The 115343-nt window shown below is 60.5% G+C and carries 89 protein-coding genes, 1 tRNA gene and 1 riboswitch (2 of these 91 cut by a window edge); of the genes, 47 read left to right on the plus strand and 43 right to left on the minus strand.

Going from position 1 to position 115343, the window contains the following annotated elements; all coding sequences use genetic code 11:
• Both GSQ93_RS15820 and GSQ93_RS15825 read left to right on the plus strand, forming a co-directional pair.
• Positions 1 to 2259 carry the 3' portion of a CheR family methyltransferase gene (locus GSQ93_RS15820; RefSeq protein ID WP_158936595.1) on the plus strand. It extends 1902 nt beyond the left edge of the window, so only the last 2259 of its 4161 coding nucleotides appear in the window; its start codon lies off the left edge, out of view; it ends in the stop codon at positions 2257 to 2259.
• Positions 2256 to 2660 carry a helix-turn-helix domain-containing protein gene (locus GSQ93_RS15825; protein ID WP_254073889.1) on the plus strand — a complete coding sequence of 135 codons (405 nt, stop codon included), beginning with the start codon at positions 2256 to 2258 and terminating at the stop codon, positions 2658 to 2660. The genes GSQ93_RS15820 and GSQ93_RS15825 overlap by 4 nt, the downstream gene beginning before the upstream one ends.
• Positions 2661 to 2680: 20 nt before the next feature.
• On the opposite strand, the gene rng is transcribed toward GSQ93_RS15825, so the two are convergent.
• The 9 genes from rng to upp all read right to left on the minus strand — a co-directional run bounded on the left by rng (position 2681) and on the right by upp (position 11488).
• Positions 2681 to 4150, minus strand: coding sequence for a ribonuclease G (gene rng / locus GSQ93_RS15830; protein WP_158936596.1), 1470 nt, complete (start codon positions 4148 to 4150; stop codon positions 2681 to 2683).
• A 7-nt stretch (positions 4151 to 4157) separates the two neighbouring features.
• A complete protein-coding gene (locus GSQ93_RS15835; RefSeq protein WP_158936597.1) occupies positions 4158 to 4778 on the minus strand; it encodes a nucleoside triphosphate pyrophosphatase in 621 nt (206 codons plus the stop codon).
• Between the two features lie 69 nt (positions 4779 to 4847).
• Entirely contained in the window at positions 4848 to 5318 is a 471-nt protein-coding gene (gene rlmH / locus GSQ93_RS15840) for a 23S rRNA (pseudouridine(1915)-N(3))-methyltransferase RlmH (RefSeq protein ID WP_158936598.1), read from the minus strand.
• A gap of 84 nt (positions 5319 to 5402) precedes the next feature.
• Positions 5403 to 5843: a ribosome silencing factor gene (rsfS, locus tag GSQ93_RS15845; protein ID WP_089160712.1), complete on the minus strand. Its 441-nt coding sequence runs from the start codon at positions 5841 to 5843 to the stop codon at positions 5403 to 5405.
• Between the two features lie 17 nt (positions 5844 to 5860).
• Complete coding sequence (locus GSQ93_RS15850; protein WP_174254625.1) at positions 5861 to 6583, minus strand: nicotinate-nucleotide adenylyltransferase; 723 nt, start codon at positions 6581 to 6583, stop codon at positions 5861 to 5863.
• A 71-nt stretch (positions 6584 to 6654) separates the two neighbouring features.
• The gene (hemF, locus tag GSQ93_RS15855; protein WP_158936599.1) at positions 6655 to 7578 is read right to left on the minus strand and encodes an oxygen-dependent coproporphyrinogen oxidase; all 924 of its coding nucleotides are present in this window, start codon (positions 7576 to 7578) and stop codon (positions 6655 to 6657) included.
• 221 nt (positions 7579 to 7799) lie between these two features.
• Positions 7800 to 9089, minus strand: a complete 1290-nt coding sequence (purD, locus tag GSQ93_RS15860; RefSeq protein ID WP_158936600.1) for a phosphoribosylamine--glycine ligase — start codon at positions 9087 to 9089, stop codon at positions 7800 to 7802.
• Between the two features lie 598 nt (positions 9090 to 9687).
• The gene (locus GSQ93_RS15865; protein ID WP_158936601.1) at positions 9688 to 10416 is read right to left on the minus strand and encodes a YebC/PmpR family DNA-binding transcriptional regulator; all 729 of its coding nucleotides are present in this window, start codon (positions 10414 to 10416) and stop codon (positions 9688 to 9690) included.
• A gap of 418 nt (positions 10417 to 10834) precedes the next feature.
• Positions 10835 to 11488, minus strand: coding sequence for a uracil phosphoribosyltransferase (gene upp, locus GSQ93_RS15870; protein ID WP_158936602.1), 654 nt, complete (start codon positions 11486 to 11488; stop codon positions 10835 to 10837).
• 319 nt (positions 11489 to 11807) lie between these two features.
• On the opposite strand from upp, the gene GSQ93_RS15875 reads away from it, so the two are divergent.
• The 5 genes from GSQ93_RS15875 (at position 11808) to kdpE (ending at position 18080) form a co-directional block, all read left to right on the plus strand.
• Positions 11808 to 12587, plus strand: coding sequence for an SDR family oxidoreductase (locus GSQ93_RS15875; protein ID WP_158936856.1), 780 nt, complete (start codon positions 11808 to 11810; stop codon positions 12585 to 12587).
• 49 nt (positions 12588 to 12636) lie between these two features.
• Complete coding sequence (locus GSQ93_RS15880) at positions 12637 to 13023, plus strand: methylglyoxal synthase (protein ID WP_031363820.1); 387 nt, start codon at positions 12637 to 12639, stop codon at positions 13021 to 13023.
• A gap of 60 nt (positions 13024 to 13083) precedes the next feature.
• The gene (locus GSQ93_RS15885) at positions 13084 to 14058 is read left to right on the plus strand and encodes a quinone oxidoreductase (protein WP_158936603.1); all 975 of its coding nucleotides are present in this window, start codon (positions 13084 to 13086) and stop codon (positions 14056 to 14058) included.
• Positions 14059 to 14529: 471 nt separating this feature from the next.
• Positions 14530 to 17385, plus strand: coding sequence for a sensor histidine kinase KdpD (locus GSQ93_RS15890; protein ID WP_158936604.1), 2856 nt, complete (start codon positions 14530 to 14532; stop codon positions 17383 to 17385).
• Positions 17382 to 18080 (plus strand): two-component system response regulator KdpE, encoded by a 699-nt coding sequence (gene kdpE, locus GSQ93_RS15895; protein WP_158936605.1) that lies wholly within the window; start codon positions 17382 to 17384, stop codon positions 18078 to 18080. Before GSQ93_RS15890 ends, kdpE begins: the two co-directional genes overlap by 4 nt.
• Here the strand turns inward: kdpE and GSQ93_RS15900 are convergent.
• The 6 genes from GSQ93_RS15900 to GSQ93_RS15925 form a co-directional block, all read right to left on the minus strand.
• Positions 18056 to 18712 carry an SDR family oxidoreductase gene (locus GSQ93_RS15900; RefSeq protein ID WP_158936606.1) on the minus strand — a complete coding sequence of 219 codons (657 nt, stop codon included), beginning with the start codon at positions 18710 to 18712 and terminating at the stop codon, positions 18056 to 18058. The genes kdpE and GSQ93_RS15900 overlap by 25 nt on opposite strands.
• A gap of 144 nt (positions 18713 to 18856) precedes the next feature.
• Positions 18857 to 22168: an efflux RND transporter permease subunit gene (locus tag GSQ93_RS15905; RefSeq protein WP_158936607.1), complete on the minus strand. Its 3312-nt coding sequence runs from the start codon at positions 22166 to 22168 to the stop codon at positions 18857 to 18859.
• 4 nt (positions 22169 to 22172) lie between these two features.
• A complete protein-coding gene (locus GSQ93_RS15910; protein WP_158936608.1) occupies positions 22173 to 25301 on the minus strand; it encodes an MdtB/MuxB family multidrug efflux RND transporter permease subunit in 3129 nt (1042 codons plus the stop codon).
• A 33-nt stretch (positions 25302 to 25334) separates the two neighbouring features.
• Positions 25335 to 26693 carry an MdtA/MuxA family multidrug efflux RND transporter periplasmic adaptor subunit gene (locus GSQ93_RS15915; RefSeq protein ID WP_158936609.1) on the minus strand — a complete coding sequence of 453 codons (1359 nt, stop codon included), beginning with the start codon at positions 26691 to 26693 and terminating at the stop codon, positions 25335 to 25337.
• A gap of 614 nt (positions 26694 to 27307) precedes the next feature.
• Complete coding sequence (locus tag GSQ93_RS15920) at positions 27308 to 28138, minus strand: IclR family transcriptional regulator (RefSeq protein ID WP_158936610.1); 831 nt, start codon at positions 28136 to 28138, stop codon at positions 27308 to 27310.
• Positions 28139 to 28868: 730 nt separating this feature from the next.
• Positions 28869 to 29177: a hypothetical protein gene (locus GSQ93_RS15925; protein ID WP_158936611.1), complete on the minus strand. Its 309-nt coding sequence runs from the start codon at positions 29175 to 29177 to the stop codon at positions 28869 to 28871.
• 304 nt (positions 29178 to 29481) lie between these two features.
• On the opposite strand from GSQ93_RS15925, the gene GSQ93_RS15930 reads away from it, so the two are divergent.
• Positions 29482 to 29976: a hypothetical protein gene (locus GSQ93_RS15930; protein ID WP_158936612.1), complete on the plus strand. Its 495-nt coding sequence runs from the start codon at positions 29482 to 29484 to the stop codon at positions 29974 to 29976.
• A 165-nt stretch (positions 29977 to 30141) separates the two neighbouring features.
• Positions 30142 to 32706 (plus strand): mechanosensitive ion channel family protein, encoded by a 2565-nt coding sequence (locus GSQ93_RS15935; RefSeq protein WP_158936613.1) that lies wholly within the window; start codon positions 30142 to 30144, stop codon positions 32704 to 32706.
• Between the two features lie 54 nt (positions 32707 to 32760).
• Here the strand turns inward: GSQ93_RS15935 and GSQ93_RS15940 are convergent, their stop codons facing one another.
• Positions 32761 to 33312, minus strand: coding sequence for a cysteine dioxygenase family protein (locus tag GSQ93_RS15940; RefSeq protein ID WP_158936614.1), 552 nt, complete (start codon positions 33310 to 33312; stop codon positions 32761 to 32763).
• Positions 33313 to 33462: 150 nt separating this feature from the next.
• Here GSQ93_RS15940 and GSQ93_RS15945 point away from each other — a divergent pair, with 150 nt between their 5' ends.
• Complete coding sequence (locus GSQ93_RS15945; RefSeq protein ID WP_165088299.1) at positions 33463 to 33939, plus strand: Lrp/AsnC family transcriptional regulator; 477 nt, start codon at positions 33463 to 33465, stop codon at positions 33937 to 33939.
• Positions 33940 to 34060: 121 nt separating this feature from the next.
• The gene (locus GSQ93_RS15950; RefSeq protein ID WP_158936615.1) at positions 34061 to 34267 is read left to right on the plus strand and encodes a hypothetical protein; all 207 of its coding nucleotides are present in this window, start codon (positions 34061 to 34063) and stop codon (positions 34265 to 34267) included.
• A gap of 51 nt (positions 34268 to 34318) precedes the next feature.
• Here the strand turns inward: GSQ93_RS15950 and GSQ93_RS15955 are convergent, their stop codons facing one another.
• Positions 34319 to 37060, minus strand: coding sequence for an FUSC family membrane protein (locus tag GSQ93_RS15955; protein ID WP_158936616.1), 2742 nt, complete (start codon positions 37058 to 37060; stop codon positions 34319 to 34321).
• Positions 37061 to 37315: 255 nt separating this feature from the next.
• On the opposite strand from GSQ93_RS15955, the gene recC reads away from it, so the two are divergent.
• Genes recC through arfB form a run of 4 tightly spaced genes read left to right on the plus strand, consistent with a single transcriptional unit; the run spans position 37316 to position 46846 of the window.
• The gene (gene recC, locus GSQ93_RS15960; protein ID WP_158936617.1) at positions 37316 to 40696 is read left to right on the plus strand and encodes an exodeoxyribonuclease V subunit gamma; all 3381 of its coding nucleotides are present in this window, start codon (positions 37316 to 37318) and stop codon (positions 40694 to 40696) included.
• Entirely contained in the window at positions 40693 to 44400 is a 3708-nt protein-coding gene (gene recB, locus GSQ93_RS15965; RefSeq protein WP_158936618.1) for an exodeoxyribonuclease V subunit beta, read from the plus strand. The genes recC and recB overlap by 4 nt, the downstream gene beginning before the upstream one ends.
• Positions 44397 to 46436, plus strand: a complete 2040-nt coding sequence (locus GSQ93_RS15970) for an AAA family ATPase (RefSeq protein ID WP_158936619.1) — start codon at positions 44397 to 44399, stop codon at positions 46434 to 46436. The genes recB and GSQ93_RS15970 overlap by 4 nt, the downstream gene beginning before the upstream one ends.
• Complete coding sequence (arfB, locus tag GSQ93_RS15975) at positions 46433 to 46846, plus strand: alternative ribosome rescue aminoacyl-tRNA hydrolase ArfB (RefSeq protein ID WP_254073890.1); 414 nt, start codon at positions 46433 to 46435, stop codon at positions 46844 to 46846. Before GSQ93_RS15970 ends, arfB begins: the two co-directional genes overlap by 4 nt.
• A gap of 72 nt (positions 46847 to 46918) precedes the next feature.
• Here the strand turns inward: arfB and GSQ93_RS15980 are convergent, their stop codons facing one another.
• The 5 genes from GSQ93_RS15980 to thiC all read right to left on the minus strand — a co-directional run bounded on the left by GSQ93_RS15980 (position 46919) and on the right by thiC (position 52260).
• Positions 46919 to 48517 carry an L-lactate permease gene (locus tag GSQ93_RS15980; protein ID WP_158936620.1) on the minus strand — a complete coding sequence of 533 codons (1599 nt, stop codon included), beginning with the start codon at positions 48515 to 48517 and terminating at the stop codon, positions 46919 to 46921.
• A 220-nt stretch (positions 48518 to 48737) separates the two neighbouring features.
• On the minus strand, positions 48738 to 48872 hold the full coding sequence (locus tag GSQ93_RS38525) for a hypothetical protein (protein ID WP_301952063.1): 135 nt from the start codon (positions 48870 to 48872) through the stop codon (positions 48738 to 48740).
• 252 nt (positions 48873 to 49124) lie between these two features.
• On the minus strand, positions 49125 to 49562 hold the full coding sequence (locus GSQ93_RS15985) for a hypothetical protein (RefSeq protein WP_158936621.1): 438 nt from the start codon (positions 49560 to 49562) through the stop codon (positions 49125 to 49127).
• A 242-nt stretch (positions 49563 to 49804) separates the two neighbouring features.
• The gene (locus GSQ93_RS15990; RefSeq protein WP_158936622.1) at positions 49805 to 50017 is read right to left on the minus strand and encodes a glycine zipper 2TM domain-containing protein; all 213 of its coding nucleotides are present in this window, start codon (positions 50015 to 50017) and stop codon (positions 49805 to 49807) included.
• 311 nt (positions 50018 to 50328) lie between these two features.
• Positions 50329 to 52260, minus strand: a complete 1932-nt coding sequence (thiC, locus tag GSQ93_RS15995) for a phosphomethylpyrimidine synthase ThiC (RefSeq protein WP_158936623.1) — start codon at positions 52258 to 52260, stop codon at positions 50329 to 50331.
• Between the two features lie 248 nt (positions 52261 to 52508).
• Positions 52509 to 52637, minus strand: a riboswitch (TPP riboswitch).
• A gap of 375 nt (positions 52638 to 53012) precedes the next feature.
• On the opposite strand from thiC, the gene GSQ93_RS16000 reads away from it, so the two are divergent.
• Both GSQ93_RS16000 and GSQ93_RS16005 read left to right on the plus strand, forming a co-directional pair.
• A complete protein-coding gene (locus GSQ93_RS16000; RefSeq protein WP_158936624.1) occupies positions 53013 to 54140 on the plus strand; it encodes an EamA family transporter in 1128 nt (375 codons plus the stop codon).
• 94 nt (positions 54141 to 54234) lie between these two features.
• On the plus strand, positions 54235 to 55848 hold the full coding sequence (locus tag GSQ93_RS16005; RefSeq protein WP_158936625.1) for a Fic family protein: 1614 nt from the start codon (positions 54235 to 54237) through the stop codon (positions 55846 to 55848).
• A 217-nt stretch (positions 55849 to 56065) separates the two neighbouring features.
• On the opposite strand, the gene GSQ93_RS16010 is transcribed toward GSQ93_RS16005, so the two are convergent.
• Positions 56066 to 56206: an entericidin A/B family lipoprotein gene (locus tag GSQ93_RS16010; protein WP_158936626.1), complete on the minus strand. Its 141-nt coding sequence runs from the start codon at positions 56204 to 56206 to the stop codon at positions 56066 to 56068.
• A gap of 365 nt (positions 56207 to 56571) precedes the next feature.
• Complete coding sequence (locus GSQ93_RS16015) at positions 56572 to 57978, minus strand: sensor histidine kinase (RefSeq protein ID WP_254073891.1); 1407 nt, start codon at positions 57976 to 57978, stop codon at positions 56572 to 56574.
• 228 nt (positions 57979 to 58206) lie between these two features.
• Between GSQ93_RS16015 and GSQ93_RS16020 the strand changes: the two genes are divergently transcribed.
• From GSQ93_RS16020 to GSQ93_RS16040, 5 genes are all read left to right on the plus strand, one after another.
• Entirely contained in the window at positions 58207 to 58383 is a 177-nt protein-coding gene (locus tag GSQ93_RS16020; RefSeq protein ID WP_158936628.1) for a DUF1328 domain-containing protein, read from the plus strand.
• A gap of 194 nt (positions 58384 to 58577) precedes the next feature.
• The gene (locus GSQ93_RS16025; RefSeq protein ID WP_074264073.1) at positions 58578 to 58739 is read left to right on the plus strand and encodes a DUF1328 domain-containing protein; all 162 of its coding nucleotides are present in this window, start codon (positions 58578 to 58580) and stop codon (positions 58737 to 58739) included.
• A 188-nt stretch (positions 58740 to 58927) separates the two neighbouring features.
• Positions 58928 to 59521 (plus strand): bacterioferritin, encoded by a 594-nt coding sequence (locus GSQ93_RS16030; protein ID WP_158936629.1) that lies wholly within the window; start codon positions 58928 to 58930, stop codon positions 59519 to 59521.
• Positions 59522 to 59647: 126 nt separating this feature from the next.
• On the plus strand, positions 59648 to 60280 hold the full coding sequence (locus tag GSQ93_RS16035) for a response regulator transcription factor (protein ID WP_158936630.1): 633 nt from the start codon (positions 59648 to 59650) through the stop codon (positions 60278 to 60280).
• A 13-nt stretch (positions 60281 to 60293) separates the two neighbouring features.
• A complete protein-coding gene (locus tag GSQ93_RS16040; RefSeq protein ID WP_254073892.1) occupies positions 60294 to 60719 on the plus strand; it encodes a response regulator in 426 nt (141 codons plus the stop codon).
• Between the two features lie 37 nt (positions 60720 to 60756).
• On the opposite strand, the gene GSQ93_RS16045 is transcribed toward GSQ93_RS16040, so the two are convergent.
• The 3 genes from GSQ93_RS16045 to GSQ93_RS16055 all read right to left on the minus strand — a co-directional run bounded on the left by GSQ93_RS16045 (position 60757) and on the right by GSQ93_RS16055 (position 62837).
• Positions 60757 to 61971, minus strand: a complete 1215-nt coding sequence (locus GSQ93_RS16045; RefSeq protein ID WP_158936632.1) for an MFS transporter — start codon at positions 61969 to 61971, stop codon at positions 60757 to 60759.
• Between the two features lie 142 nt (positions 61972 to 62113).
• A complete protein-coding gene (locus tag GSQ93_RS16050) occupies positions 62114 to 62488 on the minus strand; it encodes a hypothetical protein (protein ID WP_158936633.1) in 375 nt (124 codons plus the stop codon).
• A gap of 264 nt (positions 62489 to 62752) precedes the next feature.
• Positions 62753 to 62837, minus strand: a tRNA-Leu gene (locus GSQ93_RS16055).
• Positions 62838 to 63138: 301 nt separating this feature from the next.
• Here GSQ93_RS16055 and GSQ93_RS38530 point away from each other — a divergent pair.
• The 3 genes from GSQ93_RS38530 (at position 63139) to GSQ93_RS16065 (ending at position 64591) form a co-directional block, all read left to right on the plus strand.
• Positions 63139 to 63261, plus strand: coding sequence for a hypothetical protein (locus tag GSQ93_RS38530; protein ID WP_301952064.1), 123 nt, complete (start codon positions 63139 to 63141; stop codon positions 63259 to 63261).
• Positions 63262 to 63448: 187 nt separating this feature from the next.
• The gene (locus tag GSQ93_RS16060; protein WP_158936634.1) at positions 63449 to 64030 is read left to right on the plus strand and encodes a TMEM175 family protein; all 582 of its coding nucleotides are present in this window, start codon (positions 63449 to 63451) and stop codon (positions 64028 to 64030) included.
• A 96-nt stretch (positions 64031 to 64126) separates the two neighbouring features.
• Complete coding sequence (locus tag GSQ93_RS16065; RefSeq protein ID WP_158936635.1) at positions 64127 to 64591, plus strand: metallophosphoesterase family protein; 465 nt, start codon at positions 64127 to 64129, stop codon at positions 64589 to 64591.
• Between the two features lie 107 nt (positions 64592 to 64698).
• Here GSQ93_RS16065 and proP read toward each other — a convergent pair whose 3' ends face one another.
• From proP to argA, 3 genes are all read right to left on the minus strand, one after another.
• Positions 64699 to 66165 carry a glycine betaine/L-proline transporter ProP gene (gene proP, locus GSQ93_RS16070; RefSeq protein WP_158936636.1) on the minus strand — a complete coding sequence of 489 codons (1467 nt, stop codon included), beginning with the start codon at positions 66163 to 66165 and terminating at the stop codon, positions 64699 to 64701.
• 635 nt (positions 66166 to 66800) lie between these two features.
• On the minus strand, positions 66801 to 67076 hold the full coding sequence (locus GSQ93_RS16075) for an oxidative damage protection protein (protein ID WP_031363859.1): 276 nt from the start codon (positions 67074 to 67076) through the stop codon (positions 66801 to 66803).
• 91 nt (positions 67077 to 67167) lie between these two features.
• Positions 67168 to 68538, minus strand: a complete 1371-nt coding sequence (argA, locus tag GSQ93_RS16080; protein WP_158936637.1) for an amino-acid N-acetyltransferase — start codon at positions 68536 to 68538, stop codon at positions 67168 to 67170.
• 1546 nt (positions 68539 to 70084) lie between these two features.
• Here argA and hrpA point away from each other — a divergent pair.
• Positions 70085 to 74188: an ATP-dependent RNA helicase HrpA gene (gene hrpA, locus GSQ93_RS16085; RefSeq protein ID WP_254073893.1), complete on the plus strand. Its 4104-nt coding sequence runs from the start codon at positions 70085 to 70087 to the stop codon at positions 74186 to 74188.
• 64 nt (positions 74189 to 74252) lie between these two features.
• On the opposite strand, the gene GSQ93_RS16090 is transcribed toward hrpA, so the two are convergent.
• Together GSQ93_RS16090 and GSQ93_RS16095 are read right to left on the minus strand one after the other, a co-directional pair.
• Entirely contained in the window at positions 74253 to 74804 is a 552-nt protein-coding gene (locus GSQ93_RS16090) for an outer membrane protein assembly factor BamE (protein ID WP_158936638.1), read from the minus strand.
• 89 nt (positions 74805 to 74893) lie between these two features.
• Positions 74894 to 77716 carry a YadA-like family protein gene (locus GSQ93_RS16095; protein ID WP_158936639.1) on the minus strand — a complete coding sequence of 941 codons (2823 nt, stop codon included), beginning with the start codon at positions 77714 to 77716 and terminating at the stop codon, positions 74894 to 74896.
• 515 nt (positions 77717 to 78231) lie between these two features.
• On the opposite strand from GSQ93_RS16095, the gene GSQ93_RS16100 reads away from it, so the two are divergent.
• The 4 genes from GSQ93_RS16100 (at position 78232) to GSQ93_RS16115 (ending at position 82240) form a co-directional block, all read left to right on the plus strand.
• Positions 78232 to 79242 carry a beta-propeller fold lactonase family protein gene (locus GSQ93_RS16100; RefSeq protein WP_158936640.1) on the plus strand — a complete coding sequence of 337 codons (1011 nt, stop codon included), beginning with the start codon at positions 78232 to 78234 and terminating at the stop codon, positions 79240 to 79242.
• A gap of 85 nt (positions 79243 to 79327) precedes the next feature.
• Positions 79328 to 80353, plus strand: a complete 1026-nt coding sequence (locus tag GSQ93_RS16105) for a sterol desaturase family protein (RefSeq protein ID WP_158936641.1) — start codon at positions 79328 to 79330, stop codon at positions 80351 to 80353.
• Positions 80354 to 80547: 194 nt separating this feature from the next.
• Positions 80548 to 81405: an EI24 domain-containing protein gene (locus GSQ93_RS16110; protein WP_158936642.1), complete on the plus strand. Its 858-nt coding sequence runs from the start codon at positions 80548 to 80550 to the stop codon at positions 81403 to 81405.
• Between the two features lie 22 nt (positions 81406 to 81427).
• Positions 81428 to 82240 (plus strand): molybdopterin-binding protein, encoded by an 813-nt coding sequence (locus GSQ93_RS16115; protein ID WP_158936643.1) that lies wholly within the window; start codon positions 81428 to 81430, stop codon positions 82238 to 82240.
• Positions 82241 to 82273: 33 nt separating this feature from the next.
• On the opposite strand, the gene GSQ93_RS16120 is transcribed toward GSQ93_RS16115, so the two are convergent.
• On the minus strand, positions 82274 to 82738 hold the full coding sequence (locus GSQ93_RS16120; protein ID WP_158936644.1) for a rhodanese-like domain-containing protein: 465 nt from the start codon (positions 82736 to 82738) through the stop codon (positions 82274 to 82276).
• 367 nt (positions 82739 to 83105) lie between these two features.
• Between GSQ93_RS16120 and glnA the strand changes: the two genes are divergently transcribed.
• From glnA to ntrC, 3 genes are all read left to right on the plus strand, one after another.
• Complete coding sequence (glnA, locus tag GSQ93_RS16125; protein ID WP_089165603.1) at positions 83106 to 84521, plus strand: type I glutamate--ammonia ligase; 1416 nt, start codon at positions 83106 to 83108, stop codon at positions 84519 to 84521.
• A gap of 181 nt (positions 84522 to 84702) precedes the next feature.
• Positions 84703 to 85848: a nitrogen regulation protein NR(II) gene (gene glnL / locus GSQ93_RS16130; RefSeq protein WP_158936645.1), complete on the plus strand. Its 1146-nt coding sequence runs from the start codon at positions 84703 to 84705 to the stop codon at positions 85846 to 85848.
• Positions 85849 to 85996: 148 nt separating this feature from the next.
• Complete coding sequence (ntrC, locus tag GSQ93_RS16135) at positions 85997 to 87502, plus strand: nitrogen regulation protein NR(I) (RefSeq protein ID WP_158936646.1); 1506 nt, start codon at positions 85997 to 85999, stop codon at positions 87500 to 87502.
• 150 nt (positions 87503 to 87652) lie between these two features.
• Here the strand turns inward: ntrC and xth are convergent, their stop codons facing one another.
• The 3 genes from xth to GSQ93_RS16150 all read right to left on the minus strand — a co-directional run bounded on the left by xth (position 87653) and on the right by GSQ93_RS16150 (position 89205).
• Positions 87653 to 88444: an exodeoxyribonuclease III gene (gene xth, locus GSQ93_RS16140; protein WP_158936647.1), complete on the minus strand. Its 792-nt coding sequence runs from the start codon at positions 88442 to 88444 to the stop codon at positions 87653 to 87655.
• Positions 88445 to 88606: 162 nt separating this feature from the next.
• Complete coding sequence (locus tag GSQ93_RS16145) at positions 88607 to 88900, minus strand: addiction module antidote protein (protein WP_158936648.1); 294 nt, start codon at positions 88898 to 88900, stop codon at positions 88607 to 88609.
• A complete protein-coding gene (locus tag GSQ93_RS16150) occupies positions 88897 to 89205 on the minus strand; it encodes a type II toxin-antitoxin system RelE/ParE family toxin (RefSeq protein WP_158936649.1) in 309 nt (102 codons plus the stop codon). The genes GSQ93_RS16145 and GSQ93_RS16150 overlap by 4 nt, the downstream gene beginning before the upstream one ends.
• 288 nt (positions 89206 to 89493) lie before the next feature.
• Between GSQ93_RS16150 and GSQ93_RS16155 the strand changes: the two genes are divergently transcribed.
• Complete coding sequence (locus tag GSQ93_RS16155; protein WP_158936650.1) at positions 89494 to 90768, plus strand: amidohydrolase family protein; 1275 nt, start codon at positions 89494 to 89496, stop codon at positions 90766 to 90768.
• A gap of 97 nt (positions 90769 to 90865) precedes the next feature.
• Here GSQ93_RS16155 and GSQ93_RS16160 read toward each other — a convergent pair whose 3' ends face one another.
• The 4 genes from GSQ93_RS16160 to fixL all read right to left on the minus strand — a co-directional run bounded on the left by GSQ93_RS16160 (position 90866) and on the right by fixL (position 97516).
• Positions 90866 to 93007: a M3 family metallopeptidase gene (locus GSQ93_RS16160; RefSeq protein ID WP_158936651.1), complete on the minus strand. Its 2142-nt coding sequence runs from the start codon at positions 93005 to 93007 to the stop codon at positions 90866 to 90868.
• Between the two features lie 242 nt (positions 93008 to 93249).
• Entirely contained in the window at positions 93250 to 94113 is an 864-nt protein-coding gene (folD, locus tag GSQ93_RS16165) for a bifunctional methylenetetrahydrofolate dehydrogenase/methenyltetrahydrofolate cyclohydrolase FolD (RefSeq protein WP_158936652.1), read from the minus strand.
• A 230-nt stretch (positions 94114 to 94343) separates the two neighbouring features.
• Entirely contained in the window at positions 94344 to 94991 is a 648-nt protein-coding gene (fixJ, locus tag GSQ93_RS16170) for an oxygen response regulator transcription factor FixJ (protein WP_089165612.1), read from the minus strand.
• Complete coding sequence (gene fixL, locus GSQ93_RS16175) at positions 94988 to 97516, minus strand: oxygen sensor histidine kinase FixL (RefSeq protein WP_158936653.1); 2529 nt, start codon at positions 97514 to 97516, stop codon at positions 94988 to 94990. The genes fixJ and fixL overlap by 4 nt, the downstream gene beginning before the upstream one ends.
• Positions 97517 to 97823: 307 nt before the next feature.
• Here fixL and aceE point away from each other — a divergent pair, with 307 nt between their 5' ends.
• The 3 genes from aceE (at position 97824) to lpdA (ending at position 104619) form a co-directional block, all read left to right on the plus strand.
• Positions 97824 to 100523 carry a pyruvate dehydrogenase (acetyl-transferring), homodimeric type gene (gene aceE / locus GSQ93_RS16180; protein ID WP_158936654.1) on the plus strand — a complete coding sequence of 900 codons (2700 nt, stop codon included), beginning with the start codon at positions 97824 to 97826 and terminating at the stop codon, positions 100521 to 100523.
• Positions 100524 to 100623: 100 nt separating this feature from the next.
• Positions 100624 to 102282: a dihydrolipoyllysine-residue acetyltransferase gene (gene aceF / locus GSQ93_RS16185; protein WP_158936655.1), complete on the plus strand. Its 1659-nt coding sequence runs from the start codon at positions 100624 to 100626 to the stop codon at positions 102280 to 102282.
• A 225-nt stretch (positions 102283 to 102507) separates the two neighbouring features.
• Entirely contained in the window at positions 102508 to 104619 is a 2112-nt protein-coding gene (gene lpdA, locus GSQ93_RS16190) for a dihydrolipoyl dehydrogenase (protein WP_158936656.1), read from the plus strand.
• 222 nt (positions 104620 to 104841) lie between these two features.
• Here lpdA and GSQ93_RS16195 read toward each other — a convergent pair whose 3' ends face one another.
• Entirely contained in the window at positions 104842 to 105414 is a 573-nt protein-coding gene (locus GSQ93_RS16195; RefSeq protein WP_158936657.1) for a phasin family protein, read from the minus strand.
• 318 nt (positions 105415 to 105732) lie between these two features.
• Here GSQ93_RS16195 and GSQ93_RS16200 point away from each other — a divergent pair, with 318 nt between their 5' ends.
• Positions 105733 to 106692: a histone deacetylase gene (locus GSQ93_RS16200; RefSeq protein ID WP_158936658.1), complete on the plus strand. Its 960-nt coding sequence runs from the start codon at positions 105733 to 105735 to the stop codon at positions 106690 to 106692.
• A 455-nt stretch (positions 106693 to 107147) separates the two neighbouring features.
• Complete coding sequence (gene pbpG, locus GSQ93_RS16205; RefSeq protein ID WP_158936659.1) at positions 107148 to 108353, plus strand: D-alanyl-D-alanine endopeptidase; 1206 nt, start codon at positions 107148 to 107150, stop codon at positions 108351 to 108353.
• 110 nt (positions 108354 to 108463) lie between these two features.
• Here pbpG and GSQ93_RS16210 read toward each other — a convergent pair whose 3' ends face one another.
• Both GSQ93_RS16210 and GSQ93_RS16215 read right to left on the minus strand, forming a co-directional pair.
• On the minus strand, positions 108464 to 109261 hold the full coding sequence (locus tag GSQ93_RS16210) for an IclR family transcriptional regulator (protein WP_158936660.1): 798 nt from the start codon (positions 109259 to 109261) through the stop codon (positions 108464 to 108466).
• Between the two features lie 182 nt (positions 109262 to 109443).
• Positions 109444 to 110016 carry a hypothetical protein gene (locus GSQ93_RS16215; protein ID WP_158936661.1) on the minus strand — a complete coding sequence of 191 codons (573 nt, stop codon included), beginning with the start codon at positions 110014 to 110016 and terminating at the stop codon, positions 109444 to 109446.
• A gap of 279 nt (positions 110017 to 110295) precedes the next feature.
• On the opposite strand from GSQ93_RS16215, the gene GSQ93_RS16220 reads away from it, so the two are divergent.
• The 8 genes from GSQ93_RS16220 to hscA all read left to right on the plus strand — a co-directional run.
• On the plus strand, positions 110296 to 110538 hold the full coding sequence (locus GSQ93_RS16220) for a hypothetical protein (protein ID WP_158936662.1): 243 nt from the start codon (positions 110296 to 110298) through the stop codon (positions 110536 to 110538).
• Positions 110539 to 110704: 166 nt separating this feature from the next.
• Positions 110705 to 111187: a low molecular weight protein-tyrosine-phosphatase gene (locus GSQ93_RS16225; RefSeq protein ID WP_158936663.1), complete on the plus strand. Its 483-nt coding sequence runs from the start codon at positions 110705 to 110707 to the stop codon at positions 111185 to 111187.
• A 151-nt stretch (positions 111188 to 111338) separates the two neighbouring features.
• Positions 111339 to 111866, plus strand: coding sequence for a Fe-S cluster assembly transcriptional regulator IscR (iscR, locus tag GSQ93_RS16230; RefSeq protein ID WP_047896460.1), 528 nt, complete (start codon positions 111339 to 111341; stop codon positions 111864 to 111866).
• Between the two features lie 88 nt (positions 111867 to 111954).
• Positions 111955 to 113178: an IscS subfamily cysteine desulfurase gene (locus GSQ93_RS16235; protein WP_158936664.1), complete on the plus strand. Its 1224-nt coding sequence runs from the start codon at positions 111955 to 111957 to the stop codon at positions 113176 to 113178.
• A gap of 93 nt (positions 113179 to 113271) precedes the next feature.
• Positions 113272 to 113700 carry a Fe-S cluster assembly scaffold IscU gene (gene iscU, locus GSQ93_RS16240; protein WP_158936665.1) on the plus strand — a complete coding sequence of 143 codons (429 nt, stop codon included), beginning with the start codon at positions 113272 to 113274 and terminating at the stop codon, positions 113698 to 113700.
• Between the two features lie 175 nt (positions 113701 to 113875).
• Complete coding sequence (iscA, locus tag GSQ93_RS16245) at positions 113876 to 114199, plus strand: iron-sulfur cluster assembly protein IscA (RefSeq protein WP_158936666.1); 324 nt, start codon at positions 113876 to 113878, stop codon at positions 114197 to 114199.
• A gap of 99 nt (positions 114200 to 114298) precedes the next feature.
• The gene (hscB, locus tag GSQ93_RS16250; RefSeq protein WP_158936667.1) at positions 114299 to 114823 is read left to right on the plus strand and encodes a Fe-S protein assembly co-chaperone HscB; all 525 of its coding nucleotides are present in this window, start codon (positions 114299 to 114301) and stop codon (positions 114821 to 114823) included.
• Between the two features lie 60 nt (positions 114824 to 114883).
• A protein-coding gene (gene hscA / locus GSQ93_RS16255; protein WP_158936668.1) for a Fe-S protein assembly chaperone HscA crosses the window boundary here: on the plus strand, positions 114884 to 115343 show its 5' end (the start). Its footprint extends 1406 nt past the window's final position; the window shows 460 of its 1866 coding nt (coding positions 1-460); the start codon lies at positions 114884 to 114886; the stop codon falls past the right edge of the window.

Raw genomic sequence — 115343 nt, forward strand, 5'->3', positions numbered from 1 at the left:
TTCAAGGATGACGACAGTGGCGAAGACGTGATCGTCGTGTTCTTCGATGAAATCGAGAACGAGAACGAGATTGCCGCGCAACAGGACGTGCCCGCACACGATGCCCCCGCCGACGCCGACAAACTCATCGGTCTCGAACGCGACCTGCATCGCGCGCAGACGCAGATGCATTCGTCGATGGAAGATGCCAGTGCATTCGCCGAAGAGTTGATGGCGTCGAATGAAGAGTTGCAGGCGATCAACGAAGAACTGCGCTCGACTGGCGAGGAACTGGAAGCGGGAAAAGAAGAGCTGCAGTCGGTCAATGAAGAACTGGTCACGGTAAATTTCGCGCTCTCGGAAACTGTCGCCGAGACGGCCAAGGCGAACGATGACCTGCGCAACCTGATCTCGTCCACCGGCATTCCGACGGTGTTCGTCGACCGCGAGATGCGCATCAAGCGATATACACCGCCGGCGGTCGCGCTCTTCAAGCTGATTGCGTCGGACATCGGGCGGCCGTTGCTGGATCTCACGCATCGGCTCGACTATCCGCAAATGGCCGACGATGCCCGCGCGGCCTTCAACACGCTCACGCTGACCGAGCGCGAGATCCGCTCGGATCGCGGCGAGTGGTTTCTTGCGCGGGTGCTGCCGTATCGCACGGCGGACGATCAGATTGATGGAGCGGTCATCACGCTGATCGATATCACCGCGCGCCGGGCGGCCGAAGCGGCGGCGCGCAGCAGCGAAGAGCGCTTGCGGCTGGCGGCCGTTACCACGAACGACTACGCGATCATCGTGCTGGACATGGACGGGTTGATCGTCACGTGGAACGGCGGCGCGCAACGCATTTTTGGCTATGCGGAAAGTGAAGTGCGCGGCCAGCCGCTTGATCTCATCTTTCTTCCCGACGATCGCGAAACGCGCGTGCCTTTGCGCGAGCGTCAACGCGCCACGCAGGCCGGCCGTGTGGAAGACGAGCGCTGGCACTTGCGTTCCGACGGCACCGAGATCTATTGCAGCGGTGTCACCACGCCGATCGAGTCCGATCAGTTCCACGGTTACGCGAAGATTGCTCGCGATGTCACCAATAAGACTGGCATCGAGAGCCAAAAGCAACTTGCACTGACGCTCGAACGTGCAATCCGTGCGCAGTCCGAAGCGACAAACCGGCTGAAGGACGAGTTCTTTGCAGTGTTGTCACATGAACTCAAGAATCCGCTCAACCTGATTCACGTGAAGGCCGAATTGCTCACGCGCATTCCCGATGTGCGGGACATTTCAAGCGTGCAGGACGCCGCCGATGCCATCCAGCGCGCCGTCGCGGGGCAGGCCAAGATCATCGACGACTTGCTCGACCTGTCGCGTGTGCGCACCGGCAAGCTCGCGCTACGGTTCGCGCCGGTGGAGGTCGCGTCCGTGCTGCAGGCCGTCGTGGCCGCGAGCGCGGCGGATGCGCAGGCGGGTGATATCGAGTTGACGGTAGCGGGCGCCGATGCCGCCGTGATGATTCATGCCGATGCCGAGCGCGTCGAGCAAATGGTCTGGAATCTTGTGCGCAACGCGCTGAAATTCACGCCGCATGGCGGGCGGGTGCGGATCGCTTTATCGCGGCAAGGCGGGTTTGTTTGCGTCGAGGTGGCGGACACGGGGCAGGGCATCGATCCCGTCTTCCTGCCACGTATCTTCGAGATGTTCAGCCAGGCCGATGGCGGCGGCCGTCGTGATCGAGGCGGTCTTGGGATTGGATTGTCGCTGGTGAAGCAACTCGCGGAGTTGCACGGCGGGCGTATTGAAGCGGAGTCGGCGGGGCAGGGGCAGGGGGCGCGCTTCCGGCTGTGGCTGCCGGAGAACGCGCCGTCGCTGCGGGTGGAAACCCCGCGTGAATACGTTGATCCGGGCATCTTGAGGGGCCTGCGCGTGTTGCTCGTCGATGACTCCATCGAAGCGTTAGAGGCGTTTCGAACGCTGCTTGAAATGGAGGGGGCGCAGGTGCGCGCCGAGCCGAGCGCGGAGCAGGCGCTTGAAGCGGTGGCGCAGCAGGAGTTCGATGTGGTGCTGTCCGATATCGGCATGCCGACCATGAACGGCTACGAGATGATCCAGCAGATGCGAACGGCACCGCGGACGGCGCGTCTGCCCGCCCTCGCGCTCACCGGATTTGGCCGTGAACAGGATGTCGCCCGGGCGCTCGCTGCCGGGTTTAACGGTCATTTGAGCAAGCCGGTGTCGTTAAAGGGGCTGGTCGCGGCGATTGCGCAGAATTTGCGGAGGTGAGCAGGATAGGCGAAGATAAAGGTGCTTGCCGTCAGACCTCGGGGAGGGGCTTACGAATGACTGGCATCCAATTTATCGAGCGCGACGGTCGTGCTGAATTCGCGGTCGTGCCGTTGATCGAGGATCTCGATGACGAAGCGCTTTTTGATCAAGCGAAAGCAGCCGACGATGGTTTCCACGTGCCAGCCGTTGTGCTTGATGCTGAATTGGCCGGCGCACACCCAATACGCGCTTGGCGCGAATATCGCAATCTCACTCAGGACGCATTGAGCGAAGCATCTGGCATTAGCAAGCCGTATTTGAGCCAGATCGAAAGCGGGAAGCGAAACGGCACCTTCAAAAAACTTTCTGCCATAGCCAAGGCGCTCTCTGTGCCCGTGGATATTCTTGCGCAGCAGTAGTGTTTTGTCGCGCCGAGCTCCTACATCAAAACAATATCGTACTGTTCCTGGCTCAGATTCGACTCAACCTGCAGCGAAACCGGCTTGCCGATAAAGTCCATCAGCATGGCCAGATGCTGCGACTCTTCCTCAAGAAACAAATCAATAACCTGCTGCGACGCCACCACGCGAAACTCGCGCGGATTGAACTGACGCGACTCACGCATGATCTCGCGCAGCACGTCGTAACACACGGTGCGCGGCGTCTTCACCTGGCCTTTGCCATCGCAGGTCGGGCACGGCTCGCACAGCACATGCGCGAGTGATTCGCGCGTGCGTTTGCGGGTCATCTCAACCAGCCCCAACTGCGAAAAACCGTTCACCGTTACCCGCGTCCGATCTCGCGATAACGCCTTCTTCAACTCGCCCAAAACCTGATCGCGATGCTCGACGTTTTCCATATCGATGAAATCGATAATGATGATCCCGCCCAGATTGCGCAACCGCAGTTGCCGTGCAATGGTGTGCGCCGCTTCGAGATTGGTTTTAAAGATCGTATCGTCGAAATTACGGGCACCTACATAACCGCCCGTATTCACGTCGATGGTGGTCATTGCTTCGGTCTGGTCGATCATCAGATAACCGCCCGACTTTAGATCGACCCGGCGTGACAACGCCCGCTGAATTTCAGCTTCAATGTTGTACAGGTCGTAGAGCGGCCGTTCGCCCGCATAGTGATGCACGCGGGACGCCACAGCCGGCGTGAACTCGTTCGCGAAGTCGGCCAGCATCTGGTACGTCTCGCGCGAATCGACCTGAATACGAGACGTCTCGTCGTTGACGAAATCGCGTAGCACGCGCTGTGCAAGATTGAGATCCTGATGCAGCAGTGAGGTCGGCGCGACTCGCGTCGCCTGCGCGACAATTGTCTGCCACGTCTTGCGCAAATAAGCGACATCGGCCGCAAGCTCTTCGCTCGATGCATCTTCCGCAATCGTCCGGACGATGTAGCCGCCTTTTTCGTCAACGGGAAGAACGGCCGTGAGCCTTGCCCGAATGGCCTCGCGTTCGGCCTCGCTGGCAATCTTCTGCGAGATCCCGATATGCGGCTCCTGCGGCAGATAGACCAGCGTGCGCCCCGCGATACTCACCTGCGTGGAAAGCCGCGCGCCCTTGGTGCCGATAGGATCCTTGACCACCTGCACCATCAGCGCCTGGCCTTCGAACACGATCTTCTCGATCGGCGTATGCGGCGCGTTCGAATGCGTTTCGCCGGCAATCCGCGGATGCCAGATATCCGCCACGTGCAGGAACGCTGCGCGCTCGAGCCCGATATCGATAAAGGCCGACTGCATGCCGGGCAGCACGCGCACGACCTTGCCGAGATACACATTGCCTACCCGTCCGCGCGACAACGTGCGCTCGACGTGTAGCTCTTGCACCGCGCCTTGCTGAACGAGGGCAACGCGGGTTTCCTGCGGTGTGACGTTGATCAGGATTTCTTCGTTCATGGACTGTTTAGAAGTCAACGCGCGCCACGCGCAGGAGTGCTGCTGTTTCGAAAAGAGGCAGGCCCATGATACCCGAATAGGACCCTTCAATCCGTTCGATAAACGCCGCGGCACGTCCCTGAACGCCATATGCACCGGCCTTTCCGAGCGGTTCGCCCGTGGCCGCGTAACGCTGCAGTGCAGCACGCCCGACCGCGGCGAAGCGCACGAGCGAACGCGATAGAACCGGCGTGAGCAGAACGCCGTCGGCGTCAACCACGGCAAGCGCTGTCAGCACCTCGTGATCGCGTCCGGATAGCCGTTCGAGCATCGCGACGGCATGGTCCGCGTTGTCGGGCTTGCCCATGATCGCGCCATCCAGGGTGACGGTCGTATCGGCGACCAGGATGGGTGCCGCGCGATGACCGCCCTTCAAGCAGCGGGCGTATGCCGCTTGCGCCTTTGCCGCGCAGACACGCAGAACATAGGCGTCGGCGGCCTCACCGGGCAACTCGGCTTCGAGCGCTTCAGCGTCTTCATCGGGACGTGGCAGCAGCAACTCGAAACGCACGCCGAGTTGCTGCAACAGGTCTTGCCGCCGAGGACTTTGCGACGCGAGATAAACAAAAGGGAAGGTGGACGATGGCATGGTCGCGGATCTTGAAGGTCACGCGCCGGCTAGCCCCAAGCGTGGTTGTTCAACGCCCGACGCCACACCTTAAGCGCGATGATAGGGATGATTCTGCGTGATGCTCCACGCGCGATAAAGCTGTTCGGCCAGCAGCACGCGGACCATGCCGTGCGGCAGCGTGAGACTTGAAACACGCAGCAGGACTTCGGCACGCGCCTTGACCTGCGGGTCGAGACCGTCGGCGCCACCGATCACGAACGCCACGTCGCGGCCTTCCTGCTGCCACTCCGGCAATGCGCCGGCCAGTTGCATGGTGGTCCAGTCACGGCCGCGTTCATCGAGCGCGACAAGCCGCGCATTCTTGGGCAGCGCCGCCTCGATTCGCAGGCGTTCGGCGGCCATCACGCTCTCGGCGTTACGTCCCGATGAACGCTGTTCGGGTTTGATCTCCCGCAACTCGATGCGCAGCTCGGGCGGCATGCGTTTCGCATACTCGTCGAAGCCGGCCGCGATCCAGTCGGGCATCTTGTGGCCGACCGCAAGGATATGAAGTTTCATGGCGACTGGGCAAAGCGCTTCACCCGCACTCTACGTTCGCGCTTTTACCTTGACGGCCAGCGCGACGTACGGGTGCGGCGAGCGTCAGCGGCGCGTGGTCTTGCGAGCCGGCTTAGCGGCCGGTTCGTCGTCTTCTTCGTCGTCCGACACACTTACCTGCGCGCCGCTGAAGCCACCCGAGCTTTGCAGCTTGACGCGCACGGGTTTGTCGCCCCAGACCTCTTCGAGGTTGTAGTACTGGCGCAGCGCCGGTTGGAGGATGTGGACGACTGCGTCGCCGCAATCAACCAGTACCCACTCGCCGACTTCTTCGCCTTCGGTGCTGATGACGTCGCCGCCCAGCCCCTTGACCTTGTCGCGCACGCTGTTGGCGAGCGCCTTGGTCTGACGATTCGATGTGCCGCTCGCGACGATGACACGGTCGAAGAGGGCGGTCAGGTGGGTGGTGTTGAACACCTTGATGTCCTGCGCCTTGACGTCTTCAAGACCGTCGATGATCGCGCGTTGAAGCTTTGTGATTTCCATATTTTTACCGATGGTTTTTACCGCTGATACAAGTGGTGTTGAACAATATAGTCCCATACGGCGGACGGTACATGACTCTCGGCGTCGATCTCGCCCGCCGCGTGCGCCCGCAGGCGTTCTCCCAACTGCTCGCGGATCCCGGTTGCCGACACTTCCAGCTCCAGCGCGGAATCAATCAGCAGATGGCCGTGCGGCGTGGCTTGCAGCACCTCAGCCGGGGCGCTGCGCGCGGCAATCTCCGTGGCGACGGCGGGTGAAACCGTTGAAACGTCAAATCCAGCACGGGTTTCTACGCACACGTGCGCAAACTCGAACAGGCTTTTCCAGTCTCGCCATGAATCCAGGTGGACGAGCTGGTCAGCGCCAATTAACAGTGACAGCGACGCGTCCGCACCTTCCCGGGCGCGCCAGCGAGCCAGCGTCTCCACGGTATAGGTCGGGCCGTCGTGGTCGATTTCATCGGTGGCGACGATGACCTGCAACCCTTCTGCATGCAGCGAATCCGCCGCCGCGCGGGTCATGGCAAGCCGATGATGCGCCGCGGTGACATCCTTTTTCTGCCACGGCTGGCCGGCCGGCAACAGCACGAGTTCCGTCAGGTCGAGCAACTCGGCGAAACGGCGCGCAAGGGCCAGATGCGCATCGTGAATCGGATCGAACGTGCCGCCCAGCAAACCGACGCGTCGAGCACAAGGGAGGTTCGATTTCAGTGGACAATCCTCTTCGGGGACAGATTGCAACGGGTGCAGCGATCAGGTCTCATAGTCTGCCGCTTTCTTGCGGCTTCCTGCGCAGTTCTTTCGCGGTTCCTTTATAGCCACTCTCGTGCCACCAGGAAATCGGAGTAAAGCCTCGCTTCGGGCGTGCCCGGCTCCGGCTCCCAGTTGTAGCGCCACGTGACGGCCGGCGGCATCGACATCAGGATGGATTCCGTACGGCCGCCGCTTTGCAGCCCAAACAGCGTACCGCGGTCGAAAACGAGGTTGAATTCCACGTACCGACCTCGCCGGTACGTCTGGAATTCACGCTGCGCTTCGCCGTAAGGCGTGTCGCGCCGACGTTCGATGATCGGCAGATACGCGGCCAGGAAGCTGTCGCCGACTCTGCGCATCATGGCGAACGATTCGTCGAAACCGGGTTCCGAGACGTCGTCGAAGAAAATTCCGCCGATTCCACGCGCTTCATTGCGATGCTTGAGATAAAAATACTCGTCGCACCATTTCTTGTACCGCGGATACAGATCCGTGCCGAAGGGTGCCAGTGCGTCCCGGCAGATGCCGTGAAAATGCCGTGCATCTTCCTCGTAGCCATAATAAGGCGTGAGGTCCATGCCGCCGCCGAACCAGAACAGCGGGGGCTCACCCGCTTTTGTCGCGATCAGCAGGCGCACGTTCATGTGCACGGTAGGGCAGTGCGGATTGCGCGGATGCATCACAAGCGACACACCCATGGCCTCGAAACCGCGCCCGGCAAGTTGTGGGCGCGCGGCGCTCGCCGAGGCCGGCAAGGCGTCACCGGCTACATCGGAGAAACCAATGCCGCCGCGTTCGAAAAACTGGCCGCCTTCGAGAATCCGTGTGCTGCCGCCCCCGCGCAACCGTTCTTCCGGGCCACGCTGCCACGAATCGATAAGGAATTCGTTGCCGTCGAACGCGCCAAGCGTCTGCGCGATCTGCTTTTGCAAACCGGTCAGATAAGTGCGGACAGCTTGTACGTCGTAGGTTGGAGCGGTCATCGTGGACTGTTTTACGGCTTGCGGGAAAAGGGCCTGGAGTGGGGTGAACCTGGGTTCGGCCCAAAGTTGCCTGGCCCCGTACGCGTTCCTTCTAAAAACGCACTGCCGGACGCGAAGGTCCGGCAGTGCGTTGCTCAATGTGCTGCGTTGTTGCGTTCTGGTGACGGTTTCTGGCCACCTTACCGGGTTAAGTTACCCGGCTGCGTTGCCAGGGTTGCGCATCAGCTCTGGCGGTCTGCCGCTTTACGATTTAGTGCGCGATAACCAATGTCCCGCCGATACTGCATGCCGTCGAACGCGATTTGATTGATCGTATCGTAGACGACGGATTGCGCGCCACGTACCGAGTCCGACAACCCCACGACGCACAGCACCCGTCCGCCCGATGTGCTGAGCTTGCCGTTTTCCAGCGTGGTGCCTGCATGGAAAGTCACGGCTTCCGGCGTTTCCGGAGGAATGCCATTGATCCGGTCACCCTTACGCGGCGTGTCCGGGTAGTTGTGCGCGGCCAGTACCACGCCGAGCGCCGTGCGCCGATCCCATTCGATCTCAGCCGTCGATAGCGTCCCGGCGATCGCCAGTTCCACGACCTTCGAGAAGTCACCCTTCAAGCGCGCCATGATCGGCTGCGTTTCCGGATCGCCCATCCGGCAATTGAATTCGAGCGTTTTCGGATTGCCGTGCGCGTCGATCATCAGGCCGGCGTAGAGGAACCCGGTATAGCGGATGCCTTCCTGCTCCATGCCACGCACCGTCGGCAGGATGATTTCGCGCATGACGCGGGCGTGCAGTTGCGGCGTGACGATAGGCGCGGGCGAATAAGCGCCCATGCCGCCGGTGTTCGGGCCCTTGTCGCCATCGAGCAGACGCTTGTGGTCCTGGCTCGACGCCAGCGCCAGCACATGCTTACCGTCCACCATCACGATAAAGCTCGCTTCCTCGCCATCCAGGAATTCTTCGATCACCACGCGCGCACCGGCGTCGCCCAGTTTGTTGTCGGCGAGCATGGAATCTACCGCCGCATGCGCTTCTTCAAGCGTCGTTGCCACGACCACGCCCTTACCGGCAGCGAGGCCGTCGGCCTTGATGACGATGGGCGCGCCTTTCGTGTCCAGATACGCGTGGGCAGCGGCTATGTCCGTGAACGTTTCGTATTCCGCAGTCGGAATAGCGTGTCGCTTCATGAACGCTTTCGCGAAATCCTTCGAGCTTTCCAGTTGCGCGGCTTCCTTGGTCGGGCCGAAAATCTTCAGGCCACGTGAGCGGAACAGGTTGACGATACCCGCCGCGAGCGGCCCTTCGGGGCCGACCACGGTCAGCGCAATCTGCTCTTTCTCGGCGAAATCGGCGAGCGCGGCGGGATCGGTGATGTCGACATTGAGCAGTCGCTCGTCCTGAGCGGTGCCGCCGTTACCCGGCGCGACATAAACCATCTGCACGCGCGGCGACTGCGCGAGTTTCCAAGCGAGCGCATGTTCGCGACCGCCGGAACCGACGACGAGTAACTTCATTTAAAACCTCGAAGATCTTAAGAAATTCATGGCGGCAGGAGGGCGGACCGGTTGAATCGATTTGTACCAATTCGAGCCATTTAAACCAGTCTGCCGCGCCTGATCCGCGGATACTTGCTGTGCCGTGCGCCGGCTCTTTGCCGGACGTTCGCCGAATCTTCGCCGGGCGCATTGATGCGGGGAAGCGGTTCGCGCCATCTCGCGGCTGCGTCACTCGACTTCCCTGCTGTCAAACGCGGCTTCCGGCCAGTTTCGGCTCGCCTCAGCGGCCCACCTCAGCGACTATATCTAGCCTGTATTTCAGGCCCATATTTCGGCGGGTATGCCCCGCGTGGTCTGCTGGCCTGCCTTTCACATAACACGCCAGCCGGTGGATTTATTCATCCGCGGCCACCGCATTCGACTGCGTACTTGTCCGGGCCACGCTGCTCAAACAAACAACTGAAACACCCGCAATACATGCACCAATCGAGCCAGAAACGGGCGCTGGCGTGTCCGACATCCCGCCGGCAGATAGATCCTGAGTGCGCCGGTGTTCAGACAAGCCGCCTGGGCCCTGTGGCCGATCGGCTCACCGATAGGCTTATTTACGCGGCAATCATTCTTCGTCGATGGCCGCGTTCGTGTACACCTCTTGCACGTCGTCCAGATTTTCCAGCGCGTCGAGCAATTTCTGCATTTTCGCCGCTTCCTCGCCTGTGAACTCGACTTCGGACTGCGGTTTCATGATGACTTCCGCCACTTCGGCCTTGAAACCTGCGGCTTGCAGCGCGTCTTTCACCTTCTGGAAGTCGTTGGCCGGGCAAACTACTTCAATGCTGCCGTCGTCATTGGTCACAACGTCGTCCGCACCGGCCTCGAGCGCCGCTTCCATCAGCTTGTCTTCGGACGTGCCGGGAGCGAACAGGAACTGGCCGACGTGATCGAACATGAACGCCACCGAGCCGTCCGTGCCCATGTTGCCGCCGAACTTCGAGAACGCGTGGCGGACTTCCGCAACGGTCCGGGTACGGTTGTCCGTCATGGTGTCCACGATGATCGCCGCGCCGCCAATACCGTAGCCTTCGTAGCGAATTTCTTCATACGTCGCGCCGTCGACACCACCCACGCCGCGCTGGATCGCGCGGTTGATGTTGTCCTTGGGCATGTTGGCGTCGTAGGCTTTTTCGACGGAGAGCCGCAGGCGCGGGTTCGTGTCCATTTCTCCGCCGCCCATGCGGGCCGCGACCTGAATTTCCTTGATAAGACGCGTCCAGACCTTGCCACGCTTGGCATCGGTCGCCGCTTTCTTATGCTTGATGTTGGCCCATTTTGAATGACCCGCCATACCGTTCTCCATCGCGCGCGAGCTTCTCTCGCACGCCTGTGTGTCAATGATGCCGCCCTATCCCGAAAAGGCGCTTTTCGCCGGCCAGCATTTTATGTTCGCGCCGCATGGTCGCAGGGCTCAAATCGCAAGGCGCGGCGCACGCCCTGTTTTCGCGGTTCTGCGGGGCCGGGCCGGGTGCTGATAATCTGCAAACTCACGGTTCCGCGAACTCGAATCAACACATCCGCTCACAACCCGCTGCCGGCCTGATGACATCAGCCAATCCCGCCTGCTAATCCCGTCAGCCAACCCAATGCGCGAACCGCTTATTTGGCGGACCCGAATTTTATCATGGCGCGCCGCTTCGGCAGGCGTTGGCCTTGCTCCAGCGGCGCGCACGTCCTTTTATGTTCCCGTGCTGGCGCTTGGTTCAGTGCTAGTTCTTTGTTCCAAACAGCCGGTCGCCTGCATCGCCCAAGCCCGGCACGATATAGGCGTGCTCGTTCAAATGCGAGTCGAGCGAAGCCACGTACAGCTTCACGTCCGGGTGGGCGTCCGAAAAAACCTTTACGCCTTCAGGCGCCGCAACCAGTGCCACGAAGATAATGTTCTCACCGAGCACCTTGCGCCGTTTCATTACGTCCACGGCGTGCACCGCGGAATAGCCGGTTGCGAGCATGGGATCGCACAGGATGAACACGCGCTCTTCCAGATCGGGTGGCAGGCGCACGAGATATTCGACCGGCCGGTGGTCTTCCGCGCGATACACGCCGATATGGCCGACCCGCGCCGACGGAATCAGGTCCAGCAACCCGTCCGACATGCCGATACCGGCCCGCAGCACGGGCACGATAGCCAGCTTCTTGCCGGCGATCACAGGCGAGTCTATGGTCACCAGCGGGGTTTCGACACGCTTCGTGGTCAGCGGCAGGTTGCGCGTGATTTCATACCCCATCAGCAGCGTGATTTCGCGCAGCAACTCGCGAAACGTTCGTGTAGACGTGTCCTTGTCCCGCATGTGCGTCAGCTTGTGCTGAATCAGCGGGTGGCTGAGGATGAAGAGATTGGGAAAGCGGCTGTCCTGTTTCATGGAATTCGCGCGGTTGCCGCGGCATTAAGTGTGGATTCGGGTGAATCGGGTGATTCGTTCGGTTCTGACGCCGCGTTGGTTTGCATGGCTGTGCTCAAGCAATGACGCCAGTTTACCCAAATTAGGCGCGCCTAAAGCGGAGATTACGGGCGATAGGCCGTCCGGCTTATTGCGCGGCCGACGTCCGATCCCTCATTCTTCTAGAATTGCATCACGCGGTCCGTGAATGGACGGCGAAACAGGATTCGGCACAAGACTTCATTACCCGGTTTTAATCGTTTCCACCGGTTTCAACGCGGGCAACCAGAAAGGGACAGCAATGGACATGGGAATCAAGGGGCGCACGGCGCTCGTGTGCGCGGCCAGCAAGGGTTTGGGGCGCGGTTGTGCCGAGGCGCTCGCGGCCGAGGGCGTGAACCTCGTGATCGTCGCGCGCACAGCGGGACCGCTTGAGACCACGGCCGAGCATCTGCGTGCAAGCTTTGGCGTGAATGTGACGGCGGTAGCGTGCGACATCACCACGGCCGAAGGCCACGCCGCGGCGCTGGCCGCGTGTCCTGCGCCGGACATTCTCGTGAACAACGCCGGTGGGCCGCCGCCGGGTGATTTTCGGCAATTCTCGCGCGACGACTGGATCAAGGCGCTTGATTCGAACATGCTGACGCCGATCGAACTCATCAAACAGACGCTCGACGGCATGATCGAGCGTGGCTTTGGACGTATTGTGAATATCACGAGCTCGTCGGTGAAGGCGCCTATCGACGTGTTGGGTCTGTCGAACGGTGCGCGTTCAGGGTTGACTGGTTTTGTCGCGGGCTTGGCGCGCAAGGTCGCGGCGACCGGTGTCACGATCAACAACCTGCTGCCGGGTTCCTTCGATACCGACCGGCTCGTCACCACGTTCGAGGCAGACGCGAAGGCGAACAATATCTCGGTGGAAGAGGCCAAGAAGCGCCGCATGAACCGGCTGCCGGCGGGCCGCTTCGGTACGCCGGAGGAGTTCGGCCGAGCGTGCGCGTATTTGTGCAGCGTCCACGCCGGCTATATCACGGGGCAAAACCTGCTGATCGACGGCGGTGCATATCCGGGCACGTATTGAACGTTTTGATCGTCGAATCCTATAAAACATCACAACAGGGAGACATTAGATGAACCCACGCGTCGCGCTGATTGCGCACGACATGAAGAAAGATGACATCGTGGCGCTGGCCGGCGAATTTGCGGCCACGCTGGCGCAGTGCCGGTTGGTGGCGACCGGCACGACCGGTGCGCGGATTGCGGCGGCCCATGGTTTGGAGGTCGAGCGCAAGCTCTCCGGACCGTTTGGCGGCGATCTGCAGATTGGCGCTGAACTGGCAGAGGGACGGGTCGACGTGGTGGTTTTCCTGCGCGACCCCATGACGCCGCAACCGCACGAGCCTGACATCAATGCGCTGGTGCGCGCGTGCGACGTCCACAACGTGGCGTGCGCGACGAATCTCGCGACAGCACGCATGATTCTTGATGATCTGAAGCTACGCCTGGATCGGGTTTAGGCCGCGCTGAATAGTGACTGATGACTAGTAACCGGCTGACGCCGGCAAAAGGAGACAAGGGTGACAAAGGCAATTCGATTCGATAAAACCGGTGGCCCGGAAGTGATGAAATGGGTCGACGTCGAAGTAGGCGAGCCGGGCAAGGGCGAGGTTCGCGTGAAACATCACGCGGTCGGCTTGAACTTCATCGACGTGTACTTTCGTACCGGGCTATATCCCATGCCGCTGCCCGGCGGACTTGGCATGGAAGCGGCGGGCGAAGTGACCGCGGTTGGTGAAGGCGTGACGAATTTCAAGGCGGGCGATCGGGTGGCTTACGCGTCGCGGCCGCCGGGCGCTTATGCGCAGGAACGGGTCATGTCGGCGCAGTATGTTGTGCTCCTCCCCGATGCAATCGCGTATGAGGATGCGGCGTCGGTTATGTTGCAGGGCCTGACCGCGCAATATCTGCTGCGACGGACGTATCGCGTGAAAGCCGGCGATACGATCCTGATCCACGCGGCGGCGGGCGGCGTCGGCATGCTCGCGTGCCAGTGGGCGAAGGCGCTCGGCGCGACGGTGATCGGTACGGTTGGATCGGACGAGAAGGCCGAACTCGCGAAGGCGCACGGCTGTGATCATCCGATTGTCTATACCCGCGAGGATTTCACGAAGCGGGTGCGGGAGATCACGAACGGCGCGGGCGTGCCGGTGGTCTACGATTCGATCGGCAAGGATACCTACACGGCATCGCTCGACTGTCTTGCACCGTTGGGACTGTTCGTGAGTTTCGGCAATACATCGGGGCCGTTGCCACCCATCGATTCGTCCGAGTTCGCTGGGCGTGGTTCTCTGTATTTCACGCGGCCAACGTTGTTCAGCTATATCGCCAAACGCAGCGATCTCGAGGAGATGACGGGTGAACTGTTCAATGTGTTAAGCACAGGTCAGGTTAAGACGAGCGTGCGGCAGCGTTATCCGCTGGCCGACGCGGCAAAGGCGCACGAAGATCTGGAGGCGCGCCGTACCACAGGGTCGACAATTTTCCTGCCTTGATAAGAGCGTGAGTAAGAGCGTCAGAAATCGGAAGGGGCGGACGGGGCGGACGGGCCGGACGCGGCGTTCTTTTATGCCGCGCCGTCCATTGCGGTCACGGCGAATGAAGGCGAATGAAAGTATTCAGCGGATAACTCGACGCAGGGGCTGTCTTGCGATCCGCATTATTCCAAGACCACCGCAACGAAGCCTCGCTGCGAAGGTCCCCGCAGCGCCATTTACACAATCTTTACGCCTGCATCCTGATCTTTGACCCGCCTTTTACGTCGGCGCGCTTAATGTTCGGGCCATCGTTCAATACTTGGGGGAAATACCCGGCAGCAAACCCAATGTCAGACGCGACGCCGGCGACGCGAAACCACATGAAACGAACCGGCTCGTCATACTGGGAAAGCCGCGTGTCAGTATGTTGATGTTGAAACGAAGAAACCGAACCTCGCCTCGGATGCGATTGCTCCAAGAAGTTAAAAAATGAACCGCCCAAACCCAGACGAGCTGCTCGGAAAACTGCAAAGAGAGGAAGAGAAGCGTCATCGCGGACGGCTGAAGATATTCTTTGGCGCATCGGCGGGAGTGGGCAAGACCTACGCCATGCTGCTTGCGGCGCGGGGCAGGAAGCAGCAAGGCGACGACGTAGTCATCGGCATAGTGGAAACGCATGGCAGAAGCGAAACGGCCGCGTTACTGGCGGACCTCGAACAACTGCCGTTGGCGAACATGCTATATCGCGGCCATGCGCTCCAGGAGTTCGATCTCGACGCAGCGCTTCAGCGCCACCCGCAGCTTGTGCTTGTCGATGAACTTGCTCATTCGAATGTCCCCGGCGCGCGTCATCTGAAGCGCTGGCAAGACGTACATGAACTGCTGGACGCGGGTATTGACGTCTACACCACGGTCAATGTCCAGCATCTGGAAAGCCTGAACGACATTGTTGGCCAGATCACGCAGATCCGCGTGTTCGAGACGGTTCCGGATCGCGTGCTGGATCAAGCCGATGAGGTCACGCTGGTCGATCTTCCGCCCGAGGAGCTGCTGGAACGGCTGCGCCACGGCAAGGTCTACATGCCGCAGCAGGCGGAACACGCAGTCCGCAATTTCTTTCGCAAGGGCAACCTGATTGCGTTGCGTGAACTGGCGCTGCGGCGCACGGCGGATCGTGTCGATGCCCAGATGCGCGAATATCGCGCGGATCGTTCTATCGACAGGATCTGGCAGGCGCGCGACCGGCTGGTGGTATGCATTGGGCCGGGACCGGAAGCGCCTACGCTCGCGCGCGCTGCGGCAAGGCTTGCGGCAAGCCTGCGCTCGGACTGGATCGCGGTCTATGTCGAAACACCGCGGTTGCAAAAGCTTTCCGATGCCCGTCGCGAACGCACCCTCGCCGCGCTCAAGCTCGCAGCTGAACTCGGCGCTGAGACGGTAACGCTAGCCGGTGACGATGCAGTCGCGACATTGATTGGGTATGCGCAGGCGCGCAACGCGTCGAAGCTGGTGGCGGGCGCATCGAAACATCGCGGTTCTGCACGATGGCTAAAACGGTCCTTTGGCGAGCGGCTGGCTGAACACGCGGGCGACCTCGATCTCACGCTGATTCGAGCGCGGGAAAGCGATCGAAGCGAAGCAAACGATTCTGAGGGCAGAAGCGGATCGTCGTTGCAAGAGGAGAGGATCACCCCAGACTGGCACGACGCGTTGAGTGCCGCGCGCGAGCAACGCTCGGCGCCGCGGGGCTACGCGTACGCCATCGCGATCTGTGCGGTCATCACGCTGCTCGCGAGCCAGATCCGCGATCATTTCGATCTCACGAACCTCGTGATGTTTTATCTGATCGGCGTGATTTACGCGGCGGCGCGGATTGGCCGCGGGCCGGGCGTGCTGTTGTCGTTCCTGAGCGTTGCGGCCTTCGACTTCTTCTTCGTGCCGCCGCGCATGTCGCTGTCCGTCTCCGATACCCAATACCTGCTGACCTTTGCCGGCATGCTGCTGACGTCGCTGGTGATCAGTCACCTCACATCGAGCTTGCGACGCGAGGCGCGCGTGGCGTCCAAGCGTGAGCGGCGTACGGGCGCGATGTATGCAATGGCTGGCGAACTCGGCGCGGCGCTTGGCGTCGAGCAGATCGTGGGTATCGGAATGCGGCATGTGAGCGAAGTATTCCGCGCGAAAGTCGCGATGCTCCTGCCCGATTCCACCGACAAAGTCCGCCAGAAACTTGATCCAACGGATACGTCCGCGGCTGCGTTGCTGCTTGATGCAAGCGCGCTGGATCTCGATGTTGGCCAATGGGTCTACGACCAGCAGAAGCCGGCCGGTCACGGCACGGACACGCTGCCTGCCGCGGCCGCGCTTTATCTGCCGCTCAAGGCGCCGATGCGTACGCGCGGCGTGCTTGCGGTGCTCACGCGCAACGCCGGCGAACTCGATGTCCCCGAACAAAAGCGCATGCTCGACGCATTCGCCGCGCAAATCGCGCTGGCGCTCGAACGGGTGCATTACGTCGAGATTGCACGCGACGCGCTGGTGAGCATGGAGTCCGAGCGCCTGCGCAATTCGCTGCTGTCCGCTATCTCGCACGATTTGCGCACGCCGCTCACGACCATCGTGGGTTTTGCATCCATGCTCGCAGAAACGCATGGTGACACTCGCTCACCGGCCAATGCCGAATTGATCGCGGCGATCCACGATGAATCGCTGCGCATGACCAGCATTGTCACGAACTTGCTGGACATGGCGCGCTTGCAGGCAGGCGGTCTGCGGCTGAACCGGCAATGGTCGCTGCTTGAAGAGACGGTCGGCGCGGCGTTGCGGGCATGTCGACGGGTATTGACTGGTCGCCCGGTCGAGGTGCGTCTGCCCGTCGATCTGCCGTTCCTGCAACTCGATGCCGTGCTGATGGAGCGCCTCTTCTCGAACCTGCTAGAGAACGCCGCGAAATATACGCCTTCCCGCTCGAAACTCGTCATTGGCGCGGAGCGTGTGGACGTGGATGGCAAGCCGTTCGTGCGTGTCTATATCGATGACAAAGGGCCGGGTTTGCCCGCGAACATGGAAGACCGCGTGTTCGAGAAATTTACGCGTGGCGAGAAGGAATCGGCGAAGCCAGGCATTGGGCTCGGGCTCTCGATTTGCCGCGCGATCGTGCAGGCGCACGGCGGTACAATCGGCGCGAATAACCGGCTGGACGGAAGTCTTCCGGACCCGCAGGTCCAGGGCGCGCGCTTCTGGTTCACCTTGCCCGTGGATGCAGCACCGCCTGTGCCCAGTTTCTCCGACGAAGCCGAACAGGACTTCGTCGATTTCCCCCCGTCGAACCCCAAAGCCCCATGAGCGAACCTAACCTCACCGTTGTGTTGATCGAGGACGAAAAGCAGATTCGCCGCTTTGTGCGCGCGTCGCTCGAGGCCGAGGGCATTACCGTGCACGAGGCGGAAACGGGCAAGCAAGGGCTCGTGGAGGCGGCAACGCGCAAGCCGGATCTCGTGATTGTCGATCTCGGTCTGCCCGATACCGACGGTCTCGATGTGATCCGCGAACTGCGAAGCTGGACCGAATTGCCGGTAATCGTGTTGTCGGCGCGTACGCAGGAAGAGGCGAAGGTCGCGGCACTCGATGCGGGCGCCGACGATTACCTGACCAAGCCGTTTGGGGTATCGGAACTGATGGCGCGGATTCGCGCGCATTTGCGGCGTCGCAATCAGGCGGCGTCGAGTGAATCGCCCTTGGTGAAATTCGGCGAGGTCGTCATTGATCTCGGTCTGCGGCAGGTCACGCGTGCGGGCGCGCCGGTGCATCTGACGCCGATCGAATACCGGCTGCTCTCCACGTTGGTTCGGCACGCTGGCCGCGTGTTGACGCACCGCCAGTTACTGCGCGAAGTGTGGGGGCCGTCGCATGTGGAGAGCCACCACTACCTGCGCATTTATATGGCGCACCTGCGGCAAAAACTTGAACGCGACGCCGCACAGCCGGAGCATATTGTGACTGAAACCGGCGTGGGTTATCGGCTGATCGGGGCGGTCTGAACTGCGTCAAGCACATCATCTATTGGTACGTCCCCGCCGATAAACCCGATCACCTCGTCGCGCACATCGCGTTTGATGCATGCCACGGTGACGCGTGCAACGTCGTCGCGTGAAACGGCTGCTGCATCTGCGCTGCGTTGGGCGGACAGTGCGATCGCGCCGCGACCGACGTCATCGGAGAGGGGTCCTGGTCGCAAGATCACGTACGGGACGCCGCTTGCCTGAACGTAGTCATCGGCTTCGCGCTTCATTTTCGAATAGTGCTTGAGCGCTAGCGGGCTCGCATCCGGCCAGTAGGCGGAGATCGAGCTGATGACCACCAGTTGTTTTGTCCGGCGGCGTTTAGCGTAGTCGGCGGTGCGTTGGACGGCGTCGCGATCGATTGCACGTTCCTCGTTCACGCCTTCGCTTTCCGCCGATCCGGCGGCGTAGACGACATGCGTGACGTCGTCGAAGGCGTGCGAGAAATCGTTTGTCAGATCGCCGAGCACGATTTCGGCGCCGAGTGCGGCGAATTCACCACGGTGCGCGGATTTGCGCAGCAAGACCTTGAAGGGGAGGGATGCGGCGTGTAGTTGCCGGGCAATGTGGCGGCCGGTCCGGCCGTGCGCGCCGATGAGCAGGACTTTCATCGCTTTTTCGCTCCTTCTGTTTGTGGGCAGGAGCTAAAACGTTAAGCGATTTTTGGGATTCATGCACGGGGGGAGAGCACCTACCGCCGGCCTGAATCCACCCGCGCCCACCCCAGCCAGCTATCCGCTCGCGAGCAAAAACCGTCACTCGATGACTTGAGCCGGACCTGTCTGACCCCTGCGTGCGCGCCGTTGCTCCGACCAGATCCGGATCCGGTCCATATATAGATAAACCACCGGTGTTGTATAGAGCGTCAGCAACTGACTCACGATCAACCCGCCCACAATCGCGATCCCCAGCGGTGCGCGCATCTCCGATCCCTCGCCAGTCCCGAACGCCAACGGCAACGCACCCAATAACGCAGCAGCGGTCGTCATCATGATCGGCCGGAAACGCAGCAAACACGCCTGCTCGATCGCCTCGCGCGAGGTCGCCGCACCGTGCCGCTGCGCCTGGATCGCGAAGTCGACCATCATGATCGCGTTCTTCTTCACAATGCCGATCAGCAAGATCACCCCGATCAACGCGATGATGCTGAACTCCGTCCGGAACAGCAGCAGCGCGAGCAACGCACCAATCCCCGCCGACGGGAGTGTCGAGAGAATCGTGATGGGGTGGATGTAACTCTCGTACAGAATCCCCAGCACGATATACACCGCAGCCAGCGCGGCCAGGATCAGGATCGGCTGATCTTTGGTGGAATCCTGGAACTGCTGCGCAGTGCCCGCAAAACTGCCGTGAATCGTACTGGGCACGCCGATGGTCGCCATGGTTTCGTAGATGGCAGCGGTGGCGTCCGAGAGCGACTTGCCGGGCGGCAGGTTGAACGAGATCGTCGATGCCACGAACTGGCTCTGGTGATTCACCGACAACGGCGTGTTGCCCGGCCCGAACTTGGCAATGGCCGAGAGCGGGATCATGGTCTCCTGCGACGTCGACACAGCCGCGCCCGCGGACGAACTGGACTTCCCACTCGCAGCAATGGCGTTGGTCGCGGCATTGCGGATGGACGCCAGCGCCAGCGAACTGCTCGTGTCAGTTGACGAAGCGCTGCTGCTCGAACTCGTGGACGCCGAAGTCGAAGTTGACGTCGTGGTGGTGGCGTTCGTCGATGCCGCTCCGCCCGCAGTCCCACCCGACTTGCTCACATAAATCTGCTTGAGCATCTCCGGGTCTTGCCAGTATTTCGGCGCGACTTCCATCACCACGTGATACTGGCTCAACTCGTTGTAGATGGTCGACACCTGGCGCTGGCCGAACGCGTCGTAGAGCGTATTGTCGATCTGCGCCGGCTGGATGCCCAGGCGCGCAGACGTTGCCCGGTCGATCGTCACAAACGATTCCAGGCCGCCTTGCTGCTGGTCCGAATTGACATCGGTGAGTTCGGGGCGCAGGAGCAGGGCGTCGGTGAGCTTTGGCCCCCACGTGTAGAGATCGGTGGTGGAATCCGCCAGCAGCGTGAACTGATATTGCGCATTCGACTGCCGTCCGCCCGCGCGAATGTCCTGCACGGCTTGCAGGAAGGTCCGAACGCCCGCGACGTCGGAAAGAGGTGCGCGCAGGCGCTGGATCACCGCTTCAGCCGATACCTTGCGGTCCTTCTTGGCTTTCAGCGAAATGAACATAAAACCCGAGTTGGTCTGCCGTCCGCCCGTGAAGCCGGCGACGCTTTCCACAGCCGGATCGGCTTGCACGATCCGCATCATCTCGGAAAACTTGCCTTTCATCGCCTGGAAAGACGTGCTCTGGTCGGCCTGAATGCCGCCAACGAGCCGCCCCGTATCCTGCTGCGGGAAAAATCCCTTCGGCACGATGATGTACAGATACACATTCAACCCGATGGTCGCGAGCAACACCAGCAGCACGATCCTCGGATGCGCGAGCGCCACGCCGAGCGTGCGCGCGTATCCGTCCTGCATCCGTACGAACTGGCGTTCAAGCCAGCGCGAATACCGGCCGGGCGCCTTCTGTTCGTGCGGTTCATGCAGCAAACGCGCGCACATCATGGGCGTGACGGTCAGCGAGACGACCAGCGAAACGGCAATCGCCAGCGACAACGTCAACGCGAATTCGCGGAACAACCGCCCGACAATGCCGCCCATCAACAGGATAGGAAGGAACACGGCGACCAGCGAAATGCTCATCGACAGCACCGTAAAACCCACTTCCTGCGCGCCGAGAATGGCGGCTTTCATGCGCGGGACGCCGTTCTCGATGTGCCGCGAGATGTTTTCAAGCACGACGATGGCGTCATCGACCACGAAGCCCGTCGCAATGGTCAAGGCCATTAGCGAGAGGTTATCGAGTGAAAAGCCGAGCAAATACATCGCGGCGAAGGTGCCGATGATCGAGATCGGCACGGCCACGCTCGGAATCAGCGTCGCGCGCCAGTTGCGCAGGAACAGGAACACGACCATCACGACCAGCGCCACCGCCACAATCAGCGTGAATTCCGTATCGTGCAGCGACGCGCGGATCGTGGTCGAGCGATCGGAGGTCGGCGTGATCTCGACGTCGGCCGGGAGCGCGGCCTGGAGTTGCGGCACCATCGCTTTCACACGGTCGATGGTGTCGATAATGTTCGCGCCCGGTTGCCGGTAAAGGATCACGAGCACGGCGCGCTTGTTGTTGATAAGACCCAGGTTGCGCAGGTCCTCGACCGAATCGACTACTTCACCTACGTCTCGCAGATGCACCGCCGCGCCATTCCGGTAAGCCACCACCAGGTCGCGATACTGATCGGCCTTGCTCGCCTGGTCATTCGTATAGAGCTGGAAGTGGGTGCCATTGAACTCGATGGCGCCCTTCGGACTGTTCGCATTCGCCGACGCCAGCGCCGCGCGAACGTCTTCCAACCCGATGCCGTAGTGGAACAGCGCGTTCGGTTCCAGCTCCACCCGGACGGCCGGATTCGCCGAGCCGCTCACGTCTACTTCGCCCACGCCGGGCACGGTCGAGAGCGTTTGCTGCAGCACGGTCGCGGCCGAATCGTAGAGCGAACCCGCTGTGCGAGTGGGGGAGGACAGCGCGAGGATCAGGATCGGCGCGTCGGCGGGATTGACCTTGTGGTAGGTCGGATTGCTTTTCAGCGCCGTGGGAAGATCGGCGCGCGACGCGTTGATGGCGGCCTGCACGTCGCGCGCGGCGCCATCGATGTCGCGGTTCAAACCGAACTGCAAGGTGATACGTGCGGTGCCGACCGAGCTTTGCGACGTCATTTCGGTGACATCGGCAATCGATCCCAGGTGGCGCTCCAGCGGACTCGCCACGCTGGTCGCGACGGTTTCCGGACTCGCGCCGGGCAAGCTCGCCTGGACCGAAATGGTCGGGAAATCGACCTGCGGCAACGGCGCGACCGGCAGCTTCGTGAACGCAAACAGGCCGGCGAGCGCAATGCCGATAGCCAGCAGCGTGGTGGCGACCGGGCGCGCGATGAACGGTTGCGACAGGTTCATGCGCTTACTCCTGACCGCTTGCCGGGCTTGCCGGGCGGGGCGGCGCGTTCCGGTAGAAACGCGCACGCACGCGGCGCGCGAGCGAATCGAAGCCGAGATAGATCACCGGCGTGGTGAACAAGGTCAGCGCTTGCGACACGATCAACCCGCCAACAATCGCAATCCCGAGCGGCCGCCGGAGTTCAGAGCCCGCACCCCAGCCGATCATCAGCGGCAATGCGCCGAGGAGCGCGGCCATGGTGGTCATCAGGATCGGTCGGAAGCGCAGCAAACACGCCTGATAGATTGCATCGCGCGGACTCTTGCCTTGCTCGCGTTCGGCCTCCAGCGCGAAGTCGATCATCATGATGGCGTTCTTTTTCACAATGCCGATCAGCAACACAATGCCGATGATCCCGATGATGTCGAGATCGTGCCCGGTGATCATCAGCGAAAGCAGCGCGCCGACACCCGCCGAGGGCAGCGTGGACAGGATCGTGATCGGGTGGATAAAGCTCTCATACAGCACGCCGAGCACGATATACATGGTGACGATCGCGGCCAGGATCAAAAACAGTTCGTTGGACAGCGATGCCTGGAAAGCCAGTGCCGCGCCCTGGAAACGAATCTGGAACGAGGCCGGCAAGCCGATGTCCTTCTGCGCCTGATCGATCGCTTTCACGGCCGCGCCCAGCGACGCACCGGGCGCGAGGTTGAACGACACGGTGGTCGCCGGGAACTGCCCGAGGTGCGTCACCAGCAGCGGCGCCGCGCGTTCATGGAAGGTCGCGATGGCCGACAGCGGCACCTGGCCCGAGCTTGCCGTTGACGACGGCAGGTAGATGCCATTCAGCGTCTCGCTGTAATGCGCCTCGGTCGGCTGGGACTCAAGGATCACGCGATACTGGTTCGACTGCGTGAAGATGGTCGAGATGATGCGTTGGCCGAATGCATCGTAGAGGGCGTTATCGACGGTGGCCGGCGTGATGCCGAAGCGCGCCGCCGTCGACCGGTCGATTTCCACATACACCGACTGGCCGTTCTGCTGCAGGTCGGTCGCGACATCCGCCAGTTCCGGCGATTGCTGGAGCCGCGCCGTCAGTTTCGGCACCCATTCGGCGAACTCCGCCGAATTTGGATCCGTCAGCATGAACTGATATTGGGTCGGGCTGACGGTGGAATCGATGGTCAGATCCTGCACCGGCTGCATGTAGAGCCGGATGCCCGGGATGTTTGCCACGTCTTGCTGCAGCGCGCGGATCACGTCGCTCGATGTGTTGCTGCGGTCGTCGCGAGGTTTCAGGTTGATCAGCATCCGGCCGCTATTCAGCGTGATATTGGTCCCGTCCACGCCAATGAACGAGGTCAGGCTTTCAACGTCGGGGTTCTTCAGGACCTGCGCGGCGAGCGCTTGCTGCTGTGCGGCCACGGCTTGATAAGACGCGGCTTGCGGCGCCTGCGTAATCGCCTGGATCACGCCGGTATCCTGGATCGGGAAGAAACCCTTCGGAATCCAGATATAGAGCAGGGCGGTGAGCACGAGGGTGAGCAGGGCGACCACCAGGGTTGAGCGCTGCCGGTCGAGCACCCAGGTCAGCGCAACGCCATAACGCCCGATCACGTAGTCGATGAACTGATGCGCGCGCGCTTCGAAGCGATGGCTTTCCTTCGGCGGCGTATGGCGCAGCAGCTTCGCGCACAGCATGGGCACGAGCGTGAGCGAGACGATTGCCGAGATCACGATGGTCACCGCCAGCGTGATGGCGAATTCGTGGAACAGCCGGCCGACCACATCGCCCATGAACAGCAGCGGAATCAGTACCGCGATCAGCGAAACCGTCAGCGAGATGATGGTGAAGCCGATCTGCTTCGAGCCCTTGAGCGCCGCTTCGAGCGGTCCTTCGCCTTCCTCCACGTAACGCGCGATGTTCTCGATCATCACGATGGCGTCATCGACGACAAAACCTGTCGCAATGGTCAACGCCATCAGCGAGAGGTTGTCGAGCGAAAAGCCGCACAAATACATCACGGCCAGCGTGCCGATCAGCGAGACCGGTACGGACAAGCTCGGAATCAGCGTGGCCCAGACGTTCGCGAGGAACAGGTAGATCACCAGCACGACCAGCACCACGGAAAGCGCCAGTTCAAACTGCACGTCGCGCACCGAGGCGCGGATGGTCGTGGTCCGGTCGGTGACGATGCGCACATCGAGCGCAGCCGGCAGCGCTGACTGCAACTGCGGCAGGATCTTCTTGATGCCGTCGACCACCGCAATCACGTTCGCGCCCGGCTGGCGCTGCACGTTCAGGATGATCGCCGGCGTGTTGTCGACCCACGCGCCGAGCTTGGTGTTTTCCGCGCCCTGGATGACGGTTGCGACGTCCGTCAGCATCACCGGCCGGCCGTTCTTGTACGCGATGACCGCGCTCTGGTACGCGCTGGCGTCGGTGAGCTGGTCATTCGCGTTGATCGTATAGGCCCGCGAGGGGCCATCGAAATTGCCCTTCGGCGTGTTGACGTTCAGGTTCGAGATAGTGGTGCGCAAGTCGTCGATGTTCAGGCCATACGACGCCAGCGCGCGCGTGTTCGCCTGGATCCGGACAGCCGGGCGGTTACCGCCGCTGACCGACACCAGCCCCACGCCCCCGACTTGCGAGATCTTCTGCGCGAGACGGGTATCGGCGAGATCCTGGACCTGCGTGAGCGGCAGGGTCTTCGAACTGATCGCGAGCGTGATGATGGGCGCGTCGGCGGGGTTCACCTTCGCGTAGATCGGCGGGGCCGGCAGGTCGGACGGCAGCAGGTTGCCCGCCGCGTTGATAGCCGCTTGCACTTCCTGCTCGGCGATGTCGAGCGGCAGGTCGAGACTGAATTGAAGCGTGATGACCGACGCGCCCGCCGAGCTTTGCGATGACATCTGATTCAGGCTGGCCATCTGCCCGAACTGCTTTTCAAGCGGCGCGGTCACCGACGTGGTCATCACGTCCGGCGACGCGCCCGGATAGAACGTCTGCACCTGGATGGTCGGATAGTCGACAGCAGGCAGCGCGGACAGCGGTAAAAAGCGCAGCGCGACGAGGCCGACCAGCATGATTGCCGCCATCAGCAGCGCCGTGCCGACCGGACGCAGAATAAAAGGACGCGATGGATTCATGCGGGTGCAGTGCGGTTATGGATCATGAGTACATCATTGTTGCTGCTGCTTGCGATGGTGGCCGTGATGCGCGCCCGAAGCAGCCGATGCCGCAGCGGCGCCGGATGCACCGGAAGCGGCCTTGGGCTTGTCTGCCGGGATAGTAATCTTCGCGCCTTCCTTCAGGCGGTCCGAACCGTCGATCACTACACGCTCGCCCACTTCCAGACCCGTCTTGATGCTGGTGCGTTCGCCATCGACCGGGCCGATCTTCACGTTGCGTACGGTCACCGTATTGTCCGGCTTCACCACATAGACAAACGCGCCCGATGAACCGTTGAGCACCGCCGGCGTAGGCACGATGGTCGCGTCCTTGATGACATCGACCAGTAGTTTCGTGTTCACGAACTGATTCGGAAACAGCATGCTTTCCTGGTTGTCGAAGGTTGCGCGCAGCTTGACGGTGCCTGTGGTGGTATCGATCTGGTTGTCGATCGTTTCCAGATAACCACTTTCGAGCGACTTGGTGTTGGCCCGGTCATAAGCAGTCACCGACATCTTCGTGCCCGCATGCAGCGGCTTCAGAATCGCAGTCAGATTGTCTTCGGAGGTCGTGAAAATGACGCTGATGGGCTGCAGTTGCGTGATGACCACGACGCCATTCGTGTCGCCGGTCGTCACGTAGTTGCCCGGATCGACCTGCCGCAAGCCGACGCGGCCCGACACCGGCGCCGTGATGCGCGCGTAGGTCAGGTCGAGTTTGTAGGTATCGACATTCGCCTGGTCCGACTTGACCGTCCCCTCGTACTGCTGGACAAGCGACGCCTGCGTGTCCACTTGCTGGCTCGCGATCGAATCTTGCGAAAGCAGCATCTGGTAGCGCTTCAGGTCGAGCCGTGCGGTCTGCAGCAGCGCCTGGTCCTTCGCGAGCGTGCCCTGTGCATTGCGCAACGAGATCTCGTAAGGGCGGGGGTCGATCTGAGCCAGTACGTCCCCCTTCTTGACCATCTGGCCTTCCTGGAACGCGACGTTCTGCAGTGTCCCGTTGAGCTGCGTCTTGACCGTCACCGACGCCAGCGGCGTCACTGTCCCGAGCGAATTGATCACCACCGGCATTTCGCCTTGCGTCACCGTCGCGACATGCACGGGTTGCGGCGGAGCAGCCATGCCCGGACCGCCGCCACCGCGCCTCCCGCCGCCGCCCTGCCGCGCTTGCTGCGCGTTATCAGCACCACCACGGTTCCATGGATGCCACGCGAACAGGCCGGCCACGATCAGGATCGCGACGACGATCCAAACAAGACGGCGCCGGCGGGGCCGGGAAGGGGACACGGGAGGAGTCGAGGCTTGGGAGGTAGGCGAACGGGCGTCAGAGTGCGGCGGTGGTGCTGGGTGTTTTTTTTGTTCGTCCATCGTTTCAGTGGCTCGGTGAGTCGGTGAGTCGGTGGGCTCGGAAACTGTCTTGAAGTGCTGGCGGTTGGCTTGCCGAGGTTAGCGCGGACGGTTCTGAAGGATGCTGGGAACGCCGGTGGCCAAGTTACGCACCTTCGTCACGCACCTTACGCGACGCATTGCTCAGTCACGCAGCGAGCACGCCATGGGCGCTGATGTGCTCACGAAGCGCTCACTTGAGTGAAAGCATCGAAAGGTAGTCCGGCGCGCGAAGCATGATGCTACGTCCCGTGCTTCGTTGGAGTCCAGCTCTCTTTCTTTCGATTGATTACGAACGTTACGAATCCCGGCGGGGACAGAATGCAATTCGAAAACAGCGCCGGGGAGGGTCGCAAACGCCGACCGACATCGTATCGTCTTGTGCGTGCAAGAGTCACGCTAAGCCCTTGGCAAGGCGTGCTCATTGACGTTTCAATGGGGTTCGCGCTGCTGTGGAGGTGAAGCAGGAGACGTTGTGCGTCGGGAATTAAGTGCGGGGAAGCGCAACGATGGATAGCAAAACGTCCCTATGTGCCGATGCTGGCACAGCAGGAGGTTTTGCCGTCCATCGCGCGTAACGCGCGTTATTCGACCCGTTATTCGCTCAGGCGCGCGGACGGTGTTCCGCCGATCTCGTGCGTGATCTTCGCGACGCATTCGAGCAGAGCGGGTGCGACCTCGTTGAGCAGCGCTTCCCGTGGCGCCTGATATTCAGCGCCGCCGCAATTGACCGCGTAGCGTTGTCCCGACGGGCCTACAAAGCCTGCCGCGACAGCATTGAGCCCCTGGTGCCAGTCGCCGGTGGAGATGGCGAAACCACGGCGCACTGCGTCTTCCAGGCCCGGCTTCAGGCTGCCGTCGATACTCGGCCAGTCGTCGCCCGACGCGGTCCGCAGACTGTCTAGCAGCCCGGCCCTGTCGGGCTCGCCGAGCGCCGCCAGATAGGCGCGGCCGACCGCCGTGCGTCCCAGGTCCATCCGCGAGCCAACTTCGAGCCGCGATACGAGCACGGCAGAGCGCGGCCGGATCGTATCGATGACAACCATGTCCAGCCGGTCGCGTACTGCCAGATGGACACTTAGCGTAGTCCGGTCCGCCAGTTCGATAAGAAATGGCCGCGCTCGCGCCCGGATGTCGAAGTTGCGCAGGAAGCCGTTGCTCAACTCCAGGACTGAAGCCGTCAGTACGAAACGTTCGCTGTCGGGTAATTGAAACAGCAAATTGGCGCTCACCAAGGTTGCCGTCAGCCGCGAGATGGTGGGTTTTGGAATGCCCGTCCACTCCGCGAGTTCGCGATTGCTGACGGGCGCGTCGGCGGCGGCAATACGCCGAAGTACGTCGAGGCCGCGTGACAACGCAACGACTTCTTCACCGTCACGCCCTTTTTCCTTTTCCCGGCTCATAGGCCGGCTCTCAGTGGTTTGCATTATTTTTCGGAACTTGGTTTCGTTGGAAAGGCCGGAGACGCCATTCGTCGAAGCTGACTGAGCACGCACGCCACCGCTCACCGGAATCGTATTATCCAGCAATGAAAAGGTGTAGCTGCCGGACCCGTTTTTGTCATCAAACCCGCGTACCTTACGGTTAGATAGTCGCTCAATCCTCGAAATTTCGCTTGACTAGGTTTCGCATAACGTAAAAAATGGAACCCGATTTCGAAAGCACTCCGGAAGCGCAAGTTGCGCCCGTCGAAATGCGATCGATAACCAGCTCTCAGGTTCTAGCACGGCCCTCGGAATGGCTAGAACTTTTAAGGCGCTACGGCAACGTAGCGCCTTTTTTTTGCCTGTCAAAGGCGCCCGCAAACCTGTTTCGGACAGCGCCGCCCGGATAGCGTAACTGGTTCACGCGCGCGGAGGCGTTGTTGCGCAGTGCCGACCTTGCTGCGGCGCAAGCGATGATGGACGCCGCACGAGGCGTCCACGCGACTCAAGCCCTTAAGCTACGCCGTTACGCTACCTTATCTCACGGCGGTCCAATTCATTCCCGCGCGCATGTTTAGTATTTTCTGGTGAACTAAAAGATTTTGATGCGTGGCGCCAATAAGCCGATGCCCTTCCGAAACGGAAGGGCATCGTGAGAAGCGCTGGTATTTGCGGGGGGTAGCTTGGCGGTTGAGCTGGCCCCGAAGAAGGGCGCAAGCCCTTATCAATACGATTAGCGATGTGCTGCAAACATCTTGCCGGGTTTCAGCAAGCGCCGGCCGCGCAGCGCCCAATAGATACCCGCCATCCCCAACACTGCCGCGCTGCCGAGCACGAGCACCGGAGAAACCTGTTGCGGCGCAGGATTGCTGGTAGCGACGATCATGGCGGCGACCAGCGCCACGCCCGCCTGCACAAAGGCGCGCATGGCCCGGCTGCGATGGTCGGAAAAACGCACTGAACGCGACATGGGCGTGCGCGTGAACGGCTCGAAAAGGATCAGGCCGGCAACGAGGGCAACTAGCAGGTTCATCAGGATCATGACAACACTTCAATATCGAATTCAGGGATGGCCGCACTATAAGAAGCGGCGTCGATGAAATGAATCAGAAGCGTCTTAAAGCGGGTTGAATTTCACCTGTTCGGATGCGGTGCGGCGGGTATTACTGCGATTTGTTTGAATTACGCCTGAAACCTGGCCTGACGGCCAGCATTGCCCGGTTGAAGGAACCGAGCCCGGTGCGCACGGTTATCATGGGGTTCGAAATAGCCGTTGAAGCGGTGAATGAAGCGGTGAATGTAACAATCGGGCAGATGCAGCTTGCTTGCCCAACAGGACAATGACGATGCAAAAGAACAGGATGAATCGGCTGGCCAGCGCCGTGGTTGCGCTTGGACTTCTCGCGGCATGTGAAAAGCACGACGCGGCGGCGGGGCAGGCCGCTGGTGCGCTGAACAACGTAGCCAGCCAGGCTGGCCAGAAATTCGATCAGGCGGCGAACTATGTCGGCCAGCAGGTCGATTCGGTCAAGCAGTCCGCGCAGTCGAACCTGCAGTCGGCAGGTACCTTGCCGGATATGTCGGCGAGCGGCGTGGCAGCCGCCGCACGAGCCAATCTGGCAGGTGCGGCGAGCGCGACAAACGCGGCTATCGTGAACGCTGCAAGCGATACCGGTGCCGGCCTGCAGTCGGCCGGGCGCAAATTGCAGGACTGGTCGGCAAGCTCGGCTTCGGGAACGAGCTCAGGCAGTTCGTCGAGCAGTTCGTCGGGCGGCGCATCGAGTGGTTCGGCCGCTACGTCGGCTGACCCCGGAAACGCCCGCTCGGATATGGACAAATAGGCGACAACCGGCTGGGTCACGCAACCCGCCGCGCTGTTCAACGCCGTCATCCCGGCGCGTGCGGACTAACATCTCGTTACCCGCGTGACCGTTTTGTCTAAAGATTATTTCAGCGCAGCGGCTAAACTGGCGGTCTTTTACCTTTTTTGCCTTTTGCGCACCGCCATGAAACCAAGCCGCATCCGGGCGCTCGCTAGCGCGCTGGTATTCGCCGCGTTGGTCAGCTCGGCGCTCACCGTTTTTGCCCTGAACGCCAACGCCGCCCCTCCTGCGCTCACGTTGCCGTCGTTTCAGGAACTCATCAACAAACCGGCGGCATCCAGCCCCGGCTCGGCATCTGCGACGGCTTCCGGCACGGCCGACGCCGCGGCCAGTCCGGCCAGCGACGTCGATCTGACGCGCTCGCTCGACACGGTCATCTCCACGCTGGACAACGACCGGGAGCGCACGGCGCTGGTCGCGCAGTTGAAAAAGCTCCGCGACGCCAAGCGTGACGCCCAAAGCGCCGTGCAACCGGCTGACTCATCGGCTGCGTCCGACGGTTCCGCCGCGGCAGTACTGCCGGAAGTGGCTGCGGCTTCGTCGGCGAGTTCAACGACGGCAGCCTCGTCGGTCGTCGCCGCTATCACGCCCAAAACGGGCCTGCTTGGGGCGATCGCGTCCGGATTGTCGAGCGTAGAGGCTGACTTCAGCCGCGGCCGTACGCCGCTTGCTTATTGGGGCGGTCGCCTGAACGCCGCGGGCAATGAGCTTTTCACCATTGTCTCGGGCCAGAGCCGCGAGAGTTTTGGTCACACTCTGCTTAACTATTGCCTGATGCTGGCTGGCTGGGGCGTGTGCGCTTTTCTGCTGGTCTACTTCCAGCGGTACTTGCACGCGCGTTACAAGGTTCATTTCGGGCTGCGTGCCAATCCGACCACGAGCGAGCTTCTGATCTTCGCGCTGCGGCGGGTCGGGCCGTACCTGTTCGCGTTTATCGCAGCGCTGACTTTTGCGCGGCTGATGCCGGTGTCGCTGGGCCGCACGCTCGCGATGGTGACGGCATACGCGATTGTCGCGGGCGCCGTGTTTTCATCGATCTGCCTGATCATGTTCTCGCTGTTCGGCTCGGCGCATCGCCGGGTGGCGGTGCATCTGCTGATTCTGCATGCGCGTCGGCTGTTATTTCTCATTGGCACGCTCGGCGCGCTGGGCGACGCCGCCTCGAATTACGACGTGGCGCAACAACTCGGCACGAATCTGTCCGGGCTCCTCTCAACGGTCGCGAACATGGGCGCGGCGATCCTGACCGCCTATTTCACGCTGGCGTTCCAGCGACCCGTGTCCCACCTGATCCGCAGCCGTTCGTATGAGCAGCGCAGCCAGCACAAGGCCGCGACCGAAACGTTCGAGGTGGTCGGCTCGCTCTGGCAGGTGCCCATGCTGCTGCTTGCATCGGCTTCGGTGATCGCGACGCTTGCGGGTATTGGCACCTCCGAGAACGTCCTGCAAATGGCGATCGCAACCGCCGGCCTGCTGGTGGTCGGACTGTTTCTCAGCGCGGTTACGTTGCGGGTCACGCGATTGCCGCAACGCAAGACGCGCCGGCAATCGGCGTATGTACGACGGCTTTTCAAGTTCTTTGGCCGCATGGTCGTGCTGGTGATCTGGCTGGCTTTCCTCGAACTTGCCTCGCGTTTCTGGGGGTTTTCGCTCACCAAACTGGCCGAGGAAAGCGTGGCCGCGCGCGGCATCACGCATGCGGTGAGCGCGATCCTGCTGACTATTTTTATTGCATGGCTGGTGTGGATCCTGATCGATACGGGGATTCAGGAGGCGCTCAATCCGAACACGCCGCGTGGCAAAGGGCGCGGTCCGAGCATGCGCGCGCGCACCATGCTGCCGCTGATCCGCAACGTGGTGTTCGTCGGACTGCTGAGCGTTGCCGCGATTATTACCGCGGCAAATCTTGGACTGAACGTGACGCCGTTGCTTGCTGGCGCCGGCGTGATCGGGCTGGCGGTGGGTTTTGGTGCGCAGTCGCTGGTGGCCGATCTGATAACGGGACTTTTCATCATCATCGAGGACACCATTTCTGTCGGTGATTCTATCGAGGTCGACGGCGGCCATGCGGGCGTGGTGGAAACGCTGACTATCCGTACTGTGCGGCTGCGCGATGGGCAAGGCGCTATTCACGCCATTCCGTTTTCGCAGATCAAGGTGGTGAAGAACTTGTCGCGCGATTTTGCTTATGCGGTGTTCGAAGTGCGGGTGCCGTTTTCCGCCGATGTCGACCAGATCACGCAGATGATTCGTGAAGTCGGTGCTGAATTGATGGCCGATTTTCGATACCGGCGCGAGATGCTGGGGCCGATCGAAGTGTGGGGGCTGGACCGTTTCGATCCTAACTGGATGGTCGTGAAAGGGCAGATCAAGACCCTGCCGCTGAAGCAATGGAGTGTCGCGCGGGCATTTAACGTCAGGGTCAAGCGCAAGATGGACGAAATCGGCATGGACGTTCCGGTGCCGCAAATGCAGCTGCGGGTGTCGCGGGAATCCGGGGGAATGGAAACGGATTTGACCGATCTGGAAGAGTTGACGGAAGCGGCGCCGCTGTCGCCGGTGGAGCGCAGCGCGGCAGCCATGGCCCGCGATGTTTCGCATAAATCCCAGGCCGCGCCGCCGCCGACCGATCAATCCGTGCAAGTGCCGCCGCAGATTCCAACGGCGTCTGAGCCGGGGAAAGGGTAGGGCAGTTCTGCGCGGCTGTTTCTGTATGACCGGACTGACGCGCGCCGTCGCGCGTTAAGCGGCAACCGTGACGAGATCGTTGACATGGGTCGAGATGCGCGCGGCGGGCACGCCGTAGACATGGATCGAGACCGCGGTGCGTCCCTTGACCGATGCGTTGCCTAACTGGTGAATTGCCGCACGCCCCGCGCCGACAAAGGACACCGCCCCGTGCGCCCGCTCGTGGCGGCGCGTTTGAACTGCCCGGTGCGTGTCGGGATCCCACGCGAACAGCGTCTCTGACAGCGTTCCTTCAATAACCGTGTAAGCGCACCACGTGTGATGACCGTGTACCGGGCTCTCTTGACCGGCTTGCCAGACGAGCGCAGCGACGGCATAGCGGCCGAGCGGATCGGCGACCAGCAAATGCCGTCGATAACAATCCAGCCCGCCTTCACGCTGGGCATCGGATAAAAGACCAGCTTCCCGGGCCAAGCCATTGAGAGCGGACCGCACGCTCAGCGCGAACCTTGCCGACGACGGATCGAGGCAACAGGCTTGGTCGAGTGCATCGGACAACCGCGCGAGCGGCGATTTTGTAGCAAGGGCGGAGGTGGCAAAGGTCATGGCGGGGCTCGTCAGACAAGCGGAATCAGGCAGAAAGGAGCGGAAAGTCGAGCTTCTTTTATACCGGTTTGCTTGTGGAAAAAGTTTCCATATAATTTCGCCAAGGCACGAAAAAGTAGAATAATTTCCTACAAGGGGCGGGCTGTGGGCATGGACCTTATCGATCGCAAGTTGCTGGAGCTGCTGCAGGAAGACGTGACAATGCCGATTGCCGAACTGGCGACGCGCGTCAATCTCTCGCAGACGCCATGCTGGAAACGTGTGCAACGGTTGAAGGAAACCGGCGTGATTCGCGCTCAGGTCGCGCTGTGCGATCCGCGCAAGCTGGGGGTCGGGACAACCGTATTCGTCGCGGTGAAGACGAATCAGCACACGCAGACCTGGGCGGAGGACTTCACGCGCGCGGTGCGCGACATTCCCGAAGTCGTCGAGGTGTATCGAATGAGCGGGGAAACGGACTATCTGATGCGCGTGGTGGTGTCGGATATCGACGATTACGACCGTGTGTACAAAACGCTGATTCGCGCTGTCCCGCTTTACGACGTGAGTTCGAGTTTCGCGATGGAACAGATCAAATATTCCACCGCGCTGCCAGTGCGGTCCCCGCTCGGGGTCACGGGAAACTGAGGTTTTGTGCGTGAGATGGAACGCGTTCTGCGTGGAGGAGGGAAGGCTGCCGCAACCCTTCTGAAATCCATGTCGGGTAAGATCGTGCGCTTCGTCCAATCCCACTCAGAGCTTCGATTTCATGACCGATGACCGCCGCAAAAAGGCCCCGACGCGGAAGAACCCCACCTTCGCGATCAGTATTCTTATCGTGGTCGTGGTGCTGCTTGTGATCGGCACATTGTTCTTCAACGCGATCCGCGACAAGCGCGCGTACGAAAGAGAGAATCCGCCGGAAGCAGCGAGCGCTACCGTTCCCGCTGCGGCTGCGACGGGCGCTTCCCAGTAACGCCCTTTCAACCTGCAGCTTCTGCGTTTGTGGCGGTTATACGACCGGCCGTCACTCCGGCAGGTTGATCAGGCTCGCGTCCTTTCGAATCAGGAGCGACGCCGTCAGCATCTGCTTGCACTGATGCGCAAGCAGCTTCAGATCCTGGACCGCATCGGCCGGGATATCCTGGGCGCGTTCCGCATCCACCACCATTGAATCCAGTTCGCGCGTGAGCAGTTTCGACTGCTCGCCTTGATCTTCCGGCGCGGGTACACCGTCCTGCGCCTGCGTTAGATTGTCGCGGATGACGGTCAGCGCGCGCTGCACGGGTTGCGCCGCGTGCCCCGCGGCAGACTTCCCTACCGATTGCAGCAACGGCCCCGCCGCCGTGATCTGCGACGCGAGCACGTGGCTGCGGATCAGCAGGTCGTTGAGTTCAGGCACGAACTTTTGCTGCGCTTTCGGTTCGAGCATCATGCGCTGAAACGCCTGGCCGAGATTCGCAAACGCTATATGCACGTTCTTGCGCGCGAGGCGATAGCGGAAGTCGCTGTCGAGCGCCTCCGCTGCAATGGCTGCCGCCGCAGAGGCACCTGAAATGGCGGTCGCGGCGGCGCTTTCGCCGGTGGCGGTCTTTTTCTTCGATGCCGCGGCCGGACGATTGCTGCCCGTTTCAGTGACGGCCGGTTGATCTGAGCTCTTGGCTGTCGCGCCTGAGAGTGATTGGGCAGCATCGTCCGCTTGTTTCACGGCCCGGGGAGGCTGCGCTTCGCCCGACGTATCCGTGGCTGACGCGGCGACTGCTTGCCTATTGAGGCTTGTTGAGGCTATCTCGTCGTTCGCGATGCCTGCTGCGTTGCGTTCGTTCAATACCGCTGAGTCCGCCAAATCGGTTGCCCGGTCGCTCACGACGGGTGGAAAGTTGGCGTTGCCGCCACTTGTCAAACTGAGGGAAGCATCGCCCGCTGTCGCGAGTTCCGTTTCGCCGGCTTCCACCCGCGCAAGCGCGGCCGTTGCCGCTTGCGCTGTTCCCGCGTTGGCATCGGCGAAAAGATTGGCGTCCGCCGTGCCCTTGGATTCAGCCTGAACTGCAGGCTTGCCGGTCCACCACCAGCTTGCTTCAAGATAATTTCGCATTGCGCCAATCATGTCGCGCACCTGCTTGCCCATCAGCCGGTATTCCCAGTACGGAAACAGATGGCTGGCAGCAATCGCGATGGCGCATCCGACGGCGGTGTCAATGGCGCGTTCGCCGATCAGCCGCATGCCGCCCGGCGCAAGCAGGTGCAGCATCAGCAACACGTAGGCCGACGTGAACACCACGCTCGCTGTGTAGTTGAACAGCAGCAGGCTGTAGCTCATGACCATGCAGGCGAACATGGCAACCAGCAACACGTGCGGGTCCTTCACCACCAGGATCAGCCCGACGCACGCCGTACAGCCGATCGCCGTGCCGATAATCCGCTGCACATTACGCTGTTTGGTGAGCGAATAACCGGGCTTGAGAATGATGACCGTTGTCATCACGATCCAGTACGCGTTGGTGAGCGGCAGCAGACGTCCGAGCCAGAACCCGACGCCCACGGCGATGGTCACGCGCAGCGCGTGCCGGAAGCTCGGTGAGGCCATCGTCAGGTTTGAAAATATCTGCATGAACGGCACGCGGCGGCTCGACACAAAACGTGACAAAGTCGGATCGACGCGAATCACCGTTTCGGTGATGCTCGGATCATGCCGCGTCTGGCGACGCATTTTGTCGATCAACCGTGTCGCACTCCAAAGCCTCCTGAACGCCGCGGACACTGCGGAATAGGCTTCCGGGTTCTTCTTCGGGACGTCGTGCCGGCGCATCTGGTCGAGTTCATATTCGATCGCGCGCAACTCCGCTTTCACGTTGATTCGAGCCCGGGCCGGCCGGTTTTGCAGCACGGCCAGCCCGATGTCCTCGAGATCGAGCGCAGTCTTTCGCATCAGGTCACGATAGAAGATCAGGATGTCCTGCCCGCCGAAGGTGTTGCGCACCAGCGGGTAATCGGTGTGTGCGCCCACGAACATCTCGTGCAGGTCGACCACGTTGATGAAGAGGTTGAAGAGCATGACGCGGCGGGCATCGAGCTTGCCGCTTCGCAGTTTCGGCAGGTTGCGCAGCACGATGTCGCGCGCTGCATCCTGGCGCTCAACCGCCGCGATCTGATTTTCGATCAGTTTTCGGTAACACTCGTCGAGATTGGCGTCCAGATCGTAAAAAGCCGAGCGCGAGAGCAGATATTCGGCGCACCTGAACACACTCTCGGCCAGCGCCTGGCGCTCAATGCGATAGACGAGCAAACGGCTGACAAAGGTCGCCCAGTAGGTGTACCAAAGGCCGCCGAGCAGGATCCATGAAGCGTTGATGAGCGCCTGCATGGGCGTGAAATGCTCTTCCAGCGTCACGATCATCATGAAGAGCGTAGCGAAGCTGATCTGCGGCCAGCGGTTGCCGTACACCACGACCAGCGACAGCACGAACGTGAGCGGCACGACCGTCAGCCACAACGTGACGGCATTCGCGCTCGCGATGCCGGTAGCAAGTGCCGACAAAAAGCCAATCACCGTACAGGCCAGCATCTCGTTGTGCTTGTACTTCAACGGCCCCGGCATGTCGACGACGCTCGCACCCAGTGCACCGGTCGCAATGGTGAAGCCAAGTTCACGATTGTGAAATACAGTCAGCATCAGGATGGCCGGCAGCGAGACGCCGAGCGCGATCCGCAAGCCACCGAAGAAGTACTGGCTATAAATGAATTTTCTGATTTCTAGCGAGTAACGCATCGACTTCCTAGTTTGCTGCCCGGATATCTTCGGGGTGTCTCGGGTCCCGCCATGACCTTGGCATGCCACATGGGCGCACCCGGACCTGACTTAATGTGGCTTCGAGTCTAACCCAACTCGACGGCATCCAAACCTAGGCCGTTTGGCCGAATTCCGGATAAGAACGCCCTTTGCTATCCTGTCGTTTCACCTCGCGACACGTCCGTGGCCTTGGCCGTTCGAGACGTTGCCTTTCATGCCCAACTAGCAGGATCCATGCTCGAACTTTTCTATTCGAATCGCCATGAAACGCTGTCGCAGGCGCTGCTCGACGACGTCGCCGCGTTCGCGCTGAATGGCGGCGATCCATTCGCGAGCCAGACGATCATCGTGCCGAGCGCGGCAGTGCGCCGCCGGCTCGAACTGGACATGGCCGGACGCTTTGGCATTTGTGCAAACGTGGACCTGTGTTATCTCGCTCAGTGGTTGTGGGCCAGGATTGGGGACGTATTGCCCGTACCCGAGCATTCGCCGTTTGCACCCGACCGGCTGGTGTGGCGCTGTTTCCGATTGCTTGGTGCAATGACGGAGGCTGCGCCGGAAAGCTCGTCACGACTGCGCGCGTATCTCGATGCCGCCGACGACTCCATGCGCTATGAACTCGCGCGCCGTATCGCCACGGTGTTCGATCACTATCTGACGTATCGGCCGGAATGGCTGCTGCACTGGCAAGCTGGCGGGTCGATCCTGGCGTCGGCCGGCGGGGCAATCGACGCAAATGGGCCGCGCCTGCCGAACGCCACAGAAATCCAGCGCGAGGACGAACGCTGGCAGGCCTCGTTATGGCGTGCGCTGCTCGCCGACCTTGCACAGGACGCCGGCGCTCACGATCCCACGCCGCCGGCGTACCGGTTCCTGACCGAATCGCCGAAACTCGATCTCGACGCCGTGATGAAGGCCGAGTGGCCCGAGCGCGTGAGCGTGTTCGCGTTGCCGACCATGCCGCCGTTGCATATTGCGTTGCTGCGCGAGTTGTCGCGATGGATCGACGTGCGTATCTATGCCATCGACCCGTGCCGCGAGTTCTGGTTCGACATCGTGAGCGAGGCGCGGGTGGAACAGCTCGAGCTGGCGGGGAAGCTGGATTTCCAGGAAGTGGGCCATCCGCTGCTCGCCGAATGGGGCCGCCAGACGCAGGCGCAGTTGCACATGCTGCGCGAGTTGACGGAAAGCGCAGCGTCGCGGGAAGCCAGCCAGTTCGAGGAGAATTCCGCGCCCACATGGCTCGCTCGCGTGCAAAACGCGATCCTTAATTTGAACGAGGTTGAGGAGCCGGACCAAGCGCTAGAACCTGGTATCGAAATTCACGTGTGCCATAGCTTGTCGCGGCAGCTTGAAGTGTTGCACGACCGTTTGCTCGGCTGGTTCGACGAGATAGACGGGCTGCAGCCTTCCGACGTGCTCGTGGCGTTTCCGGATCTCGCGGCGGCGGGTCCGCTGATCGACGGCGTGTTCGGCACTGCGCCTGCTGGTGTGGCTGGTGAGCGCCGGCGGATTCCGTATCGAATTACGGGTCTGCCGCCTTCGCAGGCAAACCCGGTCGCGCGCGTGTTGCTCGACTGGCTGGCGTTGCCTGAACGTAGTGTCGGTGCGCCCGAGTTGATTGAATGGTTGCGGGTCGACGCGGTCGCGGCGCGTTATGGCATAGATGCCGTCGCTCTGGAAACGGCGCAGACGTGGCTTGCGGCGGCCGGTGCACGGCGCGGGCTCACGCCTTCTGCTACGACTGCTGCGGACGTGCCTGCAGCCCGTCACACCTTCTCCGATGCCCTCACACGGCTGTTCCTCGGCTACGCGTTGCCCGATGGCGGCGCGCCTGTCGACGAATGGCTGCCGGTTGGCGGCGCGCAAGGGTCGGATGCGGAATTGCTCGGCCGGCTGACGCGGTTTATCGACGATATTGACGCGTTCGGCGAACGTATAGCCACTGCGCGTACGCCGCAGGCCTGGACGCAATTGCTGCTCGACGCGCTCACGCAGTTCTTCGATGCCGGCCTGCCATTCGCGGACTCAATCGCCGACGTCCGGTCGACACTCGACGCACTGATGCTCTCAATGAGCGAAGGCGCTGTGGACACCGAAATTGCCGCCGACGTTCTGCGAACCGCGCTCACGGACGCACTCGACGACGCTGCGCGTGGCGGCGTCCCATGGGGCGGCGTAACGTTTTCGTCGCTGACGAGCTTGCGTGGGTTGCCGTATCGCGTGGTCTGCCTGCTCGGCATGGACGACGGCATGTTGCCGAGCCTCGCACGCGCCGACGAATTCGACCTGATGGCAAGTTTCGGCAAGCTCGGTGACCGGCAACGCCGTGACGACGAACGCAACCTGTTCCTCGACTTGCTGTTGTCGGCGCGGGACCGGTTGATGATCGCGTACACGGGACGCAGCATTCGGGACAACGCCGCGCTGCCGCCTGCCGCGCTGATCGACGAATTGCTCGACTATCTGGAGGAAACAGTGGCGGGCGAGGGTCCGTCTCCGAACGAGCTTGCGAGCGCGCGCCGCCGTTTCATGTTCGAGCATCCGTTGCAGCCGTTCGCGCCCGAGTACTTCAGCGCGCCGTTGTTCACCTACGAGCCGGAGCGCGCGGAACTGGCGCAGGCGCTTGCGCTCGGCAAGATCGAACCGTCAGCGAAGTTCTTTAGCGGACCGTTGCCGGCGGAAGAGGTAGAACCGGTTGCATTCGATGACTTCGAGCGTTTCTGGCGTCATCCGGCGCGCGCTATCTTGCGTGATCGGCTCGGCATTTCGCTGTTCGACGCCGAGACCGAACTCGGCGATACAGAACCGTTCGAGCTCGAATATCCCGGTCGTGCCGCGCTGGCTGATCGCGTGTTGCCGTCGCTGCTCGCACTTACCGGCGACACTGAAGCGCGCGGGCTCGATCGTGCGCGGCGGGTCGCGCGTGCGAGTCCCGAAATGCCGGGCGGCGCGACGGGCGGTGTGTGGCAATCGCGGGAAATCGGCGCGTTGCATTCGCTTGCCAATCGGGTGCGGGTCGCCACGGGAGAAGGCGCGGCGCGCCTGCCGTTCACGCTGGATATCAAGCCGCGTTGGCCGGATGCCGAGTTGTTCGGCCGCCACGACGCGACGTTGCAAGCGGACGCTTTGCAGCCGCTGCAGCTTCACGGCACCTTGAATTTGCTCACTGACGAAGGCCAGATCATTTACCGATACGACGTGCCGCGCGCTCGCGACTACCTCTCTGCATGGCTCGCCCATCTTGCCTACTGCGCCGCGTTGCCCAATGGCCCTCGACGCACGGTGTGGCACGGGCGCGGCGCGCAATCGAGCGGCTTTGAACTGACGCCCGTCGACGATCCGCACGCGCATCTGGCAACGCTCGCTGCGTTGTATCGCGCTGGGCAACGGTTGCCGCTGCGATTCTTTCCGAAAAGCGCGTGGACGTGGGTCAAGGAGAGCGAGTCCAAGGCGCAGCGCGTGTGGGTGTCCGACAGGACGCGCGGCGAGTCGGACGATCCCGCGTTGCGCATTGCGTTTCGCGGCGCTGAACTGAGACTCGATGAAACCTTCGCCACGTTGGCCAGAATCGTCTTCGAACCGCTGATCCAGCACATGCGGAGCGACGCATGACGCGTACCGAAACATCAACACTAACGGCCGACACGGCCGATGAACTCGACGTTTTCGAATGCTCACTCGATGGCGTGAACCAGATCGAAGCATCGGCGGGTACGGGGAAGACGTGGAACATCTGCGCGCTCTACGTTCGCCTTCTGCTCGAAAAGAAGCTTGCCGCCGACGCGATCCTCGTCGTCACCTTCACGAAAGCGGCGACCGCTGAACTGCATGAGCGCATCCGCTCGCGGCTTGTCCAGATCGCGCACGCGATGGAAACCGGCGACACCGCGGGCGACGCGTTCCTCGATCGCCTGTTCGAGACCACGCTTGAACGTGTCGAGCCGGATGAAGCGCTCAAGCGCATCAAGATCGCGCTGCATACCTTCGATCAGGCCGCCATCCACACGATCCACGCGTTCTGCCAGCGCGCGTTGCAAGAGGCGCCGTTCGCTGCAACCATGCCGTTCGCGTTCGAACTCGAAGCCGACGACAGCGCGTTGCGCTTCGAGATGGCAGCGGACTTCTGGCGTGAACGGGTCGAGCCGGCGGCGGCACGGGATTCATCGTTCGCCGCGTGGCTCGTGAGCAAGGGTGCAGGACCGGCATCGCTTGACGCACAGCTTTCGCGTCGGCTGAAAAAACCGCTTGCCACGTTGCGCTGGGGTGAGTCGGAGCTCACCTATCGCGAGGACGCGCAAGCGTTGTTCGATACGGCGTGCGCGGTGTGGCACGCCGAACGCGACACCATCGTGCAATTGCTGATCGACGCCGAAGCGAAGCTCAGCAAGACCACGCACAAACGCACGCTGATCGACGCGGCGATTGCCGCGTGGGCCGATTATTTCGCTGACAACGATTGTCACGCCGCACCGCCGAAAGAAGCGCTGAAGCTCACGGCGAGCGCGTTGAAGAAAGGCACGAAGGTGAAGAACGAGCCACCTTCGCATCCTTTCTTCGATCACGCCGAGACGCTTGCCGCCGCTGCTGCTGCCGCGGAAGCGGCGCAACGCGCGGCATGGCTTGGCATTGTGCGCGAGTGGCTCGACTACGCGCCGCTGGAACTGGCGGTGCGCAAGCGGACGAGGCGCGTGGTGTCGTTCGACGACCTGCTGTCCAACCTGTATCAGGCGCTCGAGGCCAATCCTTGGCTTGCCGCTGCGCTTCGGGCGCGTTATCCGGCTGCATTGATCGATGAGTTCCAGGACACGGACCCGCTGCAGTTTGCCATCTTCAACAGCATCTTCGCGCCGCAGGGGCCGTTGTTTCTGGTCGGCGATCCGAAGCAGGCGATCTACAGCTTTCGTGCTGCCGACCTGCATACGTATTTGACGGCGCGCAAGCAGGCGTCGGCGAGATATACGCTTGCGGTCAACCAGCGCTCGACTGAGCCGATCATCGATGCCTGCAACCGCATTTTCGGCGCGAACCCGGCGGCGTTTATCCTCGATGGATTGACGTACCAGCCGGTGCGCGCAGGCACGCGCGAGCGCGAGCCGTTCAACGACAACACAGCGTCGGCGGCGTATTCCGATACCGCTGATTTCTGCGTGTGGATGTTGCCGCAAGGCGATTCCGCGCTGTCGAAAACGAACGCCAATCGCCAGGCGGCGGAGGCCTGCGCGGCGGAGATCGTGCGGTTGTTGCGCGGCGCTCAAAATGGCGAGGTAACGATCGGCGACAAGCCCTTGTCACCCGGCCAGATTGCTGTGCTTGTGCAGACGCATCGGCAGGGAAGTCTCGTCAAGCGCGTGCTCGCAAGTTGGGGCGTGGGCAGCGTGGAATTGGCGCAAGCATCGGTATTCGGTACGTTCGATGCCGAGCAGATCGAGCGATTGCTGGCCGCCATCGATACCCCTGGCGACTTGCGCCGCTTGCGCGCGGCGCTCGCAACAGATTGGCTCGGGCTTGATGCCGCTGCGTTGTGGAACATGGAGCATAGTGAAGCCGTCGAAGGTCCCGCCGCGGCCGACGCCATGAGCTGGGTCGAACGTTTCTCGCGTTACCGGATGCTGTGGCACGAGCGCGGTTTTGCGGTGATGTGGCGCACGCTCGCCCGTGAATTGCTGGTGGCGCAGCGTCTGGTCGTGGGTCCGGACGGCGAGCGCCGCCTGACCAACGTCAATCATCTGGCCGAGTTGATCCAGGCGCGTGGCGCGGTTCAACCTGGCATTGCGCCCACGCTGCGCTGGCTAGCCGCGCAGCGCGCGGAACAGGGCGGTGGAGAAGATGCGCAGTTGCGGCTTGAGTCCGATCGCAATCTCGTGCAGATCGTCACGGTACATAAATCGAAGGGCCTGGAATACGCGGTCGTGTTCTGTCCGTTCCTGAACGATGGCGCGTTGCGCGATCCGCCGTCCACAGGACTGCCCGACGCCCGCGAGTATCACGACGACGGCGCGGCCATCTTGCATTACGGCTATACCGACGAGGAAGGTGAGCGTGCATCCGGACTCGCCACGCGCGAGCAGGCCGCCGAACGCGCGCGGCTCGTGTATGTGGCGCTTACGCGCGCGGTGTATCGGTGCTACTTGGTTGGAGGGGTGTATCTGATCGGCAAATCAGCGAAGGAATCGCGGCGCAGTGTGTTGAACTGGCTGGTCGCGGGCTCGGGTCGGGAGTTCTTCGACTGGCTCGCTGAGCCACCTGAAGAAGACGATGTAATCGGAAGCTGGCAAGCGCTTGCAACAGGCTCTATCTCCGTTGAACCCTTGCCCGTGATCGACGTGCGTGAACCGCTCATTGTTAGCCGAGACGAAGGTTTCACGCCGCAGCCCAGAACCAGTCGTCGCGTGTTGCGTGACAGTTGGCGGACCGCCAGTTTCAGTTCCATGATCGCGGCCGGCGCACGTGAGGAATCGAATCAGGCACAGCCCACCGACGAACGCCCTGACCACGATGGGCGTATCGACGCAATAGCAGCGCTTGCGTTGGTGACGCCAACTGAAACGCCGTTGCCTCCGATCCAACTCGATGCCGACGATATCCTCTTATTCCCGCGCGGCCCGTCGGCGGGAGAGTGCCTGCACCGCATGTACGAACTCGCTGATTTCACGGACTCCGTGAAATGGCCCGAAGCGATCGAGCGCGCATTACATGAACATCCTATTCCCGTTTTCGCGTCGGACGACCTGGCTGCCAACCTGCCCGCGATGATGGCGCGTCTGCTCGCCGATACAGTGGCAACCGAACTCGTACCCGGCATGCGCCTCGACACCATCGCGACGAAGCGGCGCATGAATGAACTCGAGTTCCTGTTCCCGGCGGAATCGCTGGATTTCACGGCCTTGCGACGCGTGCTCGTCGCGCATGGATTCTCCGACGTGGCACTGGAAGCGGGAACCTTGCGCGGCTTCGTCAAGGGGTTCATCGACTTGATCGTCGAGCATGAAGGGCGTTTCTGGATCGTCGACTGGAAGTCGAATCATCTTGGGCTGACACCCGCCGACTACGACGAAGAATCTCTCGACGCCGCTATGGCATCGCATGCCTATCACTTGCAGGCGCTCTTTTACACGGTCGCGCTGCATCGATATCTGCGTTTGCGGCTGCGTGACTACGCGTTTGAACGGCATATCGGTGGTTATTTGTATTTGTTTGTGCGCGGCGTACGAACCGATTGGCGCGATGGTGACAGGCCAGCGGGTGTGCATGTGGGCAAGCCATCGCTGGAACTGATCGAGGCAATCGATCGACTGATGCAAGGAGTTGCCGCATGAACGCGCCCGACCTGACTCTTGTATCCGACGACAGCATTGCGCTCGCTGACGGATTTGCGCGCCGGATAGGCGCGTTATCGAAGCGCCTTCAGGGAAACGCCGACAACGTCCGGTGGGCCCAGCGCGCGGCCTTCGCAGTGAGCCGCGCGACTACGCAAGGGCACGTATGTATTGCACTCGATGCCCTCGCGCAGCGGTATGGCGAAACTTCTGGCACGGTACACGCCGCGTTGCTGGCAAGCGGCGTGGTGTGTGACGGCCGGGAAGCTGCTGCGGACCTGCTGCCGCTTGTTATCGATGCCAGCCGGCGCATCTATCTCGCCCGGTATTTCGACTACGAGCGGCGGCTCGCGCGGGCGCTGGTCGACCGTGCCCAGGTCTCTGCTGATGCGCCTGATCCGGCTGAATTGAAAGCGCGCGTAGGGCGTTATTTCGCCGAGCCAAAGAACGACGACGACAACATCGACTGGCAACGCGTGGCCGCGCTCGTCGCGTTGTCGGGACGCCTCACTATCGTGAGTGGCGGTCCGGGAACGGGCAAGACAACAACAGTTGTCGGCGTGCTCGCGTGCCTGCTCGACGAAAACCCGGCGTTGCGCATCGCGCTCGCGGCGCCCACGGGCAAGGCGGCGCAGCGCATGCAGGAGGCGCTGGTCGAACGCGCCACTATGTTGCCGCCGGAGCTGGCCTCGCGTTTGCCGCGCACGTCGTTCACGCTTCAGCGTCTGCTCGGCACGCACGCGAACGGGCGCTTCCGGCATCATCGCGACAATCCGCTGCCGTTCGACGTGATCGTGATCGACGAGGCATCGATGATCGACGTCGCTCTGGCCGCGCATCTCCTCGAAGCGGTCGCGCCCGGTGCGCGACTCGTGATGCTTGGCGACAAGGATCAACTTGCCGCCGTGGAAGCAGGCGCCGTGTTTGCTGAACTGAGCGCGCGGCCGGTTTTCAGCGATTCAGGCGCGGCGCGGATTGCTGCAGCGTTGTCGATGCCGACGGAGCGGTTCATCGCCGCGTTGCCGAGCGAACGTGACGATGACGCGGGTGATCAGGCAGCCCTGCTTGCAACCGAACCCATGTGGATCGATGAACCGGGTTATCTGATCCCGGACGACGGCACCGATGCTTACGACGGGTTCGGCGGTTTGCCCGAATCCGAAGTCGACTGGCATCCGGTGGCGCCTGTTGCACTCGATCAAACCGCAGCGAGTCCGTTGACCGACTGCGTCGTGTGGTTGCAGCGTAATTATCGGTTCGGCCTGGATTCGGATATTGGCAGGTTGTCGGTCGCCATCCGTCGCGGTTCCGTTTCCGACGCGCTCGCCGCCTTGACGCTCAACAGCCAGGACAATCCGACGAAAGCGGCGCTGCTTATCGACGATGTGGGAATGCATCTCTCCGAGCGCACGCTAGCGCGCTTGAACGCCGGTTTCGAACCGTACGCGCGGGCGCTTGTCGAAACGCTCGACGCGGGAACCGGAGCAGCCCCGCTATTCGATGCGCTCAATCGCTTTCGCATCCTTGCCGCCACGCGTCATGGGCCGCGGGGTGTCGATGAAATCAACACGCGTGTATCAGCGTGGGTCCGGACGGCTGCATCGGTCACGCTGGGCGCGGGCGCTCAATGGTTCGCGGGACGGCCGGTGATTGTTACGCGCAACGACTACGCGTTGGGCGTGTTCAACGGCGATATCGGTATCGCGCTGCCGGCGGCGAACGGTGCCATGCAGGTCTGCTTCCGCTTGGCCGATGGCACGCTGCGGATGCTCTCGCCCGCTGCGTTGCCGCCCCATGACACGGCATTTGCGCTGACGGTTCACAAATCGCAGGGCTCGGAATTTGATCACGCCGCGCTGGTATTGCCGAGCGCGTTTGGCCGCATGTTGTCGCGGGAACTGGTTTATACGGCGATCACGCGGGCGCGCAGCCGCATAGACGTGATCGGCTCGACGGACGTCTTCGCGCAGGCCGTCCGTACACCTACGCGGCGTGACTCGGGTCTGGCCGCGCGGATTGCGGAGGCAGCATTGTGAATCATTCGATCGAGTATGTGATCCAGCCAAACGAGGTCGAGCTGAGCGCCGTGCGCGCACAGGGCGCGGGCGGGCAGAACGTCAACAAGGTGTCGAGCGCGATTCACCTGCGTTTCGACATCCAGGCGTCGTCGCTTCCGGAAACAATCAAGATGCGCTTGCTCGCATTACGCGACAGTCGCATCACGCGTGACGGGGTGATCATCATCAAGTCGCAGGAACACCGCACGCAGGACATGAATCGCGCGGCGGCGCTTGCGAGGCTCGACGAGATGATCCAGCGCGTCAGCGTGACACGCCGGACGCGCGTGGCGACGAAGCCCACTCGGGCGTCGCAGTTGCGAAGGGTGGATGGAAAAGTGCGGCGAGGTGCGGTAAAGGCCACACGGGGAAGGGTAGTGGGGGACTAAAGAACATTCAGCCCGTCTCGTACCGCGGCCCGGTTCGGGCCGCGGTCAACAATTTTCCCACCCGCTTTCCCGTCAATGCGGAATCATCCACGTCAGCACATTTTGCTGCAGCCAGACCAGCACGCCGAGCAGCACTGTCAGCAGGATCGAGTGCTTGAATGTTTTCGCGAAAACCACGCCTTCCTTGCCTTTCAGTTCGGTGGTGGCTACACCTGTCGAGATGTTTTGCGGCGAGATCATCTTCCCCATGACGCCGCCCGATGAATTCGTCGCGGCCATCAGGATCGGATTGAGATTGAGCTGCCGTGCCGCGACCACTTGCAGATTGCCGAACAGCGCATTGCCGGAGGTATCGCTGCCGGAGAGAAAGACGGCCACCCAGCCGAGGAACGCCGACACCAGCGGGAAGAACGCTCCCACCGAAGCCACGGCGAGGCCCAGCGTGTAGTTCATTCCCGAGTAGTTCATCAGGTACGCGAGTCCGACAATGGTCGCGACCGTCAGAATGGCGATGCGCGTCTGCACCCACGTATCCACGATCGCCCCGCCGAATTGGCTCGCCGGCAACCGCACGATCAGGGCGGTGATGATCGATGCCACCAGGATCGCAGTGCCGGTCGCGAGCGGCTGAAAGTCCCAGATCGCGCCGTACGGCTGGTTATAGAGCGTGATGAAAACGGCTTTGTCCAGACCTGGCCACGGCACCTTGACATCGCCGATCAGGAAGATCTTGGCCACCGTCCACACGATCACCACCACCGATACCACGATCCATGGCACCCAGCCGTGTCCGCCGGAAAGCTTGCTGCGGACTTGCGCGGCCCGATCCACGTTGACGGCGAAACGTGGGTCCGGGGCAGGTTTCCACACCCGCAGGAACGCAATCGTGAGGATCAGGGAAACCATCGACGCGAGCACGTCGGTGAGCGAGTAATTGATGTAGTTCGCCGTGACGAATTGCGTGAGCGAAAACGTCCCGCCAGCCACGAGCAGCACCGGCCAGATCTTGAGCATGTTGCGAAAGCCCGCGTACACGCCGATCACGTAGAACGGCAGCAGCAGCGCGAAGAATGGCAACTGGCGGCCGACCATCTTGGCGAGCAGGTCAGGGGAGAGGTGAGTCACGGCGCCGAGCACGGTGATCGGCACGCCGAGCGCGCCGAACGCGACCGGTGCCGTGTTGAAGATCAGCGTGAAGGTGAGCGCTTCGAGCGTCGGAAAGCCGAGCAGGATCAGCAGCGAACTCGTAATGGCGATCGGCGTGCCGAACCCGGAGATGCCTTCCAGCAGCGCGCCAAAGGAGAAGCCGATCACTACCAGCACGATGCGCCGATCGTTCGGGAGGTTGTCGATCATCCATATCCGGAACGCTTCGAAGCGGCCCGAACGCTGCGCGATGTTATAGAGCAGGATCGCGGTGAAGACGATCCACATGACGGGCCAGACGGCGAATACGGCGCCTGCCGCGACCGAATCAATCGCCAGGCCCACAGGGAAGTGCCACACGGCGATGGCCACCACTATGCCGACGATCAACCCGGCGAGCGACGCTTGCCAAGCAGGCCGGCGCGCCCAACCGAGTAAAACCAGCACGACTGCGATAGGTAGCACGGCGACGAGAAAGGACAGGCCGAGTGAGCCGCCGACAGGCGTCAGAATCTGATGAAACATATCGTCTCCTGGTTTTTATTTTGCTGAACGCATGGCGTTCTTCGGTCATGGCGACCGTACTGACAGAGCCCCGTGAGCTTCGTTCGCCTTGCAATAAGCGCGCCGCCGCTCGACGCATCGTTGCAACTAAGCGTTTGCCTAATGCGTCTGGACTAAGGATAGAGCGAGGATGGCGCGCGTCAAGGAAGGATTAACCATACCCTTGGGTTATATCGATGCTTTAACGCGTGATGGGTTCATGCGTTTCTGACGTGTCGGTCTCTGGCGAGCCGTGCGAAACCCAGCCCAATACCCAGACGGAGATCACGCCGAGACAGGCGGCAAGCCAGAGCAGGACCAGCGCAAAGACCAGCATGATGAGGATTCCTGTAGCGGCAGCGCCCGGAGCGGCGCAGCGTTCAAGAATCTCAGCGAAAATCGTGCCATATCATGCGGGTTGAAGGTAAGCCGCCCGTGATGCGCTGCTGGCTTTATCGGACACGGTAAATAACCAGCCCGGGCAAATGCAAACCGCGCTATTGCAGCGCGGTTTGTGTGAAAGCGTTACATCGAACGGGTAAGGCTCGCCCGTGCATCTCGCGGAGCGCGAACCGCTCAACGAACACGTTCAGTGCCGATAATAATGTCCGCGCCCACCACCCTCATACCAGCCGAAGCCGACCGACAGCGAAGGGCCGTAGCCGTAAGCCGGGTAACCGTAGCCGCCGTAATAGGCCGGGTAGGGCGCGTAGACCGGATAGCTCGGGTAATAAGCGGGATAGGGTGCATAAACGACAGGCGGCGCAGCAACATACTGCGCTGTCGTTGACGCATACGCGGAGGGTGGAGTGTTGCCGGCGCCTTGATAGCTCTGCGCATAGCCATTACCGGACGCCCCCGCCGGAGCGACAGAAACCTCTTGCTGCGTTTGTGCTGTGCTGACTACCGGCGTGCCCGGATAGGGTGGATACGCCGGGTAATATCCGTACGAACCGTATGGCACGTAGTAACAAGCGCTCAAGCTCAAAGCGCCCAGGAGGGCGGATAGTGCGAGCTTCGGGCTCATGGTGCAACTCCTCATTGCGTCGGAACGCGACCGTTCGAATGAACGGGATGTCAGGAGCCTAGCGCATCGCTGAAACGCGGGAAACCACGGGGGCATTCCCTCATGTTTCGATCTGTTTCACTGGAGGGAATTGCGGGCGCACCCAAGCACTTAAAAAGTTCGGCTGCGCCCGATCGCCGTGTTATTGAAGTGAGCGGTCAGCGTATCGGAAGAAGAATCATCCGATACGCTGACCTATCAACCTACTTGCCGACCTGATTACCGATCAGGCCACCCGCGGCCGCGCCGCCCACCGTGGACAACGCGCTCCCGCCAAGCGCTGCACCCGCCACGCCGCCAACTCCCGCGCCGACGGCTGTATCGCGTTGACGGGTTGTCATTTGATCGCATGCAGACAGGCCGCCGAGAAGCGCGGCGATGAGAGCAACAGCGCCAATCTGTTTGATCTTGTCCATTTCAAGTCTCCAAAAACGATGAATCACGAAGGTGTAACGGGTTGCTGTCGAACCGGAAAGGGCGCGCACAGTTGACGCTGATCGGATGAGCCCGACTGTCCGCGTCCAACCCGGCGGCGAAAAGACATTCTGCCGATTCTTACAATGTAGAAGCAGAAACAGTGCCCGACCATCGTATTCAACAGACAATTGCGCAATGGCACGCATCTCAACGCAAAGCGGCCTGTCGCACATGACATGCGACAGGCCGCTTCTATTTGTCACCGGGTCGGCGCGCCTTTGCGGACGCCCGGCGTGGTCGTTGCTCGTTCTTACGTGCGCTGGTAGATCTCCGAGCCCTTTTTCACGAATTCGATCGCCTTCGTTTCCATGCCTTGCTTCAGCGCCTCGATATCCGATACCCCTTGCTTCGCCGCATATTCACGGACGTCCTGGGTGATCTTCATCGAACAGAAGTGCGGGCCGCACATCGAGCAGAAATGCGCGACTTTGGCTGAATCCTTTGGCAGGGTTTCATCGTGGAATTCGCGCGCCTTGTCCGGGTCCAGTCCGAGATTGAACTGATCGTCCCAGCGGAATTCGAAGCGCGCTTTCGACAACGCATTGTCCCGTACCTGAGCACCCGGATGCCCCTTCGCCAGATCGGCCGCGTGCGCCGCGAGCTTGTACGTGATGATGCCGGTCTTCACGTCGTCCTTGTTCGGCAGCCCCAAGTGTTCCTTCGGCGTGACGTAGCAGAGCATGGCCGTGCCGAACCAGCCGATCATCGCGGCGCCAATGCCCGACGTGATGTGGTCGTATCCCGGCGCAATGTCGGTCGTGAGCGGTCCGAGCGTGTAGAACGGCGCTTCATCGCACCAGTCCAGTTGCAGGTCCATGTTCTCTTTGATGAGCTGCATGGGCACATGGCCCGGACCTTCGATCATCACCTGCACATCATGCTTCCACGCGATCTGCGTCAACTCGCCGAGCGTCTTCAGTTCGCCGAGCTGGGCTTCATCGTTGGCGTCGTAGATAGAACCGGGACGCAGGCCGTCGCCCAGCGAGAAGCTCACGTCGTAGGCCTTCATGATTTCGCAGATGTCTTCGAAGTGCTCATACAAGAAGCTTTCCTTGTGATGAGCCAGACACCATTTCGCCATGATTGAACCGCCGCGCGAGACGATGCCCGTCATGCGGTTCGCGGTCATCGGCACGTAGCGCAGCAGCACGCCGGCGTGGATGGTGAAGTAATCGACGCCCTGTTCAGCCTGTTCGATCAGCGTGTCGCGGAAAATTTCCCAGGTCAGGTCTTCAGCCTTGCCGTTGACCTTTTCGAGCGCCTGATAAATCGGCACCGTGCCGATCGGCACCGGGCTATTGCGGATGATCCACTCGCGCGTTTCGTGAATATGCTTGCCGGTCGACAGATCCATGACCGTGTCGCCGCCCCAGCGGATGGCCCAGGTCATCTTGTCGACTTCTTCGCCGATCGACGATGTCACCGCCGAATTGCCGATGTTCGCGTTGATCTTCACCAGAAAATTGCGGCCGATGATCATCGGCTCGCTTTCCGGGTGGTTGATGTTCGCCGGGATGATCGCGCGGCCGCGGGCAACTTCCTCGCGCACGAACTCGGCCGTGATTTCCTTGGGGGCGTCTGCACCGAAAGCCTGGGCGCCGAACGCCTGGCCGGGATGCTGGCGGCCCATCATCGTGGCGAGCTTTTCGCCGTTCGGGCCGCTCGTGCGCAGCGATTCCAGATATTCAGCACGGCGCTGGTTCTCGCGGATCGCGATGTATTCCATTTCCGGCGTGATGATGCCTTGGCGCGCGTAGTGCATCTGCGAGACGTTCTTGCCCGGCACAGCGCGGCGCGGCGTGCGATGCAAGCCTTTGAAACGCAGGTCGGCGGTCGCCGTATCGGCGGCGCGCTCACGGCCGAAGTTGCTTGAGAGACCACCGAGCGATTCCGTATCGCCGCGTTCTTCGATCCAGCCCTGACGAACGGCCGGCAGACCCGAGCGAATATCGATCTTGGCTTCCGGGTCCGAATACGGGCCGGAGCAATCGTAGACATAGACGGGCGGATTTTTTTCGCTGCCGAAACTTTCGTTGGTGTCGGATTGCGTGATTTCCCGCATCGGCACGCGGATGTCGGGGCGTGAGCCCGTCACGTAGATCTTGCGTGAATTGGGCAGCGGCGCGATGGCGGCAGCGTCGACGACGGCGTCGTCGGACAGGAATTTCGGGTTGGCGTTCATGCGGCTCTCCTGTGTCGACCGGTGTTAGCTTTTGCGCTTACTCCGGTCCCATGCAGATGGTTGCTGTGGGGACGGATATTTCCCAGCCGGCCGGCGAAAAACGCCAGGCGCACGAAATTGCACCAAATGGCACAAGAGCGCACGAGAAACGGCTGAGTCAAACGCTAGCTACGGGAGACCGAAGAAAAGCAGAGAAGGAGGCGGGCGGATTTGGCGGCGATGCGCGAGAACGAAAGCAGACCCCAGCGCGGCAAAATCCGAACGCTTCCCTGCGCTGGCATTATCCAGATCAGGTTCAAAGGGTATTTCTCACCCGCGACACACGGACAATCCGATTACAGATTGCGATGTGCAGCGCAGGACCCCCGCGTTAGCAGCCGCAACAATACACCTCGCCGTAGCGTGTTGGCAACCATCTGTAACACTCACGCGTGCGCGTGCGTCGCTTCCTGCATAATGGCGACCACCGTGTTTTCCCGGATACCGCCGACATTTTTTACCCGAGTCGGTCCGGCAAACTCGCGGCGGCTCGTGCCGGCTTTCCAAGCCGTTATCGAGCTTCGGCACCTTGTTGCCCGACCCCTTTTTCTGCTTCCGACATGTTGTCCTGCCTTGCCCGTTTTGCCGCGACGCTCAAGCGGCATGCGCGCCGTTCTTCGCTTCCCCTGGTTTTGGGTGAAACGAAACCGGCGGTTTTAAGCTTGCCCGTTTGGCCGGCTGCCGTTGCAATCATCTTCATCGCGGAGTAACGGATGTCTACACCGTTGCCGCCCTCGCGATCATCTGCTTCCGATTCTTCAGCGTTGCCGTTTGTGCCCCCGGCACACCCTCCGCAGTCGCAGCCCTCAGCCGATGTGCTGCCGTTCCCGCACGCAGGAGCCGACGCGCCAACGTCATCGTCATCGGCGGACGTTTTGCCCGGTGTGACGAGCGCGCCACCCTTGGCCGATACCCCCGTGCGTCGTCCGTTCAATCTTCCCGGCCATTTCCCGTTCCGGCTCCCCGCGACGCGTAGCGGCCGAGTAGCGCTCGCCCTTTGCGTGGTGTACCTCGTATGGGGCTCGACCTACATGGCGGTGCATTTATCGCTGGAATCGTTCCCGCCGTTGATGCTGTCCGGGTTGCGCAACCTGTTCGCGGGCATCGGTTTGTTCATCTTTGCTGCGCGCCGCGATCCGGTCTGGCCGACTTTCGCCGAAGTGCGAAACGCCGCGGCGGTCGGGACGTTGCTGGTGGGTTTGTCGAGTGGGATGCTCGCGTTCGGCATGCGCACGGTCGAGACGGGCACGGCTGCCGTCATGGTGGCGACCGTGCCGTTGTTCGCGACGGTCATCGCCGCCATTGCCGGCCGCAAGGTGGCGAAGGGCGAGTGGATTGCGGTCGGGCTTGGGCTGGTTGGGATCGCGCTGCTGAATCACGGTGATCCGTCGTCGGGTTCAACCGCCGGCAGTCTCGCGATCTTATGCGGCGCGATTTTCTGGGCAGGCGGCTCGTTTCTGGCGGGGCGTCTGAAGCTGCCGTCCGACCTGCTGGTATCGACTGCTCTGCAGATCAGCCTTGGCGGCGCGATGGCGACGATCGTTGCGTGGGTGTCGGGCGAACGCATCGTGAGCATGGGGTTCACGCCGTTCGTGGCTTACCTCTACCTGATGCTCGTCGGTTCGATGGCCGCGTATGTCGCGTATGCGTACCTGATTCGCCACACGAGTCCGATCATCGCGAGCAGCTGCATGTACGTGAATCCCGTGGTGGCGGTGGTGATAGGCGCGGTGTTTCTCGGCGAAGTGATCACGAAGTGGACCGTGATGGCGACCCTCATCATCCTGGCAAGCGTGGGTTTATCGTTCTGGTTCGATTACAAGAGGCGCGGGCTGGTTTGAGGGTGGGTTGACGATCAGGCAGTGCGAAAACGACGGACCGTTTTGGAGAATTCCAAAAACGGTCCGCCGTTTTTTACTCTCCGGAGTGAACCGCGTGGCCGCACCCAACGAAAAATTGGCTTCTTCTCTGTCGATCCTCAAAGAGCTGCAGGACAGGGGACTTTCTGTATTCCAGCTAAGTTCGCATCCCGAGCTCACTCGCACGCACCGTGAGCGACTCCAGAATGCCGGTTTTCTGAAGCTGGTCATTCAAGGCTGGTATCAGTCGAACAATCCGGAAGACGCTGAGGGCGATTCCACGCATTGGTACGCGAACATGGAGACCTTCGTGGCCGAGTACGCTCACTCCAGGTTTGCAGACCAATGGCAGGTGAGCCCCGAGCTTTCGCTCCTCAAGCACAGCGGTCACACGAGCATCGAAAAGCAGATCCTCCTTTACTCGCCGCTGGCGACCAACCAGCCACAAGCATTGCCTCGCGGCTGTTCGATGTTTCTCTATCGAACCAAGCCTGACATGCTGGTCGACGGCCGTGCGCCGAACACGAGTGGACTCATGCTGGTTCCTGTGCCCGAAGCGCTGATTCGGGCGAGCCCGAGCTTTTTCCACATGCACGAGCTTGCCGCGCAGATCGTCACACGTCAGGTCGATATCAGTACGCTCACCGCTCGATTGCTCGAAGGCGGCCATAGTGTCGTTGCCGGTCGCATGGCCGGAGCGTTGCGAGCCGTCGGCCGTGATCAGGACGCCGACCAGCTCCTCAATACGATGAAAGCAGCGTCCTATGTCGTGGTCGAAGATAACCCGTTCGAGCGGCCGCTGGCCCATATTGGCGGCCGGATGAACGAGTCACCTTATGTGCAGCGCATCCAGGCCATGTGGTCGGGCATGCGGGACATCGTGATCGATCGCTTCCGCGATATTCCCCGTTTGCCGAACCCCGACAGCGAAGCGCTTCTTCACGACATAGAGGCAAGGTACGTCGCGGACGCCTACCACTCGTTGTCTATCGAAGGTTATCGGGTCAGCACCGACCTGATCGCGAAGGTTCGCAATGGCGACTGGAGCCCCCTGACCAACAAGGAAGGCCGGCTGACGCGGGATGCCACGGCGGCTAAAGGCTACGCGGAGACCCATGCGCGGGTCCGTTCCCTGATCGGCCGGGTAGTGGCTCAAGCCGAGAATCCTTCGACCACCCTAAAGCGAGATTTTTCACAGTGGTACGTGACGCTCTTTTCTCCGAGCGTTACAGCGGGTATCTTGAAGGCAAGCGATCTGGCCGGGTATCGCAACAACAACGTGTTCATTCGAAACGCGTTGCATGTACCGATCGCGCCTGAAGCGGTCCGGGATTGCATGCCGGCTCTTTTCGACCTGCTGCAGGCGGAAGAGCACCCGGGAGTGCGAGCGGTATTGGGTCATTTCATCTTCGTGTTTATCCACCCTTACATGGATGGCAATGGCCGCCTCAGCCGCTTTCTCATGAACTACCTGCTGACCACCGGCGGCTACCTTTGGACCATCGTGACCGTTCAGTCGCGCACCGCGTACCTGGCTGCGCTTGAGCAGGCCAGCACGTACCGGAACATCAAGCCTTTCGCCGATTTGATAGGCGGACTTCTCGAGTCGCAGGCGGCCGAACCGATCGAGCGCATCACGCAGCGTCCCGAGGCCGGTAGCTGGACTGCTTTACCGCTTGCTTCTGACTAATGCCGATGTGTGTTCACGTGTCTTTGGCTCAGACATAAAAAAGAACCTCCGCGAAGGGAGGTTCTTTTGGATCGTTGTTTCGGTCGTCGTTTTGTTCGGATCCCACGATCCGTTCCGACGTCGGCACAGCGCCATAAGCCGGAGCGCCGGCGAAGACAGCAGCCAGCAAATCGTTAGCCGCCACCAGCCGCCAACAACCTGCCGCCAGCGTCCGCGCTTATTCCGCGTTGTGCTTGTCGGCTGAATTCGTGATGGCGTTGCCGCCCTTCGAGAGATCCTGGCCAGCGCCGGCCACCGTGTTGCAAGCTGCGAGTGCGGCAGTTCCGGCGATCAACAGCAAAGCGATAAGTCGTTTCATGAGCAGTTCCCCTTGAGTTTGATGCGGGTACGCCGGCCGTTCGGCCATGAAAGCGTGCCCGATGTTCGAATCCTGGCCGCTCAATGTCCAACAGCGAAATCTGCTGCGAAAGCAGTTGCCAGACACGTTGCGGCCATTGGCTACGACCGACCTTTGAAACGGTTTTGCCGGGTTTGAGCAAGCAACAAAACCCAGGACGACTACCGTTTCGATCGACCACACCGGTCTGAAGAATCATAAAAAACTGCGCGTTCGCAGGCTGTAGGCGCGGCTGTTTTTATCGTGTAGGCGCGGTCTGCAACTTGCGTAGGCGCCGTCCTACAAGCGCGGTGTATCTCGAGTAAACAGCCAACAAGCGTTGACCCTCAAACATCGAAGTTACGCGCGCGGGGCATGGTGACGCGGATATCGGTGCCATGCGGCTGGCGCCGTTCGATCTCGATGCGACCGCCGCGCGCGCTGACGCGCTGGCGCATACCCAGCAGTCCGTGCGTGTGCGTGCGCTGCAAATCTTGCGGACGAATGCCGACGCCGTCATCGGCTATATGCATCGATACCCGCTCGTCGTCCAGCGCGAGCGCAATCGACACGCTCGACGCCCGCGCGTATTTGGCCGCGTTCGTCAGCGATTCCTGCGCGACTCGGAATAACGCGATCTCGACTTCTTCCCCGAGCTTGATGTCGTCGGCGGGGAGCGCGAGTTCGAGCGTCCAGCCGGTGCGTTGCGCGGTTTCATCGGCGAGGGTGCGCAATGCCGTGACCAGCCCGAAGTTGGCAAGGACGGTCGGCCGCATGTCTTCGATAATCCGCCGCTTCAGCGCTATTCCCTGGTCGAGATTCGCAAGCGCACGGCCCAGTTTCTCGGCCATCGCCGGCTCGGCGCTTTTGAGTTTGTTGTTGACCCACGCCACGTCCATCTTGCTGGCCGTCAGGATCGAACCGAGTTCATCGTGCAGTTCGCGGGCAAGCTGGGTCTTCTCGTTTTCACTCACCGACTGCAAATGCCACGCGAGCGCTTCAAGTTGCCGCGTGCGATCGAACACGAGCTGGTCGAGCTCTTCTTGCTGCGTAATCAGCTTTTGCTGCACGCGGTCCTGCTTGTCCAGCTGGATCCCGAGATTGCGAAACAACAGCAGGAACAACACGATATTCAACGCACACAACGCGCCCACGCAGAAGGTGGAAATGCGCTGGTCGGCGCGGCTGGCATCGAGTGCAGACTGCGCCCGGCGCTCTTCATTCAGACGCAGCAGGGCGAGGGCGCTGTCGAGGATATCAGTACTCGATGCCGCGTCTGAACCGGCGCGCGCAACGAGTCCCGCGTTGATCCGCGCGTCGAGGTTCGCGCTGACCTGCTTGAAACTCGCGAGCGCGGTGTCGTCCGCTTTGCGGCGATAGTAAGCATCCAGCGACGCAACCGTTTGTTTGATCCTCGCCGCCGCGGCGTTGTAGGGCGCGGTGTAGGTGTTGTCGGGCGCCAAGCGGAACGCGCGTTCATCGGCAGTCAGTGACGCGATATCCGCCGCCAGCGCGGTCAACTGCGTGGTGGCGCCTTTCGCGTCGAGCGCGGTCTCGTATTCCGCGGCAATCCGCATGCGGCCGGATTCGAGTATCACCAGGCCGCCAACAGTAATCACGATGGCGACAGTCATTGCCACGGCCCAGCTCCAACGGCGCATCCAACCGTTCAGACGCGTGCTGAACCGGGTTGCGCGCCGCGTGATGCCGTCTACCGGATTCGCCGCGCCGCCTTTGTGCAAAGAGGAAGTCATAGGAGCCATCGGGTTTTCTGTCCGGCCAGTGTAACTTTTCACGCCGTGCCGGGCCGATCGAATTACATCGATCAGCGCCGGACGGGTGACGGGCGGGATTAAGCACGAAGACAATTGAAAGCGTTTGTCGGTGATGTCCTACACGAAAACCGGCGTGCATCCAGATGGCAGTTCATAACCGCCTCGCTAACATCCTGCTACTAGTCCAATCTTAATGGGGAACCGATCATGTTGAAGTGGGCATTGTTTTTCGCCATTGTCGCCGTCGTCGCGGGCTTGCTCGGTTTCACCGGCGTGGCAGCGGGCGCGGCCAGCATCGCAAAATTCCTGTTCGTGCTGTTCCTGATCTTGTGCGTGGTATTCCTCGTGCTCGGTTTTGTCGTGACGAAGAAAATAGTCGATTAGCGATCTTAGCCACCGCCAATTAAAAACCTCGCACGCTTCGGCTTTGACCGGCTTTATCGAATCCTGTGCGATGGGTGGTCGACTTCACGCTTTATCGCAATCGTCTACCCGAGTCATCGTGAGATGCCGGATTCGATGTCTGATCCGATGCCGGATCCGAGGCCGATAAGAACCCACCAAGAGGGAAGGTCGTCATGCTCCATTACGCCGTTGTTTTTTTCATCATTGCGATTATCGCGGCCGTGTTTGGCTTTACCGGCATTGCCGCCGGCGCCGCGGAGATCGCAAAGATCCTGTTCTACATCTTTCTCGTGGTCTTCGTTGTTACGTTGTTGCTGGGCGTATTCCGAACGTGATGTCGCGAGTGGCCGGGCACGGTGGCGTCAGGCCTGATCGATTGTCCGAGCGCGTCGCGAGCAGGCACGCCGTATGCGGGCGATCACACGAGTGACTGAGGACGGCGGCCGGGGCCTATATCCGGCGAGGCTGCCGTGAGAACCTGTCCCGCCGAACAAAAGATCCATTCTCTTTTTGGAGCACAACAATGTCGAAATCGTCTGCTGTAAAAGCTGCACCGGAACAATCGAAGGGACCCGCAGGCAAGTCCGATCCGTTTGTGCTGGACATGGAAAAAATTCGCGCCAACGCGCGTCAGCATATGGACGACGGCTCGGTTACGTCGACCTATGGCGCCGACAAGGAAGTCGTGCTGAAGCTGCTGAACGATTCGCTCGCCACAGAGATTGTCTGCACGCTGCGCTATAAACGCCATTACTTCATGGCAAAGGGCATCCATTCGGAAGCGGTTGCGTCGGAATTCGCGCAGCATGCGACCGAAGAGCAGGAACACGCCGATACCATCGCCGAGCGCATCGTCCAGTTGGGCGGCGAGCCGAATTTCGCGCCGGACAGTCTCGCGTCGCGCGCGCATTCCGAGTACAAGGAAGGCGCCAATCTGATCGATATGATTCGCGAGAATCTCATCGCGGAACGCATTGCCATCGACACGTATGCTGAAATCATTCGCTACCTCGGCGAAAAGGATGTCACTACGCGCCGGATCTTCGAAACGATCCTGGCGGTCGAGGAAGAGCACGCCGATGACATGGCCGACCTGCTCGACGGCCTCGACGGTTGAACGTGAAGTTGCAGTAAAAGAGCGGTAAAAGAATACGGAAGCTCCAGGACGACGCGCGGCGGGATGATTCCCGCCGCGCGTCGTCGGTACAATGATTCACCATAAAAACGGCCGCAGGCAGCGCAGATGATTCGAGTGTTGATAGCGGACGACCACGCCATTGTGCGGAGCGGATTCCGGCAATTCGTCGCCGATGAACCCGACATGGAAGTCGCCGCCGAAGCGTCCACCGGTGACGAAACCATCGCGCTCGTGCGCGAAAGCGCGTTCGATGTCGTATTGCTGGACATCGCGATGCCGGATAAGAACGGTATCGATACCCTGCGCGTGATCAAGCAGATTCGCCCGGAGCAGGGCGTGCTGATGCTGTCGGGTTATCCGGAAAGCCAGTACGCGATCAATCTGCTGCGCGCTGGCGCCAACGGGTATCTGAACAAGGACGCGGCGCCCGACGAGATCGTGCGGGCAATTCGGATGGTGGCGCGAGGTCACCGCTACCTGTCGGAGTTTATTGCCGACGCACTCGCCGACAAGCTCGAAAAACCCGCCACCGAGCGGCCACACGAAGCTTTGTCTGAGCGGGAGTTCCAGATTTTTTGCAAGCTCGCGGGCGGCCAGATTCCGACCGAGATCGCGGAGGAGCTGCATTTATCGGTGAAGACGATCAGCACGTATCGCGCACGCGTTCTCGAAAAAATGCGGCTCGCGAACAACGCCGATCTCACGTATTACGCGATCAAGAACGGCTTGATCGAGTAGGAGGATGCCCGCCGTGGGCCAACAAACGATCGTCGACAAAACCGGTTTCGCGCACAAGCGGCCGCTGAGCGTGCTGTTGATCGAAGACTCGCCGTTGATCCGGCGCAGCCTGGTGGAAGCGATCGATGCGTCCGGCGAGCTGCAGGTCACCGCTTGGGCGGACACGCCCGAGGCGTCGATCGGGCTGCTGGAAGCGGGGAAATTCGATGCAGTCATTGTCGATCTGCAACTGAAGCACGGTTCCGGCGTCGAGGTGCTGGCGTATTTGCAGCGCACCGGAATGATCGATTCGACCTTCGCCGCCGTGCTCACGAACCATGCACTGCCGGCATACCGCGAGCGCTGCCTGCAATACGGCGTGCGCCATTTCTTCGATAAATCCCTGGAATTCGATCGCGTTCTCGACGCGCTGCATCAATACTCCCGCGCGAGGGACTAAGCGAGCGAGGCACGCAGTTTTTCAGCAGACCTCTGGCTCAAGCGCTTTTTGAACGGCTTCGCGAATGGCTCAAGCCGGCAAGCGCGGTGGCCGCCAATCCCGCGATACACACGCCGATCCATCCGAACGCGTGCCATGCCAGCGATGCAACCGCCGACCCCACGGCTCCGCCAATGAAATAGACCACCATGTACACGGTATTCACACGGCTGCGCGCCTCGGGCTTGAGCGCATAGATTCTCGATTGATTCGATATCTGCGCGGCTTGCACGCCGATATCCAGCACGATCACGCCGATCACCAGTCCCACGAGGCTGCGTCCCGACAACGCGAATACGACGAACGAGACGGCCACGAGCACGATGCTGAGCGAAACGACTGCCCGCGGTCCGCGCTTGTCCGCCGACTTGCCGGCGAGCGGCGCGGCCAGCGCGCCCGCTGCACCGACAATGCCAAACAGCCCGGCCGCCTGAGGGCCGAGTTGGAACGGTTCTCCCGCGAGCAGCAACGTGAGCACCGACCAGAAGATGCTGAACGCGGCGAACAACGCGCCGCCGGTCATCGATGCCTCGCGCAGCGCCGGCGACTCGACCACGAGATGCCACATCGACACAAGCAGGCGGCCGTAGGGCAGCGTGGAAGTCGGCTTGCTGCGCGGCAGGCGCATGACCACGAGTACGGCGAGCGCGATGGTCGCAACGACGGAGGCGCCATACACGGCTCGCCACCCGAAATACTCCGCGACAAAACCCGATACCGTACGCGCGAGCAGAATGCCGATCAGCAAGCCGCTCATCACCGTACCGACCGCGTGCCCGCGTTGCGCGGGCGGCGCGAGTTCAGCGGCGAACGGCACGGCTTGTTGCGCGATGGTTGCCACGATACCGAGTGCCAGACTCGCGGCGATCAGCACGCCGAGCGTGGGCGCGGCCGTTGCCGCGACGAGCGCGATGCCAAGTGCGGCCAGTTGCAGAAGGATGATCAGGCGGCGGTCGAAGCGATCGCCGAGCGGCGCCAGCAGTAACATGCCGAGCGCATAGCCGAGTTGCGTGACAGCGGGTACCGCACCGATCAACCCAGCGCTTTCCGGGAAGGACGCGCGAAAGGCCGCGAGCAGCGGCTGATTCGTATAGATATTCGCGACCGATACGCCTGCGATCGTCGCGAGGACGAGCAGCGTGGCCCGGGAGTAATGTGGGTGGGGCTGCTGGTGCGGAGTGTGGGAATTTGAATCGGTGGCGGCAGCAGACATGGGCGAGGGCTCGAGGATTCAACGCATGAAGCGAGCCGCTGATGATACTAAAGACGACGGAGGGTCGCTGCCCACGGTGGCCATGTCCGTGCGTTCATTGACGTGTCGACCGCGCCGCATTTTCCAGACGCAATGGAAAACCTTACTCCGTGTCAGCGGCGGCGGGCGGCGTCAGCGGATATTTTTCCGCGAGAGTCGCCGGTGTCAGCCACTGGAACGTCTTGAGCTTGTCGCCTTCGAACGTGCATTCGACAGCAGCTTCTACAGTCGTCGTTGTCGGCTTGATGAGGGTCACGCCTGCTGGCGGGATCTTCTTGGTGTAGCTGCCTTCGACCACCACACGCGTGCTTTGGTATGCGACCCGGGGTATTTCGTAAGTCAGCTTGGGCAACGTGGCCGGGTAGGTCTCGACCATCTTGGCCTTGCACTCCTGGCCGTTGCGGTAAGCGGTCGTGCAGCCTGCGGTGCAGGTCAGAACGGCAGCAGCGGCCACCGCATAAAAGGTTCGATGTTTCATGATGGCTCGCGCTAGGTAGGACGCGCAGTCTACTTCAGTCGATTAAGCGAAGACAGGATGACTGGCGGGTTCGGCATCGATAAAACGGGTCTGCCATGCACGATCGGCGCTCTTCTCGTTTCCTTTCGCCACGCTAAATGGAAACCAAGAAAATGCGCAACGGCGTTGATACGCTTCTGTATGAATATACAGCGAACATCGCGTCGACCTTCGCGCGGCAGAAAAACATCCCACTCGTTCAGGGACGCTCAATCAATCTGACGCTGGTAGCGGGGACCGGACTTGAACCGGCAAGCCGTTAGGCGGCGGATTTTAAGTCCGCTATGTTTACCAATTTCATCACCCCGCCAAGCGGACGGGATTCTACCATCGGACGGCGGGCGGGCCAATTCCGACAGGCACCAGCGTCCCGCGTCTGCCCGCTTGCCGGAGATCGTGGGGCCGGTTTTCATCGTTCGAACCGATCCTTCTGCCATCCTCCCCGCACCTTTCACCGTATCGCTCAGGACAGAAACCGAAAAATATCCTTCCCGCCTGCATCCGTTCGCGCCCGGGCTCGCGTATTCAGGTACATGAGAATCCGCTACCGCTGAGCGGCAGGATCAACGAGTCGGCATTAAGACACGACCCATCGATGTCAGGAGGCGAGTATGAAAGACGTTTCTATCGGCGCATGGCGTGAACGGACGCGTCTGGGACTCGGGCTGGCAATTCTCGCCGCCGGAGCGGGGTTGCAACTGCTGCAATGGCTTCATGCCGCCGTTCCCGGATGATGTCCGAAGATTCCTGATGGTTGGGTGCACTGCGTTTCATCGATACACCACGACGTCCTTTCTCTCGTTCACGCTAAATCGACAACGCCAGGCTGCTCGCGCATAATTTGCTGCGCGCGGCTGGGTGGGCCGTAGCCCCAAGCGTTTAAAACGAAAAAGCAACGAAAAAGCAACGAGAAAGGACGAAATGGGCACGAATCGGATCGAGGCATTCAGCGACGGCGTGATCGCCATCATCATCACGATCATGGTGCTGGAACTCAAGGTGCCGCACGGCGCCGATCTGGCTGCACTCAGCGCACTGGCGCCCGTGTTTTGCGCCTATGTGCTGAGCTTCGTGTATGTCGGCATCTACTGGAACAACCACCATCACCTGATGCACGCAGCGCAACGGGTCAATGGAAGCGTGCTGTGGGCAAACCTCCACGTGCTGTTCTGGCTGTCGCTGTTCCCGTTCACCACCAACTGGATGGGCGAGAACCACCTGGCGTCATGGCCCACCGCGCTCTACGGCTTCGATCTCTTCATGACGGCGGTCGCGTGGTACATCCTCACGCGCGCGTTGATCGGCCTGCATGGCGCCAATTCCATGCTGGAGCGCGCGATTGGCGCGGATCGCAAGGGGAAGATTTCAGTGGTGCTGTATCTGGTCGCCATCGGCGCCTCGTTTTGGCAGCCGTGGGTTGCAGCAGCCTTATACGTGATCGTCGCGGTCGTATGGCTCGTCCCCGACCGGCGAGTGGAAAAAGTCCTGCTGACGGAAGAGTAACGGAGGATTAACGGAGGAGTAACGACGCGCGTGACGGTGATTTCATCGGCATGAACGGTGCTACGCTCAGGCGATCAAGTCCTGCGAGCGAAGCCCATGTCACCTGTCATCCGCATCGGCATCATCTCCGATACCCACAACCTCGTGCGCCCCGAGGCGCTCGATGCGTTGCGCGGCTGCGAGCACATCATTCACGCCGGCGATATCTGCAATCCCGCGGTTCTCGATACGCTCAACGCACTCGCGCCGGTCACAGCGGTCCGCGGCAATAACGACTCGGGCGAGCGAATCGATGACCTGCCGGAAGCGCTGACGTTTGATATCGGCAGAACGGCGATTCATCTCGTGCATGACATCGCTGACGTTCCGAAGCGACTCGATGGAATTGACGTGGTCGTGACCGGCCATTCGCACAAGCCTTTGATTGAACGCCGCGGTGCAACACTTTTCGTTAATCCCGGAAGCGCCGGGCCGCGTCGATTCAAGTTGCCGGTGACGCTGGGCATCATGCTGATCGACAAGGGCGAGGTGCAGGTCGAGATCGTGCGGCTGATCGAGTGAACGGCGGCCCAGCAGTTGGTGCTGCTCAGATCGGAAAAGCAAAGAGGCCATCCAACGTTAGCTGGATGGCCTCTTTGTTTAACGAGCGTCGACCCGCTCGATGACGGTTATGCGTGTGCGGTCGCTTCCGGCATCCGGTCATCCATTTCCGCAGCTTGCCGCACGCCGCGCAACACGGCATGCGCTTCCGAGCGCGAACCCACGCACGGCGGCGAACCCTTCAGCGGCTGCCTCGCCGTCTCGCGAAGCGCGAGCACCGAGACAATCCCGATCACCGATGCCCCCATCAGGTAGTACGCAGGCATCATCAGATTTCCCGTCGACGAAACCAGCCACGCGGTGACCAACGGAGTCGTGCCGCCGAACAGCGAAACCGATACGTTGAAGCCGATCGCAAGCGCGCCATAGCGGATCTTGGTGGGGAAGAGCGCGGGCAATGCCGACGGCATGGCGCCGGTGAAGCACGACAGCAACACGCCGAGAATCAGCATGCCGCTGAAGATCGGCAGCATGGTGCCCATGCGGATCAGCGTCAGCGCGGGTATCGACAACAGCAGCAAGCCGACGCATCCAAACAGCATCACTGGTTTGCGCCCGACCTTGTCCGACAGATGGCCGGCGCCCAGCGTCATCGGCATCATCAGAACCATCACGAGCAGGACGATAAAGAGCCCGTGCGTTTCATTGAATTTCAACGTGGCGGACAGATAACTCGGCAGATAAGACAGCGCCATGTAATCGGTCACGTTAAAGATCAACACCAGCCCGACGCATTGCAGCATCGGCCGCCACTGCTTGAGCAACATGTCGCGGAATTGCTCTTTGGGCGTGCTGTGCGCTTCGGTTTCGCGCTTGTCGGCTTCACGCTGGAAGGCGGGCGTTTCTTCAAGCTTCAGCCGGATATACAAGCCAATCAACCCCATCGGTCCCGCGATCAGGAATGGAATGCGCCATCCCCAGGAGAGCAGCGATTGCTCGGACATCGTCGCGGTCAGCACAGCGACACAGCCCGCACCCAACACGTACCCCACGAGCGTACCGAATTCAAGAAAGCTGCCCATGAACCCGCGTTTTTTATCTGTCGCGAATTCCGCGATGAACGTCGCCGCGCCGCCATACTCGCCGCCCGTTGAAAAGCCCTGGACCAAACGCGCGACGAGAAGCAGAATCGGCGCAAAAATGCCGATGCTTCCATACGCTGGAATCAAGCCGATACAAAACGTGCCGATCGCCATCATGATCATGGTCATCGCGAGCACGCGCTTGCGGCCAATGCGATCCCCCAGCGGCCCGAACACCATGCCGCCGAGCGGACGCACGAGAAATGCCGCGGCGAACGTCCCGAACGTGGCGATCAGTTGCGCGCCCGGATTAGCTGACGGGAAGAACACTTTGCCGAGCGTCACCGCGATATAGCTGTAGACGCCGAAATCGAACCATTCCATCGCATTGCCGATCGCCATCGCGCCGACTGCGCGCTTGAGCAGCGATTTATCGACGATGGTGATGTCGTCGAGCGACAAGTCTTTTTCGGGTGCAGGTTGTCGCCAGAGGCCGTCGTTCGGTGTTGCCATGAAAATAAGCTCCAGGTGTATTGCCAAGCCGTCCGTGGGACGGTTCGGCGTGCGCAAAAGCGCACGTTGCCGGGAAAGTGCAGTTTCGCGACGAGGCGAGTTTCAGCGCACGTATTGAAAGCTGAAAGCAATTGCCCGCACGCTGAACGCATGGAAGATGCGCTGACGGTGCGATGGACAATGCCGATGCCTCGCGGCGATGTCGCGAAATGGCACTTCGTAAGTAGTGCACGGGTGCACAGGTGTTACTCGGGTACTACGGGGATAGATGGCTGGACGCAGCTAAATTTGGGCAACGGAGGCGCGCAAGGCGCTGCAGTCCGGTTGCTGGCTGTGTCACGGATTGAGAAGGCTTGAGAGCAACTTGTCCACGGGCAAATCCAGACCCGCGGAAGCCTTCACAACCACTCGCCGATATCTCGAATTAGCGCTTGAACGAATGCTTCAAACGCGTCATTGCTAAGAAATTGACTTTGAATTGCAGTTGGAAAGAAGGAGATGATAGCACGATGCAAGACGATCCGCAAACCGGGGCTTAAGGGAGAGCGTTCTTGCCGGTTCGCAAATTGAAAAGCGAATAGAAAAAGCCGGCCTCGAAAGACCGGCTTTTCATTGCCAGAAACGAACGCGTCTGATCAGCTCGGCGTTGGCGGTACGTAGCCTTGAGCGGTATCGGCGCCTTCACCGAAAAAGTACTTTTCCGTCTGCTTCAGCAGGTACTGGCGTGCGCGCGGATCGGCCATGTTCAGGCGGTTTTCGTTGATCAGCATGGTTTGCTGCTTGAGCCAGCCTTGCCACGCTTCTTTCGAGATCGTTTCGTAGATCCGCTTGCCGAGTTCGCCCGGCAGGGGCGGGAAGTCGAGTCCTTCGGCTTCCTTGCCGAGTTTCGCGCATTGAATCGTTCGGGCCATCTGTATTTCTCCTGTAGCGGGGTAACTGGACGGCTCTCTCCGGACCGCGCACGAGTGCGCCTGCAACCGGACGAACACGCCTCGAAATAAGTTAGAGCTGCTTCATCAGCACAAGCGATTTACGTTGCCAGTTGTAGAGCCGGCGGCGGTCTTCGGGCAGGTCGTCGACCGTCACCTTCACGAATCCGCGTTTGAGAAACCAGTGCTCGGTGCGCGTGGTCAGCACGAAGATATGCGTGAGGCCACGAGCGCGCGCCCGTTGTTCGACACGTTTCAACAAGCGTTCGCCGTCGCCGGAACCTTGCGCTTCGGGCGAGACCGTCAGGCAGGCCATTTCGCCGATACGTTCCTGCGTGTACGGGTACAACGCCACGCAGCCGAACAGCACGCCATCGTGCTCGATCACCGAGAAATGGTCGATATCGCGTTCAATCTGGTGCCGGCCGCGCCGTACGAGCGTGCCGTCCATTTCCAGCGGTTCGATCAACGTCAAAATCCCGCCGACATCATCCGGCGTGGCTTCGCGCAGGCTTTCGAGGTTCTCGTACGAGATCATCGTGCCCACGCCGTCGTGCAAGAACAATTCGAGCAGGATGCTGCCGTCGAGCGCGTAGGGAATGATGTGCGCCCGCGCCACGCCGCCGCGACAGGCGCGAATGGTGTGCTTCAGGTAGAACGCGGCGTCTCCCTGCAATTCGCCGCTTTCGTGCAGCCGGTACGCATCGTCGAGTGACATTTCGCGCACCAACTCGCCGTTTTCATCGACGAGACCGGGGGTTTCGGTCAGGAAAATGATCTTGTCGGCGCGCAATGCAATGGCCGCAGCCGAGGCCACATCTTCCATCGACAAATTGAACGCCTCGCCCGTCGGCGAAAAACCGAGCGGCGAAAGCAGTACGAGTTTGCTGCTGGTCAGCGAGTGGCGAATGGAATCGCCGTCGATCTTGCGCACCACGCCGGTGTGCTGGAAATCGACGCCGTCCAGAATGCCGACCGGCCTAGCCGTCACAAAATTGCCCGATACCACGCTGATGTGCGCATGCGCCATCGGCGTGTTCGGCAAGCCCTGGCTGATTGCCGCTTCGATGTCGAGGCGCACTTCGCCGGCGGCTTCTTTCGCGGATTCGAGCGCGCGGGCGTCGGTAATGCGTAAGCCGTGCGAAAACTCCGATTCCACGCCGTGCAGGTTCAGTTGTTCTTCCACCTGGGGTCGCGAACCGTGCACGAGCACGACGTGAATGCCCATGGCGTGTAACAGCCCGACGTCCTGAACGAGCGCGTTCAGACGTCCTTCCTGTACCAGTTCGCCGCCGAACGCGACCACGAAGGTCTTGTTTCGGAACGCGTGGATATAGGGCGCGACGGAACGCATCCATTCCACGAACTGGCCGTGTTGATCAGGCGCTTCGGGCTCGGTCGAAACCGGCGGAGGCGCGGCGGGGAGGTCGGTTTGAGAATTCATGCCGGGATTATAATGCCGTGCTATGCCGAATGTTTCCAAACGTCCCGCCGATGCGGACAAGCTTGACCCCCAGGAGCAGTTGAAAAAGCTGCGTGAAGCGCTGCTGCGCGATGCAGCGGCGCGTGAAAACGATGGCGAAGATGATGCGGAAGATTCCGCCGATAACGCCATCAACCGTAAGAAGGAAGCGGCTGCGCGGCGGTTTGCGGGGGCATCGGGCGATTTTGCTGCCGGTGCTTCGAAAGCCGCGGCGGGTGGTGCGGGCGCAAGTTCGACTGCTTCGCAGACCACGAAGAAAAATGTTCAGAAGGGCGTTGCGGGTTCGCCGTCGCCGTTGCCTTTGACTTCCCGCGATCAATCTCAGCCGAAAGGGTCTTCGAGTGCCGCTCCGTCTTCCCGGGAGCCCGCGCGACGAAAAGACGAGCGCGGTGGGTTGGCCTTGCTATCGACTTTATTGTCCGAAAAGGCGGTTGGTCCGAATGTTTCAGCGGCTTCCGGCGACTGGCGGGACGAGGGCGCGAACGCCCATGTTCCGAGTCGAGACGATTTATCGCCGACGAAACGGGCCGCCAGTAAACCTCCGGTAACCGATACAACCAAACCTCGCGTTCATCCAGATGCTGATGCTTCCGCACAACAGCGGGCTGCGGGAGCGCGTCCGACACAGGGCAAAGAGGGGCAGCGTGAATCGCAATCTCGTATCGATACCCGCGGTACTGCCGGGCAACCAGTAACCGGCGCTCGTGCGCAAGGGGGCCGGGGACAGCACGAGAAAGTCGCGCGTGCTCAGGAGCGGTTGGCAGATGTAAAACCCTCGATTCGCGATGCGCGCTCGCACGCGCTTTCGGTTGGGTTGGAGAAGGCTGGTCCTGGACGTGAATCGACGCGCAATGCGCATCAGCCTAAACCGATCGCTCCTGATCCCCGCCAGGAGCGCCGCGGAGACGACGCGAGAGCGGACCGTATTCCTGAAGGTCCGCGCGATAAGACGCAATCGATGACTGGTTCAGACTCGCATTCGTCCGGAAGTCGGCCGGCGGTGAGCGGTGAAGGTGTTTCAGAGCGGGGCTCACCTCATCGCGACGACTCCGAGCGGCCGGGAATTGTTTCTGAACCATCGCGGGATGCAAGCCGTTCGCCTGAACCGTCCGCGGCAACCGAGTCTGATTCGTCGACGACACAAGATGCAACGCGAACAGCCGAACACGCGGAGTTGGTGAACCAGCCGCGCGGCTCCGGTCGGCCGCAGGACAGGGCCGATTCGTCGGCGGGACAAGATGCGGCGCGAACGTCGGAGCAGGCTGAGTTGGTGAACCAGCAGCCCGGGTCTGGTCGGCCGCACGCCAGTGCCAATTTGTCGACGACACAAGATGTACCGCGAACGTCCGAGCACGCAGAATCGGCGAACCAGCAGCGCGGCTCCGGTCGGCCGCAGGGTGGGACTGAAAAACATCTAGCGCGAAATCCCGGGCATGCAGGGCCGCGTGCGCAAGAACGCACGCGCAACGGTCAGCCGAATGTCAAGAACGGCGCCTCCAATTCGTCGGTGGCGCAACACGCAGCGCAAAAGCCTCAACATGCCGAGTCGAGCGGAGAGCAGCGCGTTCGTCGCGGTCCTCCCGATGCCGAGGCCAGCGCAGCTTCCCGTCCCTCGCCTCAGGGCGCCCGGCCGCCCAAAGAAGCGCGTGCGTCCCAAAACGCTCAACAGCGGTCGAATGCGCAAACCGACGCCTCAAACGCGCCGCGTCGCGACACGCCACGCCCGCGCCGCGTAGTCGAGCCGAATCCCATTCCGCCGATCCGTTTCCCGGAAACGCTACCCGTCTCCGCTCGACGCGATGAAATCGCCGCCGCGATCCAGGCGAATCAGGTCGTGATTGTCAGCGGCGAGACAGGCTCCGGAAAAACAACGCAGCTACCTAAAATTTGTCTGGCCCTCGGCCGAGGCCTTGGCGCAGGCGGTTCGGGGCTGATCGGCCACACGCAGCCGCGGCGCATCGCGGCATCGGCGACGGGACGGCGGATCGCCGAAGAACTCGGTACGCCATTCGGTGAAGTGGTTGGCTACAAGGTGCGCTTCACGGACAACTTGTCGCCGGGCGCGTCGGTGAAACTGATGACCGACGGCATTTTGCTGGCCGAAACGCAGACCGATCCGCTGCTCGCCGCCTACGACACGATCATCATCGACGAAGCGCACGAGCGCAGCCTGAATATCGATTTCCTGCTCGGCTATTTGCGTGAAATCCTGCCGCGACGTCCGGATTTGAAGGTGATCGTGACATCGGCGACGATTGATGCCGATCGGTTCGCCCGCCATTTTGGCAGCGACGAAAAACCCGCACCGGTGATTGAGGTGAGCGGGCGGTTGTATCCGGTCGAGGTGCGGTATCGCCCGGTCGAAGAGGATAGCCCGGCGATAAAAGCCGCGCAGGGAACCACGCCCGGCACGCAGCAAAAAGATCGGCCGGATCGTCCAAAAAATCAGCGCGAAAACGATCGCGATCTGATGGAAGCGATTGTTGACGCGGTCGATGAACTCTGCCGCGAAGGTCCCGGCGATGTCCTCGTTTTTCTTCCTGGCGAGCGCGAAATCCGCGACGCCGCCGAAGCGCTGCGCAAGCACCATCCGCCGCACACGGAAATCCTGCCGCTGTTCGCGCGCCTTTCCGCGGCCGAGCAGGAGCGTGTGTTCAAGACATCGAACGCACGGCGCATCGTGCTGTCGACGAACGTCGCGGAAACGTCGTTGACGGTGCCCGGGATTCGCTATGTCGTCGATACCGGCCTCGCTCGCGTAAAACGCTATTCGTATCGCAACAAAGTGGAGCAGTTGCAGATCGAACCGATCTCGCAAAGCTCGGCGAACCAGCGCGCGGGCCGTTGCGGTCGCGTGGCCGACGGCGTGTGCATTCGTCTCTACGAGGAAGACGATTACAACCTTCGCGTGCGGTTCACCGATCCGGAAATCCTGCGGTCGTCGCTGGCGGCAGTGATCTTGCGGATGAAATCGCTGCACCTGACGGCTATTGAAACGTTTCCGTTTCTCGAACCGCCGCCGGGCCGTGCAATCGCCGATGGTTATCAACTGCTGAACGAACTCGGCGCCGTCGATGACGACAACGCGCTCACGCCGCTCGGCCGCGAACTCGCGCGTTTGCCCCTCGATCCGCGCGTCGGCCGGATGATTCTTGCCGCGCGTGATCATCAGTCGTTGCGCGAAGTCTTGATCATCGCCAGCGCGTTGTCCGTTCAGGACCCGCGCGACCGGCCGATCGAGGCGCAGGAACAAGCGGATCTGGCGCACAAGAAATTTGCCGATGAGCGCTCCGAATTCCTGCAGTGGACGAAAATCTGGGCGTGGTTCGAGGATGCGATCGCGCACAAAAAATCGAACAAGCAACTCACCGATGCATGCCGCGCGAACTTTTTGAATCACGTGCGTCTGCGTGAATGGCGCGACGTCCATTCGCAATTGCTGACCGTCGTGCGCGAACATGGCTGGCGTCTGAACGAATCCGAGGCGACGTTTGAGCAGATTCATCTCGCCTTGCTGACCGGTCTGCTTGGCAACGTAGGTCTCAAGGCCGATGACGAGCCGTATTACCTCGGCGCACGCGGTATCAAGTTTTATCTGTGGCCGGGTTCAGCGCTGTTGAAGAAGGCAGGGCGTTGGGTCGTAGCCGGCGAACTCGTGGAAACGAGCCGGCTCTACGCGCGATGTATCGCGAAAATCGAACCTGAATGGCTTGAGCAAGTCGGCGCGCATTTGCTGCGCAAATCGATTTCCGAACCGCATTGGGAAAAGAAAGCCGCGCAAGTGGCGGCGTTCGAACGCGCAACGCTGCATGGCCTGACTGTCTATGCGCGTCGACGCGTGAGCTTTGGCAAACAAGACCCGCAGCGGGCGCGTGAATTGTTTATTCGTGGCGCGCTGGTGGACGGCGAATTCGAGACCAAGCTGCCGTTTTTCGCGCACAACCGCAAGCTGCTGGCAGATATCGAACAGTTGGAGCACAAGTCGCGTCGGCAGGATGTGCTCGTCGATGACGAATTGATCTTCGGTTTCTACGACTCGCTTGTGCCGAAGGGCATTTATTCGGGCGCGGCGTTTGAGCGCTGGTATCGCGATGAGGAAAAGAAGGAGGGCGCGTCACGCCGGTTGTTCCTCTCCCGCGATGATTTGATGCGCCACGAAGCCGCAGGCATCACGACCGATCTGTTCCCCAAACGGATGACGATGGCCGGCATCGAGATGACGCTGACTTATCATTTCGAGCCCGGTTCTCCGCGCGATGGCGTGACGCTCACCGTGCCGCTGTTCGGCCTGAATCAAGTCGATGCCCGCCGCTCCGAATGGCTGGTTCGCGGCATGCTGAAGGAGAAAATTCAGTTGCTGCTGAAGTCGTTGCCGCAGAAATTGCGGCGGCATCTTGTGCCGCTGCCCGAATTTTCTTCGGGCGTGGTCGAGCGGCACAGCGGCAAGACGTTCGGCGCGGGCGGTTTGCTCGAAGCGCTCATTGCGGATATTCGCGAGCAGACGCAAATCGCGATGAAACAGTCGGACTTCAAGCTCGAAACGCTGCCGGCGCATTTGTTCATGAACTTCAAGGTCATCGACGAACATGGCCGGCAACTCGCGATGGGCCGCAACCTCGCGCAATTGCGTACGGAACTAGGCGGCCAGGCGCAGCAGCATTTTCAGAAGCTCGCTGCCGGCGCGACACTGGATATGGGTGATGACGCGTCGGCGCCCGTGACGCGAAACGCATCGACGTCCGATTCTTCAAGCACCGCGCTCTACGAAAACCTCACCACATGGGATTTCGGAAAGCTGCCCGAATTGCTTGAAATTCGGCGGCGCGGCCAGACGCTTTTCGGCTATCCGGCATTGGTCGATCGGGCAACGCATTGCGACGTTGAAGTATTCGATTCGCCGGAAGAAGCGGCACGGATTCATCGGGCCGGTTTGCGTCGGCTGTTTGCGTTGCAACTGCGTGAGCCGATCCGGTATCTTGAGCGCAATCTGAGTGGATTGCGCGAGATGTCGCTGCAATACATGGCGCTGGGTTCGCAGGAAGAGCTGGGCAGTCAGATTATAGAAACGGCGCTGGATCGTGCATGTCTGCAAGATCCGCTTCCCGATAACGACGCCGATTTCTACGCGCGTCGTGATTCCGGCAAGAGCCGCTTGACACTCCTTGCACAGGAGATCGCGCGGCTCGCCGGGCAGATCCTGGCGGACTATGCAACCGTCTCGAAGAAGTTGACGCAGGTTAAATCGTTCGGCGCACCGTACGCGGATATGGTCGGGCAATTAAACGCGCTGATCGGCAAGCGTTTTATTATCGATACGCCTTACGCGCAGTTGTCCCACTTCCCGCGTTATCTGAACGCGATGGCGTTACGAATCGACAAATTGAAGGCAGATGCTGTGCGGGACGCGCGGTTGTCGGCGGAGATCGCGCCGCTGTTGCAAAACTATCAGCGGGCGATTGCGCAACGCGGCGGGGTGGCGGATGCGCGATTGAGCGAATACCGATGGTTACTGGAGGAATTGCGTGTGTCGCTATTCGCGCAAGAACTTCGGACACCCATGCCGATTTCGGTCAAGCGTTTGTACAAAGTATGGGAATCGATGCAGCGGTGATCCATGTGAAAAAGCGCGAGACGCGGCGGGTAGCCGGCTCGCGCTTGACGGGGTTCTACAACGATTAGTTCGTCGTTCCGCCCGAGGACGGCATAACTTCGAGACTCAGGGGCGCAGCCGTTAAAACGCTGGGCTCAGTGCTCACCGAACCGCTAGCCTCCGTGCTGATAGGCGTTACCACATACTTGTGCCATTTTCCGTCGGCCAACGTTTCTACGCTGTCACCGCACTTGCGATAGAAATTGCGCGCTTCGTCAGTTGACGTGAACACCGCTTTTAACTGGCAGACCATTTGCGGCGCACCAGCCTCGTTCGTGACGTTCAGAACATAATCCCATTCGCGGACGCCGAAGAATCCTTCCTGGAATTGCGGACGGCCGAGGAGTGCTGCAACCTGGTTTTTATTCATGCCAGGCTTGAGCTTGCGCAAGGCTTCGGTTAACGGGTAGCTACCGCCGCTGCTCGACGCCGAGTTGACTGCCGGAAATACCAGTTGGTCTTTGCTGCCATCGCTCGAAAGCTTGCTACCCGTACCGCAGCCTGACAACAAAAGGGCCACGACGAGCGAGGCGGCGAAAGGAAGTGCACGCGATGGTTTGCGGAGGGTGAAGTTCATCTCTTGATCGGATCCGTTGTTTTCATTAACTCGGTGCCGCGGGCTTTTGCTGCTCGCCCGCGACACTACCTCTACCTGACTACGCTGGCTTACCAGTGCATGCCGGCGCCGACGGAAACGCCGAACTGACCGCGCGTGCTCGTCGTGCCGCTGACCTTGTAAGCCCAGATGCCGTTATCGGAAAGTTGCGACACTCCGATAGCAACAGCCGATTGGCCGCCGTACGTGCCGCCGCCCAAGGCCACCATGCCGCGGCCTGGCAGGACTGCTTGCGGCAAGCCTGCGACTGCGAGTGCCGACGCCGTGCCGGCGTACGCGTCACGGCGAGCGCCTTCGGTCTGCGAGTCGGTGTAGTCGTTCGCCGACTTAAGCGTGCTGCCTGCACTTTGGTTCAACTGGTTCACATTGACTGCGTCGGTGCCTTGCGTGCCGGCTGCGACGTTCGTGATTTGACGTTCGCTGCCAGCGGCGCCTACCGAAACCGTATTCGCACGATCCGCGACCGAGTTCTGGCCGAGTGCTACTGAGTTGTTCGCAGTTGCTTGAGCGCCATTGCCCATGGCAACTCCGCCTGTGCCGGAAGCGACCGAGTTCTGGCCGAGTGCTACGGTACTGGCGGCGGAAGCTTGAGCGCCGTTACCCATCGCAACTGAACCCGTGCCAGCTGCCAGTGCGTTTTGGCCCACCGCAGTGGCGTTGTCGGCTGTAGCTTGAGCGCCGCTGCCCATTGCCACCGAGCCTGCACCGGTAGCCACTGCTTTCGCACCGACCGCCACCGCCTGCGTGCCCGTTGCCGATGCCGCGTCCGTGTCGCGATCACCATCCGCGCTGAACAGGGGATCCTTGGCGTCGATCACGGCGTTATTCACTGCCGCCGTGACTGCGTTGTTCACCGCGTTGTTGACAACATCGCCAACTGACGCGTTGACCTGACCGATTGCATCGTTAAGCTGACCAACGTTCACTGCATCGGTTGTATCTACGCCGGCCGCGACATTGTGAAGTGCCGTACCGCTGGTGCCTTCGAGCGTCACGCTGTCGTGATTGACCGAGCCGTCGGCATTGCGGTCGTATTTGACTGCGCCGTCGGCGGCTGTAGTTGCCGTTGCAACGGCCGCTGCTGCTTGGTCACTGACCGCTTTCAACTGAGCAACGTTGACCGCGTCAGTATCCAGCGCTCCGGCTGAAACGCCGCTGATCGTGCGGCCACCAACGTTGACTTCGCCCGTTGATGTCTGCGGTGCTGTCAGGCCGTAAGCGTTATAGCTTGGCTGCGCGCCGATGGTCGTTGCCGAGCCCGCGCCGAGGGCTACGCTGTTCTCATTGTTTGCGATTGCGTTGTTGCCAATAGCGATTGAGTTTGCGAACGCGGCGTTCGCTTGCGAACCAAATGCGATGCTGCTTGTGCCCGCTGCGGTTGCGTTGTGGCCCACAGCGATTGAGTCGACCGCGGTAGCTTGTGCGGTATCGCCAATGGCGGTAGCGTCGGCTCCAGCTGCCAAAGAATTTACGCCGATGGCGATTGTTTGTTGTTCGTACGCGGCGGCCTGAAAACCCACTGCGATTGAGTTATCCGAGGCAAACGAGCGTGCGCCGTTAGCAACCGAATTTACCCCGGCCGCCGTCGAAAATTCGCCAACGGCGGTGGTATTGACGCCTTGAGCAGTCGCGTTGCTGCCAATCGCAGTGGCGCCGTCCTGAAGGGCGTTGGCTAACGTTCCGACGGCAACCGCTGCTACTCCGGCGGCTGTTGCCTGATGCCCAAGCGCGACGGTATCTACGTTCGCAGCGTTCGAGATCGTACCGATTGCGATCGAGTTTTCGGCTGATGCGCTGGCGCGCGAGCCCGCAGCAAACGAGGTCAAACCGCTAGCTTGTGCATTCGAACCCACGGCCGTCGCACCGATAGCGGAGGCAGTGGCAAGCGGGCCAATGGCGCTCGCCATAGACGCGCTCGATTTAGCGGTGTCCCCAATGGCAACTGCACTGGTGTCAAGTGCAAGGGCGTCGACGCCCACGGCGGCTGCCCGATCTGCAGTTGCCGCAGAGTGTGCACCCACGGCGACCGAGCTGGCGCCAGCGGCAGCGGCGTAAGCGCCTGTCGCTAATGCGTTAGAACCAGCCGCTTCGGCATATGCGCCGACAGCGTTTGATTGTAAGCCGGACGCGGTAGCCGATACGCCGAGTGCTACAGCGCTCGCTGCTGTGGAGGCAGAACCTGTCCCAATGGCGACAGAATCAGTCGCCTGTGCGTTTGCACCGGTGCCGAAAGCGATCGCGTTATTTCCTTGGGCTTGTGACGTTGCGCCGATCGCATTTGAACCGTCACCGGCAGCAAGTGCGTTTGCGCCAATACTGGTGGACTGCGCGCCAGCGGCTGATGCCGTGTCGCCGAGCGCGATTGCGCTGCTTCCGGTAGTGGACGACAGGACGCCAAAAGCAACCGATCTGTCGCCGTGGGCTTCGGCTTTTACGCCTACGGCGGTACTGCTATCGCCAGTCGCCCAACTTCCTGAGCCCAACGCTGTGGATGCATTTGCCGAGGCATTCGCCCCAATTCCGAATGCGCTGCCACCGGAACCCGCGTTAGCGGAGGAACCTACGGCGGTTGAGCGGTCGCCTTTCGCTTGCGCGTTGTCGCCAACCGCAGTTGCATATGCGCCCGAAGCCATGCCCGCCTTCGCGGCTGCATTGGGGCCGACGACGACGGAGTAATCGCCCGTTCCGGAACCTGCCCAGTCATCAGCATGCGCGCCAGAGGCAGCAACGAGTCCGCCAATGCCGATCACTACGGCTTGCACCATCGCGAGCTTGCGTGCCGAAGACCGCTTGGTCTTCGATTTGGACGTCTCGGAAGCCGCGACCCACGTGCCTGAGGATTCGTTCCAGACTGCTTTAAAGATTCTATTCATGAAAGAAGGATGTCTAACAATTTGACAAATACATGTCGGGTTGATCGATGGAAAGCGTCGCGCCAGTGCCTGCCTAAAGTGGTAAGGCGGCATCTGGACACGGCGTTTCCTTGGAACGAGGATCTCCCGCCTCGTAAGTTCTGGCCCGCTCGGGCGTCGGACAGCCTTCCTGCATTGCTACGTTCGGACTCAGAAGGGTGGGATGATCGCGGTTATCGCGTTTTCGAAATACACGATCTTTCCTAAAGTGATCGAGATGAATGAAAGATAGTTTGCATTGCAAATTAAATTAAAAATGTGTCATTTTTTGTCTCGCATGCATCGTCCGCATGCATCGTCTGACGGGCATTCTTTCCGTGAAAGCTCGCGCCGAACCCAGCCTCGATAAATGCATCGAACCGAGTTCCGGAGTATTTGCAGCGTCAATGCCAAAAATGCCAGAAACCCGTTCTGGATCAACACTCTGGTTGGCGCAAACGTTCTACAATGGCGACTGTTTTTCGACCCGAGTCTTCATGCGCAATTCTCTCCGTACTCGTTTCTCTCGCGCGACCGCTGCTACTGCTGCACTGATCGCTGCTTTTTCTGTCACCGCGCCGGTTCACGCCAACAACGTGATCGTGCTGAATTCAGGCGAGGCCACACTGAGTCTTATCGACGAGGCCACTCGCCAGGTCGTGTCGACCATTCCGACGGGCAAGGAACCGCACCACCTGATGGCGACGCCGGACAACGCGTCGCTGATCGTGGCGAATTCGGTGTCGAACAACCTGATGTTCATCGACCCGAAAACGGGCAAACCGCAGCGCTGGGTTGAGAACATCGAGGATCCGTATCAGGTCGGTTTTTCGCCCGACAAGAAGTGGTTCGTGTCAACGGGCTTGCGGCTCGACCGGCTGGATATCTATCGGTACGACGGCATGAATGTTTCGATCGCGAAGCGCATACCGCTGGCGGTCATGCCTAGCCACATTGCGTTCACGAACGACAGCAAGACGGCGTTCATCTCGCTGCAGGTATCTGGAGAAGTCGCAGCAATCGACCTGGCAACGCAGACGGTGAAATGGAAGATGAAGGTCGGTCCGGTGCCTGCCGGCCTCTGGATGACACCGAATGACAAATATCTGCTCGTCGGCATGACCGGTGCGGATTACGTGGCGGTCATCGACTGGCGTACGCAGAAAATCGTGAAAACGATCAAAACGGGCAACGGCGCGCACAACTTCCGCTCACTGGCGGACGGCAAGCATGTCGTGGTCTCGAACCGGGTTGCGAGCACGATCAGCATCATTGACCAGGATGCGCTGACGAATGTCGGCGACATCACAGGCTTGCTGCCCGGTCCTGACGATATGGAACTTTCCGCTGACAAACGTTATCTTTGGGTAACGTTTCGGTTTGCGAAGAAGGTTGGCATTATTGATCTGACAAATCGCAAGCTTATCCAGACAATCGCTGTGGGCCGTTCTCCGCATGGTATTTACTTTTTCGATCGTGCTCCGGTGACCGGCCCGAATGGCGGCTGAGATCGGCGGTCGAAGAAGAGCTTGAATTGAAGGTTTAGGGGCCGCCAGGGTAAGCGGCGGCGCCCCGTAACAGTATCGGAGCACCATGTTTCATTCCATTTTTTCCCTTTTCGACGCATTCGTCTCGACGATACAGACCTGGCTGTACATCGACGTCGTGCAGCCGTTCCTGTTCAAAGCCGGTTTGATGGGTTATGACGAAGACACTTATGACGCGCTCTATTGGGTGATTGTGGGTGTGCTCGAAGTGCTGGTCATGTACGCGGTCCTGCGACCGCTTGAGGCCTTGCGGCCGGCCGAGAAGTGGCAGAACAGGAAAGGCGTGCGGGTGGACGCGCTGTATACCTGGATCGTCAAGCTGGGCATTCTGAATCTGTTCTTTTTCTTCACCTTTCAGCCATTCTTTGACAGTTTTCAGAGTTGGCTGCGACTGCACAACATTGCCAACGTCGAGCTCGACAATCTTTGGCCTGGTGTCACATCTCAGCCGATTATCGCGTTCGTTATTTATCTGGTCGTGCTCGATTTCGCCGGTTATTGGTATCACCGTATGGAGCACCGGATCGGCATCTGGTGGGAATTGCACGCGGTCCATCACAGTCAGCAAAAGATGTCGCTATGGACCGACGACCGGAATCATCTGCTCGACAACGTCATGCAGGCGGGCTTTTTCGCCGCTGTGGCGTTGGTGATTGGTGTGCAGCCATCGCAGTTCGTGGTGCTCGTCGCAATCACCAATCTGATGCAGAGCGTCCAGCACGCGAATATCCGGTTGCACTTCGGCTGGCTTGGCGAGCGCTTGATCGTGAGCCCGACGTTCCATCGGCGGCACCATGCGATTGGCTATGGTCACGAAGGCACCACCTACGGATGCAATTTCGGCGTGCTGCTGCCATGGTGGGACATGCTGTTCAGAAGCGTGTCGTGGAATCGAGAGATCGAGCCGACCGGCATCCGCGATCAACTGGCGGTTGCCGACAAGCCTGGGCGCAATTACGGCGACGGCTTCATCGAGCAGCACTGGCTTGCGTTCAAGCGGATAGGGGAGCGCATCGTGTCGCATCGGGCGACTCGTGCGCCGGGCTCGGATTCGGACGCAACCGCCGTTTGAGTGGTCATGCTTGATCAACCCGCTCCGGGCGTATGCGTTTGTTTGAACCTACGCAATTTGTAGCGTCTCAGTCCTCTTCGCCGGCTTCGAGCCGGCGAAGTTGTTTTAACTGGCAGCGTTAGCCAAACGGACGAGCAGCGCATCACGCGCTCAGTGGTTTATCCTGTCTTCTTTCCCTTTCAGACGACCTTTGCATGAATGACTTGCTGCGTTCGTTCGTGCGCGCGCTCGCGAACGCTTTTCACCCGAGAATGCTTTGGCTGACCTTCATGCCGTTCGCTGTGGCGACCGTTGCATGGGGCGCCGTGCTGTGGTTTTTCTGGCAAACGCTGACAGGCGCCGCGCGTAATTGGCTTGGCGGCTGGGCGCTTACTTCCGCCATGTACCGGCTCTTCGATTCGATCGGGTTTTCGTCGTTACACGCGGTGATTGCACCGTTTTTTATCGTGATCATGGCGATTCCGTTGATTGTCGTGACCATTTTGCTGCTCATCGCGACGCTTTCCATGCCTTCAGTGATCAAGCTGCTGACGCGGCGTCAGTACGCATCGCTTGAAATGCGGCGCGGGGGCTCCTGGTACGGCAGTCTCGGGCACTCAGTGGTCACGACCGTCGTGTGTCTCGTGCTGCTGGTCGTGACGTTGCCGTTGTGGCTGATCCCGCCGTTTTTCGCGATCATTCCGCCCGTGTTGTGGGGCTGGCTGACTTACCGGGTCATGACGTATGACGCGCTCGCGTTGCATGCGAGCGCAGAGGAGCGGCGCGCTATCGTGCGTCGTGCGCGCTGGCCTTTGTTCGGGATCGGCGTGATCAGCGGGCTGCTGGGCTCGTTGCCAACCATGCTATGGGCGTGGTCGGTCTGGCTCTTGCCGTTGTTTCCGGTCGTCGCGGCGGCGACCATCTGGATCTACGCATTCATCCTCGTTTTTTCGGCGCTTTGGTTCGCGCACTATTGCCTGCATGCACTGGAGCGTCTGCGGACGGAAACCACTGCTGCGCCGCCGCCGTTGAGCGGTCCCGGCGCGGCGTCCGAGTTGCGAATTTCAGGCTAATCTTCAAGATCAGGGAGTATTCATGGGCTTTGGCATGATCATCATTGGCGACGAGATATTGTCCGGTCGAAGGACCGACAAGCATCTGCCAAAAGTTATCGAATTGTTGTCGGCGAGGGGATTGTCGCTGGACTGGGCGGAGTATGTTGGTGACGACCGTGAACGCATCACGCCTACGCTCAAGCGTGCATTCGCGTCGGGCGATATCGTATTTTCAACGGGTGGGATTGGTGCCACACCTGATGACCACACGCGCCAATGTGCGGCCGCTGCGCTTGGGGTGCCGCTTGAGTTGCATCCGGAAGCAGCCGAACTGATCCGGGCGCGGATCAAGGAAACGGCGGGTGATAAACCGGTGGATCTCGACCTGCCGGAAAACCTGCATCGGTTGAACATGGGCACGTTCCCGAAGGGCGCCAGCATCATTCCAAACAGCTACAACCGGATTCCTGGCTTTTCAGCAGGGAACGTTCATTTCGTGCCCGGTTTCCCCGTCATGGCATGGCCGATGATCGAGTGGGTGCTGGACAACCAATACGCGAACCTGCATCACGCCACGCCTTATGTAGAGCGTTCAGTGCTGGTCTTCGGGTTGCCGGAATCGCGTATTACCCCGCTGATGGAATCGATCGAACGCGATTTCACCGGGGTGCGTGTTTTCAGCCTGCCAAGCGTCGGCGACGCAACGCGCGGGGAGGTCTTCGGGCGCGCTCACATTGACCTGGGAGTCAAAGGCGAGCCGGAAGCAGCGAACGCCGCGTTCGCCCGATTGCGCGAGGGCGTGGCCGCGCTCGGTGGCGAGATAGTGGAGATTGAACCGGGCGCAGCGGCGTAAGCCGCGACGAATTCGACCAATCAACCAGCGGATTTACGCGCCGATCCAGGGCAGGCCACGAAAGCACCAACCGGAGACGGTTTTGCGGTGACCCTGTCCGTCCTTGTCGCCCTCGAAGCCTTCGAGCAGGTCGAAGGCCTTCGTGAAACCTTCCTTTTGAGCGAGCACGGCTGCTAGTTTCGAACGCGCGGCGCTGCGGCAGAGAAACAGGACGGGCGTGTCGGGCGAGGCCACCTCGCGCAACTGCTGCATAAATGCCGTGTTCGGAACAGAGCCAGGATACTGAATCCATTCGATGTGCGAGTACTGCGCGGTATCAATCGCCGGCCGGCCGACCCAGTCGAGTTCAGCGCGCGTGCGCACGTCGACCAGGCGAACGGATGGGTCGAGTTGCAGAAGCTCGAACGCTTCGGCAGGCGGAATGGCGCCCGCGTAGGGCAACTGGTTTTGATCGGCGCGAAGGGTGGCCGGGGCGTACAACTGCTCGAGCGTGCTCATGGACGAGGTCTCCAATCGGACATTTTAATCAGGCATTCTAGCGTGCTGTCGGCGCTTCGTTCACGCGTGGCTGGCTTGGGTAGTTGAACGCATCGGACTGGTGCGGGGCGTTTGAATTGCCCCGAATCAGTGCTAACGTTACGGGTCTCAGTTTCTAATGCACCGAATATGTGCATAACGATGCGATTTTGATCGAGTAAGCCCCTTGAAGGGTAGTGGTGCTTCCCCGAAAAAGCGCGCAGCTTCAACCGCTTAGCGCAACAATGGTGCACTTGGCATGGAAGCTGCTTTTGACTCTGCCGATGGTTTCGAATCGGTTAGGCGGCGAATTGATATTCGTCGACTTTTGTTAATCAGGAGATAGGTAATGAGCAAATCCGTGGCCGACGTCATGCAACTCGTCAAGGACGAGGACGTCAAGTTTGTCGACTTCCGTTTCACCGACACGCGCGGTAAAGAACAACACGTTTCGGTGCCGGTTTCGGCATTCGACGAAGACAAATTTGAAAGCGGCCACGCTTTCGATGGTTCGTCTATCGCCGGCTGGAAGGGCATCGAAGCGTCGGACATGCTGCTGATCCCGGATGCGGATACCGCGTTCATCGACCCGTTCTATGAAGAGTCGACGCTCGTGATGTCCTGCGACGTGGTGGAACCGGCCGATGGCAAAGGCTATGAACGCGATCCGCGCTCGCTCGCGAAACGCGCTGAAGCGTATCTGAAGAGCTCGGGTCTGGGCGACGCCGCTTTCTTCGGTCCGGAACCCGAATTCTTCATTTTCGACTCGGTTCGCTGGAGTGCAGATCAGTCGGGCTGCTTCGTCAAGATCGGTTCTGAAGAAGCACCGTGGTCGTCGTCGATGGAATTCGAAGGCGGCAACACCGGTCACCGTCCGGGCACGAAGGGCGGTTATTTCCCGGTTGCGCCGGTCGACACGTTCCAGGACATGCGTTCGGAAATGTGCCTGCTGCTCGAGCAGATCGGCATTCCGGTCGAAGTCCACCACCACGAAGTGGCGGGCCAAGGCCAGAACGAAATCGGCACGAAGTTCTCGACGCTGGTTCAACGCGCCGACTGGACGCAGCAACTCAAGTACATCGTTCATAACGTGGCGCACACGTATGGCAAGACGGCTACGTTCATGCCGAAGCCAGTCGTGGGCGACAACGGTTCGGGCATGCACGTTCACCAGTCAATCTGGAAAGACGGCAAGAACCTGTTCGCGGGCGACGGATATGCAGGCCTGTCGGAATTCGCGTTGTTCTACATCGGCGGCATCATCAAGCATGCTCGCGCGCTGAACGCGATCACGAACCCGTCGACGAACTCGTACAAGCGTCTCGTGCCGCACTTCGAAGCACCGGTCAAGCTCGCTTACTCGGCGAAAAACCGTTCGGCTTCGATCCGCATTCCGCACGTGTCGAACCCGAAGGGCCGCCGTATCGAAACGCGTTTCCCGGATCCGATGGCGAACCCGTACCTGTGCTTCTCGGCGCTGATGATGGCCGGTCTGGATGGCGTGCAGAACAAGATCCACCCGGGCGAAGCTGCCGACAAGAACCTGTACGACCTGCCGCCGGAAGAGGATGCAAAGATCCCGACCGTGTGTGCCGGCCTCGACGAAGCGTTGGACGCGCTCAACGCTGATCGTGAGTTCCTGACGGTCGGCGGTGTGTTCACCGACTCCATGCTCGACGCGTATATCGAACTGAAGACGAATGAGCTGCAGCGCTATCGCCAGGCTGTGCATCCGATCGAGTTCGAAATGTACTACTCGCTGTAAAGCGCGTTGCATGGCGCACGTGCTTCTTCGTTTGATGTCATGCGGAGAAGTGCGTCGCCTGACGCGAAGCAGGAGTGTCGAATGATCGAAAAAGGGACGGCGTGCCGTCCCTTTTTTTAATCATCCGCACTTCTCCTGACAAGTTTCAAGACGGGTTTTAAAGACGGGGTCTCACTGCACGATGGTTCTCAAGAATCTCATCAAGGCGAGAAAGAGTCCTCCCGACAATTCGTTGTCCGACGACGCCACGCTCGTCGCTACGCATTTGCTGCCGGGCATGGAAGCGCTGCCCACGGTTGTGCTTGTGCTCGACAAGTCGAGCCTCAAGATCGCGTTCGCGAATCCATCGGCTGAAGCCATGCTTGAGCGTTCGCGCAAGCAACTGGCTCAAACCTCATGGCCCGAACTGTTCGCTAATGCGGACGAACTGGTGACGACCATTGCGTCGATTGCCGACCACCGTTTCAACGCAACACATCTCGACGCCGTGCTCGAACGGCCCGGCCGCGAGCCGCTGCACGTTCACGCGATCGTGGCCTATCTGGAAGTCGCACCGAATTACGTGCTGCTCGAACTGTTCGAGAACGAGCGGCATTTGAAGACCGACCGCGAAGAGCGTATTCACGATTTGACGGCGGTCAACAAGCAACTGATTCGCAACCTCGCGCATGAAATCAAGAATCCGCTTGGCGGCATTCGAGGCGCTGCGCAACTGCTCGAGTTCGAGCTGGGCGCGCGGGAACGCGACGAGTTGCGCGAATACACGCAGGTGATCATCAAGGAATCGGATCGTCTGCAAACACTGGTGGACCGGTTGCTCGAACCGCACCGGCATCCGCATATTGTTGGCGACGTGAACATTCACGAAGTATGCGAGCGTGTGCGCGCCGTGATTCTCGCGGAGTTTCCGCGTGGCCTCACGCTCGATCGCGATTACGACGTGAGCGTGCCCGACTTGCGCGGCGATAAAGAGCAGCTTATCCAGGCGTTGCTCAACATCGTGCGCAATGCGGCGGAAGCACTGCGCGAACGCATTTCACAAGGCGATGCGCGTATCGAGTTGCGTACGCGAATTGCGCGCAAAGTGACAATTGGCAAGCGCCTGCACAAACTGGCACTGGACTTGCATATCACTGACAACGGTCCCGGTATCCCGGAGGATATACGTGACCGGATTTTCTATCCGCTTGTGTCCGGGCGGGAAGACGGCAGTGGACTGGGTCTCACGCTCGCGCAGACTTTCGTTCAGCAGCACGATGGGTTGATCGAGGTGGAAAGCAAGCCGGGGTGCACCGAGTTCACCATCTTGTTGCCGTTTGAAGGTTGACCGGACACCGATGAAGGATCGAAGCACCGGAGTATCTGTAGTCAAGGATCGATCACGAGGATTCATCGACATTTTTGAAAAGCGCTAGAGCGCCTGACCGTTTCGACGGGCTTAAACCGAACCACACGAAGACATCTCGCCGAACTATATGAAGCCGATCTGGATAGTAGACGACGACCAATCCATCCGCTGGGTGCTTGAAAAAGCGCTCGCAAGAGAGAACTTCGCGACGCGCAGTTTTTCCGGCGTCCGCGACGCGCTCACAGCGCTCGAACAGGAAAGCCCGCAAGTGCTTGTGTCCGACATCCGCATGCCGGGAGGGTCGGGACTCGAATTGTTGCAAACTGTGCGCGATAAGCTGCCCGGTTTGCCGGTCATCATCATGACGGCGTTCTCCGATCTCGACAGCGCCGTGGCCGCGTTTCAGGGTGGTGCGTTCGAATACCTGGCGAAGCCGTTCGATGTCGACAAGGCCGTTGAACTGATCCGCCGCGCTGTCGATGAAAGCATGCGGGGCGAAGCGGCCTACGACAACAGCGTCACCGAAACGCCTGAGATGCTTGGCCAGGCGCCGGCGATGCAGGACATGTTTCGAGCCATCGGCCGTCTGTCACATTCCGCCGCCACTGTGCTCATCACGGGCGAATCAGGCACCGGAAAGGAGCTTGTCGCGCGTGCGCTGCACCGCCATAGCCCGCGCGCGAATGGGCCGTTCATTGCGTTGAACACCGCCGCGATCCCGAAGGATCTGCTCGAGTCCGAGTTGTTCGGCCACGAGCGCGGCGCGTTCACGGGTGCGCAGGCGATGCGCCAGGGACGGTTCGAGCAAGCTGAAAACGGTACGCTGTTTCTCGATGAAATCGGCGATATGCCGTTTGATCTGCAGACGCGTCTGTTGCGTGTGTTATCCGATGGGCAGTTTTATCGAGTGGGCGGGCACAACCCGTTGAAGGCGAACGTTCGCGTGATCGCGGCGACTCATCAGAACCTCGAATCCCGTGTGCGGCAAGGGTTGTTCCGTGAGGACTTGTATCACCGGCTGAATGTGATTCGATTGCGCTTGCCCGCGTTGCGCGAGCGTAGTGAAGACATCCCGTTGCTCACGCGGCATTTCCTGCAGAAAAGCGCACGCGATCTGGGTGTTGAGCCGAAGCGCGTGTCGGAAGATGCGCTTGGGTTCTTGGCATCGCTGCCATTTCCTGGCAACGTCCGGCAACTCGAAAACCTGTGTAACTGGCTGACCGTGATGGCGCCGGCGCAGACGATCGAGCAAAAGGATTTGCCGCCGGATCTCACGCCGACCCAGGAATACGCCGGTGAGAGCACTGCGCTGACAGCATCAGCGGTGGAAATGGGCGGTGGGTCGCATGCCGGACTATCTGGCGGGGCCAGCGGTTTGCCGGCTTCGCTTGGTACGCCGCCTGCCGGCGTTCCCGCGAGCGTTTGGGAAAACGGCTTGCGGACCGAGGTCGCGAGATTACTTCGCGAGAATACCGCCGATGTCATGGACGAACTCGCGCGGCGCTTTGAAGCTGCGGTGATCCGCGAGGCGCTCGACTTCACTCGCGGCCGCAAAGTGGAAGCGGCCGAGCGGTTGGGGATTGGCCGCAATACGATCACACGCAAGATCCAGGAATTGCATCTGGATGCTTGAGGTGGGTTGTAGAGGGCGTCTGGCGATGCCCTCGTTGCGGTCCTTTTAGCATTCAGGCATCAAGCAAGCTCTAAGCAACCCATAACGCAGTCGCCTACGGGCCTACGCGGCAAGTACAGCTTCCGCGTTAACGCTTCGCTCGCTCCGCTGCTAGCCATTTCCTACATCGCGAATCGTTGCGGTCACCGGCGCGTGATCCGAGGGCTGTTCCCACTTTCTCGGCACTTTGTCCACTTCGCACGCTGTGCATCGCGCGGCGAGTTCTGCCGTGACCAGAACGTGGTCGATGCGCAGTCCCGCGTTACGACGGAACCCGAGCATCCGATAATCCCACCATGTGTAAAGCTTCTCGGCCTGCTCGAACATGCGGAAGGTGTCGGTGAGTCCCAGTTCGATCAACTGCACGAAATGCGCGCGTTCTTCGGGCGAGACAAGGTTCTGGCCTTCCCACGCTTTCGGGTCGTGGACGTCGCGATCTTCCGGTGCGATGTTGTAGTCGCCCAGCAGGGCAAGTTGTGGATACGTTTTCATCTCGCTCTCGATCCAGTCGCGCAGCGCCTCGAGCCAGCGCATCTTGTACGCGAACTTTTCGGTCCCCGGCGCCTGGCCGTTGGGGAAATACGCCGAGATGATCCTCACGCCTTCGACGGTCGCGGCAATCACGCGTTGCTGCGGATCTTCGAACGCGGGGATGTTGCGTACGATCGTGATCTCGTCGACCGCCAGGCTGTCGCGTACCAGGATGCCGACGCCGTTATAGGTCTTCTGACCGGCGAACCAGCTTCTGTAGCCAACGGCCGCGAGTTCGGCGACGGGGAATTTGTCGTCGGTGAGCTTGAGTTCCTGCAAGCACAGCACGTCGACGCCGCTCGTTGCCAGCCAGTCGATCACATGCTGTTGGCGGACCTTGAGGGAGTTGACGTTCCAAGTAGCAATTTTCATTTGATTAGTGCGGTGATTGACTCTCGTCAGTGATGATCTGTAGGCGTGGCCACTGAGCCATCTGTTGATCTTTCGGCGCTATAGGCCAGATCGGACCGATTGATTCATGCGCGGACGCAGCTTACCTGACCCGCAGGCCATAGGCCCTCAAGACGAAAGGTGTTATTGATGTACCGGCACGGCGACGAGTTTTACCCCCAACGCAGCGGCAACTTTCTGAATGGTCTCAAAGCGGGGCTTCGCGCCCTCCGCGAGCGATTTGTACAGGCTTTCGCGTTGCACCCCTGCGTCGGAGGCGACCTTCGACATGCCGCGTGCTTTCACAACGTCCGCCAGAGCCGACAGGAGAATGTCGGAGTCTCCCGAGGCAAGCGCCTCGTTCAGATAGGCCGCGATGGCTTCTTCGCTATCGAGATAGTCCGATGCGTCGAAAGTCGAAATGTGAGTTGAGTTCATTTCCGTTCCTGTTTGATTCGCTGCCACATGGCCTTCGCTCGGGCGATATCCGCTATCTGCCCTTGCTTGCTTCCACCGGCCAACAGTAGATAAACCGTCGAGCCGTCACGCACGTAATACACACGATAGCCCGCGCCCGTATGAATCCGCATTTCCCATACGCTGCCGCCGACGTCATGACAATCGCCAAAATTTCCCAACGCGGCGCGTTTGATCCGAACCAAGATGGCGGCCCTTGCTAGCACATCAGTCACGCCCAACAGCCAGACCGAAAAGTCGCGCGTTTGATTGATTGTGTTCGTCATGCGCGCGGATCCCAGATAACGTTAAGTGGGATGCCTTGATGAACTGTATCCTATTGGATACGAAAACTCAAGACATCGATTGAATGCAGTGATCTGATCTCGATCACTCGGAAATCAGCATTGGCGTGACTCGAGCCGGGTGACGCAGATAAGCCGAGTGCTGTTGTCACTGTGATCGGTCGCGCGGGCTTCCTGCAGTCGACCAAATGGCTAACGTGACCAGTACTCCGAAAATCGTGCTTTCTGTCCCGCTACAATCATCGAAACACTTGGCAATAGGACGGCTCCATGGACCTGATCATTCGACGCGCGGCGCTTGCGGATTCCCGCGATTTGGTTGACATCGGCATCGAAGGCGGCCGCTTCACGGCGATCGAACCGCAGCTCGCCGCCACCGCGCCGGAGGAAATCGATGCAGCGGGTTCTCTTGTCACCGCGCCGTTCGTCGACGCGCATTTCCACATGGACGCCACGCTGTCCTACGGTTTGCCGCGGGTGAACGCGTCGGGAACGCTGCTGGAAGGGATCGCGTTATGGGGTGAGCTGAAGCCCGACCTGACGCAAGAAGCACTGGTCGACCGGGCGATGCAGTATTGCGACTGGGCCGTGGCGCGTGGCCTGCTTGCGATTCGCTCGCACGTGGATGTCTGCGATCCGCGTCTGCTCGCCGTGGAAGCGCTGCTGGAAGTGAGGCGCCGCGTGAAACCGTATCTGGACTTGCAACTCGTCGCGTTCCCGCAGGACGGCGTTTTGCGCAGCAAGGGCGCGTTCGAGAACCTGAAGCGTGCGATTTCGATGGGCGTCGATGTGGTCGGCGGGATTCCGCATTTCGAACGCACCATGGCCGATGGCGCTGAGTCCGTACGCCTTCTTTGTGAGTTTGCAGCGGAGAAGGGGCTGCGCGTGGACATGCATTGCGATGAGTCAGATGATCCAATGTCGCGCCATATCGAAACATTGGCGGCGCAAACGCATCGGCTAGGTTTGCAGGGACGTGTGACGGGTTCGCACCTTACGTCGATGCATTCCATGGACAACTACTATGTGAGCAAGCTGATCCCGCTGATTCGTGATTCCGGTGTGGCCGCGATCGCGAACCCGCTGATCAACATCACGCTGCAAGGCCGCTCCGATACCTACCCGAAGCGCCGAGGCATGACGCGCGTGCCGGAGTTAATCGCTGCAGGGGTAGACGTAGCGTTCGGCCACGACTGCGTGATGGACCCGTGGTACAGCCTGGGCTCCGGGGACATGTTGGAAGTCGCGCACATGGGTTTGCACGTCGCGCAAATGACGGGCATCGACGCAATGCGTGCCGCGTTCGAAGCGGTGACCACGACGCCGGCGAAAATCCTCGGTATCGAAGGATACGGGATTGCCGTGGGTAACAACGCGGATTGCGTGGTGCTGGACGCGCGCGATCCGGTTGAAGCGATCCGCTTGCGGGCGGCTCGTACGGCAGTGCTTCGTCGCGGCAAAGTGGTCAGCCGGGCGCCGGCGATGCGGGCGAAGCTCAGTTTGGAAGGGCGACCGGAGGAAGTGAGTTTTCGGTTGAATCGATAAATCGAGACCGCTCTATAAAGTGCATAAAAAAACCGTTCCAACTCGCGCTGGAACGGCTTTCTTTAATCATTCAATCAGCATGGAGGCTGTCACAACCTCAATGCGCCGTCTCCGGCGACATGCCGTTATGCCGCAACAGCGCATCGATATTCGGTTCGCGGCCGCGGAATGCCTTGAACGAGTCCATCGCTGGCCGGCTGCCGCCCACTTCAAGAATTTCGCGGCGGTACCGAGTGCCCGTTGTCGCGTCCAGCACTGAGCCACCGGCAAGCTTCGCTGCTTCCTCGAACGCTGCATACGCGTCCGCCGACAGCACTTCCGCCCACTTGTAGCTGTAATAGCCGGCTGCATATCCGCCTGCGAAAATGTGCGTGAAGGTATTGGTCCAACGGGAGAAGGGTGCTTGCGGCACGACGTGGAAACGCTCGTTGATCTCACGCGCGAAGTCGTTGACGTTCATCGCGCCGGCCGGATCGTAGTCGCTGTGAAGCTGGATATCGAACATGGAAAGCACGATCTGGCGCAACGTGCCCAGACCGCTCTGGAAGTTCTTCGCGGCGAGCATTTTGTCGAAAAGTTCGCGGGGCAGCGTGGCGCCCGTGTCCACGTGACCGGACATGTCGGTGAGCACGTCCCACTCCCAGCAGAAGTTCTCCATGAATTGCGACGGCAATTCGACCGCATCCCATTCCACGCCATTGATACCCGATACCCCCAGTTCATCGACGCGCGTCAGCATGTGATGCAGTCCGTGCCCGAATTCGTGGAACAGCGTGATGACTTCGTCGTGCGTAAAGCACGCCGGCTTGCCGCCAACCGGCGCGGAGAAGTTGCAGGTCAGATACGCGACAGGCGTCTGCACGCCGCCTTCACGGCGTTTGTGACGTGAGCGGGCGTCGTCCATCCACGCGCCGCCGCGTTTGCCTTCACGCGCATACAGGTCCAGATAGAACTGCGCGACAAGCGAACCGTCCTTGTTTTCCACACGGAAAAAGCGCACTTCCGAATTCCAGACGGCGGCTTCATCGCGACGGATACTCACGCCAAACAGCGTCTCCGTGACCTTGAACAAACCCTTCAGCACGGCCTCTTGCGGGAAATACTGCTTCACTTCGTTTTCCGAGAACGAATAACGCTGCTGGCGCAGGCGTTCCGCGGCGAAGGTCGAGTCCCACGGCTGCAATTCCGGCATGCCGAGCTCGGTCGCGGCGAACGCACGCAATTCCATCCAGTCCTTTTCTGCGTGCGGGCGTGCGCGCACCGCCAGGTCCTCGAGGAACGCGACCACCTGTGCCGGCGATTCCGCCATCTTCGGTGCAAGAGACACCTCAGCGAAGTTCTGATACCCGAGCGCGTGGGCTTCTTCGGCGCGCAGCTTCAACTGCTCGACAACATTGGCCGTGTTGTCCCATTCGGGCTTGCCGTGGCCATAGTTCGCACCGAGTTCGGATGCACGCGTCACATAGGCGCGATACATCGCTTCACGCAATGGCCGATGTTCGGCGTATTGCATCACGGGGAAATACGACGGGAAATGCAGCGTGAACTTCCAGCCCTCGCGGCTTTCTTTCTGTGCGGTTTCGCGCGCCGCTTCGATCACGTCTTCCGGCAAACCCGCGAGTTCGCTTTCCTGAGTCACGACATACGAAAACGCGTTGGTGGCATCGAGGACGTGATCGGAGAATGCCTTCGATAACGCCGCCTGTTCTTCCTGAACGCGTGCAAAACGGGGCTTCTTGTCTTCGGGCAACTCGGCGCCCGACAAACGAAACCCGCGCAACTCGTTGCTGAGCATTTTCTTCTGCTCGACTGAAAGCGATGCGTGTTCTTCGCTCGCTGCAATCGCTTTGTATTTTTCGTAGAGCGCAAGATTCTGCCCGACGCTCGCTGAAAACTCCGTCACGCGCGGCAAATTCTCGGCGTGGGCGGCGCGCAGTTCGGGGGTATCGGCGACGGCATTCAGGTGGCCGATCACGCCCCACGCACGCGACAGCCGTTCGCTTGCGCGCTCTACGCTTTCGACGATGTCTCGCCACGTAGCCGGTGTCTCAGGCGCGCTGGCGTGGTCGACGGCGGCCTTTGCATCGGCGAGCAAAACGTCAAGCGCAGGCGTTACGTGTTGCGGCTTGATGTCGTTGAAACGGGGCAGGTCGGAGAAATCGAGCAGGGGATTCCCCTGAGCTTGGGTCTGAGCCTGATTCGCTTGATTCGCGGTATTCGATGGTGTCGAACTGGACATGACTCTCCCGGTCTCGGATAAAAATGGATGCGACGATGAATGTGACGCCGCGCCTGACACAGCGCGCGGTTTCGACGTTCGCTATTCACTATTGTGGGGACGCCCCGGCCGATTCTCAAATCGATTCTGGCTAAGGCGGCGATTTACCCGATCAGCGTGCCGGCTGGGCGCGTAAGTGCGGTAATCCGGCAGCCGCTGCGCCCATCATGCATGTAAGCGCTGAACGGCGTTGGCCCGGCGATTTAATCACGATCCTGCTGCATCGCGCGTTCGGCTGCTTCGATGGTATTCACCAGCAGCATGGTGATGGTCATCGGCCCGACGCCGCCCGGCACCGGCGTGATGAAACCCGCCACGTCCTTCACGCCCGCGAAATCCACGTCGCCGCAGAGTTTGCCGTTCTCGTCGCGATTCATGCCGACGTCGATCACGGTTGCACCCGGTTTGACCATGTCGGCGGTCAGGATATTGCGACGGCCGGTGGCCGCGACGACCAGGTCTGCGTTGCGTGTCAGCGCGGCCAGATCGCGCGTTTTGCTATGCGTGATGGTGACCGTGGCGCCGGCTTCGAGCAGCAGCATGGCCATCGGCTTGCCGACGATGTTCGAACGCCCGATCACGACCGCATTCGCGCCTTCCAGCGGGATCTTATGCGCTTCGAACATCTTCATCACGCCGTAGGGTGTGCAGGGGCGAAACAGTGGTTTGCCGGTCATTAGCGCGCCGGCGTTTTCGACGTTGAAACCATCGACGTCCTTGGCCGGAGCAATGGCTTCGATGACCTTGTGGCTATCGATATGTTTCGGTAACGGAAGTTGCACCAGGATGCCGTGCACGTTCGGATCGTTGTTCAGGTCGTCGAGCCGGGTCAGCAATTCGCTTTCGGTGAGCGTGGACGGGAAACGATCGAATACGGAATGCAAGCCGTTGTCCTGACAGGCTTTTACCTTGTTTCGGACGTAGACCTCGCTGGCCGGATTTTCGCCCACGAGAATGACTGCCAGGCCGGGTTGCTGGCCACGGGCGGTCAGGGCGGCGGCACGCACGGCGACATCGGCGCGAAGGGTCTTGGAGAGGGCATTGCCGTCGATGATTTGGGCAGTCATAGGAGGTCTGGGCGGAGAAAATTCCGCAGCTTTTCTTGAGGGCGCAGGGTCGCAGGGGGCCGGTTACGCCAGTGCGGCGCGGCTTTGCGGTCGGTCTTTAATTATACCGGACGGGATTTTTGCGGGTGCAGCGTGCGGAACAGCTCCGGGCGGTTTGGGTTCGCCGGGCGAAAAGCACTACGCCGAGGAGCAAAAAGGCCCCTCGGCGTATCAAAGAGAGCAGCTAAACCTTATTGGGCTGACTGCGTCTGCGGCTTGTTCGAAAGCGCCAGCCGGAGCAAATCCGCGACCGTATTCACGGAAAGCTTTTCCATGATGTTCGCGCGATGTGCTTCAACCGTCTTGATGCTGATACCAAGATCATCAGCAATCTGCTTGTTCAAACGCCCCGCAATAATCCGCTCCAGCACCTGATGCTCACGCGCCGTCAGCTTGCCCAGCCGCTCAGCCGCAGCACGCTGCTGCTGGACACTCGAACTCTCGGTACGCGCCTTATCCAGCATGCGTTCGACCAACTTGCGCAACTCGGCTTCATCGAACGGTTTCTCGATGAAATCCATTGCGCCCTTCTTCATGGTCGACACGGCCATTGGCACGTCGCCGTGACCCGTCACGAAGATGATCGGCAGCAGCGAATTTTCTGCAATCAGCCGTTCCTGCAATTCGAGACCGCTCATGCCTGACATCCGTACGTCCAGGATCAGGCACGAGATCGCGCCTGAATGGGCGATCGGGAGGTACGCATCGAGGTACGCTTCAGCGCTCGCAAAGCACGAGACGCGGTAGCCATTGGCTTCAAGCAGCCAGCGCAAAGAATCACGCACGGCCTCATCGTCGTCGACGACAAAGACGGTTTCCTGAGTGGTGACTGTGCTCATAGCTCTCCCGTAACAGTTTGTTGTGTGGATTGGTGGCTGAGAGCTTCCGACCCGCTGTTACCTGGGCCATCGGCTTCTCCGATTGGCAAACTGCAATGGAATGTCGCGCCCGTGACTTCGCCGGCGGTGTCGATGTTATTCACGACCCACAAACGTCCACGATGCGATTCAATAATCGATCGGCAAATATTCAAGCCCATGCCCATACCGTCGGACTTGGTGCTGTAGAAGGGTTCGAACAGGCGCTCGGCGGTGGCTTCGTCCACGCCCGGCCCCTGGTCCACCACGCTCACGCAGACGAACCCGCCGTCCACCCGCTGCACGATCACGCGGATCACGGGATCAACGGCGTTCGGCTTGGCATCGTGCATGGCTTCTGCCGCGTTTTTCAGCAAGTTCACCAGCACTTGCTCGATCAGCACCGGGTCCACATGGATCACGGGCATACGCGAGCGGATCTCGGTGAGGATACGAATCTTGCGTTTGCGCGCTTCGATTTCCGCGAGACCGACTGCATCAGCGACGATATCGGCCACGCGCGTAGGCTGGCGTTTCGGTTCGCTGCGCTTCACGAATTCGCGAATGCGCTTGATGATCATGCCCGCGCGCACTGCTTGTTGCGCGGTTTTTTCGAGCACGGGCAACAACGCTTCCTGCGTCATGCGACCCGATTTGACCAGCGCGACGCAACCCGAACAGTAATTATTGATCGCGGCCAAAGGCTGGTTCAGCTCGTGCGCCAGCGACGACGCCATTTCGCCCATCGTCATCAAACGGCTGGTGAACTGCAGCTTCTCTTCCTGCTGATCGGCGAGTTCCTGCGCCTGCTTGCGCGTGGTGATGTCGGTCGCGATCTGCATTTGCGCGAGATGGCCGTCCACCCATTGAATGTATTGGCGGCGCACTTCGAACCACTTCTGGATGCTCTCCACATACACTTCCTGCGCGTCCGAGGTGCTTTCGGTCAGCGCGGTAGCGGGCAGGCCGGCGTATGTATCGACCATATCGATGGAATCCGACGATGCCTGCGCCGTATCGAAACCCGCACCCGCCAGTTCGAGATGGCCGTCCGGGCGAATCCCGAACAGGTGCCGGTAATAGCGGTTCGCGAACAGCAGTTCGGCTTCGTCGGCGGCCAGCACGGATACCGCCGCGTCCAGGCTTTCCAGTACCGTAGTGAAGCGTTCATGCGCGGCGGCGAGATCTTCGCGAGCGCGGCGCGGCTCGGTAATGTCGGTCATCGACGACATCCAGCCGGTCTGCCGACCCGAACTATCGATCAGCGGCGACACATAAAGCCGCGCGTGGAAAAACGAACCGTCCTTGCGGCGCACACGGAGTTCGAAGCCGGACGAGGGCGCCTTGCCGCGCAAGGTCATGTCCAGTTGCCGCTGCATTTCCGGATACGCGTCTTTCGGCCAGTACGGAAAGGGCGCTACTTTTGACACGAGATCGCTTTCATCCCAGCCGGTCATCCGGCAAAACGCGGGATTCACGTGGGTGATCCGGCCATGCATATCGAGCACGCGCATACCGATCAGCACTGAGTTTTCCATCGCGCGGCGGAAGAACGCCTCGGCGTAGAGTGCCTGTTGCGCTTCAAAGCGTTGCCGTGTGTGTTTCCAGAGGCTCCACAAGCTCCACAGCACAAAACAGGACAAACCGGCGACCAGCCAGACGAGCGTGTTGTTGGTGAAATTCGTGAGTTGCGGATACGAATAAACGCGTACCGATACCCCCTGGCCCGGCGGATCGAGCGGCAGGTCATAGAACATGTCGCGCGGCAGGCGCGGCCGGCTGGAGGTCGTAGCGAGCTCGCGATTGTTCAGGTCAGTAATGGAAATCTTGTACTTGGCGGAGAGTTCGCTGGGAATGTCATGCTTGAGAATCCCCTCGATGGAAAACACCGCCGCAATGGACCCGAGGAAATCGCGGTCGCGATAAACCGGCGTCTGCAACGTGATGTAGCCGTTGCCTAAATCGTCATACAGAAGTGGGGAGTAGACCTGGCGGCGGCTGGTGCGGGCTTCGTCGAACGCGGACTGGACGGCGTCGTCCATCTGCGCGTCCGTGGGCTTGGCGAGTCGCGAGCCAAGGACCGGCAGCGGTGTATTCGGCCAGCGCGGCTTGTGCTGCGCGGTGTACCAGTTCATGTAGAGGATTTCGGGATGCCCCTGCATGATGTCGCCGGTGGAACTCTGGAACGACTGCGGGTCCCCGTGGCCAGCGGCGATGTCACGCGCCAGCGCCTGGATCTGCTCCTGAGCGCCCGTCATGGAAAGCCTGATTTGCTGCTGCGCCCAAGCCACGTTACGGTAGAGCGTGTCTTCCTGTTGCTGCTGTTCGCGCCGGTTGAGACTCCACAAGATCAGGCTCATCACGACCAGGAAGACCAGGATGGAGATCAATGGGGTCAGCAAATACGAGTTCGACCACCACGGTCCGTGGTGCCAGCGGGTCGGCGCCGAGTCGTTGGGTTTGCCCCGCGACCGCGCCGAGCGTGCGAAAAGCCGTTCGGTCAACATGCGCGCAATTGTAACGCAGCGCCAGACTGTTAAATGGCGTAAAAAGTCTTGAAAAGGCCCGCAATTGATCGCAAGGACACCAATGCGGCCATCAAAAAGTCCTTGTCCCACGGTGCATTGCAGCATTTTTCCGCATTATGAGATTGAGTCTCATGATTCGAAATATTGCTTGCGCAACCGTTCCGAGCCTCTTTAGAATTGCCGCACGCGCGCTTGTCCCTCATTGTTTTCCGCAATTATTTCTTGCGGATCGCTGAAAGGCTCGCGTCGGCTGTTCACAGAGCGTTCCTCAAATCAGGAGACGAGCATGTCCGCTGTACCCGACGAAGTGATGAAATATGTCGCCAACGCCAAGGACGACGAAGATCCCCAGGAAACCGCTGAGTGGCTAGAAGCCCTCGACGGTGTGATTTCGGCAGTAGGCCCGGATCGTGCCCATTACCTGATCGAAAAGCAGATCGAATTCGCGCGGGTTCACGGCGAACATCTGCCGTTTTCCGCTAACACCCCGTACATCAACACCATTCCGGTCGCAGCCCAGTCGAAGATTCCCGGCGATCAGGACATCGAACACAAGATCCGTTCGTACACGCGCTGGAACGCCATTGCCATGGTGCTGCGCGCCGGCAAGGACACGAACGTGGGCGGGCACATTGCTTCGTTTGCGTCGGCGGCCACGCTGTACGACGTTGGTTTCAACCATTTCTGGCACGCGCCGTCCCCCGAACATGGCGGCGATCTCGTGTTCGTGCAGGGCCACTCGTCGCCCGGTGTTTATTCGCGCGCGTTCTTGCTGGGCCGCCTGAAAGCCAGCCAGCTCGATAATTTCCGCCAGGAAGTGGGCGGCCAGGGCATTTCGTCGTATCCGCATCCGTGGCTGATGCCGGACTTCTGGCAGTTCCCGACCGTGTCCATGGGCCTCGGCCCGATCATGGCGATCTATCAGGCGCGTTTCATGAAGTACATGGACGCGCGCGGCATCATCAAGGCAGGCAGCCGCAAGGTCTGGGCATTCCTGGGCGACGGCGAAACGGACGAACCGGAATCGCTCGGCGCGATCGGCATGGCCGGCCGTGAACGGCTCGACAACCTCGTCTTCGTGATCAACTGCAACTTGCAGCGTCTCGACGGCCCGGTGCGCGGCAACGGCAAGATCATCCAGGAACTGGAAAGCGAATTCCGCGGCGCCGGCTGGAACGTGATCAAGGTAGTGTGGGGCAGCCGCTGGGACTCGCTTTTCGCCCGCGATAAAACCGGTGCATTGATGCGCCGGATGATGGAAGTGGTCGACGGCGAATATCAGACCTACAAGTCAGAGTCAGGCGCTTACGTGCGCGAGCATTTCTTCAACACGCCGGAACTCAAGGCGATGGTTGCAGAGTGGTCCGACGAAGACATCTGGAACCTGAATCGTGGCGGCCATGATCCGCACAAGATCTACGCGGCGTATTCGGAAGCATCGAAGACGAAGGGTCAGCCGACCGTCATCCTCGCCAAGACCATCAAGGGTTATGGCATGGGCGAAGCGGGTCAGGCAATGAACATCACGCACCAGCAGAAGAAGCTGCACACTGATCAGCTGATGAAATTCCGCGATCAGTTCAAGCTGCCGATCCCCGACGACAAGATCGCCGACGTGCCGTATCTGGAGTTCGAAGAAGGGTCGAAGGAACTCGAGTACATGCGCGCTCGCCGCCAGGAACTCGGTGGTTATCTGCCGGCGCGCCGTCAAAAAGCCGAATCGCTGCCGGTGCCGGATCTGTCGGCGTTCGAACCGGTGTTGAAGGGCACGGGTCCGGGCCGCGAGATCTCCACGACCATGGCGTTCGTGCGGATTCTCAACATCCTGCTGAAGGACAAGGCGCTCGGTAAACGCATCGTGCCGATCGTGCCGGATGAATCGCGTACCTTCGGTATGGAAGGGTTGTTCCGCCAGATCGGTATCTGGAATCAGGATGGCCAGAAGTACGTGCCGGAAGATTCCGACCAGCTGATGTTCTATCGTGAATCGGAAACCGGCCAGATCCTGCAGGAAGGCATCAACGAAGCCGGCGGGATGTGTGACTGGATTGCGGCGGCGACGTCGTACTCCACGCACAACGAGATCATGATCCCGTTCTACATCTTCTATTCCATGTTCGGCTTCCAGCGCATTGGCGATCTGGCGTGGGCAGCGGGCGACATGCGTTCGCGCGGCTTCTTGCTGGGCGGCACGGCTGGACGTACTACGCTCAACGGCGAAGGCCTGCAGCACGAAGACGGCCATTCGTTGATGTGGGCGGCGTCGGTGCCGAACTGCGTGAGCTACGACCCGACCTTCGGTTACGAACTCGCGGTGATCATGCAGGACGGTTTGCGTCGCATGGTGGCCGAGCAGGAAGACGTGTATTACTACGTCACGGTGATGAACGAGAACTACGAACACCCGGCGATTCCGCAGGGCGATGGCGTGGCCGCCGACATCATCAAGGGCATGTACTCGTTCCGCAAATCGGATGCTGACGCAAAGGCGCCGCGCGTTCAGTTGATGGGCGCAGGCACGATCTTCAATGAAGTGATCGCTGCTGCTGATTTGCTTAAGAACGACTGGAACGTCGCCGCCGATCTCTGGAGCGTTCCGAGCTTTACGGAACTGGCACGCGAAGGCGCGCAAGTGGAGCGCTGGAACCTGCTGCATCCGACCGAAGAACGTCAGGTCTCGCATGTGACGAAGCTGCTGAAGGATGCAAAGGGTCCGGTGGTGGCATCGACGGATTATGTGCGTGCGCTCGTCGATCAGATTCGCGGTTATGTGCCGAACAAGTTTGTTGTGCTCGGCACGGACGGTTATGGCCGTTCGGACACGCGTGAAAAACTGCGTCATTTCTTCGAAGTCGACCGCTACTGGGTCACCGTCGCGGCACTCAATGCGCTGGCCGACGAAGGCACGATCGACCGCAAGGTTGTCGCCGACGCGATCGCGAAGTACGCGCTCGACCCCGCCAAACCCAACCCGATGACGGTTTAACGCATCGGCCCCCGAGTGTTGTTGCGCGAAGTCGCCTTGCCCTTGGCTTTAGCCTCGTGGCAGGGCGATTTTCGCGTCGCGACCCAGGAGACAATAAACAATGAGTCAAGCGATCGAAGTCAAGGTGCCGGATATCGGCGATTACACGGACATTCCGGTGATCGAAGTGCTGGTGAAAGTCGGGGACACTGTCGAGAAGGAGCAATCGCTCGTCACGCTCGAATCCGATAAAGCGACCATGGACGTGCCCAGTTCGGCCGGCGGCGTCGTGAAGGAAGTGAAGGTCAAGGTTGGCGACAACGTGTCGGAAGGTGCGTTGATCGTTGTGCTGGAAGCAGCTGATTCCGGCGCCGCTGCTGCGCCGAAGGCCGCTGAAAAACCCGCCGAAGCGACGGCGCAGGAGAAGGCTCCTGCGGCTCCTGCCCCGGCTGCATCGTCGGGCGGCGGAGCGGTTGAAGTGAAGGTGCCGGATATTGGCGACTTCACGGACATTCCGGTCATCGAAGTGAACGTGAAGGTCGGCGACAAGGTCGAGAAGGAGCAATCGCTCGTTACGCTCGAATCCGATAAAGCCACCATGGACGTGCCATCGCCCGCAGCGGGCACGGTCAAGGAACTCAAGGTCAAAGTTGGCGACAACGTCTCGGAAGGCACGTTGATTCTCGTGCTGGAAGGCGGTGAAGGAGCGGCGCCCGCTGTTGCTGCACCTAAGCAGGAAGCGCCGAAGGCCGCAGCGCCTTCAGACGCAGCGCCTAAATCCGCGCCGGCTCAGAAAGAAGCGCCGTCCGCGCTCGCGCTCGCCCCGGCTATTCCGGCGGGCGATGGCGGTTCGAAGACGTCGAGCCACGCATCGCCGTCGGTGCGCAAATTTGCGCGCGAACTAGGGGTCGATGTCGCGTCTGTCAAGGGCTCGGGCCCCAAGGACCGTATCACGCAAGCCGACGTGACCGCGTTCGTGAAGGGCGTAATGAGCGGCCAGGGTAAAGCGCCGGCGGCAGTAGCCGCAGCGCCGGCCGGTGGCGGCGAGTTGAACCTGCTGCCGTGGCCGAAGGTCGACTTTGCGAAGTTCGGTCCGGTCGATCCGAAGCCGCTGTCGCGCATCAAGAAGATTTCGGGCGCGAACCTGCATCGCAACTGGGTCATGATTCCGCACGTCACGAACAACGACGAAGCCGATATCACCGACCTCGAAGCGCTGCGGGTCACGCTGAACAAGGAAAACGAAAAGGCCGGCGTGAAGTTCACCATGCTCGCGTTCGTGATCAAGGCGGTCGTTGCCGCGTTGAAGAAATTCCCGACGTTTAATGCGAGCCTCGACGGCGATAACCTCGTCTTCAAGCAGTATTACAACGTCGGTTTTGCCGCCGATACCCCGAACGGTTTGATGGTTCCGGTGATTCGCGACGCGGACAAGAAGGGCCTCATCGATGTCGCCCGGGAAATGGCCGATCTGTCGAAAGCGGCGCGCGAGGGCAAGCTGAAGCCGGACCAGATGCAAGGCGGATGCTTCTCGATTTCGTCGCTGGGTGGCATCGGCGGAACGCATTTCACGCCGATCATCAATGCGCCTGAAGTGGCAATCCTGGGGTTGTCGCGCGGCGCGATGAAGCCGGTGTGGGACGGCAAGGCATTTGTCCCTCGCCTGATTCTGCCTTTGTCGCTGTCATACGATCATCGGGTTATCGATGGCGCTGAGGCCGCGCGGTTCAATGCCTACCTTTCTGCTGTGCTGGCGGATTTCCGTCGCGTGAGTCTTTGATTTTTGTGCTTGGCGGGCCGCTCCTTGTGGTCCGCCAACCTTGTCATTGAACCTGCTTTGCACTGCATTTTGCGAGTCGCCCCTGCGCGGGGCGGCACTTACTTTCTTTGAATTGCCAAAGAAAGAAAGTAAGCAAAGAAAGGCAAGTCTGCCGACGGCAGAACCCAGGGCTACGCGTTGCGTTCTTGTTTCTTGGTTCTGCCCGCTTCCTTCTTAGGGGACAACATGAGTCTCACCGAACTTAAAGTACCCGATATCGGCGATTTCCAAGACGTCGATGTCGTCGAAGTGAATATCAAAGCCGGCGACGTTATCGAAAAAGAACAAGGCGTCCTCACCCTCGAATCGGACAAGGCTTCCATCGAAGTGCCGAGCGATTTAGTGGGTACGGTCAAGGAAGTCAAGGTCAAAGCCGGCGATAAAGTCTCGCAAGGCACCGTGATCGCATTGGTCGAAACGGCCGACGCCAGCACTGAAAAACCTGCCGCACCCGCTGAAAAGCCCGCTGCGGCAAAAGCCGATGCGCCCGCGCCGAAAGAAGCCGCCGCGTCCAAGCCTGCTGAACAAAAGCCCGCGGGCGGTGGATCGCAAGACGTGAAGGTGCCGGACATCGGCGATTTCACCGACATCCCGGTGATCGAAATTCATGTGAAGGCCGGCGATACGGTCGAGAAGGAACAATCGCTCGTCACGCTCGAATCCGATAAAGCGACCATGGATGTACCGTCGCCCGCAGCGGGCACGGTCAAGGAAGTCAAGGTCAAGATCGGCGACAACGTCTCCGAAGGTACTTTGATCCTCACGCTCGAAGGTCAGGGCGGCGGTGTCAGCCAGGTCGAGGAAAAACCGAAGACCGCAGCGCCGCAGCCGGCCGAAAAAGCCACTGCCGCGCCCGCGCCGAAGGCCGCGTCGTTCTCCGGTTCCGCCGATATCGAATGCGACATGCTCGTGCTCGGCGCGGGTCCTGGCGGTTATTCGGCTGCGTTCCGCGCGGCCGATCTGGGCATGAACACGGTCATCGTCGAGCGGTATGCAACGCTTGGCGGCGTGTGCCTGAACGTCGGCTGCATTCCGTCGAAAGCCTTGCTTCACGCTGCCGCGATCACCGACGCCGCGAAGGAACTCGCGCACCACGGTATTTCGTTCGGTGAGCCAACGATCGATCTCGACAAACTCCGTGACTTCAAGTCGGGCGTCGTCAAGAAATTGACCGGCGGACTGGCCGGTATGGCGAAGGCGCGCAAGGTCCAGGTGGTCACGGGCGTCGGCAAATTCGTCGGCCCGAATCACATGGAGATTGAAGGCGAGGGCGGCAAGCAGGTCGTGCAGTTCAAGAACTCGATCATCGCAGCGGGCTCGCAAGCCGTGAAGCTGCCGTTCATGCCGGAAGATCCGCGCGTGGTGGATTCAACCGGCGCGCTCGAATTGCGCCAGATCCCGAAGCGCATGCTCGTGATCGGCGGCGGCATCATCGGCCTGGAAATGGCGACGGTGTATGCGTCGCTGGGCGCGGAAATCGATGTGGTCGAGATGCTCGATGTCTTGATGGCCGGAGCGGATCGTGACCTCGTGAAGGTGTGGGAAAAATTCAACGCCAAGCGCTTCGCGAACGTCATGCTCAAGACGAAAACGACCAAGGCGGAAGCCAAGGACGACGGCATCTACGTGAGCTTCGAAGGTGAAAAAGCGCCCGCTGAAGCACAACGTTATGACCTCGTGCTCGTGGCTGTCGGCCGCAGCCCGAATGGTGGCAAGATTGGCGCGGACAAGGCTGGCGTGGCGGTGACCGATCGCGGTTTCATCAACGTCGACAAGCAGCTGCGTACGAACGTCGAGCACATTTTTGCTATCGGCGATCTGGTTGGCCAGCCGATGCTCGCGCACAAGGCCGTGCACGAAGGCCACGTTGCAGCGGAAGCGGCGCATGGTGAAAAGGCGTACTTCGACGCATTGCAGATTCCGTCCGTTGCTTACACCGATCCCGAAGTGGCGTGGGCCGGCAAGACCGAAGATCAGTGCAAGGCCGAAGGCATCAAGTACGGCAAGGCCACGTTCCCGTGGGCTGCATCCGGCCGGGCGATTGCAAACGGTCGCGACGAAGGTTTCACCAAGCTCATCTTCGACGAAGAAACGCACCGGATCATCGGCGGCGGGATCGTCGGGACGAATGCGGGCGACCTGATCAGCGAAGTGTGTCTGGCGATCGAAATGGGCGCGGACGCGGAGGATATCGGCAAGACGATCCATCCCCACCCGACGCTCGGTGAATCGATCGGCATGGCCGCTGAGCTGTACGAAGGCGTGTGCACGGACTTGCCGCCGCAGCGCAAGAAGTAGGGCGTTGTTGGCTGGTTGAAAAAAGCGGCGCGTTCTGTCAGGAATGCGCCGCTTTTGTTTTTGCGGGCGCACGTTGGACTTGGCATTTCGCGCGACAACAGAGCAAAAAAGAGAACACGAAAAAAAACCGCCCCAACTTTCGTTGGAGCGGTTTTTCATACAGCCTGATCATCTCGCGGCGTCACCGGATTTCCCGGCGCCACTGCGTGCGAATGAATTCGCTCAGACCGCTTTCTTGGTAGCGCGCGAAGCTTGAGCCGTTGCTTGCGATGCAGCCTTCGTGGCGGCCGTAGCGGCTGCGTTGAAGTTGCTTTCCGCGATCTCGACAGCTTGCTTGCTTGCCTTGTGGATCGTTTCGTACGTGGTGTTGGCGGCGGTAATGGCCGACTTCATCACGGCGACAGCCGTTTCCGAACCTGCCGGTGCGTTCTTCGCGACGTTTTCTACGAGCGTTTGCACCTTGCGGTTCTGGTCTTCGTACTGCTCTTCAGCGACGCGAGCAAATTCAGCTTGCGTCGACGATGCGATTTCATACAGGTGACGGCCATACGACAGCGCCTTTTCTGCGACCGGCTGAGCCAGGCTGGCTTGCAGTGCGAGCAGTTCTTGCGCATCCTTAACCGACAACACGCGTTGTGCGTTTTCCTGGCTTTCAGCCAGCGTCGACTTCACAACTTGCAGATTCAGTTCAAGAAGCTTTTCCATACCTTCGAAAGCCTTGTTCGTCAGGCCGAAGAGGGTATCGAATTGCGCTTTGTTTGCAGCGGCGATTTGTTCCGGGGTCAAAAGGGTCATGTCACGCTCCTGAAAGAGTCGACCCATCATCAGCGCGGGTCGTGGGTTTTGGCGGCGACCGGAAATCCGGAAACCGTATGAGGCGATTGGCTGTTGGTGCGTCGCAACATGGAACCCATTCTAGGCATATTCCTAAAGATGTCAAGCATCTTTTTGTGCAATGCAACATCGTACGATTGCTTATTAAACAATGGCTTACGAGGATGCGTCTTTGTAGTGGAACTACATTCCGAGATAAGACGCACCAGCTTGGGGCGGAAGACGCAAACGCTGTCGGTGCGCGGATCTTGGTTCTGGAAAAGTGAAATTTCGTTTCGAATGAAAGCCTTTTATAGCGATCAGTTCGTATTGCCCCTGCCGGCTGGTCACCGGTTTCCTATGCAGAAATATTACCTTTTGCGCGAGCGGGTGCAGGCCGAGCTGCCTAATGTCGTATTGGGCGAGGCGCCGATCGCGGCCGACTCAGAACTAGCGCGCGTTCATGCGGCCGATTACATCGAGCGGGTGGCGACCGGGGCGTTGGACGCACGCGAGCAGCGGGAGATCGGCTTTCCGTGGTCACCTGAAATGGTGGAACGTTCCCGACGCTCCGTGGGGGCGACAATCGCGGCGTGTCATGCCGCTCGTCAAGACGGCTTTGCCGTGAATCTGGCGGGCGGCACGCATCATTCGTACGCGTCGCACGGTGCGGGGTTCTGTGTGTTCAACGACGCGGCCGTCGCTGCCCGGGCGATGCAGGCCCACGCGCAGGAGCGTGGCGAGCGCACGCCGCACATCGCGATCGTCGATCTCGATGTGCATCAGGGCAACGGAACCGCATCCATTTTCCAGGATGATCCGAGTGTTTTCACGCTGTCGCTGCATGGGACATCGAATTACCCATTTAGCAAGGAGATCGGCGATCTCGATATCGCGTTGCCCGATGGCTGCGACGACGACCTGTATGCGGAAGCGCTTTCCGGGGCTTTATCGACGATGTTCGATCGGTTTGAACCCGCCATGCTCATTTATCTGGCAGGCGCCGATCCGCATGTCGACGACCGTTTGGGACGGCTGGCGCTGAGTGTCGATGGACTTGCCAAGCGAGATTCCCTTGTATTCAGCGCCGCGACCGGGCGAGATCTTCCCGTGGCAATAACAATGGCCGGCGGTTACGGACGTGATATCAACGTCACCGTGGACATTCATCTCCAGACCATCCAGCTTGCCGCTGTCGCGTTCGGCGCCCGGCGCGATTTCTGCGTACCCGATAAACTGCGCTCGGCAAATTTCATTTGAAACGCTTTGAAACGCAGTAAACCAAATGTGTTAACCCGACGTTAACATTCGGGATCCGCCGAAATCGTCAAAGTTTGTGTGAACAAAAACGCTCGATTGCAGTCGAAATGCCGGTTGAGAATCGGCATGTCTTGCCGAAAAGCTTCGCTTCCTATTGCTGTGCACACCATTTGTGAAATTTTTGCCTTGAGGGCAGGATCAGAAATCTCCCTCAAGTTTTACAAACTATTGCCGATAAGAGGCTGATAGCCAAGGTCGAGCAATAGCGTATGGCAGTGAAAACGATTGCAGCAGGAGCGATGATTTTTTACGATCGGAACTCAGAATTTGTTCGCTCAAATAAATCGTGTCTTACAAAGCGGTTTAAGTAGTGCGGATAAGTGCTTAATATTGCTAATTTTTCGAAGCTTTACTACACTGGCGACACTCTCTCGCCGGTCCAGAACAGAACACTAATGAAAACCGAAATGTTTTCGTCGCTCAGGGTGATCCACGGCGTTGCAGTCCGCACTGCGCTGTCGGTCGCCGTGTCGGTGGCGCTCGCGACGTCTTTCGCGGCCGCACCAGTCGACGCTTTTGCCAAGACCACGACCTCTAAATCCACCAAGAAACTGGCCAAGGGCGCAGTCACTGCGCCGCAGGCTAAAACCGTCAAATCGTCCAAAGTTGCTGCACGTTCCGCCAAGGCGGCGAAGGGTGTGAAAGTCACGCCCGTCGCTGCAGTGCAAGATGACGAGGCGCCGCGCGCCGCGCGCCGGCATCGCGTCAGTTACCGGATGGACGCGCGCGGCCGCCGCGCCGCCGTGCGTTCGGTAGCGTTCCAGCCGCGTCCGCCGACCGTCGGCCAGGCGTTCGGCCTGCACGAAACGCCGGACAGCCTTGCGTTGCGCTCGAGCGTTGCGTACGTGGTGGATCAAAACACAGCAGAAACGCTCTTCGATAAAAACTCGCGCGCCGTGGTGCCTATCGCTTCAATCACGAAGTTGATGACGGCCATGGTGGTGCTCGATTCCAAGGCGCCGCTGACCGAAGACATCACGGTCACGGACGAAGATCGCGACTACGAGAAATTCACGGGTTCGCGTCTTTCGGTCGGCTCTGAGCTTAACCGCGAAGACATGCTGCATATCGCGTTGATGGCGTCGGAAAATCGCGCGGCCGCGGCGCTGTCGCGTTATTACCCGAATGGGCGTCCTGGTTTTATCGCTGCAATGAACGCCAAAGCGAAGATGCTCGGCATGACCGACACGCACTTCGAGAATTCGACCGGCTTGACGAGCCTGAACGTTTCCAGCGCCCGCGATCTCGTGAAAATGGTGAATGCGGCGTATCAATATCCGCTGATTCGCAAGTTCTCGACCGATCGCAGCTACGACGTGTTTACCGGCAAGCGCAATATTGCCTACAACAGCACGAATGCGCTGATCCGCAATCCTAGCTGGGACATCGGCTTGCAGAAGACCGGTTTCATCAACGAAGCTGGCGAATGCATGGTGATGCAGACGACCATTCATGGCCGTCCGGTCGTGATGGTCTTGCTGGATTCGTCAGGCAAGTATTCGCGTTTCGCCGACGCCGGCCGCTTGCGCGGTTTCCTCGAGAGCGAGACTGCTGGCGAGCCGCATATTACCAGCGCCGATGCAGGCGGCGGCGGTACCTGAATCGCTTGAGTTTGAGTTTCCGCAATAAAAAACCGGCCTTATCGTTCGATAAGGCCGGTTTTTTTATCGCTCACGAATGCTTCGAATCCTCCGTACTCACACGGAAAATCTCAGCGCTGCTGCGAATCCGCACTGGCTTCCGGGCGATACCCAAGCGAGCGCGAAATCTCCAGCGCGGTGCCGCTCAGTTGATTCAGCCATGAGTCCTGCAGCCGGTCCGCGGGCGCCGAAAGCGACAGGCCCGCGACGAGCCGCCCGGTGTCGTCATAAATCCCGGCGGCGATGCAGCGTACCCCCAGTTCCAGTTCCTCGTTATCGCGGGCGCATGCCTGACTGCGCACGAACGACAGTTCGCGCTCAAGCTTGCCGATATCCGTAATGCTGTTCTGCGTGTGGCCGGAGAGGCCGGTTCGTGTGGCGTACGCGCGCACGCGGGAAGATTCGTCGGCCGCGAGAAACAGTTTCCCCACCGACGTCAGGTGCAGCGGCGCACGGCCGCCAATCGCTCGCACGACCTGCATGCCGGATCGTTCGGAATAAGCCCGTTCTATATAGACGATCTCATCGCCTTGACGTACCGAGAGGTTGACTGTCTGGCCTGTCTGCTTGTGCAATTCGCGCATGGGTGGCATGGCGGCTTCACGCACCGAGAGCCGCGCCTTGACCAGATTGCCGAGTTCAAGCAAGCGCATGCCAAGCCGATACGTGCCGGGGTCCGATCGATCGACCAGACGGCACGTCACCATGTCATTCAAGATGCGATGCGCGGTGGACGGATGCAGCGACGTGCTCTGCGAGAGTTCTTTCAGGCTGACGGGGTCGGTGTGCGCGGCGAGCGCGTCGAGCAGGCGCATCATGCGCTCGATCACCTGTATGGACGTTCGGGATTCCGGGTTCGTATCGCTCATGGAGAAAATCAGTTGATACGTCAAACAGCGGAATAATGATTGTATCTCGTATTGTGAAAAGTGCGAAAGGCTCAGCGGCACGATCAGCGCCGCAAGGTCAGATTTTCTACAGACAATAAAAAACCGCCCGAAACCTGAAAAGTTCGGACGGCTTTGCATGCAAGGTAGGCGGGGCAAAGGCCCTAGTGGTTATGCTCGGGTTGTTGCGCCGGCTGTTTGCCCCAGAGCGATCGGCCGACATTCGGCGGGGATCCGCGCGATTGCTGCGCCTGCGGGGCGGGCGCTGGCGCAGGCCGACCCGGATTGCCCGCCTGTTGCTGCGGCGGCCTGCCCCCTTGCGGACCACCTGCCTGCGGGCCGCCATGGCCGCCCCGATCCCCGCCACCATTGCCTCCTTGGTTGCCGCGATTGCCGCCCCGGTCCCCACCCCGGTCGCCCCAGCCACCCGGGGGTGGCGGGCGTCCATAACCCGAACCGTCGTTCCGATAGCGCGGGCCGGGGCCACCGTAATATCCACCGCCGCCGCCGATTATTACGCCGGACTCAACAACGGGTCCGCCATAGCCTGGCGCGCCGTAGCCATAACCGGCTTCATAGCCCGGAGGGGGCGCCGCGTAGCCGGCGGGATAAGCGGGATAGCCGCCACCGGTTGCGTAACCGGTTGCATAAGCGGGCGTGCCGTCCGGGTAGACGGCGCAGCCGGTGACCATGGCGGTCGAAGCGAGGATCAGGCCCGTAAGTGCGAGTTTCATCATGAGGAGGAAGGCATTCCTTAAACTAATTACCGTATCTGACAGTTTCGCGGAGAGGATGTCGCAAGAAGTTTGTAAAGTTTTATCTCCGCGGTAACAGAGTGAAAGGGGCAGGAATCGCTCATGAGCCAGCAAACACAACGCTGATAGGTCATACGCTGTTGACAGGGCTGCAACAATGCTTTGTCCTGAGGCATCTTTATCGGACTAGGACTAACCCTTAAAATCAAAGTGTCCGGAAGTGGGCCCGTCAGCCCACAGGACCTGAGAAGGGGTTTGAAAATGAAAAAGACAATATCGACCTACTGGCCCATTGCCATGCTCGTGCCGCTCGCGCTCGCTGGATACTGTCATGCGATCCACCCGGTTGCCGGGACTGCAGCACCCCATCAGCCAACCGCTGCGCGCGTCAGCGCGGAATTCGCGCGCGCGATTTCGCTGGGATTTGTCGAGTCCGATAACACCGGCGACGGATATGGTCCGGCTAACGGGACATCGGCTACGGCTGTTTCGCAGACGTTCTGAACGCGGCCAATCGGTAGGGCTGCGATGGTGGGGCCGTTCGGGCGCGCAAACGCGGTCCTTTGTATAATTCGGGCCTGCTTCGCGTGAGCTCGTCTGGCCGGGATGGCCAGGCGAGCTGCGAGTCGCGCACAAGTTCGCGCTCAAGCCAAACGATGCCTGGAATCGGATGAACTCTATCGCTGTCTGTTTCGTGTGCCTTGGCAATATCTGCCGTTCGCCGAGCGCCGAAGCGGTGATGCTGCATCAGGTGGGCCGGGCAAGGCTATCTGACAAGATCGTGGTGGATTCCGCCGGCACCGGCGATTGGCATATCGGCCAGCCACCCGACGAACGCGCCCAGCGCGCGGCCAAAAAGCGTGGTTATGACTTATCGCCCCTGCGTGGCCGGCAGGTCAGCCGCGAAGATTTCGCACGGTTCGATCTGCTTATCGCGATGGACGACGCCAACGCCGCCGCGCTGAACGAAGTGTGTCCGTCGGAGTATCGCGACAAGATCCGGTTGCTGATGGAGTTCGCAACCCGTGACGACAGCCGCGTGGTGGTCGACCCGTATTTTGGCGGCGACGAAGGCTTCGAGCGCGTGCTCGATCAGTGCGAGGATGCCTGCGAAGGCTTGCTGAGAGCGCTTCGCGCGCAGTTGGTGAGCTGATGCGAGGCCATCGGAAGCGAGTTTCATTCGGCGCAATATTCTCAGCAAATTCCTAAGAAAATGGCCGTAGATACTTGACTAAATCCGTAGGCTATTTATACTTGACCAAAATCATCCAGTATTAGCCGTAGCCCCCGGTAGCTTACAAATTATGAGACTCACCACGAAAGGCCGTTTCGCCGTCACGGCGATGATCGACCTGGCTTTACGCCAGGAGCAGGGCCCGGTGACGCTGGCAGGAATCAGCCAGCGCCAGCATATCTCGTTGTCTTATCTCGAACAGTTGTTCGGCAAGTTGCGCCGGCACGAGATTGTCGAGTCGGTGCGCGGTCCGGGCGGTGGATACAATCTGGCGCGCCGTGCCGAGAACGTCACGGTCGCGGACATCATTATTGCGGTGGACGAGCCTATCGACGCCACGCAATGCGGTGGCAAAGGTGCTTGCGAAGGCACCAAGCAGCACGACGGCCACTGCATGACCCACGAACTCTGGTCCACGCTCAATCAGAAGATGGTTGAGTATCTCGACTCGGTCTCGCTGAAAGATCTCGTTGACCAGCAGCGCGCACGCGAAGGATCACCCGCGGTATTGCGTGACCGGCGTGCCGAATCGGCGGGCGTGGAACCCGTGCGCGTGGCGCCCAAAGGACCGAATTCCGTTTTCAACCTGGCCGGCTGACGGCTGCCGCGTTTATTCGAGCCTTTATTCGAAAATGCGGCCGTCTCGCCTTGAACGAGCCAATTGAGTTAAATCCCCGGAGCAACTGATGAACAACGACATTCCCCATCTGCCCATTTACATGGACTACAGCGCGACGACCCCGGTTGATCCGCGCGTGGTGGACAAGATGATTCCGTATCTGCGCGAGCAGTTTGGCAATCCGGCATCGCGTAGTCACCAATACGGCTGGGATGCGGAGCGGGCGGTCGAGGAAGCGCGCGAGAACGTTGCGAAGCTGGTCAATTGCGACCCGCGCGAGATCATCTGGACGTCGGGCGCCACCGAATCGGACAACCTCGCCATCAAGGGCGCGGCGCATTTTTATAAGAGCAAGGGCAAGCACATCATTACGGTGAAGACCGAGCACAAGGCTGTGCTCGATACCTGCCGTGAACTCGAACGCGAAGGTTTTGAAGTCACGTACCTCGATGTGAAGGACGACGGTTTGCTCGACCTGGACAAGCTTCAGGCAGCCATCCGTCCGGACACCATCCTGGTTTCCGTGATGAGCGTGAACAACGAGATCGGCGTGATCCAGGACGTGGCTGCGATCGGTGAGATCACGCGTGCCAAGGGCATCATATTCCACGTCGATGCAGCGCAAGCGACCGGCAAGATCGAGATCGATCTGCAAAAACAGAAGGTCGATTTGATGTCGTTTTCGGCGCACAAGACGTACGGCCCGAAGGGTATCGGCGCGTTGTTCGTGCGTCGCAAGCCGCGTATCCGCATTGAAGCGCAAATGCACGGCGGCGGTCATGAGCGCGGCATGCGTTCGGGCACGCTGGCCACGCATCAGATCGTCGGCATGGGCGAGGCGTTCCGGATCGCCCGTGAAGAAATGGCAACGGAAAACGAGCGCGTGCGCATGTTGCGCGACCGTTTGCTGAACGGCTTGAAGGAGATGGAAGAGGTGTATGTGAACGGCGACATGGACACCCGTGTGCCGCATAACCTCAACATCAGCTTCAACTTTGTTGAAGGCGAATCGCTGATCATGGCGGTGAAGGACGTGGCGGTATCGTCTGGTTCGGCATGTACGTCGGCCTCGCTGGAACCGTCTTATGTGCTGCGGGCGCTTGGCCGCAACGACGAACTCGCGCACAGCTCGATCCGTTTTACGGTCGGCCGTTTCACGACCGAGCAGGACGTCGATTACGTGATCAACTTGCTCAAGGGCAAGATTCAGAAATTGCGCGATCTGTCGCCGCTTTGGGAAATGCATAAGGACGGTATCGACATTTCGTCGATCCAGTGGGCTGCGCATTAAGCGCCTGGCTGGCCGCTTTGATGGCGGCTCATTTGCGCTCACGTTAGAACACACACGCGAACGCACACGCATACGAATTCAAGGAGTTTGATCATGGCTTATAGCGACAAGGTTCTGGACCACTACGAAAACCCGCGCAACGTCGGCTCGTTCGGTAAAGACGATGACACCGTCGGCACCGGCATGGTCGGTGCGCCGGCATGCGGCGACGTGATGAAGCTGCAGATCCGCGTGGGCGCGGATGGTGTGATCGAAGATGCGAAGTTCAAGACGTATGGCTGCGGTTCGGCTATTGCTTCCAGCTCGCTCGTGACCGAGTGGGTGAAGGGCAAGACGCTGGATCAGGCGCTGAGCATCAAGAACACGCATATCGCTGAAGAACTGGCGCTGCCGCCGGTGAAGATCCACTGTTCGATCCTGGCCGAAGACGCAATCAAGGCTGCCGTTGCCGATTACAAGCAACGTCATGGCGCGAGCACGGCAGAAGCTGCTCCGGTTGAAGCGAAGCAGCACGCGGCTTAAGCGGTAGATAAGCGGCAATCAAGTTTCGGGAAGGGCGCTTGGATAATGAGTTGGTCGAGCAGTTAGCTGATCAGTTGACTTCTTCAGGCGCTCTGGTTTTCGATTCAAAGCAAGGCTGCAGCGTAGCGGTCGGAGAAGCGATTGACTCCGGACGAGCGGCTGCTGATGAGAGACTATGGCAATCACGTTGACGGACAAAGCAGCACAACACGTGCAGAAGTACCTGGTTCGGCGCGGCAAGGGCGTTGGCCTGCGCGTCGGCGTGCGCACAACCGGCTGCTCGGGCCTCGCTTACAAGCTCGAGTATGTGGACGAACTCGCGCCGGAAGACAAGGTGTTCGAGTCGTCCGGCGTGAAGATCATTGTCGATCCGAAGAGCCTTGCTTATATCGACGGCACGGAACTGGATTTCGCGCGCGAAGGGCTGAATGAAGGGTTCAAGTTCAACAACCCAAACGTGAAAGACGAGTGCGGTTGCGGCGAATCGTTTCGCGTATAGCGCGGCGCAAGAACAGCAAAGAGGCGGCGCGTGCCGCCTTTTTCTTTAGTGCCGCGGGTTTAGAAGTTTCTCTCATTTCTGCTTCCGCTCAAGTTCACTATGGCAACGCTCAACGACAGTCACTTCGATCTGTTCGACCTCCCGCCGACTTATGCCATCGATGCAAAAACGCTCGATGACGCGTACCGGACGGTGCAGGCACAGGTTCATCCCGATCGTTTTGCGGCCGCTGGCGATGCGCAAAAACGCGTCGCCATGCAGTGGGCCACGCGCGCCAACGAGGCGTATCAGACGCTGCGCGATCCGCTGAAACGGGCGACCTACATGTTGTCGCTGCGCGGCGTGCATGCCGATGCAGAGAACAACACCGCGATGGAACCGGCCTTCCTGATGCAGCAAATGGAATGGCGCGAAAACATAGAGGACGCGGCGGACGCTAAAAACCTCGGCGCACTCGAAGACTTGCTCCGTGAGTTGCGCGATCAGGAACGCATCCGCTTCGAGAAACTGGCGGCGCTGATTGACAGCCACTCGGACCAGGCAGCGAGCGAAGCCGTGCGCCAGCTGATGTTTATTGAACGCGTGGCGAGCGAGATCGGCGTGCAGATCGAGAAGCTCGACTGAGTTTGACCAGTTCCGTGTTCCAGACAAAACCAGACGACACCAACCCCCAATAGATCAACGATGGCTTTACTGCAAATTTCAGAACCCGGCATGGCTCCGGCGCCGCATCAGCGGCGGGTAGCTGTGGGCATCGACCTTGGTACGACCAATTCGCTGGTTGCCGCCGTGCGCAACAGCGTGGCTGAAGTGCTGCCCGACGAAGACGGCCATTACCTGCTGCCGTCGGTGGTCCGGTATCTGGAGAAGGGCGGGCGGCGTATCGGTCGCGTGGCGAAGGAAGAAGCGGCGCTCGATCCGCGCAATACCATTGTGTCGGTGAAGCGCTTCATGGGCCGCGGCAAAAGCGAAGTGGAAGGGGCGGAAAACGCGCCGTACGATTTCGTCGATGCGCCGGGCATGGTGCAGATTCGTACCGTCGATGGCATCAAAAGTCCGGTGGAAGTATCGGCGGAAATTTTGGCGACGCTGCGATATCGCGCGGAAGATACGCTGGCCGACGAGCTGGTCGGCGCAGTGATCA

The sequence above is a fragment of the Burkholderia sp. S171 genome (genome assembly GCF_009766085.1).
GTDB lineage: Bacteria > Pseudomonadota > Gammaproteobacteria > Burkholderiales > Burkholderiaceae > Caballeronia.

Bases quoted from the DNA above. Each gene is read 5' to 3' on its own strand.
- GSQ93_RS15970 (WP_158936619.1), top strand. From the start codon at position 44,397: ATGAACGCGCCCGACCTGACTCTTGTATCCGACGACAGCATTGCGCTC.
- GSQ93_RS16090 (WP_158936638.1), bottom strand. From the start codon at position 74,804: ATGAACTTCACCCTCCGCAAACCATCGCGTGCACTTCCTTTCGCCGCC.
- GSQ93_RS15950 (WP_158936615.1), top strand. From the start codon at position 34,061: ATGACCGATGACCGCCGCAAAAAGGCCCCGACGCGGAAGAACCCCACC.
- GSQ93_RS16030 (WP_158936629.1), top strand. From the start codon at position 58,928: ATGTCGAAATCGTCTGCTGTAAAAGCTGCACCGGAACAATCGAAGGGA.
- GSQ93_RS16115 (WP_158936643.1), top strand. From the start codon at position 81,428: ATGGGCTTTGGCATGATCATCATTGGCGACGAGATATTGTCCGGTCGA.
- GSQ93_RS16235 (WP_158936664.1), top strand. From the start codon at position 111,955: ATGAACAACGACATTCCCCATCTGCCCATTTACATGGACTACAGCGCG.
- hemF (WP_158936599.1), bottom strand. From the start codon at position 7,578: ATGACCGCTCCAACCTACGACGTACAAGCTGTCCGCACTTATCTGACC.
- GSQ93_RS16050 (WP_158936633.1), bottom strand. From the start codon at position 62,488: ATGAAACATCGAACCTTTTATGCGGTGGCCGCTGCTGCCGTTCTGACC.
- GSQ93_RS16010 (WP_158936626.1), bottom strand. From the start codon at position 56,206: ATGAAACGACTTATCGCTTTGCTGTTGATCGCCGGAACTGCCGCACTC.
- GSQ93_RS16210 (WP_158936660.1), bottom strand. From the start codon at position 109,261: ATGAGCGATACGAACCCGGAATCCCGAACGTCCATACAGGTGATCGAG.
- GSQ93_RS16220 (WP_158936662.1), top strand. From the start codon at position 110,296: ATGAAAAAGACAATATCGACCTACTGGCCCATTGCCATGCTCGTGCCG.
- ntrC (WP_158936646.1), top strand. From the start codon at position 85,997: ATGAAGCCGATCTGGATAGTAGACGACGACCAATCCATCCGCTGGGTG.
- GSQ93_RS16065 (WP_158936635.1), top strand. From the start codon at position 64,127: ATGTCACCTGTCATCCGCATCGGCATCATCTCCGATACCCACAACCTC.
- iscA (WP_158936666.1), top strand. From the start codon at position 113,876: ATGGCAATCACGTTGACGGACAAAGCAGCACAACACGTGCAGAAGTAC.
- GSQ93_RS15835 (WP_158936597.1), bottom strand. From the start codon at position 4,778: ATGCCATCGTCCACCTTCCCTTTTGTTTATCTCGCGTCGCAAAGTCCT.
- folD (WP_158936652.1), bottom strand. From the start codon at position 94,113: ATGACTGCCCAAATCATCGACGGCAATGCCCTCTCCAAGACCCTTCGC.
- GSQ93_RS15880 (WP_031363820.1), top strand. From the start codon at position 12,637: ATGAACCCACGCGTCGCGCTGATTGCGCACGACATGAAGAAAGATGAC.
- rlmH (WP_158936598.1), bottom strand. From the start codon at position 5,318: ATGAAACTTCATATCCTTGCGGTCGGCCACAAGATGCCCGACTGGATC.
- GSQ93_RS15935 (WP_158936613.1), top strand. From the start codon at position 30,142: ATGAAACCAAGCCGCATCCGGGCGCTCGCTAGCGCGCTGGTATTCGCC.
- GSQ93_RS15910 (WP_158936608.1), bottom strand. From the start codon at position 25,301: ATGAATCCATCGCGTCCTTTTATTCTGCGTCCGGTCGGCACGGCGCTG.
- recB (WP_158936618.1), top strand. From the start codon at position 40,693: ATGACGCGTACCGAAACATCAACACTAACGGCCGACACGGCCGATGAA.
- GSQ93_RS15915 (WP_158936609.1), bottom strand. From the start codon at position 26,693: ATGGACGAACAAAAAAAACACCCAGCACCACCGCCGCACTCTGACGCC.
- GSQ93_RS15865 (WP_158936601.1), bottom strand. From the start codon at position 10,416: ATGGCGGGTCATTCAAAATGGGCCAACATCAAGCATAAGAAAGCGGCG.
- GSQ93_RS16075 (WP_031363859.1), bottom strand. From the start codon at position 67,076: ATGGCCCGAACGATTCAATGCGCGAAACTCGGCAAGGAAGCCGAAGGA.
- GSQ93_RS15990 (WP_158936622.1), bottom strand. From the start codon at position 50,017: ATGGACAAGATCAAACAGATTGGCGCTGTTGCTCTCATCGCCGCGCTT.
- fixL (WP_158936653.1), bottom strand. From the start codon at position 97,516: ATGTTGACCGAACGGCTTTTCGCACGCTCGGCGCGGTCGCGGGGCAAA.
- xth (WP_158936647.1), bottom strand. From the start codon at position 88,444: ATGAAAATTGCTACTTGGAACGTCAACTCCCTCAAGGTCCGCCAACAG.
- glnL (WP_158936645.1), top strand. From the start codon at position 84,703: ATGGTTCTCAAGAATCTCATCAAGGCGAGAAAGAGTCCTCCCGACAAT.
- GSQ93_RS15940 (WP_158936614.1), bottom strand. From the start codon at position 33,312: ATGACCTTTGCCACCTCCGCCCTTGCTACAAAATCGCCGCTCGCGCGG.
- GSQ93_RS16025 (WP_074264073.1), top strand. From the start codon at position 58,578: ATGCTCCATTACGCCGTTGTTTTTTTCATCATTGCGATTATCGCGGCC.
- thiC (WP_158936623.1), bottom strand. From the start codon at position 52,260: ATGAACGCCAACCCGAAATTCCTGTCCGACGACGCCGTCGTCGACGCT.
- GSQ93_RS16035 (WP_158936630.1), top strand. From the start codon at position 59,648: ATGATTCGAGTGTTGATAGCGGACGACCACGCCATTGTGCGGAGCGGA.
- GSQ93_RS16100 (WP_158936640.1), top strand. From the start codon at position 78,232: ATGCGCAATTCTCTCCGTACTCGTTTCTCTCGCGCGACCGCTGCTACT.
- GSQ93_RS15945 (WP_165088299.1), top strand. From the start codon at position 33,463: ATGGACCTTATCGATCGCAAGTTGCTGGAGCTGCTGCAGGAAGACGTG.
- GSQ93_RS16160 (WP_158936651.1), bottom strand. From the start codon at position 93,007: ATGTCCAGTTCGACACCATCGAATACCGCGAATCAAGCGAATCAGGCT.
- GSQ93_RS16200 (WP_158936658.1), top strand. From the start codon at position 105,733: ATGAAAGCCTTTTATAGCGATCAGTTCGTATTGCCCCTGCCGGCTGGT.
- proP (WP_158936636.1), bottom strand. From the start codon at position 66,165: ATGGCAACACCGAACGACGGCCTCTGGCGACAACCTGCACCCGAAAAA.
- GSQ93_RS16215 (WP_158936661.1), bottom strand. From the start codon at position 110,016: ATGATGAAACTCGCACTTACGGGCCTGATCCTCGCTTCGACCGCCATG.
- iscU (WP_158936665.1), top strand. From the start codon at position 113,272: ATGGCTTATAGCGACAAGGTTCTGGACCACTACGAAAACCCGCGCAAC.
- GSQ93_RS16105 (WP_158936641.1), top strand. From the start codon at position 79,328: ATGTTTCATTCCATTTTTTCCCTTTTCGACGCATTCGTCTCGACGATA.
- GSQ93_RS38530 (WP_301952064.1), top strand. From the start codon at position 63,139: ATGAAAGACGTTTCTATCGGCGCATGGCGTGAACGGACGCGTCTGGGA.
- GSQ93_RS15875 (WP_158936856.1), top strand. From the start codon at position 11,808: ATGGACATGGGAATCAAGGGGCGCACGGCGCTCGTGTGCGCGGCCAGC.
- GSQ93_RS16225 (WP_158936663.1), top strand. From the start codon at position 110,705: ATGAACTCTATCGCTGTCTGTTTCGTGTGCCTTGGCAATATCTGCCGT.
- GSQ93_RS16095 (WP_158936639.1), bottom strand. From the start codon at position 77,716: ATGAATAGAATCTTTAAAGCAGTCTGGAACGAATCCTCAGGCACGTGG.
- GSQ93_RS16195 (WP_158936657.1), bottom strand. From the start codon at position 105,414: ATGACCCTTTTGACCCCGGAACAAATCGCCGCTGCAAACAAAGCGCAA.
- purD (WP_158936600.1), bottom strand. From the start codon at position 9,089: ATGAAGTTACTCGTCGTCGGTTCCGGCGGTCGCGAACATGCGCTCGCT.
- rsfS (WP_089160712.1), bottom strand. From the start codon at position 5,843: ATGGAAATCACAAAGCTTCAACGCGCGATCATCGACGGTCTTGAAGAC.
- GSQ93_RS16000 (WP_158936624.1), top strand. From the start codon at position 53,013: ATGTCTACACCGTTGCCGCCCTCGCGATCATCTGCTTCCGATTCTTCA.
- fixJ (WP_089165612.1), bottom strand. From the start codon at position 94,991: ATGAGCACAGTCACCACTCAGGAAACCGTCTTTGTCGTCGACGACGAT.
- GSQ93_RS15905 (WP_158936607.1), bottom strand. From the start codon at position 22,168: ATGAACCTGTCGCAACCGTTCATCGCGCGCCCGGTCGCCACCACGCTG.
- GSQ93_RS15900 (WP_158936606.1), bottom strand. From the start codon at position 18,712: ATGAAAGTCCTGCTCATCGGCGCGCACGGCCGGACCGGCCGCCACATT.
- GSQ93_RS16120 (WP_158936644.1), bottom strand. From the start codon at position 82,738: ATGAGCACGCTCGAGCAGTTGTACGCCCCGGCCACCCTTCGCGCCGAT.
- GSQ93_RS15980 (WP_158936620.1), bottom strand. From the start codon at position 48,517: ATGTTTCATCAGATTCTGACGCCTGTCGGCGGCTCACTCGGCCTGTCC.
- argA (WP_158936637.1), bottom strand. From the start codon at position 68,538: ATGAATTCTCAAACCGACCTCCCCGCCGCGCCTCCGCCGGTTTCGACC.
- iscR (WP_047896460.1), top strand. From the start codon at position 111,339: ATGAGACTCACCACGAAAGGCCGTTTCGCCGTCACGGCGATGATCGAC.
- GSQ93_RS16155 (WP_158936650.1), top strand. From the start codon at position 89,494: ATGGACCTGATCATTCGACGCGCGGCGCTTGCGGATTCCCGCGATTTG.
- GSQ93_RS16045 (WP_158936632.1), bottom strand. From the start codon at position 61,971: ATGTCTGCTGCCGCCACCGATTCAAATTCCCACACTCCGCACCAGCAG.
- GSQ93_RS15930 (WP_158936612.1), top strand. From the start codon at position 29,482: ATGCAAAAGAACAGGATGAATCGGCTGGCCAGCGCCGTGGTTGCGCTT.
- lpdA (WP_158936656.1), top strand. From the start codon at position 102,508: ATGAGTCTCACCGAACTTAAAGTACCCGATATCGGCGATTTCCAAGAC.
- GSQ93_RS15925 (WP_158936611.1), bottom strand. From the start codon at position 29,177: ATGATCCTGATGAACCTGCTAGTTGCCCTCGTTGCCGGCCTGATCCTT.
- GSQ93_RS16015 (WP_254073891.1), bottom strand. From the start codon at position 57,978: ATGACTTCCTCTTTGCACAAAGGCGGCGCGGCGAATCCGGTAGACGGC.
- GSQ93_RS15890 (WP_158936604.1), top strand. From the start codon at position 14,530: ATGAACCGCCCAAACCCAGACGAGCTGCTCGGAAAACTGCAAAGAGAG.
- hscB (WP_158936667.1), top strand. From the start codon at position 114,299: ATGGCAACGCTCAACGACAGTCACTTCGATCTGTTCGACCTCCCGCCG.
- GSQ93_RS16020 (WP_158936628.1), top strand. From the start codon at position 58,207: ATGTTGAAGTGGGCATTGTTTTTCGCCATTGTCGCCGTCGTCGCGGGC.
- GSQ93_RS15955 (WP_158936616.1), bottom strand. From the start codon at position 37,060: ATGCGTTACTCGCTAGAAATCAGAAAATTCATTTATAGCCAGTACTTC.
- GSQ93_RS38525 (WP_301952063.1), bottom strand. From the start codon at position 48,872: ATGCTGGTCTTTGCGCTGGTCCTGCTCTGGCTTGCCGCCTGTCTCGGC.
- pbpG (WP_158936659.1), top strand. From the start codon at position 107,148: ATGAAAACCGAAATGTTTTCGTCGCTCAGGGTGATCCACGGCGTTGCA.
- aceE (WP_158936654.1), top strand. From the start codon at position 97,824: ATGTCCGCTGTACCCGACGAAGTGATGAAATATGTCGCCAACGCCAAG.
- glnA (WP_089165603.1), top strand. From the start codon at position 83,106: ATGAGCAAATCCGTGGCCGACGTCATGCAACTCGTCAAGGACGAGGAC.
- GSQ93_RS15920 (WP_158936610.1), bottom strand. From the start codon at position 28,138: ATGCAAACCACTGAGAGCCGGCCTATGAGCCGGGAAAAGGAAAAAGGG.
- kdpE (WP_158936605.1), top strand. From the start codon at position 17,382: ATGAGCGAACCTAACCTCACCGTTGTGTTGATCGAGGACGAAAAGCAG.
- rng (WP_158936596.1), bottom strand. From the start codon at position 4,150: ATGAACGAAGAAATCCTGATCAACGTCACACCGCAGGAAACCCGCGTT.
- aceF (WP_158936655.1), top strand. From the start codon at position 100,624: ATGAGTCAAGCGATCGAAGTCAAGGTGCCGGATATCGGCGATTACACG.
- GSQ93_RS16060 (WP_158936634.1), top strand. From the start codon at position 63,449: ATGGGCACGAATCGGATCGAGGCATTCAGCGACGGCGTGATCGCCATC.
- recC (WP_158936617.1), top strand. From the start codon at position 37,316: ATGCTCGAACTTTTCTATTCGAATCGCCATGAAACGCTGTCGCAGGCG.
- GSQ93_RS16145 (WP_158936648.1), bottom strand. From the start codon at position 88,900: ATGAACTCAACTCACATTTCGACTTTCGACGCATCGGACTATCTCGAT.
- GSQ93_RS16110 (WP_158936642.1), top strand. From the start codon at position 80,548: ATGAATGACTTGCTGCGTTCGTTCGTGCGCGCGCTCGCGAACGCTTTT.
- GSQ93_RS16150 (WP_158936649.1), bottom strand. From the start codon at position 89,205: ATGACGAACACAATCAATCAAACGCGCGACTTTTCGGTCTGGCTGTTG.
- GSQ93_RS15985 (WP_158936621.1), bottom strand. From the start codon at position 49,562: ATGAGCCCGAAGCTCGCACTATCCGCCCTCCTGGGCGCTTTGAGCTTG.
- upp (WP_158936602.1), bottom strand. From the start codon at position 11,488: ATGAAACAGGACAGCCGCTTTCCCAATCTCTTCATCCTCAGCCACCCG.